A 111,379-nucleotide genomic window follows, 5' to 3' on the forward strand; every position below is an offset into this window, starting at 1 on the left:
AGGTCTTCCGCATCGGCGCCGTGGCCCTGGCCATCATCGTGGCCATCTCGGTGGGCGTGGCGATCAAGCGCGGCAAGATGACGGGCCAGGCCGCGGCCATCCCGGTGGTCGGCACGGTTGGCCTGGCGCTGGTGTCGTTCAAGCTCGACACCATGACCGACTGGCGGCTGTCCATCTTCGGCCTCATCACGCTGTTCGTCGTGTACTACCTGCAGGACGGCATCGTCGGCTTCGTGCGCAATGCGCTCAACCTCAAGCCCAAGGTCGAACGCGACAGCACCTCGGCGGCTGCCGCGGCTCTCACCCGCGCCAGCAGCCAAGGCGAGCCCGAGCTGCTCAAGGCCAGCAACGTGCTGATGCAGTTCGGCGGCCTGAAGGCGCTCAACAACGTCGACCTCGTCGTCAAGCGCGGCAGCATCCACGGCCTCATCGGGCCGAACGGTTCCGGCAAGAGCACGATGATGAACGTGCTCACCGGCATCTACCAGCCGACCGCCGGCACGGTGGTGTTCGCGGGCCGCACGGTCAATGGGCGCACCTCGTCGGACATCGCGCTGTCGGGCATCGCCCGCACCTTCCAGAACGTGCAGCTTTTCGGCGAGATGACCGCGCTGCAGAACGTGCTGGTGGGCCTGCACCACAGCTTCAAGAGCAACCTGCTCGACGTCGCCCTGCACCTGCCGCGCTACCTGCGCGAGGACCGCGAGCAGCGTGCCCGTGCGCATGCGCTGCTCGACTTCGTCGGCCTGGGCGAACTCGCCAGCGAGGAGGCCCGCAACCTGCCCTACGGCAAGCAGCGCCTGCTGGAGATCGCCCGCGCGCTGGCGCTGGACCCGCAGTTGCTGCTGCTCGACGAGCCCGCCGCCGGCCTGACCGCGCCTGACATCAAGGAGCTGCTGGAGATCATCCGCAAGATCCGCGATGCCGGCGTCACCGTCATCCTCATCGAACACCACATGGACGTCGTCATGAGCCTGTGCGACCGCGTCTCGGTGCTGGACTTCGGCCAGAAGATCGCCGAGGGCCTGCCCGCCGAGGTGCAGGCCGACGAGAAGGTCATCGAAGCCTACCTGGGCGGCCAGGCCAGCTGAGGACGAACAAGATGCTCACCATCAAGAACCTCAGCGCCGGCTACGGCAAGGTCCAGGTCCTGCACGGCATCTCGCTGGAGGTACCCAAGGGCCAGGTCGTGACCCTCATCGGCTCCAACGGGGCCGGCAAGACCACCACCATGCGCGCGGTCAGCGGCATGATCAAGCCCACCGGTGGCGAGATCACGCTCAACGATCGCCGCATCGATGGCCTGGAGAGCTACCACATCGCCCGCCGCGGCCTCGCACACTCGCCGGAAGGCCGGCGCGTCTTCGCGACCATGACGGTGACGGACAACCTGCGGCTCGGGGCCTTCCCGCGCTACACCGGCGAGCGGCCCAAGGGCGACATCGCGGGCGACCTGGAGCGCGCGCTGGAGCTCTTCCCGCGGCTGAAGGAGCGCCGCCTGCAACTTGCCGGCACGCTCTCCGGCGGCGAGCAGCAGATGCTGGCCATGGCCCGTGCGGTGATGCTCAACCCCGAAGTCGTGCTGCTGGACGAGCCCTCCATGGGTCTGGCGCCCATCCTCGTGGACGAGGTCTTCCGCATCATCGAGAGCTTGAAAGCCCGTGGCGTCACCATGCTGCTGGTGGAGCAGTTCGCCGCGGCCGCGCTCAAGGTGGCGGACTACGGCTACGTGCTGGAGAACGGCCGCATCGCCGTGCACGGCCCTGCGGCCAAGCTGCGTGACGACCCCGCCGTGCAGGCGGCCTACCTCGGCGGCGGGCATTGAAGGTATTGCCACCGGGCTACCGGCTCAGCTTCGACGACATCGACGCCGCGGCGGCCCACGCCTTCCTGACCACCGCCTACTGGTGCGAAGGCATCCCGCTGCCCACGGTGCAGCGGGCCATCGCGCATTCGCTGTGCATCGCGCTGCATGCCGACACGCAAGGTCAGGTCGGCTTCGCCCGTGTCGTCACCGACCGCACCACCTTCGCCTACCTGTGCGATGTCTATGTGCTGCCGGCCCATCGCGGGCAGGGCCTGGCCGATGGGATGATCCAGGCCTTGCTGGCCCATCCCGACCTGCAAGGCCTGCGCCGCTTCATGCTGTTCACGCGAGACGCCCACGCCCTCTACGCCCACCACGGCTTCCAGCCGCTGGCGACGCCGGACCGGGGCATGGAGGTCGTGCGGCCGGGGATGTACCTCACCGCCACGCCGCCTGACCATGCCTGAACTGCGCCGCTTCGTCCAAGTCGACGTCTTCACCGCCACCCCGCTCAAGGGCAACCCGCTGGCGGTCGTCGTCGATGCGGCCGGTCTGTCCGACGACGACATGGCCGCCTTCGCCCGCTGGACCAACCTCAGCGAGACGACTTTCCTGCTGCCGCCCACCGACCCTGCGGCCGACTACCGCGTGCGCATCTTCACGCCCGGCGGTGAGCTGCCGTTCGCCGGCCACCCGACGCTCGGCAGCGCGCATGCTTTCCTGGCCAGTGGCGGCGACGCCAAGAAGCCGGGCGAGGTGGTGCAGCAGTGCGCCATCGGCCTGGTACGCGTGAAGCGCGATGGCGCGCGCCTGGCCTTCGCGGCCCCGCCACTGCGGCGCAGCGGGCCGGTGGCTGAGGCCGCGCTGCGCGCGCAGGCCATCGCGGCCCTGCGCGTCGCGCCTGAGGCTTTGTTGGACCTGGTCTGGGTCGACAACGGCCCCGGCTGGATGGCCGCACGCCTGCGCGATGCCGCTGCCGTGCAGGCGCTGCAACCTGACTTCGTGACCATGCAAGGCCTCAAGCTCGGCGTGGTGGGCGCCTGGCCGGCGGGCGGCGACTGCCAGTTCGAGGTGCGCGCCTTCGTGCCCGACCTGGGCGTGCCGGAGGACCCGGTCACCGGCAGCTTGAATGCAGGTCTGGCGCTGTGGCTGCAAGGCGCGGGCCTCGCGGGAGATCACTACGTGGCCTCCCAAGGCGCGGCCCTCGGCCGGGCCGGTCGCGTGCATGTGCGCCGGGAGGCCGAGGCGACCTGGATCGGCGGCGACGTGACGCCGCTCGTCCACGGCCAGGTGAGGTTGTGATGACCGAAGAACTGTTCCGCGAAGACGCCACCCTGCTGGCCTGCGACGCCGTCGTGACCGCACAGGAAGAGGGCGGTGTGACACTGGACCGCACCGTCAGCTACCCGCTGGGCGGTGGCCAGGCGGGCGACACCGGTTGGCTCGTGGCCGGCGGCCAGCGCTGGCGGGTGACCGACACGCGCAAGAGCAAGCTCACGCCGGGCGCCATCCTGCATTGCGTCGAGGGCGAACCACCGGCGGCCGGCACGGCGGTGCGCGTCGAGATCGATGCGGCCCGGCGCCAGGCGCACCGGCGATTTCACACCGCCACCCACCTGCTGTGCGCGCTGCTGCCGTATCCGGTGGACGGCTGCTCCATCACCGAGACCTACGCGCGGCTGGACTTCCACACCGACGAGCCCTTCGACAAGGACGCCATCCAGGCTGGCCTGGCACGCTTGGTGGCCGAGGCCCATCCGGTGCGCCATCGGTGGATCAGCGAAGAAGAGCTCGACGCCAACCCCGGCCTGGTGCGCTCCATGAGCGTGCAGCCGCCGCGTGGGCTGGGCCGGGTGCGCGTGCTGGAGATCGAGGGTGTGGACCTGCAGCCCTGCGGTGGCACGCATGTCTCAAACACCGCCGAGATCGGCGCCGTGATCGTGACCAAGATCGAGAAGAAGAGTGCCAAGACCCGCAGGGTCGTGCTGGGCTTTGCCCAGCCAAGCGAAGCTTGAAGCACGCTTCTTCGGGGAGCACTCATGTGAGCGCAGCGAACGTGAGTGATCACCAAAAGAAGAGCGCCAAGACCCGGCGCGTGGTCTTGGGATTCCTGCCCTGACGGCCGTGGCTACACTGCGGCGTCTATGGCCGGCCCCGATATCCAGCTGATCACGCCCGAGTCCGCCGAGGACTGGCACGAGACCCGACTGATCCTGCGCGACTACGCCAACAGCCTGGACGTCGATCTCGACTTCCAGGGCTTCGAAGACGAGCTCGCCACGCTGCCCGGTGCCTATGCGCCGCCCGGCGGGCTGATGCTGCTGGCCGTGGTGGACGGCGCGGTGGCTGGCAGCGGCGCGTTCCGCCCCCTGCCCGATGCCGACTACGCGAATGCCTGCGAGATGAAGCGCCTGTTCGTGCGTCCCGCCTTCCGCCGCTTCGGCCTGGGCCGCCTGCTGGCCCAGAACCTGATGGACCGGGCCACCGAGGCGGGCTACTCCGCCATGCTGCTGGACACCCTCGACGACATGGAGGCCGCCCGCGGCCTGTACGAAAGCCTGGGCTTCGTCGAGGTGCCGCCGTTCTACTTCAACCCCATCCCGGGCGCGCACTACCTGAAGGCGGATCTCGGCGCATTCCGGCCGAGTTACTTCGGATAACGGCCTAGAGTGCCGGCATGGCACTGACTCACGACATCCAGCCCCTGGGCACGCATCGCTGCCTTTTGGGCGAATCGCCGCTGTGGCACCCCGACGAGGCGCAGCTGTACTGCGTCGACATCCCCGGCCGGCAGGTGCTGCGCTGGCGGGCGGGCGCCGACGCGCCGGATGTCTTCCCGCAGGATGCCGAGCCCGGCTGCATTGCGGCCCGGGTGGGCGGTGGTCTGGTGGTGGCCCGGCGCGACGGCCTGTGGGCACTGGACACGCAAACCGGCGCCACCTCGCCGCTGGCCGCGCCACCCTATGACCCGCAGCGCCAGCGCTACAACGACGGCAAGCCGGACGCCGTCGGGCGCTTCTGGGTCGGCACGCTCAGCGATGCGCGCGAGCCGGAGGCCTCGCTCTACCGCATCGGGTCGCAGGGGGCCGAGCCGCAGATCGACGGCATCGTGACCGCCAACGGGCTGGCCTGGAGCCCCGATGGCCGCGTGCTTTACCGAAGCGACACCAAGGCGCACACCGTCTGGTGCCATGATTTCGATGTGTCGACCGGCCGGGTCGGCACGGGCCGGGTGTTCGCGCAGTTCACGCCGCGGGCACCGGAGCAGCCGCTGAGCACCTACGGCGGTCGCCCGGACGGTGCGGCGGTGGATGAGTCGGGCGCCTACTGGGTCGCCATGTTCGAAGGCGCTCGGCTGCTGCGTTATGCGCCATCGGGCGAGTTGCTGGAAGACATCGCGCTGCCGGTGCGCTGCCCCACCATGCCCTGCTTCGGCGGTGAAGACCGGCGCACGCTCTTCATCACCACCGCGCGCGACAAGCGCCCGGCTGATGAGCTCGCTCGCGAGCCCTGGGCCGGTGCCGTGCTGACGCTGCGGGTCGACGTGCCCGGGCTGCCCGCCGCGCGCTGCGCGCTCTGACGCCATCGCGCATCGTTCGCGCTTCGTGGAGCGCGGCGCCAGCGTGCGCGCAGGGTCGCTTTTGGGAAACTGCGGGTTACCACATATACTCCCGTGGTTTTGCCGGCCGGCATCCGGGTCGGCGCCTCAACTCCCGTCACTGCCGACATGACTGCCGATTCCAAGGTTCGTCCTGCCAGCAGCTGGGACGACGAAGCGCCTGATTCCGAGCCCGTGCCGCCCTGGACCGCCCAGCAGGTGCAAACCCTGCTGGCGCGCGAAAAGCCCTTCTCGCCCTGGCGGGTCGTGGGTCTGCAGGCGGTGGTCGGTGGCTTGTTGGCGTTGGCGTGGTGGCTTTTGGGCTCCGCGCCGGCGCAGCAGGTGCGCTCCACGGTCTGGGGTGCGGCTGCGGTGGTGTTGCCCCATGCGCTGATGGCGTGGGGTCTGCGCCGCCGGGCCGTCCAGGCTCAGGCGGCGCTCCTGTCGTTCCTCGTGTGGGAACTGATCAAAGTGGGCCTTGCGGTCGTCATCCTGGTGGCGGCTGCATGGCTGGTGCGGGATCTGAGCTGGCCGGCCTTGCTGGTGGCGCTGATCGCGTGCCTGAAGGTACATCTGGGGGCCTGGTGGTGGTTGAGCCGGGCCGTTCAAGAAACGAATTGAGTCACTAAAGACGATGAGCAGCGAACAGCACGCGCCCAGCGCCGGTGAGTACATCACCCACCACCTGCAGCACCTGCAGAAGAACTTCGCGTTCGAAAGCGTGAAGCAAAAGGACATCGTCGACTTCAGCCTCTACAACCTCGACTCGCTGGTGTTTGCCAGTGTGCTGGGCTTCCTGGGCGTGTTCCTGCTGTGGCTGGGTGTGCGCAAGGCGACGTCCGGCGTGCCGGGCCGCTTCCAGGCCGCCGTCGAGATCCTCTTCGAGATGGTCGACAACCAGGCCAAGAGCGTCATCGACAACGCCAAGAGCCGTGCCTTCGTCGGCCCTCTGGCCCTGACCGTGTTCGTCTGGATCTTCCTGATGAACTTCATGGACATGCTGCCGGTCGACTTCCTGCCGCAGATCTGGCACAGCGCCGGTCCGGCCCTGGGCTTCAAGGACTACCTGCGCGTCGTGCCGACCGCCGACCTGTCCACCACGCTGGGCATGTCGACCTTCGTGCTGCTGCTGTGCATCTACTACAGCGTCAAGATCAAGGGCCTGGGCGGCTGGGGCCATGAGCTCATCGCCGCACCGTTCGGCGACCACTGGGCGCTGTGGCCGTTCAACTTCCTGATGCAGATGATCGAGTTCCTGGCCAAGACCGTGTCCCACGGCATGCGGCTGTTCGGCAACATGTTTGCCGGTGAACTCGTCTTCATGCTGATCGCGCTGATGGGTGGCGCGTTCGCGATGAGCGTGACTGGTTGGAGCATGGCTTTCGGCCATGTCGTCGCCGGCACGATCTGGACCCTGTTCCACATCCTCGTGATCGTGCTGCAGGCGTTCATCTTCATGATGCTCACGCTGATCTACATCGGTCAGGCGCACGACCATCACTGATCTGTTTTTCCCTTTCCCTTCCCTTTTTTCTTACTGTCTCTAGGAGATTTGAAATGAACGAAATCCTCGGTCTGGTTGCTCTGGCTTGCGGCATCATCGTGGGCCTCGGCGCCATCGGCGCTTCGATCGGCATCGCACTGATGGGTGGCAAGTTCCTGGAGTCTTCCGCTCGCCAACCCGAGCTGATGAACCAACTGCAGACCAAGATGTTCATTCTGGCCGGCCTGATCGACGCGGCCTTCCTGATCGGCGTCGCCATCGCCCTGCTGTTCGCGTTCGCCAACCCGTTCGCCGCCACGCTGCTGGCCAACCTGCCGAAGTAATCACCATCCCCTTTCAGGCTTGAAAGGAGATAAGCCGTGAACATCAACGCAACACTGTGGATCCAGTGGATCCCGTTTGCGATCCTGGCATGGGTGACGGCTCAGTTCATCTGGCCCGTCATCGCCAAGGCTCTGGACGAGCGTGCCGCCAAGATCGCCGACGGCCTTGCCGCCGCTGATCGCGCCAAGAGCGAGCTGGCGTCCGCCAACAAGGCGGTCGAGGCCCAGCTGGCCCAGACGCGCACCGAATCGACCAAGCTGCTGGGCGACGCCGAAAAGCGCGCCGCAGCCATCGTCGAAGAGGCCAAGAAGCGCGCCGAGGACGAAGCCGCCAAGATCCTGGCCCAAGCCAAGGCCGATGCCGACCAGCAGGTCGCACGTGCCCGCGAAGCCCTGCGCGAGCAGGTTGCCGTGCTGGCCGTGAAGGGCGCTGAAGCCATCCTGCACAAGGAAGTCAACGCCGGCGTCCACGCCGAACTGTTGACGCGTCTGAAGCAGGAGCTCTGACCATGGCTGAACTCGCCACCATCGCCCGCCCCTACGCCGAGGCGCTGTTCCAGGTTGCCCGCAACGCCGACCTGGCCGCATGGCGCGGCCAGCTCGACGCTCTGGCCACCGTGGCGGGTGACGCCGCGCTGCGTCAGTTCGCCGACCACCCCAAGACGTCGGCCGACCAGGTCGTTGCCGTGGCTGTCGAAGCGGCGGAGAAGCAACTGGGCCAGCCGCTGCTGCCCGGCGTGCGCAACTTCCTGCAGACGGTGGTCGAGAACCGCCGCCTGGACGCGGTGCCGGCCGCAGTTGCGCAGTTCCATACGCTGGCCAGCGGTGCCCTGGGCATCGCCGAAGCCGTGGTGGACAGCGCCTATCCGTTGGACGCGGCCCAGCTCGCCGAGCTGACTGAAGTGCTCGAAAAGCGCTTCGGTCGCAAGCTGAAGCTGGACGTGCGTGTCGACGCCACGCTGATTGGCGGCGTGCGCGCCACCGTCGGCGACGAAGTGCTCGACACCTCCGTGCGCGCCCGCCTGGAGCGCATGAAGACCGCGTTGATTGCCTAAACATCCAACCACCCAGCGCCCAGCGCTGGGCGGGAGAGCGACATGCAACTGAACCCTGCAGAAATTTCCGAATTGATCAAGAGCCGCATCGAGGGCCTGGCCCCGAGCGCGGACATCCGCAACCAGGGCACCGTCGTGTCGGTCTCGGACGGCATCGTCCGTGTGCACGGCCTGTCGGACGTGATGCAGGGCGAAATGCTCGAATTCCCGGCCGCTCCGGATGGCTCGCAGACCTTTGGTCTGGCCCTGAACCTCGAGCGCGACTCCGTCGGCGCCGTGATTCTGGGTGCCTACGAGCACGTCTCGGAAGGCGACACCGTCAAGTGCACGGGCCGCATCCTGGAAGTGCCGGTCGGCCCCGAGCTGATCGGTCGCGTCGTGAACGCGCTGGGCCAGCCCATCGACGGCAAGGGCCCGATCAACGCCAAGATGACCGACGTCATCGAGAAGGTTGCCCCGGGCGTGATCGCGCGCAAGAGCGTGGACCAACCCGTGCAGACCGGCCTGAAGTCCATCGACTCCATGGTGCCCGTCGGCCGCGGCCAGCGCGAGCTGATCATTGGTGACCGTCAGACGGGCAAGACCGCCGTCGCCATCGACGCGATCATCAACCAGAAGGGTCAGAACATGACCTGCATCTACGTCGCCATCGGCCAGAAGGCGTCGTCGATCAAGAATGTGGTGCGCGCGCTCGAACAGGCTGGCGCGATGGAGTACACCATCGTCGTGGCCGCCTCGGCGTCTGAATCGGCTGCCATGCAGTACGTGTCGGCCTACTCCGGCTGCACGATGGGCGAGTACTTCCGCGACCGCGGCCAAGACGCCCTGATCGTCTACGACGACCTGTCCAAGCAAGCCGTGGCCTACCGCCAGGTCTCGCTGCTGCTGCGCCGCCCGCCGGGCCGCGAAGCCTTCCCCGGCGACGTGTTCTATCTCCACAGCCGCCTGCTGGAGCGTGCCGCCCGCGTGAACGCCGACTACGTCGAAGCCTTCACCAAGGGTGAGGTCAAGGGCAAGACCGGCTCGCTGACGGCCCTGCCGATCATCGAGACGCAAGCCGGTGACGTGTCCGCCTTCGTGCCGACCAACGTGATCTCGATCACCGACGGCCAGATCTTCCTGGAAACCAACCTGTTCAACGCCGGTATCCGCCCCGCCATCAACGCCGGTATCTCGGTGTCGCGCGTCGGTGGTGCAGCGCAAACCAAGCTGATCAAGTCGCTGTCCGGCGGTATCCGTACCGACCTGGCCCAGTACCGTGAGCTGGCCGCGTTCGCGCAGTTCGCTTCCGATCTGGACGAAGCCACCCGCAAGCAGCTGGACCGCGGTGCCCGCGTGACCGAACTGCTGAAGCAGGCCCAGTACTCGCCGCTGTCCATCTCGCTGATGGCTGCCTCGCTGTACGCCGCCAACAAGGGCTTCATGGACAGCATCGAAGTGAAGAAGGTCCTGGCCTTCGAACACGGCCTGCACCAGTTCCTGAAGACCAGCCACGCCGCGCTGCTCGCCAAGCTCGAGAACGACAAGGCGATGGACAAGGACGCTGAAGCCGAACTGAACGCCGCGATCACTTCCTTCAAGAAGTCCTTCGCCTAAAGCCACGGAATCGCGGGGCCGAGCCTCACCGCCCAGCCCCGCACTGAACTAGGAGTTCGAATGCCTTCCAGCAAAGAAATCCGCGGCAAGATCAAGTCGGTCGAGAACACCAAGAAGATCACCAAGGCGATGGAGATGGTCGCCGCATCCAAGATGCGCAAGGCGCAGGAACGGATGCGCGCGGCTCGCCCCTACGCTGACAAGATCGGCAATATCGCGGCCGAACTGGCCAAGGCCAATCCCGAATACCGTCACCCCTTCCTCGTGAAGAACGAGCAGGCGACGGCGGCGGGCATGGTGGTCGTCACGACCGACAAGGGCCTGTGCGGTGGTCTCAACACCAACCTGCTGCGTGCCGCGACCAACAAGCTCAAGGAGCTTGAAGCCAGCGGCCAGAAGACCGACGTCGTCGCCATCGGCGGCAAGGGCCTCGGCTTCATGAACCGCGTCGGTGCCCGCGTGGTGGCGCATGCCACCCAGCTCGGCGACCAGCCCCACATCGAGACGCTGATCGGCCCCGTCAAGGTGCTGCTCGACGCCTACGCCGAAGGCAAGCTGTCGGCCGTCTACCTCTGCTACACGAAGTTCATCAACACGATGAAGCAAGAGGTGGTGGTGCAGCAGCTGCTGCCGCTGAAGGCCGCCGACATGGCCACCGAGAAGCCGGCGCACTCGTGGGACTACATCTACGAGCCCGATGCCGCCACCGTCATCGACGAGCTGCTCGTGCGCTACACCGAAGCCCTGGTCTTCCAGGCGGTCGCCGAGAACATGGCCAGCGAGCAATCCGCCCGCATGGTGGCCATGAAGGCCGCGACCGACAACGCCGGCACGCTGATCGGTGAGCTCAAGCTGGTCTACAACAAGACCCGCCAGGCCGCGATCACGAAGGAACTCTCCGAGATCGTCAGCGGCGCCGCCGCTGTGGGTTGATCGAGCAGTTCGGCACGCACAAGATTTGAATTGAAGGAACGCACAAATGGCTAACACTCAAGCCCAAGGCAAGATCGTTCAGTGCATCGGCGCCGTGGTGGACGTGGAATTCCCGCGCGACCAGATGCCCAAGGTGTACGACGCCCTGAAGATGGAAGGCTCGGCGCTGACGCTGGAAGTCCAGCAGCAGCTGGGCGACGGCGTGGTGCGCACGATTGCGCTGGGTTCGTCCGACGGCCTGCGCCGCGGCACCCAGGTCTACAACACCGGCGACACCATCAAGGTGCCGGTGGGCAAGGCCACCCTCGGCCGCATCATGGACGTGCTGGGCAACCCGATCGACGAGCGCGGCCCGGTGTCCTCCGAGCTGACCGCCTCCATCCACCGCGCAGCCCCCGCCTACGACGAGCTGAGCCCGTCGCAGGACCTGCTCGAAACCGGCATCAAGGTGATCGACCTGATCTGCCCGTTCGCCAAGGGCGGCAAGGTGGGTCTGTTCGGTGGCGCCGGCGTCGGCAAGACCGTGAACATGATGGAGCTCATCAATAACATCGCCAAGGCGCACAGCGGTCTGTCCGTGTTCGCCGGCGTGGGTGAGCGCACCCGTGAGGGCAACGACTTCTATCACGAGATGTCGGACTCCAACGTGGTCGTCCAGGACAAGCTGGAGGACTCCAAGGTCGCCATGGTCTACGGCCAGATGAACGAGCCCCCGGGCAACCGTCTGCGCGTCGCGCTGACCGGCCTGACCATCGCCGAGTCCTTCCGTGACGAAGGCAAGGACGTGCTGTTCTTCGTGGACAACATCTACCGCTACACGCTGGCCGGTACCGAAGTGTCCGCTCTGCTGGGCCGCATGCCGTCCGCCGTGGGCTACCAGCCGACGCTGGCCGAGGAAATGGGCCGCCTGCAGGAGCGCATCACGTCGACGAAGGTCGGCTCGATCACGTCCATCCAGGCCGTGTACGTGCCGGCGGACGACCTGACCGACCCGTCGCCTGCCACCACCTTCGCCCACTTGGACGCCACCGTCGTGCTGTCTCGCGACATCGCCTCGCTGGGTATCTACCCCGCCGTGGACCCGCTGGACTCGACCAGCCGCCAGATCGACCCGAACGTCGTCGGCGAAGAGCATTACACGACCACCCGTGCCGTGCAGGCCGTGCTGCAGCGCTACAAGGAACTGCGCGACATCATCGCCATCCTGGGCATGGACGAACTGTCGCCGGAAGACAAGCTGGCCGTGGCCCGCGCCCGCAAGATCCAGCGCTTCCTGTCGCAGCCTTTCCACGTCGCCGAAGTGTTCACGGGCACCCCGGGCAAGTACGTGCCGCTGAAGGAAACCATCCGCGGCTTCAAGATGATCGTCAACGGTGAGTGCGACGCGCTGCCGGAGCAGGCCTTCTACATGGTCGGCACCATCGACGAGGCGTTTGAGAAAGCCAAGAAGATTCAATAAGACGGACCGGGGCGCTGCATGCGCCCCGTCTCCCGAATCTTCTTCTTCAAGCCAAGTTAAAGGACGGACCCAATGGCAACCCTCCACGTCGACGTGGTCTCCGCCGAAGAGCAGATCTTCTCGGGCGAGGCCAAGTTCGTCGCCCTGCCGGGCGAGAGTGGCGAGCTCGGCATCCTGCCGGAGCACACGCCGCTGATCACCCGCATCAAGCCGGGCGCCGTGCGCATCGAGCGCCCGGACGGCAGCGAAGAGTTCGTCTTCGTGGCCGGCGGCATTCTCGAAGTGCAGCCGCATCGCGTGACCGTGCTGGCCGACACCGCCATCCGCGGCAAGGACCTGGACGAAGCCAAGGCGCTCGAGGCCAAGAAGCTGGCCGAAGAAGCCCTGCGCAACGCCAAGGACAAGATCGACCAGGCCGCGATCCAGAGCGAGCTGGCCATCCAGGCCGCCCAGATCGCCGCACTGCGCAAGTTCCTCAAGAAGTAAGACGGCCTCAGGCCTGACACCCCATCCCACTGAGCGCGGCCACGGTCGCGCTCAGTGCTTTCCGGGGTACGCAACGTGACTCCAAGCGGGTGCGCTGCGCAGGCGCACCCTGTCGAGCACTCGTTCAGTGCAGACTGCGCTCCCGCCTTCCCGCATCGACCTTCCCGCCTTTGCCGCCATGACGACTCCTCCCACCCTGCATCTCCTCTCGACGGACGGCGCACAGGCGCGTGTCAGCCTGGAGGGCGGCCATCTGCTCTCCTGGCAGCCGGCCGGTGCGCCCGAGCAGCTCTACCTGTCCCCGCGCAGCGAGTTCGTGCCAGGCAAGGCCATCCGCGGTGGCGTGCCGGTGTGCTTTCCGCAGTTCGCTGAGCGCGGGCCGCTGGCCAAGCATGGCTTCGCGCGCACGCTGCCGTGGGAACTCGTGAGCCAGGAGCAGGGCCGTGATGACGTGCTCGCCGTGCTGCGCCTGCGCGACAACGACGCCACCCGTGCGGTCTGGCCGCATGCCTTCGAGCTGGAGCTCAGCGTTCGCGTGAGCGGCCGCACGCTGGACATCGAACTCGCGTGCGAGAACACCGGCGACAGCCTGATGCAGTTCACGACCGCCCTGCACACCTATCTGCGCGTGCGCGACCTCGATGCCGTCAGCGTGGAAGGCCTCTCGGGCCTGCGCTACTTCGACAGCATCAAGCAGGCCGAGGCGCTGCAGCGCATGGACCTCCTGCTGCCCGGCGAGAAGGGCGTGCTTGACCTGGATCGCATCTACTTCGGGGTGAAGGAGCGCCCGCTGGTGGTGACCGAGGACCGTCGCCAGGTCGTCATCACGCAGCAGGGCTTTGACGATGCCGTGGTCTGGAACCCGGGCCCGGAGCGCTGCGCCAAGCTGGCCGACATGCCGCCTGACGGGTGGAGCGAGATGCTTTGCATGGAGTCCGCCACGATCGGGATTCCGGTCGTGCTGCAACCCGGAGAGACCTGGGTGGGGCGACAAAGTCTCGCCTTGCTCTGAATCAGGCCACGGCTGGAAGGGGCGCGCTGATAATCCGCCGATGTTCGCCCCCCTCCAAAACGACAGCTTCCTGCGCGCCTGCCTGCGCCAGCCCACCGAGCACACCCCCGTCTGGCTGATGCGCCAGGCCGGCCGCTACCTGCCGGAGTACCGCGCCACGCGCGAGAAGGCGGGCAGCTTCATGGGGCTGGCGACCAACACCGACTTCGCCACCGAAGTCACGCTGCAGCCGCTGGAGCGCTTCCCGCTGGACGCAGCCATCCTGTTCAGCGACATCCTGACCGTGCCCGATGCCATGGGCCTGGGCCTGAGCTTCCAGCAGGGCGAGGGGCCGAAGTTCGCGCATGTGGTGCGTGACGAGGCGGCCGTGGCCGCGCTGGCCGTGCCGGACCTGGACAAACTGCGCTACGTGTTCGATGCCGTCACCTCCATCCGGCGTGCGCTGAATGGCCGTGTGCCGCTGATCGGCTTCTCGGGCAGCCCCTGGACGCTGGCCTGCTACATGGTGGAGGGCGGTGGATCGGACGACTACCGCCGCGTGAAGAGCCTGATGTACGCGCGACCGGACCTGATGCACCGCATCCTGGACGTGAACGCCCGCGCCGTGGCCGCCTACCTCAATGCCCAGATCGACGCCGGCGCGCAGGCCGTGATGGTGTTCGACTCCTGGGGCGGCGTGCTGGCCGACGGGGCCTTCCAGCAGTTCAGCCTGGCCTACTCGCGCCAGGTGCTGGCCGCCGTGAAGACCGAGCATGAAGGTGTGCGCATTCCGCGCATCCTGTTCACCAAGGGCGGGGGCCTGTGGCTGGACGAGATCGCCGATGCCGGAGCCGACGTGGTGGGCCTGGACTGGACCATGAACCTGGGCGCGGCCCGCGCCCGCGTGGGAGACCGCGTCGCCCTGCAGGGCAATCTCGACCCCAATGTGCTGTTCGCCCCGCCTGAGGCCGTGCGCGCGCAGGCCCGTGCGGTGCTCGACAGCTTTGGTGCGCCGACCGCCGGCAGCGGGCACATCTTCAACCTCGGTCATGGCATCAGCCAGTTCACGCCGCCTGAGAGCGTGACGGCCCTGGTCGACGAAGTGCACAGCCATTCGCGCAAGCTCCGCGCGTCGCTTTGATGAGGGTCAACCGGGCTCTTGTTCCTTGACTTATCCCCAAAATTGGCAATGCCAGCGTCGCCGCCGTTTTTGATGCGCCGCAGCTAAGAGTTTTCCCGGGTCGTCGCTAAGTGCTTGATTTGAAAGAGTGCGTTGGCGTCGCCTCGCAATCTGCCGGATTGACACCGTCCAGACCTCAGGTTCTTCGACGCCGGGGCAGGCCGATTTGCTCACAAAGTTATCCACAGAATTTGTGAGCAACCCGGGAGTCGTTCTAAATCATGGACTTGCAGCCACTTGCTGAGCTGATGCTTCACAAGAAGCCTGGAGCGGTACGTGCCTGAGCCTACCGCCGCAGTGACCGTGCGAGTGGCCGTGGACGCGCCGCAGCACAGCGGCCTCAACGGCCCGCTTGACTACGCCAGTGAGCAGGCGCTTGCGTCGGGCACCTTGGTGCGGGTGCCCCTGGGCAAGCGTGAGCTGTTGGGGGTTGTGTGGCCAGGTGAGGCTGAGGTGGCGCCGGGGGTTGCCCTGCGCCCCGTCACCGCCGTCTTCGACAGCCTGGCCCCCTTGGGTGCCGACTGGTGCCGCCTGCTCGACTTCGCGGCGGGCTACTACCAGCGCAGCGTGGGCGAACTGGCCAGCGCGGTGCTGCCGCCTCAGCTGCGCGAGTTGTCGCCGGAGCAGCTGGTGGCGCGGCTGCGCAAGCTCGACCGCAAGGCGCGCCCGGGCGCGGCGCCGGCCGAGCCTGTGCGCCCAGAGCTTGCCGCCGATCAGGCGGTGGCGGTCGAGCGCATCGCGGCCCAGATGCAGGCCGCCGGACCCAAGCCACAGCTGCTGTTCGGCGTGACCGGCAGCGGCAAGACCGAGGTCTACCTGCGGGCTGCCGAGGCGGCCCTGGCGCAGGGCCGGCAGGTGCTGGTGTTGGTGCCCGAGATCAACCTGACGCCTCAACTCGAGGCTCGCTTCACCGAGCGGTTTGCCGCAGCCCTGCCGGAGCCGCTGGCCATCGTGTCGCTGCACAGCGCCCTGACGCCGGCCCAGCGCCTGCAGAACTGGCTGGCGGCCCATCTCGGCCGTGCGCGGCTGGTGCTGGGCACGCGGCTGGCGGTGTTCGCCTCGCTGCCTGAGCTGGGCCTGATCGTGGTGGACGAAGAGCATGACCCGTCCTACAAGCAGCAAGACGGCGCGCGCTACTCCGCGCGCGACCTGGCCGTCTGGCGGGCGCATGAGCGCCGCATCCCGGTGGTGCTGGGCTCGGCCACGCCCTCGCTCGAAAGCTGGCAGCACGCCGAGTCGGGGCGTTATGAGCGGCTCACGCTCGGCACCCGTATCGGCGGTGGCGCGCTGCCGCGGGTCAAGCTGTTCGACATGAAGTCGCTGCCGGCAACGCCCGGCGTCACCACCGCGCTGACCGCACCGCTGCTGGCGGCGCTCAAGGAGCGGCTCGACCGCGGCGAACAAAGCCTCGTGTTCCTGAACCGGCGCGGCTATGCCCCGGTGCTGCATTGCGGCGAATGTCAGTGGAAGAGCGACTGCCCGCACTGCAGCGCCTGGCGGGTGTTCCACAAGCGCGACCGCACGCTGCGCTGCCACCACTGCGGCTTCACCGAGCGCGTGCCGCGCGCCTGCCCGAACTGCGGCAACCACGACATCGCACCCATCGGTCGCGGCACCGAGCGTTTGGAGGAGCAGCTGGCCGAGGCCCTGCCCGGCGCCCGGGTGCTGCGCATCGACGCCGATTCCACCCGCCGCAAGGGCGAGCTGGAGGCGCAGCTGCAGGCGGTGCATGACGGCGAGGTGGACATCCTCGTCGGCACGCAGATGATCACCAAGGGGCACGACTTCCGGCGCATCCGCTTCGTGGCGGCCGTGAACCCCGATGGTGCGCTCTTCAGCAGCGACTTCCGGGCGCCCGAGCGCCTGTTTGCGCTGTTGATGCAGGCCGGCGGCCGGGCCGGCCGCGACGCGGCAGGTGACACGCCGGCGGAGATGTGGGTGCAGACCTGGCATCGCGACCATGCGCTCTACCAGGCGCTGGCGCGGCACGACTACGAGCGTTTTGCACGCGACCAGCTGGCCGAGCGCCGCACGGCCAGCCTGCCGCCGTTTTCGCACCTGGCGCTGCTGCGGGCCGAGGCGCGCACCGCACAGGCCGCGCAGGCCTTCCTGGAGGCCGCGGCCAGTCTGGCGCAGGGCGAAGGGGTGCTGGTCTACCCGCCGGTGCCGCATGCGGTGGCGCGGGTGGCCGACGTGGAGCGCATGCAGATGTTGGTGGAGGCCTCACAGCGCGCGCGGCTGCAGGCCTTCCTGCGGGGCTGGGTGCCACAGCTCATCGCCCTGAAGCGCGAGCACAAGGCGGTGCTGCGCTGGGCGGTCGACGTGGACCCGCTGTCGATCTAGGCGCCTGCGCGAGCGCTCGCGCAGACGCTCAGCGCTGCTGGAGCGTGCTGGCCAGGGCGGTGGCCCGGCGTTGCTGGGCCTGACGACGCAGGCGCTTGGGCAGCAGGAAGGCGCCGAGCAGGGCAACGGCCGTCAGCGCAAGGCTGCCGGGCTCCGGCACATGGTTGCTCAGGCTGACGTTGTCCAGGCTACCGCCGACGCCGTCGCTCGTGCCGACTGCGGCAAAGCTGAGCAGGTTGCTGCCGCTGCGGGCGGTGACCTGGTACTGGTACTGCTTCCAGTCGTTGCCGCTGCCGCCCACGCCCGTCAGCGTGGCGTCCAGCAGCGAGCCGTTCCAGAACACCTGGATGCCGTTGGTGGACGCCGCCTGGAATTCGCGCGGCGAGTACCAGAAGCTCAGGTCATAGAGGGCGCCGCTGACCAGGCCGTTCAGGGTCTGGCCGATGGTGGTGTTGCCGTTGGTGTCCAGCTCCATGAAATTGCGGCCTTCCTTGGCCGCGCCCGCCACGTTGTTGCGCACCTCGAAGCCCGTGCCCGGGCCGGCGAGCACGCTCCAGCCGGCGATGCTGGCGGTGTTGATCCAGCTGCCGTTGCTGATCGTCGTACTTTCGAACCCGCCATTGACCAGCAGGTTGACGGGGGCGGCATGGGCCGAGAGATTGGTGCCGAGCAGCAGGGCGACGGCGAGCAGGGACAGCGTGCGGTTCATGTTCGAGGCCGAAGGGCGTTGTTGTGGCCGCGATTCTTCGGCCTGACCGCCTTGCACCCGGGTGCAAACTTCACGCTTTGTATCGACCACCCCCACAGGCCGGTGGCCGTCCCGTGACGCAGGTCACCCTGCGGCGGGCTGGGCCGAGGCCCTCAGTTGCGGGGCGTCTGCTGGCCCAGGGTGCTGGCCAGCGCCACGGCGCGGCGCTGCTGCTCCTGGCGGCGCAACAGACGGCCCACCGGGCGGGCGAGGGCAACCACGGCCACCCCCAGCGCCACCAGCAGCATGCCGGGGTCGACCTGCTCGGCCAGCGCGTCGAAGTCCGGGCTGGCGTCACGATTGCCGGTGGCCCAGGGGGCCGCGCTGCCGCCGTTCAATGCGGTCAGGTGGCTGGGGCCCGTCAGGCTGCCTGCGTCAGCCAGCACGGTGGTCGTCGGTTTGTCTGCGGCTTCCAGCGCGCGCGCATCACGCGCAGCCCCCGCCGAAGCGAAGGAGGTGGCAGCAGCAAGGGCAACAGCGATGACCAGGACTTTCATGGGCTCACCATGCAAAGAAAAAGCTGAAACGCATTGTTCGCAGCCTAGCGTGGCAAGGCTGTGAACACTTCACGCGCTCAGGGGGTACCCCCCCGAATGAGCGATTCAGGCTTGACCTGCTGAGGATGCCCGGGCGGCTGCCTTGGCGGCGAGTTCCTCGCGCATGCGCTTCAGGCGCTCGCGGGGGTCTTCACGCGCACCGCCTTCGTGCAATTTCATCTCCGCCAGGAAGCGGCTGGGCACGCCCACGACCGTGTCGCGCCCCTTCTTGCGCCGGCGCAGCGTGGACACGGCCAGCGTCAGCCGGGCGCGCGTGATGCCCACGTACATCAGCCGCCGCTCCTCCTGCAGGGCTTCCGCGGTGAGTTCAGCCTCCTCCCGCTTGAAGGGCAGCAGCCCCTCGTTGACGCCCGCCAGCACCACGTGCGGCCACTCCAGGCCCTTGGAGGCGTGCAGCGTGGTCAGGGTGACCTGGTCCTGCTCCTCGCCGCGCTCGGCCAGCGACAGGATGACTGAGATGGTCTGCGCCACGTCCAGCACGCTCTGCTTGGGCTCGGTGAAGCTCACGCCGCCTTCCTCGCTGTGCTGGCCGCCGCAGCGCTTGGCCACCCAGTCGACGAAATCCAGCACGTTGCCCCAGCGGGCCTGGGCGACCTTCTCGTTCTCTTCGTTCTCCAGCAGGTGCTGCTCGTAGGCGATGTCCTTGAGCCACTGCGTCAGCATCGTGTGGGCGGCGGTGTGGCCCTCGGTGTGGCGGGCCTGGTATTGCAGGTCGTTCACATAACGACCGAACTCGTGCAGCCCGGCCAGCGCACGCGGCGTGACAGCGGTGGCCAGGCTCTCGGAGAACAGGGCCTCGAACATGCTGCACTTCCACTGCGCCGAGAAGTTGCTCAAGGCGCCCAGCGTCGCATGGCCTATGCCACGCTTGGGCGTGGTGACGGCGCGCAGGAAGGCCGGGTCGTCGTCCTGGTTCACCAGCAGCCGCAGCCAGGCGCACAGGTCCTTGATCTCGGCCTTGTCGAAGAAGCTCTGGCCGCCCGAGACCTTGTAGGGAATCTGGGCGCGGCGCAGCGCCTGCTCGAACACGCGCGCCTGGTGGTTGGCGCGGTAGAGGATGGCAAAGTCCTTGAAGGCTGGCCCCTTGCCATCGGCGCGCAGTTGCTGGATGCGAGCGACCGCGCGCTCGGCCTCGTGCTCCTCGCCGTCGGCCTCCAGCAGCACGATGGGCTCGCCGTCGCCGTACTCACTCCAGAGCTTCTTCTCGAACAGCTTGGGGTTGCCGGCGATGACGTTGTTGGCGGCGCGCAGGATGGCGCCGGTGGAGCGGTAGTTCTGCTCCAGCGGGATGACCTTGAGCGCCGGGAAGTCCTGCGGCAGGCGGCGCAGGTTCTCGATGGTGGCACCGCGCCAGCCGTAGATGGACTGGTCGTCGTCACCCACCGCCGTGAACATGCCGCGCTCGCCCACCAGGGCCTTCAGCAGCTCGTACTGCACGGCATTGGTGTCCTGGTATTCGTCCACCAGCACGTAGCGCAGCTTGTCCTGCCACTTGGCGCGGGCCTCGGCGTCGGTGGAGAGCAGCTTCAGTGGCAGGGTGATGAGGTCGTCGAAGTCGACGGCGTGATAGGCCGCGAGGCGCTCCTGGTAGCGCACCATGACGGCGGCCGCGGCGCGTTCGTCGTCATCCTGCGCCACGGCGGCGGCCTGGGCGGGCGACAGGCCCTGGTTCTTCCACAGCGAGATGGTCCATTGCCAGCGACGGGCCTGGTTCATGTCGGTGGTGCCGCCGGCGTCTTTCAGCACATTGAGCACGTCGTCGCTGTCCAGGATGGAGAACTGCTCCTTCAGCCCCAGCCGCGTGCCTTCCTCGCGCAAAAGGCGCACGCCCAGCGAGTGGAAGGTCGAGATGGCCAGGTCCTTGGCGGCCTTGTTGCCCACCAGTTGCTTGGCGCGTTCGCGCATCTCCTGCGCGGCCTTGTTGGTGAAGGTGATGGCGGCGATCTGGCTGGCCCGGTAGCCCGACACCAGCAGCTGCGCGATCTTGGTCGTGATGACCCGCGTCTTGCCCGAGCCGGCGCCAGCGATGACGAGGCAGGGGCCGCTGAGGTGATGGACGGCTTCGAGCTGGGCCGGATTCAGGCCGGCAACGGGCGGGGCGCTGGACATGGGTCGCGCATCATGCCACCCGCGCCACGCCCTCGCCCGGCAGCGCCCGCAGCCCCAGCCCAAGCAGCAGCAGCGAGAAGAAGAGGAAGCCGATGCGAGGCGCGTCCAGCAGGCTGTCGAAGGCACCGACGACGGCAAAGCCGAGCAGCCCGGCGACGACGGCGGGCGCCAAGGGGTGGTCGCGCCCGCGGCCGACACTCAGCCGCCCCAGCGCCAGCAGGAAAGCGCCCCCGAGCAGCGCCAGGCCCACCAGCCCCTGCTCGAACAGCACATGCAGCGCGGCGTTCTTGATGTGCCAGGGCAGGTGGTTGCGGTCGCTGGAGAAGAACCAGCGGGCCATGTCCCGGCCGAAGTCGCCGTTCACGAGCAACGCGCGGCCCTGCGCGTCCTGCAGGGCAATCTGGCGGATGTCCATGCGAGCCCCGCGCGTTTCCAGGCCCATGGAGAAGGTCACGAACTGAGGCGCCCACCAGCGGCCCCCCAGCGCCTCCACCTGACCCAGGGCGACATCCTGGGTCTGCCAGGCCGGGGGCGCCCCGGCGGGGCCGGCCTGCGGCTTGGTCATCACATAGGTGCCGGTGCAGCGGTCGGGGTAGATGAGGTTCTTCTCGCACACCTCGAGGTAGAGGACCGTCTCGGTGGCGGTGCGATAGGTCACCCGGACGGTCGCCGGGCCGGGCGCCGGGGCGCTGATGCGCTGGCTCACGCGGAACACCTCGCCATGGCCCAGCAGGTGCTTGCCGGCGGTGAGCGCGAGGTAGGTGTCGCCGTCGTCATGGCGCAGGCGGTAGTCGCCGGCCTGCGCGCTGGCCGGCCCGTCGAAGAAGTTGCTGGCCACGAAGCGGCCCGCGCCCTTGCCGAGCAGCCACTGCTCACCGCCGTGCAGCAGGCGCAGCCCCTCGCGCCAGTGCGTCAGCCGGGTCTGGCCATCGCCTTTCCAGCTGGCCACGCGGTCACGCAGGTAGCTGCCGCCACCCAGCGCGGCGACCAGGGCCATCACCATCAGCAGGCCCGCAACCAGCAGCGCCCGCTTGCGCCAGCCGGCTGCGCCCGCATTGGCCGCCCCTTGCAGCGGCCACAGCCGAGGCTCCAGCAGCATGGCGGCCCACACGCCGGCAAGCGCCAGGCCGGCGGCCAGCGCGGTCCAGCGCCCGGCCGTGCCGCCCCAGTAGTCCGCCACGATCACCATCGTGGCCAGCAGCCAGAACCAGCAGGTCGTTACCAGCAGCACATAGACCGGGCGCGTGGCCTGCGGTTCATCGCGCCATCGCAGCACGGCACAGCACACGGTGGCCACCGCGTTGAGCACATACGCGGCCTTGGGAACGGCCATCGACAGGGCCCAACTGGCGGCCCCGAGCAGCAGGGCCAGCACCGCACCCATCAGCACCGCCATGAGTCGCTGCCCCAGGCTCGGCCGCCACAGGCTGGCGGGCATGGTCAGCAGCACCACCATCACGAAGAACAGCGCCAGCAGCCCGCGGTACCCGCCACCGCCGAACACCAGCGCCGCCGCCATCGCAAAGGCCGCTGCCAGCGCGAGGGCACCGAGCTTGGCCAGCCTCGGCAGGGGGGCATCCACCGGACCAAGGCTGCTGTCCAGGGTGCTGGTCGCCGGGTCGGTGCTGGCAGCGCGGCGCCGCTGGGCGTCGGCCAGCAGCACCATCGGCACGAGGGCGATGGGCAGCGCCAGGTAGACGCCGCGGGAGAAGGTCGTCAGGCAGGCATAGGCCGCCAGCAGCGCGATGCCCAGGCCGACGCCGAAGCGCCAGGGCGAGCGCGTGCGCAGCAGGGCCAGTACCGCAAAGGGCAGCGTCATGACCAGGAAGCCGTCCAGGGCTGCGCCGCCGACATGCATTTCCCAGAACAGCGCGGTCGTGCGGTAGTCGGTGGAGAAGTCGAGCAGGCCGGTATAGGCCAGGCGTTCCCACAGGGCCGCGGCGCTGCCCGCGGCCAGGGCCAGCACCAGCCCCAGCAGCAGCCCGCGCGAGAAGCGCCGGGGGCGCGCCGCTGCAGCGGCCGTCCACAGCGGCAGCAGTGCCAGCACCAGGAAGACGGCCTTGGCATTGCGCACCGAGTTCATGGGCTCGTGATAGCCCTGGAACCAGCCGAACACCCAGCCGCCGGCATCGGCCACGCCGCGGTGCAGACTCCAGGCGGCTGACGCGGCCAGGGCCAGGATCAGCAGCACCACCACCGGCGAGTAGGCCAGGCCGTGGCGCCACGCGGGCGCCCGGTCACGCGCATTGAGTTGCAGCGCGTAGGCAAGGTAGCCGCCGCAGCCGCAGGCGGTGACGAGCAGGTCCATTTCCTCAAAGCTGATCCAGCCCGTCCATGGGGCCAGCCCGATCAGCGGCAGGGGCGCGAACAGCAGCACCGGGGTCTTGACCCAGAACAGCGCCGCCAGCCCGGCCACGAGCATCCAGGCGGCCAGCGCGAGCGTGCCGGACAGCGGGTGGTGCCACGCCAGTGCCGCTCCGAGCGCACCGAGCCCGACCGCTGCCGCGAGCGCCCCACGCTGCCGCGCGGTGCGCGGCAGGTGAAGCTGGACCTTGCCCAGGCCCAGCAGGCCGGTGGGCGCGGGTTGCATGCCGACCGCAGCCATCAGCGGCCACGGCGCAGCGGCGCTGCGTCAGCCAGAGTGCAAGGCGCCAGCCGGCCCTGGGGCAGCGGGGCAACGGAGGCGATCGGGGTCGCGCGCAAGGGTCGGTCCATGGCAGCCTGCAGCGAAAGAGGCGCGCATTGTTGCCGAGCGCTGGCGGCGATGCACCCCCAAGCTATCCCCACAACGAGTGGGATGCGCCCAGGCGATTTCAGCCCTGGGCGTGTGGGTGGGCCTGCGCCGTCGGCGGGGCTCGTTCAGGCAGGTAAGCCGCCGCGGCCAGCACGGCGATGCCCGCCGCGGCCCCGAGCAGCAGCCAACGCTTCCACCAGGCGGGTTTGCTGCGGGCCGGTGCATCGCCTGCTGCAGACGGCAGGCTGCGAGCCGGGCTCATCGCCAGCCATTCGCGCAGTTCATCGGCCAGACCCTCGGCACCGCGCGTGCGCAGCTCGGCCGACTCGGCCGTGGCGCCCCGCAGCACCGTGTCGAGCTTGGCCTGCTGCTCTTCGGTCAGCGTCGGCCAGGCCTGCGCCGCCTGCTGGCGCAGCGGCGCCAGACCCTTGGGGGTGTCCTCCCAGCCGCACACGAAGCCGCGGGCCAGCGCGCCCAGGCCATACACCTCGCTGGCGAGGCTGGGCGGGGCGCCGTTGCGCCGCTCGGGCGCCACGAAGGCCGGCGAGGCGCCGAGACTCAGGCCGCGGTCGAAGGGGTCCGTCGGGTCGGGAATGCGGGTCAGGCCCAGGCCCATCAGGCGCACCTTGCCCTGGGGGTCGAGCCAGATCATGGCGGGGTCGATCTCAGCCAGCAGCCAGCCTTGCTGGTGCGCCGAGCGCAGCGCCTCGCACAGCTGCACCAGCAGCTCGATGCGTTCACGCAGGCCGATCTCGGGCAGGCGCGGCAGCAAAGGCTCGCCGTGGGTGCCTTCCACGATCAGGTAAGGGTGGGCGTCGGGCGTCACACCGCTGTCACTGGGCACGGCGATCTGCGGGTGCTGCAGCTTGCCGAGGTCACCAGCCTGGTCGGCATAGCGCAGCATGACGCCGGCGCCCTGGTCGCTGCGGTCCAGCACGAGCACGGCGGCCTGCTCTTCGGTCGCCAGGCCATGGTGGGCGCTGTACCACTGGCCGGCATGGGCCTGTTCGCCGTCCGGCAGCGGCTTGATCAGGCGCCAGACACCCAGCGCCTGGCCCTGCTCCAGCGGAGCAGCAGCGGCCGGTGGCGGCAGGGAAAGATTGGGCATGCGCATGGCGCCGCATGTTAGGGGTGACCCCAGGACTGGAACCACCCCTCGATGCGAGGAAGGCGGCCGTGGCGCGCATTCGCTCACGGGGAGGCCGTCGGGCGTCCGGCCCGTCGCCATCGGCCCTGCGTGCCGGCGCGCTCCCGCCCGGCGCGGCCGGAAAGGGGCCGCCAATGCGCCCCCGGCAAGAGGTAACTTTCCGTTTCTCCCGGGCCTGACGCGGCCCAGCGCGGCCCAGCGCGGCCCAGCGCGGCTCAGCGCGGCTCGGCGGGCGTGCTGGGCGCCGTGGCCGGAAGCGGCAGCCGCAGGCTCACCCGCAGGCCGCCGCGGCGGCGGTTGGCCAGCGCGATGCGGCCATCGTGCGCCTCGGCAATCTCGCGCGCCAGCGCCAGCCCGAGGCCGGTGCCTCCGGCGCTGCCGGTGTCCGCGCGCTTGGTGGAATAAAACGGCAGCAGCGCCTGGGACAGCACGGCCTCGCTCATGCCGGGGCCGCGGTCCAGCACCTCCAGGTGCAGTTCGGCCCCGTGCGCCTGCACGCGCAGCACCACCTCGCCCGGGTTGCTGCCCGATTCATGGGCGTTCTTGATCAGGTTGAGCAGGGCCTGTTCGATCTGTGCGGGGTCGAACCATCCCGGGCGCTCGGGCAGTGCGCCTTCCAGGCGGAACTCACCCAGCGTGGCCAGGTGGTCCAGGAACGCCGGCCACGCCACCGGCTCGCGGCGCGGCGACGGCAGCTTGGCGAAGCGCGCATAGCCTGCCAGGAAGCCATGCAGGTGCGAGGCCCGCTCGCCGATGCTGGCGAGCACCTGCCGCAGCCGTTCGGTGTCGCCGCGCTTGGCGAGTTCGGCGCCGCTGTGGGCGAGTGAGGAGATGGGCGCAAGCGAGTTGTTCAGCTCATGGCTCAGCACGCGGATGACGCGCTTCCAGGTGGCCACTTCGGCACGCGACAGCTCGCGGGTCATGCGCCGCAGCAGCCGCAGCCGGTGCGGCTGGCCCTGCAGCCGGAAGCTGCGCGTGCTGTAGTGAAAGGTCTCCTCCGAGCCATCGGCCAGCGTCATGGCGAAGAGCCGGTCGGCGTCGCTCGACAAGGCTTCGCGCAGGGCCTCGGGCAGGTCTGCGATGACCTGGGCAAAGCTCAGGCCGGTCAGGCTGCGGCCGTCGCCCAGCAGCTGCCGGGCCGCGAGGTTGGCAATCGCGATGCGCTCGCTCGGGGCGGTCAGCACCAGGGCGACGGGCGTGTTCTGCACCACCGTGTCCAGCAGCAGCTCGCGCTGGGCGAGGTGCTGGCGCTGTTCGCGCAGGGCCAGACCCAGCTCGGCGTGCAGCCGGGTCAGCAGGGCCAGCTCCCGTGGGCCATCGGGGGCCAGGTTCAGGCTGAAATCGCCATCGCGGTAGCTCAGCACCGCGCCTTCCAGCGCGCGCGTCAGGCGCAGCAGCGGCGACAGCCACAAGGCCGACAGCCAGGCGATCAGCGGCAGCATCACCAGCACGGCCACCAGCAGCGCCGGGCCGGGCGCCAGCCCGAGGCGTCGCACGCCCAGGATCACGAGGGGCGGCACGGTCGCCGCGGCGGCCAGCGCCAGCAAGGCCCGGGCGCGCAGCGACAGCGCGGTCACGGCGCGATCCCGTAACGCTCCAGCCGCCGGTACAGCGCCTGGCGCGACAGCCCGAGCTGGCTGGCCGCGCGGCTGACCACGCCGCCGGCCTCGGCCAGCGCGGCCAGCACGGCTTCGCGGCTGGGCTCGTCGAGGTTGCGCCAGGCGCCGTGGCCGGCGTCATCCAGAGTGCCCAAGCCGAGCCGGCTGGGCGTGATCTCGCCGCCCTGGCCCAACAGCGCGGCCCGCTCCACGGCGTTCTTGAGTTCGCGCACATTGCCCGGCCACCGGTGCGCGAGCAGGGCCTCGCGCGCGGCCTCGCCCAGCCGCGCCCGGCCGGCCAGGAAGTGCTCGGCCAGCGGCAGCACGTCATCGCGCCGCTCGGCCAGTGGCGGCAGCTTCAGCTCGATGAGGTTGAGCCGGTAGAACAGGTCCTCCCGGAAGCTGCCCGCCTTGACCATGGCGCGCAGGTCGGCATTGGTGGCCGACAGCACCCGCACGCGGGTCTGGCGGGTCTTGCTCGAACCCAGGCGCTCGAACTGACCGGTCTCGAGCACCCGCAGCAGCTTGACCTGGCCGGCCAGCGGCAGATTGCCGATCTCGTCGAGGAAGAGCGTGCCGCCATCGGCCGCCTCGAAGCGGCCCACGCGCGCCTTGGCGGCGCCCGTGTAGGCGCCGCTGTCACTGCCGAAGAGTTCGGCCTCGATCAGGTCGGCCGGCAGGGCACCGCAGTTCAGGGCCACGAAGGGCCCCGCCTTCGCGGCCGAGTTGGCATGCACGAAGGCTGCGATGCGCTCCTTGCCGGCGCCATTCGGCCCGGTGATGAGCACCGGCACCGGTGCGGCCGCGATCTGCCCGGCCAACTCCAGCAGGTTGAGCATGGCGTCCGACCCGAACACCAGCCCGGCGAGGTCGTGGCGCCGCGCCAGCGCCGCGCGCCGTTCGCGCCGCGCCTCCCGCAGCCGGGCGATCTCGCGGTTGGCCTCGCCCAGTTCCAGCAGGTTTTCCACCGTGGCCACCAGCTTGGCGTCGTCCCACGGCTTGGCGAGGTAGTCCGCGGCGCCTGCCTTGACGAGCGCCACGGCGGCTTCCAGGCGCGTCCAGGCGGTCAGCAGGATGATGGGCAAGTCGGGGCGGCGCGCGCGCAGCGCGCGGAACAGCGCCTCGCCTTCTTCGCCCGAGGTGGTGTCGGCCGTGAAGTTCATGTCCTGGATGACCAGTCCGAAGGCCTGCGCCTCCAGAAGCGCGAGCCCCTCGGCTGGGCTCGTGGCGACGCGCGCCTCGATGTCGTGCAGGGACAGCAGCAGCTCCAGCGCCTGGCCCACGCCAGGGTTGTCATCAATGATCAGGACTCGTCGCATCGCGGGGCGAATTGGGGGCAGGCCGTGAGGATAGCGGGGCAGGCCATGGCGCCCGTCGGGGCGCCGGTCGGCGCCGAAACGCCCGTGCCTCGTCGCGGGGCGAGGTCTCATGCAAGTCCGCATTGACAGCCGGCTGCACTGAAGTGCGCCACACCCTTGCCGGGCCGCCTCGCCTTTGGCTGCGGCAGACATTCGTCGCGCGGTTGAGATGGCCTGTTAACAACGCGTTACGTCTTGACCCCTGCGATAGGGATTGCACGGTGAGGTTATTCAACGTCGGGTCTTGTTTGTGCCCGTATGCTGCGCCGCCCTTGCACGGTCGTGCAGGGTCATAACAACCGGGGCGTTAAGCGTCTCGCATCGCATCGAAGGGAAATACCATGTCCTCTGTGGGAATTGGTGCCGTGCCCGGTCCGGGTCGGACGGGTGCAGGCTGGCTCGACAAGGAGCGGACCATCGCCGGCGCAGGCTTCAACCGCTGGTTGGTGCCCCCGGCTGCACTCGCGATCCACCTGTGCATTGGCATGGCGTACGGTTTCTCGGTGTTCTGGCTGCCGCTGTCCAAGGCGTTGGGCATCAAGGAAGCCATCAAGTGCGGCCCCGACGTCGGCTTCTGGGCTGAACTCTTCACCACGAGCTGTGACTGGAAGGTCTCCACGCTCGGTTGGATGTACACGCTCTTCTTCGTCTTCCTCGGCTGCTCCGCGGCGCTGTGGGGTGGTTGGCTGGAGCGGGCCGGCCCGCGCAAGGCTGGCGTGGTGTCGGCCGTGTGTTGGTGTGGCGGCATGTTGATCTCGGCACTGGGCATCCACCTGCACCAGTTCTGGCTGATGATCCTGGGCAGCGGCGTCATCGGCGGCATCGGCCTGGGTCTGGGTTACATCAGCCCGGTGTCCACGCTGATCAAGTGGTTCCCCGACAAGCGCGGCATGGCCACCGGCATGGCCATCATGGGCTTTGGCGGCGGCGCGATGATCGGCTCGCCCCTGGCGGCGGAGCTGATGAAGCTGTTCGCCACGTCCACCGACGTTGGCGTCACGCAGACCTTCATCGTGATGGCGCTCGTCTACTTCGTGTTCATGCTGGGTGGCGCCCTCGGCTACCGCGTGCCGCCCACCGGCTGGAAGCCTGAGGGCTGGACGCCCCCCGCCGCGCAGGGCAGCAACGCCATGATCACGCAGCGCCATGTGCACGTGAAGAAGGTCTGGGGCATCCCGCAGTTCTGGCTGGTGTGGGTCGTGCTGTGCATGAACGTGTCGGCCGGCATCGGCGTCATCGGCATGGCCAGCCCGATGCTGCAGGAGGTGTTCGGCGGCTCGCTGGTCGGCCTCAGCGCCAAGTTCGGTGAACTCGACAAGGCCCAACTGACGGCCATCGCGGGCGTGGCGGCCGGCTTCACCGCGCTGCTGAGCCTGTTCAACATCGGCGGGCGCTTCTTCTGGGCGAGCCTGTCCGACAAGCTCGGCCGCAAGATGACCTACGTGGTGTTCTTCGTGCTGGGCGGGCTGATGTACGCCAGCATCCCGAGCAGCGCGGCGGCGGGCTCCAAGTTGCTGTTCGTCGGTGCCTTCTGCATCATCCTGAGCATGTACGGCGGCGGCTTCGCCACCGTGCCGGCCTACCTCGCCGACCTGTTCGGCACGCAGATGGTGGGGGCCATCCACGGCCGCCTGCTCACTGCCTGGGCCACCGCCGGCATCCTGGGGCCGGTGGTCGTGAACTACATGCGTGACTACCAGCTGGGCCTGGGCCTGCCGCGCGAGCAGGTCTACAACCAGACCATGTACATCCTGGTGGGCATGCTGGTGGTCGGCCTGATCGCCAACCTGATGATCCGCCCGGTGGCCGACAAGCACTTCATGAGCGACGAGGAACTCGCCCACGAGAAGAAGCTGGCGCACGAGCGTGCCGCCGCGGCGGAAGTGGGCGCCGGCAGCGGCGCCGCCACCGCCACGCCGACCGCCGTGGTGGCCCTGGCCTGGCTGGCCGTGGGCCTGCCGCTGGCCTGGGGTGTCTACAAGACCCTGCTGAGCGTCGGCAAGTTCTTCCACTGAGCCCGGCCTGCTAGGCTGACCGCCCCGTGACCTGACCAGGCCACGGGGCTTTCGTGCATCACGAGCCCATCATGAGTGAACAGAAGATCGAGCTTTACGACGGCCCGGCGGGTGGCTGGGGCGCGCTGAAGAGCGTGGCTCGCACGCTCAACGAGCAAGGCGTGCCCGTGAAGGGCGCCAAGACCCTGCTGCATGCCAACCAGACCGACGGCTTCGACTGCCCGGGCTGCGCGTGGCCTGACCGTGACCACCGGTCCACCTTCGAGTTCTGCGAGAACGGCGCCAAGGCCGTGGCGGCCGAGGCCACCGCGCGCCGCGCCACGCCCGAGGTCATCGGTGCGAAGACCCTGGCCGAGTGGGCGGGCGCGTCGGACTACGAGCTGGAAGCCACCGGGCGGCTCACCGAGCCCCTGGTCTACGACCCCGAGACCGACCGCTACCAGCGCACGACCTGGGACGCCGCCTTCGCGTTGATCGGCCGGGCACTGCAGGCGCTGCCTGACCCGAACCAGGCCATCTTCTACACCTCGGGCCGCACGAGCAACGAGGCCGCGTTCCTGTACCAGCTCTTCGTGCGCGAGTACGGCACCAACAACTTCCCCGACTGCTCCAACATGTGCCACGAGCCCAGCGGCTCGGGCCTGCGCCCGACCATCGGCGTGGGCAAAGGCACGGTCACGCTCGCGGATTTCGAGCAGGCCGACTGCATCCTGGTTTTCGGCCAGAACCCTGGCACCAACCATCCACGCATGCTGGGCGAGCTGCGCGCGGCCCGCAAGCGCGGCGCCAAGATCATCAGCTTCAACCCCCTGCGCGAGCGGGGCCTGGAGCGTTTTGCCGACCCGCAGAACGCGATGGAGATGGCGACGCTGGGCGACTCGCCGATCAGCAGCCACTACTTCCAGCTCAAGGTCGGCGGCGACTTCGCGCTGCTGATGGGCATGTGCAAGCGCGTGGTGGAGCGCGGCCTGCTGGATCACGACTTCATCCGCGAGCACACGCACGGTGTCGACGCCTTCCTGGCGAGCGTGCAGGCCCAGCCCTGGGCACCGCTTGAACTCGCGTCGGGCCTCACCCGCGCACAGATCGAGCAGGCGGCCGACCTCTACGCCAGCAGCGAGCGCGTCATCGCCTGCTGGGGCATGGGCATCACCCAGCACCGGCATTCGGTGGCGACCATCCAGATGATCGTCAACCTGCTGCTGCTGCGCGGCAACCTCGGCCGCCCCGGCGCGGGGGCCTGCCCGGTGCGCGGCCACAGCAATGTGCAGGGTGACCGCACCATGGGCATCTACGAGAAGCCGCCCGCAGCCTTCCTGGACCGGCTGGGCCAGGTGTTCGGCTTCGAGCCGCCGCGCGCGCATGGCGTGGACACGGTCGGCGCCATTGAGGCCATGCTGGCCGGGCGCGGCAAGGTCTTCATCGCGATGGGCGGCAATTTCGCCGCCGCCACGCCCGACACCGCCGCCACCTGGCGTGCGCTGCGCCAGTGCGAGCTGACCGTGCACATCACCACCAAGTTCAACCGCAGCCACGTCGTGCACGGCCGCCAGGCCCTGGTACTGCCGGTGTTGGGGCGCACCGAGATCGATGTGCAGGCCACCGGGCCGCAGGGCGTGACGGTGGAAGACTCGATGAGCATGGTGCACCTCTCGCACGGCATGAACGCGCCCGCCTCGCCGCATCTGCTGTCGGAGCCCATGGTCGTGGCCCGCATGGCCACCGCCGCGTTGCCGCAGAGCCGCACACCCTGGCTGCAGCTCGCCGGCGACTACGCGGCCATCCGCGACAAGATCGAGGCCGTGCTGCCCGACTTCGCCGGCTTCAACGGCAAGCTCAAGCGCCCCGGGGGCTTTCGGCTGCGCAACACCGCCAGCGAGCGGGTGTGGGTCACGGCCAGCGGCAAGGCCGAGTTCAGCGCCCATGCGCTGCCCACCGACCTGGCCACGGAACGGGTGGCCGAGCGCCACCGCGACCAGCGCGTGTTCACGCTGACCACACTGCGCTCGCACGACCAGTACAACACCACCATCTACGGCCATGACGACCGCTACCGCGGCGTCTACGGGCACCGGCGCGTGGTGTTCATCAACGCGCAGGACCTGAAGGACCTGGGGCTGGCGGCCGGTGAGTGGGTGGACATCACCAGCCTCTACTGCGCCGAAGGCGGCGCCGATGTGCAACAGCGCCGGGCCGAGCGCTTCCTGCTGGTGGCCTACGACATCCCCCGCGGCTGCCTGGCGAGCTACTACCCCGAGACCAACCCGCTGGTGCCGCTGGAGAGCTTCTCGGTGACGGCACGCACGCCCACCAGCAAATCCATCCCGGTGGTGCTGACCCCGCATGCAGGATCAGCTGCTGCAGACGCTGCGTGAGCTGGCCCCCGGTGGCGAGCCGGTGGCCCTCACGCGCCTGGCCAAGCGGCTGGACGAGCGCGTGAGCGTGCTGCTGCGCGAGCTGACCGCGCTGAGTGACGCCAGCCTCGGCGGTGTGCCCGGGCCGGGGCTGGTGCAACTGGCCTGCGACGACGGCGGGCGCTGGACCGTTCGCCTGGCCGTCGTCAGGCCGCCATCGCCTGGATGAGCTTTTCCAGACCGACGCGCAGCTTCAGCCCCGCCTGCGGGATGACGGCTGCGATCGCATGCAGCGCCTGCGCGGTGTCGCGGATCACCGGCTCGGCCAGCACGCCGCCAGCGCGGTCGCTCATCACGGCCACCCGCGGTGTGCTGGCGCTCTCGCCGCGCCGCATCACCATGCCCACTTCGCCCGAGCGCAGCCGCACCGCGCAGCCCGGCGGGTAAAGGCCGAACTCCTTGATCAGCGCGGCCGTCATCGCGTCGCCCTTGCCCGCCTGGTACTGCAGCCGCGCGGCGGCATCGGCCAGGATGGGCTGGCGCCGCAGCCGCGGGCTGAACTTGGCCGTGAAGGTGTCGGCGCTGTGCACCAGCTGCGCGACCGCATGCACCTGGGCCGGCCGGCGCGGGTAGCCGGTGCCACCGTCTTCTTCATGATGCTGGCGCACCGCGTCCAGCCAGTCGGTGTCGGTCACGCCCGCCATCTCCAGCATGGCGGCACTGCGCTCGGGATGGGACTGGATCTCGGCACGCTGCAGCGTCGTGACTGGTGAGGCCTGGGTCACGAGCCGGTTCTGCAGCTCGGCCATCGAGATGTTCATCGTCAGCGCGGTGCGCAGCACGCATTGCCCCTCCCTGACGGACCAGCCCAGGCGCGTGGCCGCCAGGCAGGCCGCGGTCGCGGTGTGCACCGCGTGGCGCGCGGCATAGGCCGTCGCGCTGCCCTGCACGGCCTCGGCGCGCACGGTCTGCAGGATGGCGAGGTCGGGGTCGCGCTCGATCAGGGCCATCAGCGGTTGTGAGGCGAGGTCCAGCGTCTGTGTGAAGTCCGACCCCGGTGCGCCGCGCAGCAGGTGGCCGACCTCACCCATGCTCTCGTCCCAGAAGGCCGGCAGTTGCTCCGGGCGGGCCTGGGCGATGGTGCTCGCCCGGTCCTCGAACTCGCGGGCGTCCACCCGCGCATCGCGGTCGATCAGCTTCTCCAGCTGGCCCATCGATTCGAAGCGATGCCCCCGCGCCAGCAGCAGGCGGCCGCCGACATCGAAGATGGCGAAAGGCGTGGGCTTGCCCGACTCGAAACGGTCACGGTGCAGGCTCAGGGGTTGCAGGTTCATCGCGGCCAGGGCGACGTTCAGCCCGGCAGCCGCATGGCCCCAGGCTGTCCCAACGTCTTGCTTTTGTGATGGGCGCGATTACAGCCCCCGCCACGGCGCGCCGCATCTACGGGGCAGCCCTAGGCCGCGTGACAAGCGACACGCGCCGCCCGTCTTGTGCAGCGCCCGGCGGCCGGCTCAGCCCCGCTTGGCGAGCACGGCCCGCGCGACCCGCGATACCGGTTCGCGGCCCAGCACGCCGGAGATGAAGGCCCCGGCGTCCACGAGCCGATCCAGGTCCACGCCGGTCTCGATGCCCAGGCCGTTGAGCATGAACACCACGTCCTCGCTGGCCACGTTGCCTGTCGCGCCCTTCGCGTAGGGGCAGCCGCCCAGCCCCGCCACGCTGGCATGGAAGCTGTGCACGCCCAGCTCGAGGCTGGCGTAGATGTTGGTCAGCGCCTGGCCGTAGGTGTCGTGGAAGTGGCCCGACACCTCCGCCAGCGGGAAATGCTTCAGCGCACGCGCCATCGCAGCCTGCACCTTGCGCGGCGTGCCCACGCCGATGGTGTCGGCAATGTCGATCGCGTCCACGCCCAGGGCCCGCAGCGGCTGCACGACGGCCTCCACCTGGTCGGCTGAGATGTCGCCCTCATAAGGGCAGCCCAGCGCGCACGACAGCGCCGCACGTACCTTCACGCCCGCGGCGTGTGCGCCTTCGATGACTGGCGCGAATCGCTCCAGGCTCTCGGCGATGGAGCAGTTGATGTTCTTCTGCGTGAAGGCCTCGCTGGCCGCGGTGAACACGAGGATCTCGTCCGGCCGGCTCGCCAGCGCCGGCTCCAGCCCCTTCATGTTGGGCACCAGCACCGAGTAGCGCACGCCGGGCTTGCGCTCGATGGCCGCCATCACGGCGGCGTTGTCGCCCATCTGCGGCACCCACTTGGGGCTGACGAAGCTGGTGACCTCGATCTCGGTCAGGCCGGCGTCCTGCAGCATGGCCACGAGCTGCGCCTTGTGCTCGGTGGCGACGTTCGCCTTCTCGTTCTGCAGCCCGTCGCGGGGGCCGACATCGAGGAGCTTGACGTGGGTGGGGAGGGTCATGGTGATGCCTTGTCGTCCAACGCGTCCAGGTCTGCCAGGTCCTTCAGGCGACCGGTCGCGCGCTTGTTCTGTTTGAAGTCGTCGAGTCCGATGAAGCTCAGTGCGACGCCGTCCACGACGATCACCTCCCGACGCGCATGGCAATCGGTGAATTGCACGCCATCGATGCCCATCAGCAGGTCGATGCGGCGCGGTGGCTGACCGAGCTGGATGACGGCGTCCGGCCCGAAGTCCGCCACTGACAGCCCCAGCGACTCGAAGCCGAAGTCCCGTAGGGCCGCGAGCAGCCGCTCGATATTGGGGTCGGTGCGGTCGATCCAGAAGTCGATGTCGCCGGTGTAGCGCGGATGGCCGTGGGCTGCGAGGGCGTAACCCCCCACCACCAGGTAGTCAACGCGGTGTGCGTTGAGTAACTCGGCAAACTCTTTGAAGTCGGGGTTGAGCATCAGGATGTTCCGCCAGGCCCTCGTATTGCAGGCGCAGCGTCTCGACGGCCGCGACCCGCTCCGCGGCGGGGCGCGAGCGCCAGAACGCCAGGTCGTCCTGGACCTGGCGCTGGCGCGTGGTGATCGTCAGCGTGCGCAACATGGCTGGATTGTCATGCTTCAAGCCGCAGAAGTTCCGCCCCGTCACCCACCTGGTCACCCACGGCGAACAGCAGTTCGGCCACGGTGCCGTCGCGGGGCGAGGAGATGGTGTGTTCCATCTTCATCGCCTCCATCACGGCCAGCGGTTGGCCCTTGCTGACGGTGTCGCCAGCCTGCGCCAGGAAGGCCACCAGCTTGCCCGGCATCGGGGCGGTCAGGCGCCCGCCCTCAGTCGCACCGTCACCGGCGTGGGCCAGCAGGTCCACCTCGGTCAGCACGGCCGAGCCCTGGGCGCCGAACACGGCGACACGCTCGCCCTGGGCGTAGGTCTTCACGCGCAGGCGCTCGCCGGCCAGGAAGAGCTCGTGCGTCTCGGTGTCGAGCGACTGCACCGCGAAGTCCACGGCCTGGCCGTCGACCGTCAGGGTCATGCCGCCGCGGTGGTGGCGCGACAGCAGCACCGCATGGTGGCTGTCGCCGGCGTCCAGGTCGAAGCGGCGCGTGGCCGACCCGAACAGGCGCCAGCCGTCGCGGGCACTCCACGGGTCGGCGCCCTGCGTGGCGGCCTCGACGGCCAGCGTGTGCGCGACGACGGCCGCCGCCGAGACGCGCAGCGGCAGGCCCGGCTGGTCGAAGAGCACGGCGCGCTCGCGTTCGATGAGGCCGGTGTCCAGGTCGGCGCCCGAGAACGACGCGGTGGCTGCACAGCGACGCAGGAAGGCCACGTTGGTGTGCAGGCCGACGATGTGGGTGTCGCGCAGCGCCGCGTCCAGCCGGGCCAGCGCCTGCGCGCGGTCCTCGCCCCAGACGATGAGCTTGGCGATCATCGAGTCGTAGTAGGGGCTGATCGCGTCGCCCTCGCGTACGCCGGCGTCAATCCGCACCTCGCCACGCTGGAACGCCACGTGAGCCGGCCAGCGGGCCACGTCCAGCGTGCCGGTGGCGGGCAGGAAGCCCCCGTCGGGGTTCTCCGCGCAGATGCGGGCCTCGATGGCATGGCCGTGCATGCGCAACTCGTGCTGCTTCAGCGGCAGGGGCTGGCCGGCCGCCACGCGCAGTTGCCATTCCACGAGGTCTAGCCCCGTGATGGCCTCGGTTACCGGGTGCTCCACCTGCAGCCGCGTGTTCATCTCCATGAAGTAGAAGCGGCCGTCCTGCTCCGCGATGAACTCCACGGTGCCCGCCCCCACATAACCGACGGCCTTGGCGGCGGCGACGGCGGCCTCGCCCATTTGCGCGCGGCGCTCGGGCGTCATGCCGGGGGCAGGCGCTTCTTCCAGCACCTTCTGGTGGCGGCGCTGCACCGAGCAGTCGCGCTCGAACAGATAGACGCAGTCGCCGTGCGTGTCGCCGAACACCTGGATCTCGATATGGCGGGGGCGCTGCACGTAGCGCTCGATCAGCACCGCATCGTCGCCGAAGCTGTTGATGGCTTCGCGCTTGCACGAGGCGAGCGCGGCGTCGAACTCGTCAGCGCTGAAGACGGCCCGCATGCCCTTGCCGCCGCCGCCCGCGCTGGCCTTGATGAGCACGGGGTAGCCGATGCGATCGGCTTCGCGCTTGAGCAGTGCCGGGTCCTGGTCGGCCCCGTGGTAGCCGGGCACCAGCGGCACCTTGGCGGCTTCCATCAGCCGCTTGGATTCGGCCTTCAGGCCCATGGCCTGGATGGCGCTCGGCGGCGGGCCGATGAAGACGACGGCCGCGTCGGCACAGGCCTGCGCAAACGCCTCGTTCTCGCTCAGGAAGCCATAGCCCGGATGCACGGCTTCGGCGCCCGTGGCCTTGGCTGCGGCCAGGATGCGTTCCCACTGCAGGTAGGAGTCGCGCGGCGCCGGGCCGCCGATCAGCACAGCCTCGTCGCAGGCCTTCACATGCAAGGCGTTGGCATCCGCCTCGGAGTAGACGGCGACCGTCTGGATGCCGAGGCGGCGGGCCGTGGCGGCGACGCGGCAGGCAATTTCGCCGCGGTTGGCGATCAGGATCTTCTTGAACATCTCTCTTGTCTCCGGTCTTGTGAACCTTCTACAGGCTTGTTCTCGGGGCCAGGGTCACTGGCGTGGGCGGCAGCAGAGCCAGGGGTTCAGCCAGGCTTTCCTTCTTTCAGGCGTTTGCGCTGAGCCTCGTAATCGTCGTAGCTCTGGCCGTTGGCCTTGCGGCAGGCCGTGCGGTCTTGCGGGCTGCTGGCGCGGTCGCACTGGTCGAACGCGTGCTGTTGACCGATGTCGTACAGCAGGCCGCAGCCTGACAGGCAGAGGGTTGCGGCCATCGCCGTCATGGCAGCGCGCATGTCAGTGGCGGCAGAGGTCGACCTTGGCCGCCGCATCCGTCGCCAGGCCTGACTCGGTCGCGCAGCGCATGCCCAGGCGGTCCAGCAGCGCGCGATCCTTTTCGGCCTGCGGGTTGCTGGTGGTGAGTAGCTTGTCGCCGTAGAACATGGAGTTGGCACCGGCCAGGAAACAGAGCGCCTGCATGGTCTCGGGCATTTCCTCGCGGCCGGCGGACAGGCGCACCATGGCGCGCGGCATGGTGATGCGGGCGACCGCGATCGTGCGGATGAACTCCAGCGGGTCCAGCGGCGCGGTGCCGGCCAGCGGGGTGCCTTCCACCTGCACGAGGTTGTTGATGGGCACGCTCTCGGGGTAGGGGTCGAGGTTGGCCAGTTGCACCAGCAGGCCGGCGCGCTGGCGGCGCGTCTCGCCCATGCCGACGATGCCGCCCGAGCAGACCTTCATGCCCTGCTGGCGCACGCGCTCCAGCGTGTCCAGGCGGTCTTGATAGGTGCGGGTGGTGATGATCTGGCCGTAGAACTCGGGCGCGGTGTCGAGGTTGTGGTTGTAGTAGTCCAGGCCTGCGGCCTTGAGCTGCTCGGCCTGGCCGTCTTCCAGCATGCCGGCGGTGAGGCAGGTCTCCAGGCCCAGCGCCTTGACCTCGGAAATCATCTCGCCGATGGCTTCCAGGTGGCGGGGCTTGGGCGAGCGCCAGGCCGCGCCCATGCAGAAGCGCGTGGCGCCATTGGCCTTGGCGGCGCGGGCGGCTTCCATCACCTCTTGCAGCGGGATCAGCTTCTCGGCCTTCAGGCCGGTGTCGAAGTGGGCCGACTGCGGGCAGTACTTGCAGTCTTCCTCGCAGCCGCCGGTCTTGATCGACAGCAGCGTGGAGAGCTGCACCGCGTTGGCGTCGAAGTGCGCGCGGTGCACGGTCTGTGCGCGGAAGAGCAGGTCGTTGAACGGCAGCTCGAAGAGCGCAGCCACGGCGTCGACCGTCCAGGGCGTGGCCTGGCGGCGGTCGGCATCGGTGGTGGGAGTGAGGGTCTGGATCTGGTTCATTCGAGCAGGGCGCCGAGCACGTCGGCGTTCAGATGGGCCGCGGCAGCGGCGGGGTCGACCGGGTGGGGCAGTCGTGGAACATGCCCCAGGCAAGGGGCGCCAAGGCCCGCCTGCAGAGCTTGCAGATTGTCGGTGACGTGGGGCTGACGCGGGTCCACGGTGTTGGCCACCCACGCGGCCAGGCGCAGGCCGCGGGCGCGCACCGCCTCCGCGGTCAGCAGTGCATGGTTGATGCAACCCAGGCGCAGGCCCACGACCAGGATGACCGGCAGGCCGAGGTCCACGGCCAGGTCGGCCGAGTCCCAGCCCTCGGCCAGCGGGATGCGAAAGCCGCCAGCGCCTTCCACCAGCGCCAGGTCGCCCAGCGCGGCGGTGGCGCGTAGGGAAGCCAGCAGCGGTTCGCGCTCGATGCGCCGGCCTTCCAGCTGCGCGGCGATGTGCGGCGCGCACGGCTCGCGGAACTGCAGCGGGCCGACCTGGGACTCGGTCAGCCCCAGGCGCTGCACCGCATGCAGCGTGGCCACGTCTTCGTTGACCCATCGCCCGCCGACGAGCTCCTGCCCGGCCGCCAGCGCCTTGATGGGCGTGACGCGGCGGCCCAGCTCGCTGAACGCATGCGTGAGCGCCGCGGCCGTGAAGGTCTTGCCGATCTCGGTGTCGGTGCCGGTGATGAAGTAGGCGCGGCTCATGTCGGGGAACTTTTCGGGTGGACTCGGCCACACAGGCGCTGGTGGTTGCGGCGGCTATCCCGTCGGGCGAACCAGCAGCTGGAATCAGCAACAGGAGTCAGCATGGGTATTTTCGACAAGGGTGCGTCGCTCGTTTCCGTCTGGCAGAAGATCAAGCTCGACGCCGAGAAGGTGCGGGGCGGCAAGAAGCCTGGCGGCAAGATGGGCTTCGAGCCGCTCATCAAGAGTCTGGAAGCGGCGATGAAGAGCAAGACGCCGGAGCTGGGCAAGATCAAGGCGGGCATCGCGGCGCTGCGCATCGACATGAACCGGTACAAGGCCACGCTGGACCCGGTGGCCGAGAAGGGCTTCATCAACGGCATCACCGCCTTCGTGAAGCTCGTGACCGACCTGGAGCAGGCCGCGGAGGGCGCCATCAAGCTGGGCGCTGGCAACGCGGCCCTCGTGGCCAAGCTGACCGACTTCGCGCGTGTCAATGCCGTCATGAAGGGCTTCACCGAGGATCTCGACGTCGCCTTGAAGGAGCTGGCCCAGCTGACCACCGGCGACATCAAGGTCGGCAAGGAGGATCTCAAGCCCATCCATGCCGCCTACATGAAAGCCAAGCGCGCCATGGACGGCGCGATCAAGACTCAACCGGTGTACGAGAGGGCTTTCGCCAAACTCTCGTCCGCGTGAGGCGGGGGCGCCGAGGCATCGAGCTCCGCGGCGGCGCGGCCCAGCGCGGTGAGCAGCTGGTCGACGTCGGCCGCGGTGTGCGTGGCGCACAACGTGATGCGAAGCCGTGCCGTGCCGGCGGCGACCGTGGGCGGTCGGATGCCCGGCACCCGCAGGCCGGCGGCCTCGAGCGCTGCGGCCAGCGCCATCACTTCGGCATTGCCGCCGATGACGAGCGGCTGGATGGGCGTGGTGGCCTCGGTGAGTGACCAGCCCAGCCGCGGGTGGCGTTCGATCAGCGCGACGAGCCCGGCACGCAGTTGGCCTTGCAGCCGGGCGAGGTTGGCGCGGCGCGCCGTGCCCAGCGGCCCCTCGATCAGTGCGAAGCTGGTCAGCAGCGCATGCTCGACCGCCGGTGGCGACGCCGTCGAGAAGATGAAGTTGCGCGCCGCCTGCAGCAGGTACTCGACGATGGTGGTGTGTGCCGCAACGAAGGCGCCCGCCAGGCCTGCCGCCTTGCCAAGCGTACCGACGAGGATGAGGCGCTCGCTGCGCAGCCCGAAGTGCTCCAGCGAGCCGCGGCCCTGGGCGCCCAGCACGCCGAAGCCGTGGGCATCGTCCACCACCAGCCAGGCGTCGAACTCATTCGCCAGCGCCAGCAGAGCGGGCAGGGGCGCGAGGTCGCCGTCCATGCTGAAGACGGCGTCCGTCACGATGAGCTTGACCTGGGCGGTGCTGGCTTCCAGCAGCGTGCGCAGGCCCGCCACGTCGGCGTGGCCATAGCGAGTGACACGGGCCTTGGCCAGTCGCGCGGCGTCGATGAGGGAGGCGTGGTTGAGCTGCTCGGAGAAGATCTCGGTGTGCTCGTCGCCCAGCGCCGTGACGACCGCGAGGTTGGCCATGTAGCCCGTGCAAAAGCCGATGGCGCGCGCCTGCGGGATGTGGGGTGCGTACCAGCGTGCCAGCGTGTCGGTCACGGCCTCATGTGCGGCGCTGTGGCCGCTGACCAGCGGCGAGGCACCCGAGCCGCCGCCCCAGCGACGCGCGCCTTCAGCCAGCGCCTCGGCCACGGCGGGCTCGGCCGCGAGGCCCAGGTAGTCGTTCGAGCAGAACATCAGCAGCTCACGGCCATTGACGGTCTGGCGCGGCGCCGTGCCGGTGTCGGCGCGCCGCAGGCTGCGCTTGAGGCTCTGCGCCGAGACGGCGGCGAGCTTGGCGCTCAGGTGATCAAGCAAGGACATCGTTCAAGGTCGCCGTCACGGCCTCGGCCAGGAAGGCCGCGGTCGCGTCGTCGATCAGGTAAGGGGGCATCAGGTAGACGGTGCTGCCGATCGGTCGGATCAGCAGTTCGTGCGCACGGGCCTTCAGGTGGAAGGTCTCGGCGAAGCGCGGCGGGGCGTTCGGCACATCGAAGGCCAGGATCATGCCGCGCTGGCGCAGATGAGCCACGCGTGGGGCCAGCGGCGCGAAGGCGCGCGTGAGGCGCGCCGCCTGGGCGCGGGTGTCGTCCAGCAAGCCGGCATCGAAGCGGTCCAGCACCGCATTGGCCGCCGCGCAGGCGAGCGGGTTGCCGGTGTAGCTGTGCGAATGCAGGAAGCCCCGGGTGACGTCCTCGCTCCAGAAGGCGTCGAAGACCTCGTCGGTGGTGAGCACCAGCGACAGCGCCATCGTGCCGCCAGTGATGCCCTTGCTCAGCAAGATGAAGTCGGGCCAGTCCTGCGCAGGGGCCGAGCGCCTCTGTGTCTCTGTGCCTCTGTGGCTGTGTTGTTGAGCCGCGCCGGCCACCTGCTCCCACGCAAAGAAGGTACCGGTGCGCCCACAGCCCACCGCAATCTCGTCGGCGATGAGGTGCACGCCGAACTCGCGCGTCAGCGCCCGCAGGCCGCGCAGGTACTCGGGCGAGTACATCACCATGCCCGCCGCGCCCTGGATGAGCGGCTCCACGATGACGCAGGCGATCTGCGCATGCCGCTCGGCCAGCAGCGCGCGCATCGCGGCCAGGGCCTCGGCCTCGTTGCCGCGCCGCGCATCGGGCGAGGCCACGATGTGGGCGCGCATCAGCAGCGGGTCATACGCATCGCGGAACACCTGCACATCGGTCACGCTCAGCGCCCCGAGCGTCTCACCGTGGTAGCTGTTCTGCAGGCAGACGAATTCGCGCTTCTCGGGCTGGCCGCGGTTCTTCCAGCTGTGAAAGCTCTGCTTGAGTGCGATCTCTACGGCGCTCGCCCCGTCGCTGCCAAAGAAGGCATGGCCCAGCGCCCCGCCGGTGCGGGCCGACAACCGCTCGGCCAGGCGCACAGCGGGTTCGTGCGTGCAGCCGGCCAGCATCACGTGGGGCAGGGTGTCGAGCTGGGCCTTGATGGCGTCATGCAGGGCCTTGTCGCTGTGGCCGAACAGGTTGACCCACCAGGACGAATTGGCGTCGAAGTAGCGGCGGCCGTCAGTGTCGATGAGCCAGGGGCCCTCGCCGCGGGCGATGGGCAGCGGCGGCACCTGGGCCAGGCGTGCCATCTGCGTGCAGGGATGCCAGACGGCGGCGCGGCTGCGTTGGGCGAGGTCGGGGGCGGTCATCGTTCGGGTCAGGGCAGGCGCGGCTGGAACTGCGGCACCGTGGCGTTGAACAGGGCCACCGCAGCCGCGCGATCGGGGCCGCAGAGCATCAGGAAGTGCAGCAGTTTGCGCGGGGTCGCATAGCCAAGGTAGAGCGCCACCTGTTCGCCCGGCAGCTCGGCGGCGAAAGACAGCTCCAGGCCGGCGCCACTGCGATGCGGGCGCACCTGCTGCTGCAGCGTCTGCCAGAGGCCGGGCGTGGCGGCGGGCAAGGCGGCCAGGCGTCGGGCGATGACTTCGGCGGCCAGGGCCTGCAGGTCGGTGGCACCGCTCTCGATGAAGTCCACCGACACGATGAGGGCGGCGTCGGCCGCCGGCTCGTGGAAGGCCACGGTGTTGTCACCCGCGTGCGCTTGGGCCTGCCAGGCCGGCGGCAGGTCCAGCACGAACTCGGAGTAGACATGGCCCTGCTTCACCACCGGGTCGGCCGGTGGCGGCGTGAGGTTGACGCTGTAGCGGTAGAGCATGTTCAGCCGGCCAGCCACCCGGGGCGGGTCTTGTTCAGGAAGCTCTGCACGCCTTCCCGGCCCTCGGCGCTCGCGCGGATGTCGGCAATTCGGCGGGCCGTGTCGTCGCGCAGCGCGGGCGTGATCTCGCGGCCGGCCACGTCCTTCACGAGCTGCTTGCAGGCGCGCACGGCGGCGGGGCCATTGGCGGTCAAGGCCGCGGTGAGTTCGTCGACCTGGGCGTCCAGCGCCTCGGCCGCCACCACCTCATGCACCAGTCCCAGCCGGTGCGCCTGGGCCGCGCTGAAGCGCTCGGCCGTGACGAAGTAGCGGCGCGAGGCTTGTTCGCCCAGGGCCTTGACCACGTACGGGCCGATGGTGGCCGGCAGCAGGCCCAGCTTGGCCTCGCTGAGGCAGAAGCCGGCGCTGTCGACCGCGACCACGATGTCGGCGCAGGCCACCAGCCCCACGCCGCCCGCGTACACATCGCCCTGCACCCGCGCGATGACGGGCACGGGGCAGGCATAGATCGCCCACAGCATGTCGGCCAGGCGGCTGGCGTCGGCGTGGTTCTCCTCCCACGAGTAGCCGGCCATGGCTTTCATCCAGTTCAGATCAGCCCCGGCGCAGAAGGCCTTGCCTTCAGCGGCGAGCACGATGGCCCGCAGGCTGGCGTCCTGGCCGAGCGTGGTGAAGGCGCCGGTCAGCTCGGCGATGAGCTCGGCGTTGAAGGCGTTGCGCACGTCAGGCCGGTTGAGCGTGACGCGGGCGGTATGCCCGTGGCGGGTGATCAAGAGAGGCGAGGTCATGGCGAACTCCGGACGAGGTGCTCGTCGACGGCATAGAGCTGGCAGGCCGAAGCCGGCGTGCCGCTGGCGTCGGTTCGGATGTTGCGCCCACAGAACGCCAGCGCGCGGGACAGCGCATCGTCACCGCTGGCATAGCCCCAGTGGCCCTGACCGTCGATGGCGAAGGCGCGGGGCAGCTTGGCGGCCAGGAACTTCTGGAAGCCGACGAGCTGTTCGGCCTTGCTGCCCTCGGGCGCACTGGACTCGCCGGCCAGCGGGGCGGCCAGCGGGGGCGACGCGATACGGCCTGGTGGCGCGAAGCCCAGAGGCGCCAGGAATTCATCGACCAGCGGCTGCCAGACGTCGTTGCCGGCCGTGAAGAGCTTGTGGCCATCGGTGCCGAAGGCGGGCAGCACGCGCAGGTCCACCTGGCCGCCCGCCTCGGCATAGGCCTTGGCCCAGCGTCGTGCGTGGCCCAGGTTGAAGAACTGGTCGTTCTCGGCGTAGATCCACAGCGTCGGGGTGGGCGGCGGCGTCCGGGCGTTGCCCTCGGCGTAGGCGCGGTAGAGCCGGCGGAGTTGGTCGCTCTGGCACGGGTCGCCAGGGTGCTTCTCCGGATCGCCTCCGTGACCGCCAGCAAAATTGATTGCAGCCACCTGGCCTGGCACGTGCGCCGACGTGGCGGCGAGGGTGGCAATGCCCCCGACCGACACCCCGACCAGCACGGTGCGGCTGGCGTCGATGTCCGGCTGCCGGGCCATGAAAGCCTGCACCGTCAAGATCTGTTCGGCGGCGGCGCGCAGCGCGGCGCCGAAGCGCGGGGCTTCGCAGGAGACGCTGCTCTCGGGGTCGCCGGCACTCGCCAGCTCGCCGTAGCCCAGGCGCAGCGGCACGGCCACTGCAAAACCCTTGCGCACGAAGTAGCGTGCGGCGGATTCATACCGCATGCGCTTGTACTCGGCGCGCCGGGCTGTGTCCCGACCATGGCTGATGACGACCAGCGGGAAGGGGCCCGGGCCCGGCGGGCGGAAGGTGGTGACGAGCAGCTCACCCTGCACTGTCTTGCCGAAGGCGTCCTCCACCCGGGCCGGCACACGCACGATGGCTTCACGCACGTCGGCCTGCAGCCGCTCGGGGGCGGACGCGGCCGCTGCGGCTGGCACAGCGGCTGCGGGCGCCTGCGCCTGCACAGCGCTGCTCAGCACGGCCCATGCCACGCCGAGCAGCAGCCAGCAACGGCACGGCCTCATGCCGTGGTCTCCGGCGCCAGGGGCTTCACCATCAACACGCTCGCATAGGTCTTGCCCTGCCACTGCACGCCGCCCACCGTGCGGTAGCCGCGGCGTTCGTAGCGCTGGCGCAGGGCCGTGGCGGGTTCGGCGGTGTCCAGCGCGATCTGTGTGAAGCCCTGGGCGCGGGCCCAGCCTTCGGCGGCCTCGATGAGGCGCTCGCCCAGTCCGAGGCCGCGGCAGTCGGGGTGCACGCCGAGCTGGGCCAGGATGGCCGTGCCGGGCGTGGTGTACAGCTGTGGTGTCTCGTCGCCGATGTAGGTCTCGCCGACCGGCTTGGGGCCGCGCACGGCCACGGTGCCCACCAGGCGCCCGTCGCGCTCGGCCACGAAGGCCTGCGCGTCAGCCAGGCGCTGGCGGGTCACGTCCACTGGCTGGTTGACCGCCGTGAAGTTCCAGCCCTGGGCGGCCAGGCTGGCGTAGGCGGCATGCAGCAGCGCGGTCAGCTCGACCAGTGAGTCGGTGTCGCGCAGCGGGCGCAGCGTGGGCATGGTTCAGTCCTTGATGTCGAAGCCCTGGCGCCGTAGGAAGTCGGCCACCACGGGCTGCCACACCTGCGGAAAGCGCGAGAACAGGCTGTGCCCGTCTTCGCCGTGCGGCGGAAACTGCTTGAACTCGCCCCGGCCACCCGCGGCCTGGAAGGCCTGGAACCATTCGCGCGGCAGCGTGGGGCCGAAGAAGCGGTCGTTCTCGGTGTAGGCCCAGAGCATGGGCACGCGCGCCGTCTCGCCGTAGCTGGCAAACATGCGGCGCAGTTGGGCCGGGCCGCAGGGCTGCTCGGGGTGGGCCTTGGGGTCGCCGCCGCCGCCGCCAGCGAAGTTGATGGCCGCCACCACACCCGACGGATTCAGCGAGGCCAGCGTGACGGCGGTGGCGCCGCCGAACGATTGCCCCAGCACCACGGTGCGGTCCTTCAGCACGTCGTCACGCTTGAGCAGCTCGGCCAGCAGTTGCACGCTCTGGTCGGCTGCCGCGCGGTAGGCCGGCGGGTACATGCGGTTGTTGCAGTTGCCGGAGTCCTCGACGTCTTCGCCGCCACTGACGCCGTAGCCGATGCGCGTCGGCAGCGCCACCAGGAAGCCGCGGTCGGCGAACCAGCGCGAGGCGTCGGAGTAGCGCGCGCGGCCCAGCGCGGCGCGGCCCTCGGCATCCACCGCGCGGCCGTGGTTGAGGATGAGCACGGGGTGGGGCGCCGGCGTCTCGTCGTTGAAGAACACCGTCACGCGGATGGGCTGGGCCACCGCCTTGCCCCAGGCGTTGGTCACGTGCACAGGCAGGTCGAACTGCTGCTCGACGAGCTTGGCGTGGGCTGCCCCCGACAGCGCGGCGGCGAGCATGGCAATGAGGAGGGGTCGTCGCACGCGCATCACATCCGGAACACGCCGAATTTCGTGTCGGGAATCGGCGCATTCAACGAGGCCGACAAGCCCAGGGCGAGCACGCGGCGGGTGTCGGCCGGGTCGATGACGCCGTCGTCCCACAGCCGCGCGGAGGCGTAGTAGGGGTGGCCTTGGTCTTCGTATTGCTGGCGCAGCGGGGCCTTGAAGGCTTCTTCCTCCTCGGCGCTCCAGTGGCCGCCCTTGGCCTCGATGGCGTCACGGCGCAGCGTGGACAGCACGCTGGCCGCCTGCTCGCCGCCCATGACCGAGATGCGCGCGTTCGGCCACATCCACAGGAAGCGGGGCGAGTAGGCGCGGCCGCACATGCCGTAATTGCCGGCGCCAAACGACCCGCCGATGATGACGGTGAACTTGGGCACCTGGGCGCAGGCCACGGCGGTCACCATCTTGGCGCCGGCCCGCGCGATGCCCTCGTTCTCGTACTTGCGGCCCACCATGAAGCCGGTGATGTTCTGCAGGAACACCAGCGGGATCTTGCGCTGGCAGCACAGCTCGATGAAGTGCGCGCCCTTGTTGGCGCTCTCGGCAAACAGGATGCCGTTGTTGGCCACGATGCCCACCGGCATGCCCTCGATGTGCGCGAAGCCGCAGACCAGCGTGGCGCCGTAGCGGGCCTTGAACTCGTCGAACTCGGAGCCGTCCACGAGGCGGGCGATGACCTCGCGCACGTCAAAGGGCTTGCGGGTGTCGGTCGGGATGACGCCGTGCAGCTCGGCCGGGTCGAAGGCGGGCGGGCGCGGTGCCTGCAGGGCCAGCGGGGCGGGCTTGGTCCGGTTCAGCCGCGCGACGGACTGGCGTGCGATGGCCAGCGCATGGGTGTCGTTGTTCGCGAGGTGGTCGGCCACGCCGGACAGGCGGGTGTGCACGTCGCCGCCGCCCAGGTCCTCGGCGCTCACCACCTCGCCGGTGGCCGCCTTCACCAGCGGCGGGCCGCCCAGGAAGATAGTGCCCTGGTTCTTGACGATGATGGTCTCGTCGCTCATGGCGGGCACGTAGGCGCCACCGGCCGTGCACGAACCCATCACCACCGCGATCTGCGGAATGCCCTTGGCCGACAGGTTGGCCTGGTTGTAGAAGATGCGGCCGAAGTGGTCGCGGTCGGGGAAGACCTCGTCCTGGTTGGGCAGGTTGGCGCCGCCGCTGTCCACGAGGTAGAGGCAGGGCAGGTGGTTCTGGTCGGCAATCTCCTGCGCGCGCAGGTGCTTCTTGACGGTGATGGGGTAGTAGGTGCCGCCCTTCACGGTCGCGTCGTTGCACACGATGACGCATTCCACGCCCGACACCCGGCCGATGCCCGCCACCACGCCGCCACCGGGTGCGGCGTTGTCATACAGGTTCAGGCCGGCCAGGGGTGCGATTTCCAGGAAGGGCGTGCCCGGGTCGAGCAGCATTTCCACGCGGTCGCGTGGCAGCAGCTTGCCGCGGGCGGTGTGCTTGGCGCGCGCGGCCTCGCCGCCACCCTGGGCGATCTGGGCGAGCTTGGCATTCAGGTCGTCGATCAGCCCGCGCATGGCGTCGGCATTGGCCTTGAAGTCGGCCGAACGGGGATTGAGCTGGGTGGTCAGGACCGGCATGGTGTCTCCGGGACGGCTTTGCTTAAGCAAAGCTCAACTTGAGGGTGTGACGGCCTCGTGAGCCGTGCGAAGGGCGCCAGGATAAACGAGAGGCCAAGAGGTCGCAACGATGACTTGAGCATTACTCAAGAATTGCGCAGAATCCGCCGCCATGAGCTCCGTCGCCACCCCGCCCCAGCGCCGTTCGCCCGCCGGCCCCAAGGCCGAGCAGCGGGTGCGCGACATCCTGCGCGTGGGCCGCGAGGTGTTCGCCGAGCACGGCTTCGAGCGCGCCACCACCACCGAGGTGGCGCAGCGCCTGGGGGTGTCCGAGGCCACGGTGTTCACCTACTTTCGCAGCAAGCGCGAGCTGTGCATGCGCGTCATCCAGGACTGGTACGACGAGATCATCACCGCCATCGAGGCCGGCCTGCCGCGCGACAAGCCCGTGCGCGAGCAGCTGGAGTTCGTGGTGCTCACGCACTTGCGTCTCTTCCTCATCCAGGGCACGGGGCTGTGCGCGCTGGTGCTGTCGGAAGGTCGCAAGGACGCCGGCCAGGGCGGCCAGGACCTGGGCGAAGGCTTCGTCGAGCTCCAGCGCCGCTACACCGCGCCGCTGATGGACCTGCTCGCCCGCGGCCAGGCCCGCGGCGAGGTGCGGCGCGACATCCCGCTGCGGCTGCTGCGGTCGCTCGTGTTCGGGCCGATGGAGCACATGCTGTGGGAGGTGGTCATCACCGGCCGGCAGATCGACGTGGAGGCCAGCGCGCGTGACCTGGTGGCGCTGCTCTGGCCCGCCCTGCAGGCCCCCGACGCCGAGCTGGCCCGGCTGCGCCGACTGCGAGAACGTCTGCAGGACGCGCTGGCGCAGCACTGAAGCCGCCCGCGCGCGTCCTTCACTTGAGGGGCATGGCGGGGTTTGCGGGGCCTGCGGGGCGCTTTTGGCGCCGCGCGCCGGGGCTTGTCGCTCTACGATCTTTCTTCTTGCAAGGGAAGGAGGCACCGATGAGACCGATGAGAGTCTGGATTGCCCTGGGATGGCTGCTCGCGAGCGCTGCGCTGCGCGCGCAGACCGAAGCGCCGGACGCCGACTGGCGCTACCGCATCCAGCCCGGTGACACGCTGATCACGCTGACCGAGAACTGGCTGGCGGCGCCGCGCTCCTGGCGAGACCTGCAGAAGCTCAATCGCGTGCCCGACCCCTTGCGCCTGGTGCCCGGCAGCACCCTGCGCATGCCGGTGGCCTGGCTCCGACGCGAGGCCGGCGTGGCCGAGACGCTTTTCGTGCGTGGGCAGGTCACCCGCCAGCGCGGCAGCGCTGCCGAGCCGCTGTCGGCCGGGGCGCCCCTGCAGAGTGGCGACCGCATCCGCACCGGGGCGCAGTCCAGCGCCAGCCTGCGGTTTGCCGACGGCTCGCGGTTGCTCATCCCGGCTGACAGTGATGTGACGCTGGACCAGCTGCTGGTGCTCGGCCGCAACGCGATCCCGGCGGTTCGCATTGGCGTGCAGCAAGGTGGCGCCGACAGCCGCGTCACCCCGAATGCCCAGCGCGTGCCGCTCTATGAAGTGCGCACGCCGCACGTCAACCTGGGTGTGCGCGGCACCGAGTTCCGCGTGCAGGCGGCCGGGGCGCAGAGCCGCATGCAGGTGCTGTCGGGCGCGGTGCATGCCGACGGCCTCAAGGCCGACGTGGCAGCCGGCCAGGGCCTGCTGGCCGAGGGCGGCGCGCGCAGCGTCAGCCCCCTGTTGGCGGCGCCCGATGTCAGCGCCACGCCGCGCGTCGTCGAGCGCCTGCCGCTGCGCCTGGCCTGGGCGGCGTCACCTGCGGGCGCGACCGGTTGGCGCGCCCAGCTCTACCCGCGTGGCGATGCGGACCGGCTGCTGCTCGACGCCCGCGTGACCGAGCCCGCCGTCGCCTGGCCCGAGGCCCGCGATCTGCCCGATGGCGACTACATGCTGCGTGTGCGTGCCATCGACGCCCAAGGCCAGGAAGGGCGAGCTGCCGATGTGGATGTGAGCCTGCAGGCCCGGCCCGAGCCGCCCTTCGTCCAGGCGCCCGCGCCGGGCGCCATCAGCTACAGCGGCAGCATGGCCTTGGCCTGGACGCGCAACACCGAGGCCCCTGACGTGCGCCTGCAGATCGCCCGTGACGCGGGCTTCCGCGATCTGGTGCTGCAACCGCCGCCGCTGTCGGCTGCCGGCTTTGAGGCGAAGCTGCCGGACGGCGCCTACCACTGGCGTGTGGCCGCCGTGACCGCGAGCGGGCGCGCCGGGCCGTTTGGCGACGCGCAGACTTTCGAGCTGCAGCCCCCGCCGCCCGCGCCACCGCCGGCCGAGCCGGAGGTCAGCGGCGACCAGCTCAAGCTGCGCTGGCGTGCTGACACGGGCGTGGTGCGCTACGAACTCGAGTGGGCCGCCACCGCAGCCTTCGATGGCGCCAGCGTCCAGCGCATCAGCACCGACAAGCCCGAGGCCGTGCTGCCCAAGCCCTCGCCCGGCACCTACTACCTGCGGGCGCGCGCCTTCAATGCCGCCGGTGCCGCCGGTCCCTGGGGGCAGACGCAGACGATCGAGCAGCCCTACCCGCGCTGGCTGTGGCTGCTGCCGCTGCTGGCCGTGCCGCTGCTTTGAAGCGCTGGCCCTGGCTCGCCCTGCCCGCCGCGCTGGCGCTGTGGGCTTTGCTGAGCCTGACCGGCGCGCAGGCGCGCATCGACCGGGCGCTGGGCGACGCCCTGCTGCGCGCGACCGCGTTGCCTGCCGCCGCGCCGACCACCGTGGTGGTGGACATCGACGATGCCTCGCTGCGCGCGCTGCGCGAGCCGCTGGGCGAGTGGCCGTACTCCCGCGAGGTGTACGCGGTGATGCTCGACTACCTCGGCCAGGTGGGCGCGCGACTGGTGGTGATGGACATCGTGTTCGCCGGCCCGCGCGAGGGCGATGCGCGCCTGGCCCGGGCGCTCGCAGCCGGCCCGCCGGTGGTGCTGGCGGCGGCCGGCCTGCGCCAGCCCGCGGCGGTGGAGCTGGCGCCGGCGGGCCAGGCCGAGCAGCAGGCCCTGGTGCGTCTCGGCCTCCATGGCGCACCGGGCCTGGACTGGGATGGCCTGACCGCACCCGCCGACCCCTTGCTGGACGCGCTGACCGAGCCGGCGAGCCTCGGCGTCATCTCCACCTCGCTGGACGACGACGGCCTGCTGCGCCGGCTGCCGCTGCTGCACCGGGTGCAGGGGCGCAGCCTGCCGAGCCTGGCCCTGGCGGCGCGCCTGCGGGCTGACGGGGTGCGCAGCTGGCAGGTCCAGGCGGGCGCCGTGGTCTCGGGTGGCCGTCGCTGGCCGGTCGACGAGCTGGGGCGTCTGCGCCTGCGGCTGCCCGCGTTGCCGCCCGGGGGCGACGATGCCGCGCCGCGCGTACCGTGGGAGCGCCTGATGCGCGCGGCGTTGGGCGGCGTGGACGACCCCGAGCTGGCGAAGCTGCTGGCCGGTCGCAGCATCTTCGTCGGCAGCAGCGCCTTCTTTGCCGACGAGGTCATGACGCCTCAGGGGCGCTGGTCCGGTGCGGCCTTCAACGCGGCCGTCTTCGAGGCACTGGGGGTCGAGCCGCTGCCCCTGCTGCGTGACCAGGGGGCGGCCGTGTGGGCGCTGCAGGCGCTGTGCTTGGCCCTGGGGGCGCTGCCCTTGCTGCTGCGCCGCCAGGCGCTGGCCGCGGGCCTGGGGGCGATCGGCCTGGTGGCGCTGCCCTGGACGGCGGCCAGCCAGGGCCTCCTGGCCTCGCCGGCGCTAGGTGTGCTGCTGCTGGGCCTGGCGCTGCTGGCCACGGCCATCGAGCATGAGCGACAGGCGCGCCGGCGCGAGCGCGAACTCACCCGGGAGCGGGAGCTGGCCGAGGCGCGCAGCCGCGCCAAGACGGAGCTGCTGGCGCATGTCAGCCACGAGATGCGCACCCCGATGAATGCCGTGCTGGGCTTTTCGGACATCCTGGCGCGTTCCCCGCTGCGGCCCGAGCAGGCGCATCAGGTGGAGGTGCTTGGCCATGCGGGCCGGCAGGTCTTTGCGCTCATCAACGACCTGCTGGACAACGCGCGCATCGAGAGCGGCCGGCTCGAGCTGGCTTCGCACCCGTTCAACCTCGTGGATCTCGTGGAGCTGCAGCTGGAGCTGCTGCGCGACCGCGCCCAGGCCCAGGGGCTGTGGCTGCGCGTGTTCGCCCGCACGGAGGCCACCGGCTGGGTGTTGGGCGACCAGCAGCGGGTGGCGCAGATCGTCACCAATCTGGTGGGCAACGCGCTGAAGTTCACCCGCAGCGGCGGCGTGACCGTGGAGCTGACCCGCGAGCACGGACCGACCGGGCCGGGGCGGGTGCAGATCAGTGTGCAGGACACCGGCATCGGCATCGCGCCGGACCGGCTGGAGCGCATCTTCCAGCCCTTCGAGCAGGCCGATGCCGACATCGCGGCGGCCTTCGGTGGCACGGGCCTGGGGCTGACCATCACCCGCAGCCTGGCCCGGCTCATGGGTGGCGACGTGACCGTGCAGAGCCGCATCGGGGAGGGCAGCCGCTTCGTCGTCAGCCTGGACCTGCCCGAGGCGCGCGCGCCGCATGACGACCTGATCGAACCGCGCGCCGACCGCGTCGCGCCCAGCCGGGCGTTGTCGCTGCTGCTGGCAGAGGACAGCGAGGTCAACGTGCTCGTCATCGAGGGCATGCTGGCGCCGCTGGGCCACCGCATCACCCGTGCAGCCGATGGCGAGCAAGCCTTGCAGGCCCTGCGCGAGGCGCCCTTCGACCTGGTGCTGATGGACATGCTGATGCCGGTGATGGACGGCCTCACTGCCACCCGCCAGTGGCGAGCCATCGAGGCGGCCGAGGGCCTGCCGCGCACCCCGATCGTGGCGCTCACGGCTCATGCCTTCGACACCGACGTGCAGCAGTCGCTCGCCGCTGGCTGCGATGCCCATCTGACCAAGCCGATCAGCCTGGCGGCCCTGCTGCAGGCCCTGGCCAAGTACGCGCGGGTTTGAAGCCGGGCGAGGGCAGGTCGGGGCAAGGTCTGAGGGCAATGCCTGACTGGTGGCCATGGACATACCTTCTGGCTAGAGTCGCGCGATTTCCTAGCCTCCGGGAGCTCCCTCATGATCAACCTGACCGTCAATGGTCGCGCCGTCTCCCTGGACGCCGACCCCGACATGCCCCTGCTCTGGGCCGTGCGCGAAGAACTCCAGCTCACCGGCAGCAAGTTCGGCTGCGGCGCCGCGCAGTGCGGTGCCTGCACCATGCATGTGGCCGGCGCTCCGGTGCGCAGCTGCATGACGCCCATCTCCAGCGTGCAGGGCCCGGTCACCACCATCGAAGGCATCGCCAGCGACAAGATCGGCCAGGCCGTGCAGGCGGCCTGGGTGGCGCATGACGTGGCCCAGTGCGGCTACTGTCAGAGCGGCCAGGTCATGAGCGCCGTGGCCCTGCTCAAGACCCACAAGAAGCCCACCGACGCGCAGATCGACGAGGCCATGGCCGGCAACCTCTGCCGCTGCGGCACCTACACCCGCATCCGTGCGGCCATCCACGCGGCAGCCGCCACGCTGGCCTGAGGAGAACGACATGCTCAATCCCCATCGCATCGACCAGCTCCTCACCGCCGGCCCCGCGCGTGCCGCCGGCCTGTCCCGCCGCGGCTTCGTCACCACCTCGGTGGGCGGCGCCGTTGGTCTCGCCCTGCTGCCGGGCGCGGCCCTGGCCCAGGGCCAGCCGGCCGCCAAACCCGGCAGCAAGCCGACCGAGCAGCCGCTGGCCTTCATCAGCATCGCGCCGGACGGCACCACCACCATCCTGTGCAACCGCATGGACATGGGCCAGGGCATCGAGACCGGCCTGGCCATGCTCTGCGCCGAAGACCTGGACGCCGACTGGTCCAAGGTGCGCACCGGCTTTGGTGACCAGAAGGGCGCCTACGTCGACCCGATGTTCGGCATGCACCTGACCGGCGGCTCCAACTCCATCAAGAACAGCTACACGCAGTACCGCGAACTCGGTGCCCGCACCAAGGCCATGCTGCTGGCCGCGGCGGCGCAGAGCTGGGGCGTGCCGGCAGCGTCGCTGAAGGCCGAGAACGGGGTCATCAGCGGTGCCGGCAAGTCGGCCGGTTATGGCGAGTTCTTCGATGCGGCCATGAAGCTGCCCGTGCCCGAGGCCGTCACGCTGAAGGACCCGTCGGCCTTCAAGCTCATCGGCAAGCCCACTGGTCTGGTGGTCAGCCAGGCCAAGAGCACCGGCCACCAGGCCTACGGCATGGACGTGCAGCTGCCCGGCATGGCGGTGGCCGTCATCCAGCGCCCGCCGGTCTTCAACGGCAAGGTGGCCAAGCTCGATGCCAGCGAGGCGCTCAAGGTCAAGGGCGTGAAGGCCGTGCTGCCGGTGCCGCTGGACCGTGGCGGCCAGGGCGTGGCGGTGGTGGCCAGCGGCTACTGGGCCGCCAAGAAGGGGCGCGAGGCGCTCAAGGTCGACTGGGACCTCGCCCGTGTCGGCAAACCCGACACCGCCGCACTCACGAAGCAATACCTGGCCCTGGCCAAGACCCCCGGCACGCCGGCGCCCAAGCCTGAGTTCCAGGCCGACGCCAGCGCCTGGGCCAAGGCGCCGAAGAAGATCACCGCCGACTTCGTCTTCCCCTACCTCAACCACGCGCAGATGGAGCCCCTGGCCTGCACGGTGGACCTGAAGGCCGACCGCTGCGACTTCTACTACGCCTCGCAGATGCCGGGCCTGGACGCCATGGCCCTGGCCAAGGCCGTGGGCCTGAAGCCCGAGCAGGTGCAGATCAACGTGCAGATGGCGGGCGGCGGCTTCGGTCGCCGCGCCACGCCCGCGACCGAATGGCCGCGCGAGGCGGCAGCGGTTGCCGTGGCCCTGCAACAGGCGGGCAAGCCCATGCCGGTGAAGGTGATCTGGAGCCGCGAGGACGACATCAAGGCCGGCTACTACCGGCCCATGACCGTGCATCGCGCCGAGATCGGCTTCGATGCCAGCGGCAAGGTGCTCGGCTGGCAGCACCGCATCGTCAGCCAGAGCATCCTGAAGGGCTCGCCGCTGGAAGGCTTCGGCTACCAGAAGGGTGTGGACGGCACCACCACCGAAGGCATGCGCGACCCCTACGACATCCCGATGAACCTCAGCGTCCATCACCCCGATGTCAACGTGCCGGTGCTGTGGTGGCGCTCGGTGGGCTCCACCCACACCGCCTACGTGATGGAGACGCTGGTCGACGAAATCGCGTTCAGCACCAAGCAGGACCCGGTCGCCTACCGCATGAAGCTGATGGCCGGCAACCCCAAGGCCGACCGCCATCGCGCGGCGCTGCAGGCCGCCGTCGACAAGAGCGGCTACGGCAAACGCAAGCTCAAGCCCGGCCAGGCCTGGGGCGTGGCGGTGCACGAGAGCTTCGAGTCGGTGGTGGCCTATGTCGTCGTGGCCAGCATGAAGGGCAAGGGCAAGGACCGCCAGCCGGTGCTGCAGGAAGTGCACGCCGGCGTGCACTGCAACCTGTGCGTCAACCCGCGCGCGGTGGAGACGCAGGTGCAGGGCGCGGCCATCATGGCCCTGGGCACCACGATGCCGACGCATCACGTGACCTTCAAGGACGGTGCCGTGGAGCAGAACAACTTCTACGACATGGCCATGCCGCGCCTGACGGATGCCCCCAAGGTGATGACGGTCAGCATCGTGCCCAGCAACGACCTGCCCAAGGGCATGGGCGAGCCCGGCCTGCCGCCGCTGGCCCCGGCCCTCGCGAATGCGGTGGCCCGCCTCACGGGGCAACGCCAGCGGGAGCTGCCGTTCCGGTTCGCCTGAGGCCTCAGGCCGCGGTGCTGGCCGGTGCCGGTGGGTAGCCGGCTTCGGTCAGCACCAGCGCCAGCGCGTCGCGGGGCAGCTGGCTCTCGACCGCCGCGGTGCGCGCTTCGCGGTCGACCTCGATGCGGGCCTGGCTGTCGGCGGCCTTCAGTGCTTCGGTGATGGCAGCCACGCAATGGCCGCAGCTCATGTCGGGCAAGGTGAATCGGTGCATGGAGGTCTCCGTGGGGCTGGCATCATGCCCGCATGCACATCATCGCCCTGAGTGGTGCGCTGCGGCGCGCCTCCTACAACACGGCCCTGCTGCGGGCCGCCGCGGCCCTGGCGCCGGACGGCGTCACGATCGAGGTCCGCACGCTTCACGGCATTCCGCTGTACGACGGTGACCTGGAGGCCGAGGGCATCCCGGCCGCCGTGACGACGCTTCGCGAGGCCATTCGCGCGGCTGACGGCCTGCTGATCGCCACGCCCGAGTACAACAACAGCATTCCTGGCGTGCTCAAGAACGGGCTGGACTGGCTGTCGCGCCCGAGCGGCGAGGGCGCCCGGCTCTTCGGCGGCAGGCCGGTGGCCGTCGTCGGCGCCACGCCCGGGGGCTTCGGCACGGTGCAGGCCCAGGACGCCATGCTCAGCGTGCTGCGGGCCTTCGGCTGTGACGCCTGGTTCGGCGGCCGGCTGATGCTGTCGCATGCCAGCGCGGCCTTCGATGCCGACGGTCACCTGACCGAGGAGAAGCTGCTCAACCAACTGCGCAGCTTCATCGAAGGTTTTGTCGCCCACATCCGCCACCGGAGCACCGCATGAGCCTGCATGTCGAACGCATCACCAGCCACGTCGGCGACGTCGGCGGCATCCCCATCCAGCGTGCGCTGCCGAACAAGGGGCGCCGCGTCATCGGCGCCTGGTGCTTTGCCGACCATGCCGGGCCGGCCACCCTGCCGCCTGAGCGGCGCATGAACGTCGGGCCGCATCCCCACACCGGGCTGTCGACCTTCAGCTGGATGATTGAAGGCGAGATCCTGCACCGCGACAGCCTCGGCTCCGAGCAGGTGCTGCGCGCCGGCCAGGTCAACCTGATGACGGCCGGCCACGGCATCAGCCACAGCGAGGAGTCGCTGACCGACCGCATCCACTTGGCCCAGCTGTGGATCGCGCTGCCCGACGCCGAGCGCGAGCGCGCGCCGAGCTTCCAGCACTTCCCGGACCTGCCGCGCTGCGGCGTGGGTGGCTTTGAGGGCACGGTGCTCGTCGGTGAACTGGCGGGCCAGCGCTCCCCGGTGCCGAGCTTCACGCCGCTGCTGGGCGTCGACCTGGTCGCCGACGGGCCGGCCGATGCGGTGCTCGCGCTGCAGCCGGCGTTCGAGCATGGCTTCATGCTGCTCGAAGGCGCTGTGGAGGTCGCGCCCACCGGGCACGACGCCGTCGAGACGGTGGAGCCCGGCACGTTGCTTTACGTCGGCCCGGGCTGCCCCTCGGTCGAGCTGCGCTGCAGCGCGGCGGCGCGCCTGCTGCTGCTGGGCGGCACGCCCTGGCCCCAGCCGCCGCTCTTGTGGTGGAACTTCGTCGGCCGCGAGCCGGCGGAGATGGCCGCCTGGGCGCAGGACTGGGCCCGCGAGGACGGCGGGCGCTTCGGCGGCGTCCAGGGCTATGCCGGCCCGCGCATCGTCGTGCCGCCGGTGCCGCCCCTGCGCAAGCCCGAGCCCGTCTGACGCCCGGGCTGGCGGCCGGCAGGCTGCCAATTCGTGACGGATTCCCGGGGTCTTCCGCCGCCGGGTGCCCGGCCTGCAACGGCCTGTCGCCGCCTCCTGCAGTTCGTCCCCCGGCCTGACCGGCGTGTCGCCTCGGGCCCACGCAGGCTGCAGCGGCTGCGTACAGTGGGCTCCAACGACAAGATTCCGCCATGAGCACCTCCTTCACTCCCAGCCCCCAGCAGCAGCTCTGGATCGAGCGCTGGCAGCGCTTCTCGGCCGCCGCCGTGCGCTATTTCCACGCCTACGCCGGCTGGCTGGTGGGCATCAGCTGGCGGCGTTTCGTGCTGCTGTCGTTGGCGCTGATGATCGGCGTCAACGTGCTGAAGAACCTGCCGCCCTTCACCTGGCGCATCAGCGAGCAGGTCGAGGAGCATGACCATGGCGCCGCGCGTCGCCAGGCCAAGCTGGAGGCTGACGCCAAGAAGGCCGCCGAGCGGGCCCGCCAGGCGGTCGACAAGGCGGCCGAGAAGGTCGGCAAGAAGTTCGGCGACAAGGGCATCCACTACGAGGTCAAGATCGACGAGCGCGGCATCCGCATCCAGCCGGTGCCCGCCGCCTCGGCGGCCAGCGCCGTGGAAGACAACGGCGAGCCCAAGGCTGACGCCCCGGCCCCGGCCATCTCGATCGACTTCCCCAAGAGCGCCAAGCCTGAGGATGTGCGCGCCGCCATCGACCAGGCCAAGGACCAGCTCGACCAGCTCAAGCAGGAAGCCAACGAGGTCGAGCAGGCGCAGCAGGAGGCGGCCGACGCCCAGGCTGCACTGCAGGACGCCATCGAGGAATCGCGCAACGCCCAGAGCCGCAAGCGCGTGACCGTGGTGCAGGCGGGTGACTCCCTGGTGGACCTGGCCATCCTGTGGATCCTGGCCTCGGCCGTGATCAAGGCCATGTACAAGGGCCGCATCCAGGCCGAGGTGAAAGCCGCGCAGGCCGCCGAGAACGCCGAAAGCGAGGCGCTGAAGCGCCAGGTCGTCGAGGCCCGCATGGCCGCGATGCAGGCGCAGGTGGAGCCGCACTTCCTGTTCAACACGCTGGCCAGCATCGACCACCTGATCGAGGTCGACCCGCCTCGCGCCAGCCAGATGCAGAAGAACCTCATCGCGCTGCTGCGGGCGTCCATGCCCACCATGCGCGAGGCCAACGCCAATGGCGCCGTGCGCGACCTGGGTCGTGAGCTGGCCGTGATCCGGCCGTATCTCGAGATCCTGAAGATGCGCATGGAAGAGCGCCTGCAGACCGAGATCGACGTGCCCGACGGCCTGATGTCGGCGGAGTTCCCGCCCATGATGATCCAGGGCCTGGTGGAGAACGCCATCAAGCATGGCCTGGAGCCCAAGGCTGAAGGCGGCAAGCTCACCGTCAAGGCCGAGATCGTGCACGGCAAGCTGGCCGTCACGGTAGCCGACACGGGGCTGGGCTTCGGCCGCGCAGCCACCAGCGGCACCGGCGTGGGCCTGGCCAACATCCGCGAGCGCCTGCAGCTGTTGCATGGCAACAAGGCCGCCGTCACCGTCACCGAGAACCAACCCTCGGGCACCGTGGTCACCATCACCGTGCCCTACCGCAGCCGCAACGACGAAGGAGCGTCAGCATGAAGACCCTGTTCAAGATCCTGTTCATCGGCACCGCGCTGATGGTGCTGGCCGCGATGTTCGGTGGCTTCGCGCTGCTGCATCACCACGGCTCGGACATGCACATCGTGGTCAACGACGAGGAGCTCTTCCTCGGCGGCAATGGCTTAGGCGACTGGCTGGGCGCCAGCATCGGCCTGTTCGTGGCCAGCGCGGTCTGCGTGGTCGTGCTGCCGCTGGTGCTGCTGCTGGGCGTGGCGCTGCCGCTGCTCCTCGTGCTGGGCGTGATGGGCGTGGTGATCGCCAGCCTGCTGGGCGTGGGCGCGCTCTTGGGTTCACCGCTGATCTTGCTGGGCCTGCTGGTGTTCATCGTGCTGCGCAACCGCAGCCGGGCGAACGCCCATGTCAGTGCACAGGCGCAGTCGGCGCGTTCCACGGCCGCCTGATTCGTCTAGCATCGCCGGCCATGAACACCCCCACCCCCATCCGGGCCGTTCTGGCCGACGACGAACGCCTGATGCGCGAACAGCTGCGCAGCCGCCTCACCGAGGTCTGGCCCGAGCTGGAGATCGTGGCCGAGGCCAAGAACGGCCTCGAAGCCGTGGAGCTGACCCGCGAACACAAGCCCGACCTGGTCTTCCTGGACATCCGCATGCCGGGCCTGACCGGCGTGGATGCCGCCCGCCAGATCGCCCAGCTGCCCGAGGACGATGACTGGCTGGTGCCCGAGATCGTCTTCATCACCGCCTATGACCAGTACGCGGTCGAGGCCTTCGAGCAGGGTGTGGCCGACTACGTCCTCAAGCCCGCCGAGCGCGACCGGCTGCAGCTCACGGTGGCCCGCATCAAGAAGCGCCTGGCCCAGCGCGAGGGCAAGGAAGTGGTGGAGACCTCGTCAGCGCCGCTGCAGCAGCTGCTGCACAAGCTCAGCGCCCAGGTCAACGGCGCCGGGGCCAAGCCGGCCTACCTGCAATGGATCCAGGCCACCGTCGGCCAGGCCATTCAGATGATCCCGGTGGAGGACGTGCTCTTCTTCATCAGCGACGAGAAGTACACCCGGGTGCAGACCGCCAAGATCGAGGCCCTCATCCGCAAGCCCATCAAGGAGCTGGTGGACGAACTCGACCCGCAACTCTTCTGGCAGATCCACCGCTCCACCCTCGTGAACGCCCGCGCCATCGACGGCATCACCCGCGACTTCCGCGGCCGCCAGCTGGTGGGTGTGAAGGGGCTGACCGAGAAGCTCGAAGTCAGCCGCAGCTACACGCACCTGTTCAAGGGGATGTAACGACGCCGGGGCTGCTCCGATTGCGGTCCGAGCGCCGGGCCGCTCCCAAGCCGGACCGCAGGCGATGTGCGAGCGGGGCAGGCCCCGCGAGCATCGCCATCCCCTTGGGGGATCGGCTGGGCTTGCCGGCGTTCAGCGCGGCAAGACCGGACGAGGGGCGCGTGACCTACTGCTCCACGAAGGCGCGCTCGATGACGTAGTCGCCCGGCGTCGTGGTGCTGCCTTCCTTGAAGTTGCGCAGCTCCAGCATCTGCTTCATGTCCTTCAGCAGCGCCGGGCTGCCGCACAGCATGATGCGGTCGTCTTCGGGGTTGAGCGGCGGCAGGCCCAGGTCGGCCTGCAGCTTGCCGGTCTGGATGAGGTCGGTGATGCGGCCCATGTTCTTGTAGGGCTCGCGGGTCACGGTGGGGTAGTACAGCAGCTGGTTGCTGGCGTACTCGCCGAGGAACTCGTGCTTGGGCAGGTCCACCGTGAGGTGGTCGTGGTAGGCCAGCTCGGCCACCTCGCGCACGCCGTGCACGATGATGACCTTCTCGAAGCGCTCGTAGGTCTCGGGGTCGCGCACGATGCTGATGAAGGGCGCCAGGCCCGTGCCGCTGCCCAGCAGGTACAGGTTCTTGCCCGGCAGCAGGTAGTCGATGAGCAGCGTGCCGGTGGGCTTGCGGCCGACGATGATCTTGTCGCCCGGCTTGATGTGCTGCAGCTTGGAGGTCAGCGGGCCGTCGGGCACCTTGATGCTCAGGAACTCGAGGTTTTCCTCGTAGTTGGCGCTGACGATGGAGTAGGCGCGCAGCAGCGGCTTGCCGTTGTCGCCCTTCAGGCCAATCATCGTGAAATGACCGTTGGAGAAGCGCAGCGCCTGGTCGCGCGTCGTCGTGAAGCTGAACAGGCGGTCGGTCCAGTGATGGACGGTCAGGACGGTCTCTTCGTTGAAGGCACTCATGGGCGCTCGCTGAGGTTCTGGTGACGGGTAAACCCGATATTTTCGCCGGGATTTGATATTCGGCTTTCGCGCAAGGGTCAACGATCGGTTTCTATGCGCAGAAGCCGGGCGCCGGTGCCTGTCGCCGCAACCTCATCCTGCGGGTTGTACAGGGCGCAGGCCTTGAGCGACAGGCAGCCGCAGCCGATGCAGCCGGTCAGCCGCTGGCGCAACTGCTGCAGCGCGGCGATGCGCGCATCCAGCAGCGGGGCCCAGCTGGCCGAGAGCCGGGCCCAGTCGGCCTTGGTCGGCGTTCGAGCATCGGGCAAGGTGGCCAGCGCCGCCTTGATCTGCGGCAAGCTCAGGCCCACCGTCTGTGCCGCGCGAATGAACGCGATGCGGCGCAGCGCCTGGCGCGGGTACTGCCGGTGGCCGCCCGCGCTGCGACTGCCGCTGAGCAGCCCCTCGGCCTCGTAAAAGCGCAGCGCGCTGGCGGCGACGCCGGAGCGCTTGGCCAGTTGGCCGATCGACAGGGGCGAGGGGCTTGACTTCAAGTTCGCTTCAACTTTGACCATGGCGCCCATGTTCTCACCGAATGCCCCTGCCATGTCCACACCGCTCGCGTCCGCCGCGCCCGCCACCCGCACCCAGTTGCACCGCCTGCTTGATGCCGGCCGGGCCCACGCCGCCACCTACCGTGGCGCGCTCAGCAACCACCTCCCGATGGCCCAGCAGGCGCTGCTGGAGCTGGGGGCGACCGCGGAGCGGATGCAGGCTTGGACCGAAGCCCACGAAGTGCACCTCGAGCCGCGCTGCGGTGCACGCCCGGCCGCCATCCTGCTGGCGCGCGACCTGGGGCGGCCGGACGCCGATGCCTCGTGGCGGGCGCACTTCGCGCAGCGCATCGCCGTGCTGGGCCCGTCGGCAGCGCTGCGGGAGGGGCTCGGCCTGCTGATGCCAGGCGCCGGTGCCATCGCGTTCCACGGCTTGATTCGTACCGCGCACGCGGTGCTGGCGGCCCATGAAGGCGAACTGGCCGCGGGGCTGGCGCATTGGGCATCGCATTTCATGCCGCTGCCGTCGGCGCCAGGCTCATCTGCCGTGCCTCTCGGTGCGGGCGTGGCCGCGCTGTTGCAGCTGCCGCCGCCCACCAGCTCGGCCGGCGGCCTCATTGCCGAGCGCATGCAGGCCTGGGCGGCCGCCCCAGGTTTTGCCGACGCCGTCGCCCAGCTGCCTGCCACGCCCGACACCTTGCGCGAACTGGCCCTTCTGGCTGCACGCACCTACGCGGCCACCGGCAACTTCACGGTGCTGCATCTGCTGACCGCCAGCCACGCCATGACCGTGCTGGAGCCCTGGTGGCCCGAGGCCGACCTCCCGCGGGGCTTCGTGGTGGCCGCTGCCGCCAGCCTGCTGGCCAGCCGCGCCCAGCCCGCCTGGGTGCTGGACCAGCCACCCTGCCGCCCCTGGCCGACCCTGCTGTCGGCCGCCTGCGCGCAGGATGACCCGCACGTCATCAAGCTCGTGCATGCGGCCTGGCGACTCGGGCGGCGCTGGCCCGACCCGGCCTGGCGGCGGGCAGCAGAGCGGGCTGTTCCAGTTTGATGGAATGAGATTCCAGTAAACTGGATGAATGGATATCTCCGAACGCATCGGGCGACGCCTGCATGAACTCCGTGCCGCGGCCGGCCTGTCGCTGGACGCACTGGCCCAGAAGAGTGGCGTGAGCCGCTCCAACATCTCCTTGATCGAGCGCGGCCAGAGCAGCCCGACGGCCGTGGTGCTGGACAAGCTCTCGTCGGCGCTGGGTGTGAGCGTCGCGTCGCTGTTCGAGGTGGGAGAAGCGCCGGCTGCGCCGTCGCCGCTGGCCCGTGTGGCCGAACAGCCGGTATGGCGCGACCCGGCGTCGGGCTATGTGCGCCGCAATGTGTCGCCGCCGGGGGCCTCGCCGCTGCAGCTGGTGGACGTGATCTTCCCGGCCGGTCAGCGTGTGGCCTTCGAGACCTCGGCCCGGGATGCCGATATTCACCAGCTGATCTGGATGATCGACGGAGTGATGGACATCGGGCATGGCGCCGAGCGTTGGCAGCTGCAAGCCGGCGATTGCCTGGCCGTTCAGCTGGACGCGCCGATCACCTTTCACAACCCGGGCGCCCAGCCCGCCCGCTACCTCGTTGCACTGACCGGAGCCCGGTCATGACGTTGAGTCTCCACGACGTCGACCCGGATGACGCGGACGCCCAGCAGCTGCTGGCCGAGCTCTCCGACATCCTGCAGGCCCTCACGGGCAGCAGTGGTCGCAGCAGTTTTTCTGCGGCTGACGCACGAGGCCCTGGGAGCCGCTTCGTCGTGGCCCGGGATGCCAGCGGTCGTGCGGTGGGCTGCGGCGCCTTGCGCCCGCTGCAGCCCGGCGTGGCCGAGCTCAAGCGCATGTACGCGCGAGCGGGAACGCGAGGCGTGGGTGCGGCGGTGCTGGCCTACCTGGAGACCGCGGCCCGCGAGTTGGGCTATCGCGCCGTCTGGCTGGAGACCCGCGCCGTGAACACGCGGGCCGTGGCCTTCTACACGCGGCAGGGTTACCGCCGCATCGACAACTTCGGTCGCTACGTGGGAAATGCAGCGGCTGTTTGCCTGGGGAAGGACTGGCGGATGACGATCAAGGAACTGAACGCGGCGCAGGCCCAGGCCCGCGTGGGCGAGCTGGCCGAGGTGCTGCGTGACTGCGTGGAGGGCGGGGCGTCGGTCGGCTTCATGCTGCCACTGGCCGCGGGCCGGCCCGAGGCCTTCTGGCGCCGCGTGGCCGAGGGCGTGGCGGCCGGCGAGCGCCACCTGTTCGTCGCTGAGGACGAGCACGGCCGCGTCTGCGGCACGGTCTCGCTCGTCATCGACATGCCCGACAACCAGCCGCACCGTGCTGATGTGTCCAAGATGCTCGTGCACCGCCGGGCACGTCGTCAGGGCCTTGCCGAGCGCCTGTTGCTCGCGCTGGAGGCCAAGGCCCGCGAGCTCGGCAAGACCACGCTGGTGCTGGACACGGTGACCGGCAGCGATGCCTCGCGGCTGTATGAACGCCTGGGCTGGCAGAAGGCGGGGGACATTCCGAACTACGCGCTCATGCCAGACGGTGCGCCATGTTCGACGACCTACTACTTCCGTGCGCTGACCGATTCGTCGCGCGGCGCGTGAGCCTTCATCGGGTGTGACGGCAGGTCCGGCCCCGTCCTACCTGAACCCGATCCCGCGCCGCTCCCGCACCTGCGGCTTGGCGCGGTGCTCGCTTTCCAGTTGCGCGAGGAACTCATCGGCGGTGAACGCCTCGCCCAGGATCTCGACCTGGTGGCGCACCGCGGCAAAGTCGCCATGGGTCAGGCAATCCATCGCCACGAGGCGGGCGCGCTGCTCGTCGGTCGGCACGGCGCCGGCCTCGCGCTCGAACATCGCCACGCGCTGCTCGGGCTTCAGCGCCTTGAAGCGGATCTTGAACGCGAAGCGCCGCAGCGCCGCCTCGTCGAGGTCGTCGAAGAGGTTGGTGGTGCAGATGAACAGGCCGTTGAAGCGCTCCATGCCGGCCAGCATCTCGTTCACCTCCGAGACCTCGTAGTTGCGCTCGGCATGCTTGCGGCTGCGCAGGAAGCTGTCGGCTTCGTCCAGCAGCAGCACGGCACCTTCGGTCTGTGCGGTCTCGAACATGCGGGCCATGTTCTGCTCGGTTTCGCCGACGAACTTGCTGGCGATGTCACTCGCCCGCTTGACCATCAGCGGCTTGCCCAGCGCCTGGGCGATGTGCTCGGCCAGGGCGGTCTTGCCGCTGCCCGGCGGCCCGTAGAAGCACAGCTGGCCGCGGCCGGTGCGGCGCAGGGCCTCGACGATGCGCGGGATCTCGAAGCGGCTTTCGCAATTCAGCAGATCCAGCGTGTACTGGGTGACGCAGGGCCGGGCAAGGTGGGCGGCGTCATCACGGCCCAGGGCCTTGTCGGCATTGAGCAGCTGGCGTTCGATGAGCTTCTCGGCGTCGCTCGCGCCGCCGGCCAGCTGTGCGAAGCGCACCGCGGTGCGAATCTGCGCCGGCGTGAGGCCGGGGCGCTCGGCCAGCTTGGCCACGAAGGCGTCGCTCACGGCAACCTCGCCCAGGGCGCGAGCCACCAGGCCACGGCGCGCACCCGGTGGTGGCGACTTCAGCTCGAGGTGGTACTGGAAGCGGCGGCGAAACGCCGGGTCGATCTGCTCGATGCGGTTGGTCACCCAGATCACCGGCACCGGGTTGGTCTCCAGGATCTGGTTGACCCAGGCCTTGCCGCTGACCGAATTGCCGACGCCGCCTTCGCCGGAGGCATCGAGCCGGTTCAGCAGCGAGGCGGTGTCGCTGGACAGCGGCGGGAACACATCTTCGACCTCGTCGAACAGCAGGGCCACATTGGCGCTGGCCTTCAGGAAGACCTGGCTGATCTGCAGCGAGCGGTAGCGGTCACGGCCGGAGAGCGAGTTGCCGTCGCGGTCGGCGTACTCCACCTCGTACAGGTCCAGCCCCGCGGCGGCGGCGGCCACCTTGGCCAGCTCGGTCTTGCCGGTGCCGGGCGGGCCGTAGAGCAGCACGTTGACGCCGGTGGCATGCGTGGCCACGGCCTGGCGCAGCAGGCCCTGGAGCAGGTCGAGGTCTTCGGTGACGAACTGGAAGTCGGTGGGGGCCAGGCTGCTGGGTGTGGCGGGCCGGGTGAAGACCGCCATCAGGTCGTGCGGCCCCTGGTACTCGCGCATCAGCACCGGCGGGAGCTGGTCGCTGACCTTCATCAGGTCGGCCAGGTCGGTGATGTTGTGCTCCGAGATGAGGTTCTCGACCATGCCGATGCGCTCCAGCCGCGAGCCGGCGCGCAGGGCTTCGGCCACCTCGCGTTCATCCACGCCGGCGACGGCGGCGATGGCCGCGAAGGCCTCCTGGGCGGTGTTCACCTTGAACTCGACGAGCGCGCCGCGCAGCTCGCGCTGATAGCGCGCCAGCGTGCCGTAGAGCAGGATGGCGCGCTCTGCCGGGTTGAGCTGCAGCAGCTGGCCGAGCGCGTCGATGTTCTTCTCGACCAGCGTGGATTCGCGCTTGAGCTGGCGGTCCAGGTGCTCGCAGGTCGTGGCCAGCAAGGCCATCATGTCCTTGGGCGCGTCCTTGACGTATTCGTCCAGGTAGAAGAAGAGGGTGGCTTCGGAGAAAGGCCCGCTCCACTGGCCGAAACGCTCCAGGAACGCCTCGTCGCCAAGCGCTTCGTGACCACGCCAGAGTTCATTGCCGGTGCAGCGTTGGGCGAGATAAGCGCGCAGCCGCTGCAGCACGCGCGTGGGCCACACGAGGTGGCGCCCGGTGAAGGACAGCAGGCCGTTGAAATCGCGCCTCAGGTTGAAGCGGCCGGCGTGCTTGACGGTCAGCGTCAGCACGAACTGCGAGCACATGCGGTCCAGCACCGGGGCGCTGTCCAGGCCGGGCGAGGGCAGCACGCGGGCGCTGGCCCGTGAGGCTGTCTCTGCGGCGGCTCGCTTCACCATCGATGGACTCCTTGGCCGGCTGCAAGTCGCCGGCGCGAGCCCATCTTGTATCAGGCTTGGAAGCGAATCAATGCGTCACGATCCCCACAAATTGTTCAGTGCATCACGACCGGCTGCTGGCCCATCAGCGCATAGCGCTCGATGAAGGCGTCGAGTTCGTCCTCCGACGGCTCGCCTTCGTCCATGATGGCCTGCACGCCTTGCTGGAAGGATTCGGCCAGCGCGCCTTCGATGAAGATCTCCTTGCGCGCGAACTTGTCGACGATCTCGAAGCCGCCCCGGTTGAGCTGCGGCCCCTGCGCGATCTCATGGCGCTCGGCGGTCGGCACGTCGAACTGGACGACGATGAAGCTGTCGGAGTTGTAAAGCATGTGCATAAGGTGCTCCTCGTGGCTTCAACTGCGGATGCAAGTGGGCGTTTCAAGCCCCGATTGATCGGAATACTGGCAGAACCCGGTGTTGATCGGGTCATCCAACGACCTGACAACGTGTAGGAAGCGTCAGGAGTTCACAACGCTCAGCCAGATTTCGAAACCGCGGGTTTCAGGGTCGCCCTGGCGCAGCCGCACGGGCCAGTAGCCGCGCGCCGGGTCCAGCCAGAGCTCCACGCCGGGATCGTGCTCACCCAGCCGCTGGCGCCGCAGATGCAGGCTGCCGGCATCCTCAGGCGTGGCTTCGGCGGCCTCGAACACCCATTCGCGCAGCTCGCCGCGCAGCCCGGCCACCCACACCCGCCAGCGCCCGCCCGGCGCCGGGTTGGCCTGCACCAGGGCGGCCAGCTGCAGCCACCAGGAGAGCCGGTCCTGTGCGCCCTCGGGCAGGGCCAGCTGCGCCGGGCTGGCCGAGAAGCTCACCAGCCGCTCCTCGGCGTCGAAGTTGACCGCCTGGCGATCCCGTCCGCCGCGTTGCAGTGCAAACCGCTCGGGCGCCAGGCCGCTGCTGCCCAGCTGGCCCAGGCTCTCCCAGGCGGGCAGGGTGCGCTCGCCGATGCGGCGCGTCAGGCGCAGGCTGTAGCGGCCGTCCGGCTCAGGACGCCAGTCCAGCAGCGCCTCGCCGTCCTGCCCGCCCTGGCGCAGCCGGTAGGCCCACGCGGCAGGCCCGGCCAGGCGCAGGGGCGGCGTTTCGGCGGCCGGCGGGGGCGCATCGGCCGCCTCGACGGGCGCGGGCGCTGTGGGTTGGGTGGGCGCCTCCTTCGGCAGGGGCCGCGTGGGCGGCGTTGGGGGCGTGGGCGTGGTCGTCTCCGGCAGCGGCATGGGCAGGCGGGGCGGCGCCGTCACGGCCACCGTGACGGCCCGTGCCGGGCGCGGCTCGTCGCGCGGGCGCTCACCCAGCAGCAGCGCGGCATGCACCACCACGCTGGCCAACAGGGCCAGCGCGGCGGCCCGCGGCAGGGCGCGGGTGGGAGCGGCAGGGGCGCGCATCGCACAATGCTGCCATCAACCCGATACCCACCCGATGAAACTCGCCAGCTACGCCGACGGCTCGCGCGATGGCCACCTCGTCATCGTCTCGCGCGACCTGACCCAGGCCCACTTCGCCACCGGCATCGCCACGCGCCTGCAGCAGGTGCTGGACGACTGGGGCTTTCTCGCGCCCCAGCTCGACGACCTCGCCGTGCAGCTCAACCATGGCAAGCTGCGCCACGCCTTCCCCTTCGATCCGCAGAAGTGCCTCGCACCGCTGCCACGCAGCTGCGGCTGGGCGGTGGTGGGCGCGGAGGGCGGCGTGCAGCGCGACGCGGGCACGTTCGGCGCGCCGCATCAGCCGCTGCGCGCGCCCGCCGAAGGGCATCCAGCGCTTGCCGCGATTGCCGGCGACCTGGCCGCCGCGAGCGATGCCCCTGCCGCCCTGGATGCCCTGCGGCTGCTGACCCTGGCCGTCGACTGGCGGCTGGACGGCGAGCTGATCGCCACCCAGTGCGCACCGCTGGCCCTCACGCCTGACGAGCTCGGGCCTGGCTGGGCGGGCGGGCGGCTTCAGGCCCGTCTGCACCTGCTTCACAACGGCAGCAAACAGCCCGCTCGCGACGTGGACGCGGCCCCTGGCGCAGCCCTGGCCCGCCTGGCCCGGCTGCGCGCCCTGCGCGCTGGCCAGGTGGCCGGCATGAGCCTGGGCGACCTGGGCCTCACGCTCGCGCCGGGCGACAGCCTGCACCTGGACCTCAAGACCGCCGAGGGCAGCAGCCTCTTCGGCGCCATCGACCTCGACATCGCGCCCCCGGACCTCACGCCATGAACCGCCTGCCCATCATCATCGACACCGACCCCGGCCAGGACGACGCCGTCGCCCTGCTGCTGGCCGCGGCCTCGCCCGAGCTGGAGCTGCTCGGCGTGACCACCGTCGCCGGCAATGTGCCGCTGTCGCTGACCACGCTGAACGCCCGCAAGGTGCTGGAGCTGGCGGGCCGCCGCGACGTGCCGGTCTGCGCCGGTGCCGACCGCCCGCTGGACGTGCCCCTGGTGACGGCCGAGCATGTGCACGGCGACACCGGCCTCAACGGCGTGGACCTGCCCGAGCCTACGCTGCCGGTGGACGCGCGCCATGCGGTGGACTTCATCATCCAGACCCTGCGCGAGCGGCCGGCTGGCACCGTCACGCTGTGTCCGCTGGGGCCGCTGACCAACATCGCGCTGGCCCTGCGCCGCGCGCCCGACATCGCCACGCGCATCCGCCGCATCGTGCTGATGGGCGGCGGCTTTTTCGAGGGCGGCAACGTGACCCCGGCTGCCGAGTTCAACATCTACGTCGACCCCCAGGCCGCGCACGAGGTGTTCACCAGCGGGGTGCCGATCACGATGGCGCCGCTGGACGTCACGCACGAGGTGCTGACCACGCAGAAGCGCATCGACGCCCTCCGTGCACTGCCCAACCGCGTCGGCCCGGTGGCGGCCGCCTGGATGGAGTTCTTCGAGCGCTACGACGAAGAGAAATACGGCCAGGACGGGGGCCCGCTGCACGACCCCTGCGTCATCGCCTTCCTGCTGCAGCCTGGCCTTTTCACCAGCCGCGACTGCAATGTGCGCATCGAGACGCAGAGCGAACTCACCCGCGGCATGACCGTCATCGACTGGTGGGCCGTGACCGGCCTGCCGGCCAATGCGCAGGTGTTGCGGCATGCGGATGCCGACGGCTTCTTCGCGCTGCTGACCGAGCGGCTGGCGGCCTTGCCCTGAGCCGGGGCTGGGTCCTGGCGGGCGCCGGACTCAGCTCAAGGATCGCGTCACCAGCTTGAAGTCCGGGTCCTCCGGGAAAGGCTTCACCGTGAAGCCCAGGCCGCGCATGAGCTTGAGCATGTCGGCGTTGTTCGTCAGCACCAGGCCTTCGATGTCGGACAGGCCCTTCTCGCGCGCCGCATCGGTGATGCCTTCCATCAGCCGTGAGCCGAGGCCCTTGCCGCCGAAGTCGTCGGCCACCAGCAGGCTGAATTCGCAGCTGGTCTGGTCGGGGTTGGTGATGATGCGGCTGACCCCGACGATGCGCTCGCGCTCGTCAAAGCCGCCGTCGTCGCGCGCGGTGCGTTCGCAGTAGACGGCCACGAGCGCCATCTCGCGGTCGTAGTCGATCAGCGTGAGGCGCGCGAGCAGGCCCGGCGGCAGTTCCTTGATGGCGCTGGCGAAGCGGAAGTAGCGGCTCTCGGGCTTCAAGCCGCGCACCAGGTCCTGCAGCATCTGCGCGTCATCGGGTCGCACCGGGCGCACGGTCACCTCGCCACCGCCCGCCAGCGGCCAGACCTGCTCGAAGCGGGCCGGGTAGGGCAGGATGGCCAGGTGCGGGTAATCGAAGGCCCGCGCCATGCCGGTCTGCGGGCCGGGCTGCAGCACCACGCGGGCGTCCACCGCCACCGCGCCGGTCTCGTCGACGATCAGCGGGTTGATGTCCATCTCGCGCAGCTGCGGGAACTCGCACACCATTTCGCTGACCCGCAGCAGCACCCGCTCCAGGGCCTCCAGGTCGGCCGGCGCGCCGCCGCCGCGGCCTTCGGCCAGCGCCTCGGACACGCGTGCCCGCTCCACCAGGCGGCGCGCGAGGAACTGGTTGAGCGGCGGCAGCTCCATCGCCCGGTCGGCGATCAGCTCGATCATGGTGCCGCCCGCGCCGAAGACGATGGTGGGCCCGAAGGCCTCGTCCGTCACCAGCCCGACGCAGACCTCCTGGCCGCGGCGGCTGCGTGCCATCTTCTGCACCGTCACGCCGTTGATGCGGGCCTGGGGCTGCAGCCGCTTCACGCGGGCCACCATCTCGTTGTAGGTGTCACGCGCGGCCGCACCGCTCTGGATGTTCAGGGCCACGCCCTGCACGTCGCTCTTGTGAGCAATGTCGGGCGAATCGATCTTGAGCGCCACCGGAAACCCGAGCTGCGTGGCCAGCATCATCGCCTCGTTGGCGCTGCGAGCCAGCACGGTCTGCGTGACCGGAATGTGGAAGGCCGCCAGCAGGGCCTTGCTCTCCATCTCGGTCATGGTGCGGCGGCGCTCGGCCAGCACACTCTCGATCAGCAGCCGCGCGGCCTCGACATCGGGCTGCGCGAGGCTGCTCATGGGGGGCGGCGTCTGCAGCAGCAGCTGCTGGTTGGCGTAGAAGGCGGCAATGTTGCCGAAGGCGCCCACCGCGGCCTCCGGGGTGCGGAAATTGGCGATGGCGGCCTGGTTCAGCACGCGGCGCGCCTCCAGCACCGACGCGTCGCCCATCCAGCAGCCGAGCAGCGGCTTGGCGGTCACCGCCTTGGCAGCGACGACCGCCTGCGCCGTTTCCGTGGCGTCCGAGCCGATCTGCGGCGCATACACCGCGAGCAGCCCGTCCACGGCGGGGTCGGCCGCGGCAGCCTCGATGGCGGCGCGGAAGTGCTCGGAGGTGGCCGCGGCCGACAGGTCGATCAGGTCGGCCAGCGAGGCCAGCGGCGGCAGCTTTTGCGCGAGTGCGCGCGCCACGTCGGGCGAGAGCTTGCCGAGTTGCAGGCCAATCTCGCTCACCCAGTCGGCGGCCAGTACGCCGGGCCCGCCGCCGTTGGTGATGATGGCCAGCCGCTTGCCCACCGGGCGGTAGCGCGCCGCGAGGCACTTCGCGGCCGAGAACAGCTCCACGAAGCTGCGCACCCGCACCGCGCCGGCACGCCGCAGGGCCGCGTCGAACACGTCATCGCTGCCGACGATGGCGCGGCTGTGGGTGAGCGCGGCCTCGTTGCCGGCACTGCGCCGGCCGGCCTTGAGCACCACCACCGGCTTGGCATGCGCGGCCGAGCGCAGCGCGCTCATGAAGCGCCGCGGGTTGGAGATGCCTTCCAGGTAGACCACGATGCTCTGGGTGCGGGTGTCGGTGGCCAGGAAGTCGAGCACCTGGGCCAGGTCGACCGCGGCATTCGGGCCGAGGGACACCACCTGGCTGAAGCCGACATGGTTCTGCTGCGCCCAGTCGAGCATGGCCGAGGTCAGCGCGCCGGATTGCGAGACCAGCGCAAGCGAGCCTTCCGCCGCCAGCGGCCCGGCCGCGCTGGCGTTCAGGTTCAGGTGGGGGCGCTGGAAGCCCAGGCAGTTCGGCCCCAGCAGGTGCACGCCCTCGCGGCGGGCAATGCGCTTGAGCTGCGCGGCCTGCTCGGGCTCGATGCCGTCGCTGATGATCAGCGCCGAGCGGCAGGCGATGCGCCCGGCCACCTCCAGCGCCGCGGCGATCTCGTCGCTGGGCAGCGCGATCACCGCCAGGTCGGCACGCGAGCGGGCCAGCTCGCCCAGCGTGCCGGTGGTGTCGCCGTGCAGGAACTGCACCGGATGCGGCCCCGGTGACGCGGTGAGCGCCGCCCGCAGCACCCGCGCCTGGCGGGTCTGGCGCTCGGGCTCGTCGGGGCCGGCGAAGACCACGACCGAGCGCGGCATGAACAGGGGCGTGAGGAAATGGTTGTCCATGGATGCAGACTCTAGTCGGCGCCGATCAGCACCTGGATGTGGGCCGCCACACTGCGGGCCAGGGGATTGAGCACGTAGCCGCCTTCCAGGCAGGAAATCACGCGGCCGCGGCAGTGCCGGTTGGCCACGTCCATCAGCTGGCGCGTGACCCAGGCGTAGTCGCCGTCCACGAGGCCGAGGTTGGCCATGTCGTCCTCCCGGTGGGCGTCGAAACCGGCACTGACGTAGATGAGTTGCGGGCGAAAGGCGTCCAGGGCCGGCAGCCAGTGCTGGGTGACGGCGGCGCGGAAGGCCTCGCTGCCCGAGCGCGGCGGCAGGCCGACGTTGACCATGTTCGGCGCGTCCTTCAGCGACCGGGCGTCCGGCCCGTTGAACGGGTAGAGCCCCGTCTCGAAGATGCTGCACATCAGCACGCGCTCATCACCCGCGAGGATGTCCTCGCTGCCGTTGCCGTGATGCACGTCGAAGTCGACCAGCGCCACCCGCGTGAGCCCATGCACGTCCAGCGCGTGCCGGATGCCGACCGCCACGTTGTTGAAGAAGCAAAAGCCCATGGCCGCATCCCGCTCGGCATGGTGGCCTGGCGGGCGCACCGCGCAGAAGGCCGAGGGCGCCTCGCCGCGCAGCACCAGGTCGGTGGCCAGCACGGCGGCCCCGGCGGCGCGCAGGGCTGCCGGCAGCGTGAAGCGGTTCATGCGGGTGTCGGGGTCGACCTGGGCATAGCCCGCGACGGGTGCGGCCGCACGCATCCGCTGCACATGCAGGGCGCTGTGCGCGCGCTGCAGTTGCGCGTCGGTGACCAGCGGCGCGTCGTGCGGCACCATGTAGTCGAGCAGGCCGCTGATCAGCAGCCGGTCGGCAATGGCCGCCAGCCGCTCGGGGCATTCGGGGTGGTCTGGGCCCATCTCGTGGCGGGCGCAGTCGGGGTGGGTGATGTAGACGGGCAGCATGGTCTTTTGTCTCCGTCAGCCCATGCTAGGCCGGGCGCTGTGCTTGGCCTTGATGCAGAGCAATCGATTGGAATCGCGGCGAGGCAAGATTGGCCCCCGCTTGAGTCTCGACATCATTTCTGTTGGCGTGTGAAACTCGTCGCACAGGGATGCAACGGGCGGCTATCGGGCGCAGAGACGCCGTTGGCGCCAGGCCCGCAGGGGCCTCGGAGACACGAGTGCCGACCAGGGACAAGCTGCTGGAGGTCATCGCCATCCAGACCGAAGTGGCCCGCCAGGGGCTGGATCTCGGCGGCGTCATGAGCCTCGTCGTGCATCGGACGCTGGCGCTGGTGGACGCCGATGGCGCCGCGGTGGAACTGGCCGAGGGCGACGACATGGTCTACCGCGCTGCAGCCGGCATGGCCGGTGGCTGCCTCGGCCTGCGGCTGCAGCGCCAGGCGAGCCTGTCAGGCCTGTGCGTGGCGCAGGGTCAGGCGCTGTACTGCGACGACGCTGAGTTGGACCCGCGTACCGACCGCGCGGCCTGCATCCGTGTGGGGCTGCGCTCGATGGTGGTGGTGCCCTTGCGCCACCAGGGCGAGACGGTGGGCGTGCTCAAGGCCATGTCGGCGCGCACTGGGCATTTCGACAAGCGGCACGTCGCGCTGCTGACGCTGCTGTCCGAGCTGGTGGCCGCGTCCATGTATTTCGCCACCCGCTACGCCCCGGGCGAGCTCTTCCACAAGGCCACGCACGATGGCCTGACCGACCTGCCCAATCGTTCGCTCTTCCTTGACCGGCTGCGCTCCTCGCTGGCCCAGGGGGCGCGTGATCGCCAGGCCTTCGCGGTCGTCATCCTGGACATGGACGGTCTGAAGCGCATCAACGACACGCACGGCCATCGCGTCGGCGATGCGGTGCTCACGGAGTTCGCGCGCCGGCTGGCGGCGGGCGTGCGCCAGTCCGACACCGCCGCGCGCCTGGGCGGTGACGAGTTCGCCCTGCTGCTGCGGCCCCTGGCCGTCGATGGCGGGCTGCAGGCCATGATCGACCGCCTGGCCGACCAGCTCAACGGCAGCTTCGAGTTCGAGGGGCGCGCGCTGCAGATCGGCGCCAGCCTTGGCGCCGCGAGCTTCCCGGACGACGGCCGCGACCTCGACGCCTTGCTCGAACTTGCCGACCAGCGCATGTACCTGCACAAGCGCGATTGCCGGCGCGCCATGGCCCAGGTCTTCGCCTGAGCGGGCGGGGGGGCGGCGGCGGTGGCAAGATCAGCGCATTGCGCCGCCCTTTTTCCGGAGTCTTCATGCGCCGTCGCCACCTCGTCCTCGCCAGTGTGCCCGCCCTCCTGCTGCGCCCGGCCTGGGCCCTGAGCCTGAGCGAGGGCGATGCCAATGCCGGCATCCGCACGGCACTGGAGCGCGGCGCCAATGCCGCGGTGGCGCTGCTGGGGCGGCCCGACGGCTTCCTCGGCAACCCCCTCGTCAAGATCGAGCTGCCGGGCTATCTGAAAGACGCCGCCAAGCTTTTGAAAGCCACCGGTCAGGGCCGGAAGCTGGATGAGCTCGTCGTCGCGATGAACCGTGCCGCGGAGGCCGCCGTGCCGGCTGCCAAGCCCCTGCTCGTCAAGGCGGTGAAGGACATGAGCGTCGAGGATGGCCTGAAGATCCTCAAGGGCGGCGACGACTCGGTGACCCAGTTCTTTGCCGGCAAGACCCGCGAGCCCCTGGGCCAGCAGTTTCTGCCCATCGTCACCCAGGCGACCGAGAAGGTCTCGCTGGCTGACAAGTACAACGCCGTCGCCAAGAAGGCCGGCGGCTTCGGCCTCGTCAAGGGCGACGAGGCCAACATCCAGCAGTACGTGACGGCGCGGGCGCTGGACGGCCTCTACCGCATCATCGGCGAGGAGGAAAAGAAGATCCGCCAGGACCCCGTCGGCACCGGCAGTGCCATCCTGAAGAAGGTGTTCGGCGGGTTGGGCTGAGGCTTCTCGTTCCGTCTCACCGCGCTTTCCCGCCGGGTTCGCCCGCTTCGCTGCCCGCGGCTTTTTTGGGGATCGCCAGCCGGGCGGCCTGATCGCCGACAATCCCGGCCCTTGCCTGTTTGCTGCCGCCTCGGCGGCTTTGCGATGAATTCCGATCTTCCCGATCCCGTCACCCCGGCCGAAGCGCCCGCCGCCGCCGCGCCCGTGCTCGCTGCCGAGCCTGTGTCTGAGCCGGTGCCCGAGCCCGCGGTCGTGCCCGAAACGGCACCGTCGACTGTGGCCGAGGCGCCGCCCGCCGCTGCGCCGGCTGCCCCGCTCGCGGACGCCAGCGCCGGGCTGAAGGCGCTGTTCCCGGCCCTGTTCACCGGCAAGCCCAAGCCCGTCAAGCTGCGCATCCAGGCCGACATCCAGGAACGCGCGCCGGGCAAGTTCAGCAAGGCGCAGCTCAGTGCCTTCCTGCGCCGCTACACCGGCAGCACCGGCTACCTGATCGCGCTGACCCAGGCCAAGACCCGCTTCGACCTCGACGGCCAGCCCGCAGGCGAGATCAGCGAGGAGCACCTGACCGCCGCCCGCGAAGAGCTGGCGCGCCGCCGCGGCCTGAAGCAGGAGCGCGAGCAGGCCGACCAGGAGAAGCACCGCCTGGAGGCCCAGCAGCGCCGCAACCGCGCCCAGCTGCTGTGGGACTTCGAGCACACCACGCTCACCGAGGCCAACTTCTGCGTGCTCAAGGGCACGACGCCCGAGGAACTGCCAGGCCTGCTGGAGATCGCCCGCAAGGAGCGCGCCGAGGCGCCGCCGGCACCGCCGCGCGAGGCGCGCCGTGAGGGGCGTCGCGAAGAGCGCCGCCCCGGTGGCCGCCCGGAGGGGCGTGGTCCCCGTGGTGCCGAGCAGCGTCCGGATGGCCGCCGCGACCAGCCGCGCGGTGATCGCCCGCCCCGTGGCGATCGCCCCGCGCGGGGTGAAGGCGGCCGCTCGTCGCAGCCGGGCCGCAAGCCCGCGCCGCAGCAGGTCGAGCAGCCCGCGCCGTCGCAGATGGCTCAGGCGCTGCAGGCCGCAAAGGTCGTCAAGGCCGCCGAGCCGGCGGCTGAACAGCCGCCGCAGCGGGATCCGGCGGCCGAGTAAGCCGGCCGATCAATCCGGCCGATCCATCAGGCCGATCCATCAGGCCGAGTAGCGCTGCTCCAGATAGCTGAGCAGCGTGCGGATCGTCTGCGCCTCGCCGCCCACCGGGCGGCCGGCGCGCGGCGCGTCGTTCCAGGCGAACAGGTCGACATGCAGCCAGTCCTGCTCGCGCGGCAGGAAGTCTTCCAGGAACAGGGCCGCGTTGATCGCGCCGGCCAGCGGGCTCTTGCCGGTGTTCACGATGTCGCCGATCGTGCTCTCGATGCCGGCGTGATACGGCGCCCACAGCGGCATGTGCCACAGCGGGTCGTCCAGCTTCAGGCCCAGGTCCACCAGGTCGCGGGCGGTGTCCATGTGCTTGGCGAACAGCGCCGGCAGCTGGGCGCCCAGGGCGACGCGCGCCGCGCCGGTCAGCGTGGCCAGGTCGATGACGAGGTCAGGCTTGGACTCCGCGGCGTAGGCCAGCGCGTCGCACAGGATGACCCGACCCTCGGCGTCGGTGTTGCCGATCTCGATGTGCAGGCCCTTGCGGGTCTTGATGATGTCGCCGGGCCGGTAGGCGTTGCCCGAGATCGAGTTCTCCACCGCCGGGATGAGCAGTTGCAGCCGCACCGGCAGCTTGAACGCCATGATCAGCGTGGCCAGGCCCAGCGCGTTGGCGGCGCCGCCCATGTCCTTCTTCATCTGGCGCATGCCTTCGCCCGGCTTGATGTTCAGGCCGCCGCTGTCAAAGCACACGCCCTTGCCGACCAGCGCCAGCTTCGGGTGCTTGGGGTTGCCCCAGTTCACCTCGATCAGCCGAGGTGAGCGCGTGCTCGCGCGGCCCACGGCGTGGATGCTGGGGAAATTTTTCTTCAGCAGCGCGTCGCCGACGATCTCGGTAAAGCTCGCGCCGTACTGCTTGGCCAGCGCCTTGGCCGCGGCGGCGAGCTCGGCCGGGCCCATGTGCTCGGCGGGCGTGTTGACCAGGTCGCGCGTGGCGGCGATGGCGGCGGCCAGCGCCAGGCCGCGCTCGGCATCGGCGCCGGTCTTCAGCGCGAGGGTGGCCGGAGCGCGCTTGGCGGGCTTGTAGAGATCAAAACGGTAGCCACCCAGCTCCCAGGACATGGCCGCGGCTTCCGGCAGCAGGGGCAGGCCGGCGGCGTCCAGCTTGTAGAGCCCTTCGGGCAGCGCCAGCGGCAGGTGGCTCAGCGCGAAAGGATGGGCGGCATGGGCCACGCCGGCAAACACCTGGGCGAGGGTGCCATCGGCGCCGGGCACCAGGGCGTGGGTGTCGGCGGCGCCGACAAAGCCCACGGTGGCCAGCCAGGCGCGGGTGGCGTCGGGCAGGCTGCTCGCCAGGGCCTGGAAGGCGGCGCGGTCGACCACGGTGATCGGCGTGGCCTTGGCCGGGAGGGTTTTCTTGAGTTGGACGGTCATCGCGGGTCCTGAGATCGGAAAGCCGGCATTGTCATGAATGCGGGCGGGCAAAGAAATGTGATCCGGCTTGTCAACCGGCCCCGAATGTGCCGCGTTGTGCCTCCCAATCGCGCCGGTTTCCGGGCCGCGAGACAGGCAAGACAAGCCATGATGAAGATCCAGCCCCGCAACGAATCGCAACACCGCCGCCTTCCCGTCCCCGACATGGGCCTGGCCTGGAGCGCCGCGGAATCCGTCGACAAGGGTCGCAAGCACGAGGCCTTCGACACCGGTTTCTACAGCGGCGAACGCCGCGGCCTGGCCCGCGCGATGCGCCTGGACCGCAAGCGCTGAAGCCCGCTGACCCGACTGCAACGGGTCATTTCAAGATGTAAGCCCGCCATCCGGCCCCCCCGGATTGCGGGCTTCGTTTTGGGCGGATCGGGAAATCCTGCCGATTCCGGCCCCCCGGCTGGCTTCAGAATTCGAGCCCATGAAAGCTGCCCGCCGTTCCATCGCCTTTTTCTCCGGGCTCCTGCTGTATTGCTTTGGCGCCGGCGCTGCGATGCAGTACGCCAACACCGGCCTGCCGCGTCAGGTGTACGTGCAGCTCGGCGGGCGCAACAGTCTGCCCGTGATGCTCGGTGAGGCCGTGGCCTTGGCTCTGATCCTGTTTGTCGTGGCCGCCGTCTGGGGCTACCTCACGCTGCGGCCCCAGCGCCGCCGGCATCGCCCGTACATCGCCTGGATGATGTCGGGCGTCGGTGCCGGCTGGGCCTGCTGGCTGATCTTCGGCGCCTTCAGCTTTGCCCTCAAGCCGCGGGCCTACTCGGCGCCGCTGCAGAACCTGCTGCTGTCTTCCAATGCGGCGCCGCTCTTCGGTGCGCTGAACATCTTCGCCGTGCTCGCGGGCGTCTGGCTGGCCGGCACCCTGGCCAAGCGGCGTCAGCTGAAGCTGCCCAGCAGCCGGTCCAAGCGTCGCCCGGACCGTGGGCAGGGCGACGGCTCGGACGACGACCACACGGTGTCGACCGTGAGCCCGGCCACCGTGGCCCCCCCGGTCGCCCCCTGAGGCGTCCATGCCCCGCGCGGTCTGCCCGCGCTGCGAGCGCCCGGCGAGCACCTGCCTGTGCGGGCTGCTGCCCGCGCCGCTGCCGCACCGCACCGAGCTGCTGATCCTGCAGCACCCCGCTGAGGCGGGTCATGCCAAGAACACGGTCGCGCTGCTGACCCTCGGCCTGCAGCGCGCCCGCTGCCTGCGCGGCGAGACTTTCGACGCGAGCCTGGCCGCCCCGGGCACGGCGCTGCTCTACCCGGGCGACGGTCCGCCGGCCGAGCCTGCGGCCGTGCAGCGCCTGCTGTTGCTGGACGGCAGCTGGCGCCAGAGCCGCCGCCTGCTCGCCGCCAACCCCTGGCTCGCCGCACTGCCCCGCCTGCCCCTGCCGGCCCAGCCCACGCGCTACGCCCTCCGGGTGGCGCACCGACCCGGGCAGCTGTCGACGCTGGAAGCTGGCCTGCACGCGCTGGCCCTGCTGGAGGGCGGGCCCGAGCCCTTTGCGCCCCTGTGGACGGCGTTCGACGCGTTCGTGCAGGCCGGCCTTTCCAGAAGGGCAATCGGTTTGGCCTAGGATTTCGGGATGTCTGCCCCGCTGCGTTCCGCCCTCCTGGCCTTGCTGGCCACCCCCTTGCTGGCCCTGGCCGCGCCGCCCCAGGCGGCCACCGAGCATGTGCAGGCCCGACTCGTGGCCAGCCAGGCGGCCGTCGCGCCCGGCCAGCGCTTCACCGTGGCGCTGGAGCAGGACATCAAGGCCCACTGGCACACCTACTGGCTCAACCCGGGCGACTCCGGCCAGGCCACCAGCATCGACTGGCAGGGCGCCCAGGCCGGCCCCATCCAGTGGCCCACGCCGTCCATCCAGGCCATCGGCCCCATCGTCAATTACGGCTATGAAGGCAAGCCCGCGCTGCTGGTGGACGTGACCGTGCCGGCTGATGCCAAGCCCGGGGCGCGCTTTCAGCCGACGGCCGAGGTGCGCTGGCTGGTGTGCAAGGACGTCTGCATTCCGGAGCAGGTCACGCTCGGCCTGGACCTGCCCGTCGCCGCCCAGGGCAAGCCCGGGCCGGACGCCGACCTGATCGACGCCTGGCGCAATGCCATTCCCAAGCCCGCGCCCTTTGCGGTGAAGCTGGCCGCCGCGCCGCAGGGCGTGCGCCTGAGCGGTCCGACGGCAGGCGTGACCAAGGCCTACTTCTTTGCCGACACCTGGGGCGCCGTCGCCCACAGCGCGCCGCAGGCCCTGAAGGCTGAAGCCAGCGGCTGGGCGCTGGACATCCCGGCGGGCGACGAGCCGCTGGCGGCGGGCAAGCCGCTGTCTGGCGTGGTCGTGCTGACGACCGCCACCGGCGAGCAAGCCTGGACCGTCTCCGCCCCCATGCCCGAAGGCGCCGGCAAGGGGCCGGGCCCGGCCGACCTGACCACCCCCGCGGCCGAAGGCGGCGCCAACGCCAGCCCGGCGCCCGCCCCCGAGGGCGACCTGGGCCTGGCGCCGGCCCTGGCCCTCGCGCTGCTGGGCGGCCTCATCCTGAACCTGATGCCCTGCGTCTTCCCGGTGCTCTCCATCAAGGCGCTGGCCCTCGTGAACCAGGGCAACCACAAGGCCGAGGGCCTGGCCTACACCGCGGGCGTGCTGCTGAGCTTCGCGGCGCTGGCCGGCGTGCTGATCGCGCTGCGGGCTGGTGGGCAGCAGGTGGGCTGGGGCTTCCAGTTCCACTCGCCGGTGTTCGTGCTCGTGGTGGCCTATCTGCTCTTCCTGGTGGGCCTGAACCTGTCGGGCTTCTTCGACGTGGGCGGCAGCTTCACCGGCATCGGCTCCGGCCTGGCCGCCCGCCAGGGCCTGGCCGGCAGCTTCTTCACCGGCGTGCTGGCCGCCGTGGTAGCCACGCCGTGCACCGCGCCTTTCATGGGAGCGGCCCTGGCCTTCGCATTGGCCCAGCCGGCGGTGGTGATGCTGGCCGTCTTCCTGGCGCTGGGCCTGGGTCTGGCCCTGCCGTTCCTGGTGCTGGCGTTCTGGCCGGCGGCGCAGCGCTGGCTGCCGCGGCCCGGCGCCTGGATGGACACCTTCAAGCAGTTCCTGGCCTTCCCGATGTATGCCGCGGTGGTCTGGCTGCTGTGGGTGCTGGCCCAGCAGGCCGGGCCGGATGGCGTGGCGCTGGCGCTGGGCGGGCTGGTGCTGATCGCCTTCGCGCTGTGGGTGCGCCGTGCCGGCCGGGGTGTGCTGGCGGGCGGCGTGACGGTCGCGAGCCTGGCGCTGGCGCTCGGCACGGCGGCGTGGATCAAGCCGGTCGCGGCGGTTGACGCGCGCGCCGAGTCCAGCGTGGAGCCCTACAGCGCTGAGCGCCTGGCCGACCTGCGGGCGCAGAACAAGCCCGTGTTCGTCAACATGACGGCCGCCTGGTGCATCTCCTGCCTCGTGAACGAACGTGTCGCGCTGTCGCGCCCCGAGGTGCACGAGGCCTTTGCCAAGGCCGGCATCACCTACCTGAAAGGCGACTGGACCCGCGAGGACCCCAAGATCACCGCCGTGCTCAAGGCCCATGGCCGCTCGGGCGTGCCGCTGTATCTCTACTACGCTCCTGGCGCCGCCGAGGCCCAGGTGCTGCCGCAGATCCTCACCCCCGGCCTCGTCATCGAGGCGGTTTCCACCCCCCAAGCCCCCCGGAGTTCGACATGACGCACCTGTTTCGCCGCTCTCTGATCGCCGCCACGCTCGCTCTGCCGGCGCTGGCCCTTGCCAATGCCGCCGTGGAAGCGCCGGCCCCCGCCTTCACCGCCCAGACGGCCGACGGCAAGACCGTCAACCTGTCCGACTTCAAGGGCAAGACCGTGGTGCTGGAATGGACCAACCACGACTGCCCCTACGTGAAGAAGCACTACGGCAGCGGCAACATGCAAAGCCAGCAGAAGGCCGCCGCGGCGCAGGGCGTGGTGTGGCTGCAGGTGATCTCGTCGGCGCCGGGCCAGCAAGGCTTCGTCGACGGGCCCACCGCCAAGAAGCTCAACGCCGACCGCGGCGCGGCCCCCACCGCCACGCTGCTGGACCCCAAGGGGGAACTCGGCAAGCTCTACGGCGCGCAGACCACGCCGCACATGTACGTGATCAAGGGCGACGGCACCCTGGCGTACAAGGGTGGCATCGACAGCATTGCCTCGGCCAAGGCCGAGGACATCGCCAAGGCCGAGCCCTATGTGGCCGACGCGCTGGCCGCCGTGGCGGCGGGCCGCAAGGTCGAGAAGGCCTCGACCCGCCCCTACGGCTGCTCCGTCAAGTACGCCAGCTGACCCCGGCGCCGCGCACTTCTGTCGACCGCCCGGCCACCCCGGGCGGTTTTGTTTTCTGCTCCCTTCGCCATGCAAGCCCTGCTCGACGCCATCGCCACTGCCCCCGACTTGCCTGCTGATGCCGGCCGGCTCTTTCACGGCCGGGGCGGCCGCTTCCCGGGCTGCGAGCACCTAGCGCTGGACGTCTACCCGCCGGTCGTACTGCTGACAAGCTTCCAGCAGCTGCCCGACGACGCGCTGGCGGCCGTGGGCGCGGCCCTGCAGGCGCGTTGGCCGGGCGTGGCCTGGGTCTACCAGTGCCGCGCGGCCGGAGCGGCCCAGACGCGCTGCATGGCGGGCGAGGTGCCGGAGCCGCATGTCGTCACCGAGGCCGGCACGCGCTACCTCGTCCACCTGCTGCGCGGGCAGAACCACGGCCTCTTCCTGGACATGGCGGCCGGCCGCCGCTGGGTGCGGGAGCAGGTCAAGCCGGGGGCCAAGGTGCTCAACCTGTTTGCCTACACCTGTGCCTTCTCGGTGGTGGCGCTGCAGGCTGGCGCGGCCGAGGTGACGAATGTCGACATGGCCTCCGGCGCGCTGGCCATTGGCCGAAGCAACCATGAACTCAACGGCGTGAAGGCCGGAGCGCGCTTCCTGGCGCACGACATCTTCAACTCCTGGGGCAAGCTCACGCGTGGCGGGCCCTACGACCTCGTGGTGTGCGACCCGCCGAGCTTCCAGAAGGGCAGTTTCGTCGCGACCAAGGACTACGCCCGTCTCGCCCGCCGCCTGCCCGCGCTGCTGGCGCCGGGCGGCCACGCGTTGCTCTGCCTGAACGCACCGGAGCTGGGCGTGGACTTCCTGCGCGGCACCGTCGCAGAGCACGCGCCCGAGCTGCAGTTCATCGGGCGCCTGGAAAACCCTGAGACGTTTGCTGACGTGTCGCCCGAGCGCAGCCTCAAGGCGCTGGTGTTCCGCGCCGCCTGAGCCGGTCCGGCCACGCGCATCGTGTCGCGTGAGCAACGCGGCCCTGGCGCCGGACTCCCCCCACATGCGGGGAGAGGCAGGCCCCATTGCCAAAACGGCAATCGCCGTTTTCCCCATTAGGCATGGGGCTTTCTAGGGATTGGGGGGTGGCTGGCGCGGGGGTAATTTCCGACTGGCTCGTCAAACTTTCCTAAAGCGTAAAGAAACGGTCACTACCCTCGCTCGGCGCGTCGGGATGGTCTCGGCGTTCGTCCATGCACCACCGAAGTACCGCCATGCAACTCCGTTCTCTTGCCCTCGCCGCCCTTCTTGCGACCAGCTTTGCCGCCCAGGCGGACACGGTCGCGCTGTGGGACTACAACCCAACCCCGACCACGACCAAGCACACGGTGTCGGCCAACGGTGCGTCGTTCGCGACGCTCGGGGTCACCACCACCTTTGCAGGCGGATCTGCCTATCAAGGTGCCGCCGCAGGCCAGGCGCTCAACACGACGGGCTATGCAGCGCAAGGCGCGGGGGACCTGACGCGCGGCGTGCAGTTCATGGTCGATACCTCGGGCTACACCGACCTGGTGCTGACCTTCTCCCAGCGCAACAGCAATACGGCCTCGGCATGGACGATGCTGCAGTACACCGTTGACGGCAGCACCTGGTTGAACGCCACCACCTTCCAAATGCCGTCAGCCTCGGCCACAACCTTCGTCAACGGGCTGACTTTTGACTTCAGCGGCGTGGAGCTGGCCAACAACAACGCTGACTTCGGCTTCCGGTTCGTGGCGACCTTCGCACCCGGCACAAGTGCCTATGCGCCGACGGCCGCAGGTCAGACCTACGCCACCACCGGCACCATCCGCTACGACAACGTGCTGCTGAGCGGCACCGCCATCCCCGACGTGCCGGTCGACCCGCTGCCCGTCCCCGAACCCCAGACCTACGCGCTGATGCTCGCCGGCCTGGCCACCGTCGGCCTGCTGGCCCGCCGCCGCCGCGTCGGCTGACCGGGCGACCCGCCCATCGCCCCACTGCCCCACGCCTGCCAAGGATCGCCCGTGAAGACTCGCTCCTTCTCCCTGCACCCGCTGACCGCCTGCCTGCTGCCGCTGCTGCTGGCGGCCTGCGGCGGCGCCCAGTCGCCCGAAGCCACCGTCAAGCCCGCTGCGGCGGACGTGCTGGTCAAGACGGCTGAAGTCCACCCCAGCGTCAAGTACCCGGACCACCATGAGTTCGAGACCGACCTGGGCGTGCCCTTCGTCAGCACCCAGCCCAGCGGCGCGCGCCGCTTCACGCTGGCCATGGACTACCTCGGCGCCCCCGAGGGCCAGCAGCTGGCCTACCGGCTCGACCTCGTCGGCCCGGACGGCAAGACGGTGCAGACCTACGCCGGCGTGGAGCTCTACAAAGGCAAGCCGGTCACGCTGAACTTCGACTGGGCCGGCCGCACCGACAAGGCCGCGCTGCCCGACGGCGTGTACGAGGCCCGCCTGACCGCCTTCTCGGCCGACCCCGGCGTGACCGCTGCGGGCGACACCGCCGAGGCCCGCGTGAAGGCCCTGGCTGCCGCGGACGACCATGGCCATGCGCCGCATGAGCAGAGCTTCAAGTTCGTCATGGGCACGCCGCCCGTGGCCAAGATGCCGGCCTACCGCGCGATGCCCCTGGGCAGCCAGGTCACCGGCGCCGATGCGCCGCGCGCCAAGGCCCTGGCCGCCGCGGCCATCGCGAGCTGGCCCTACACCGTCTACTACGGCTCCCTGCACGGCCAGACCAACGACTCCGACGGCGGCGGCGACCTCGCCACCTGCAACTCGTCGCAAGCGGCGCAGAGCGGCAAGTTCGGTCCCGACACGGCCTTCCCCTATGCCAAGAGCAAGGGTCTGGACTTCTTCGGCAACACCGACCACAACCACTACTTCGACGGCAGCTCGGGCCTGGGCACCATCCCGGCAGCAGACGCCAAGGCCCGCTACACCGCAGGCGTGACCTTCGCCACCAACTACACCGCCAGCAACCCGGGCTTCCTGGCCATGTACGGCATGGAGTGGGGCGTCATCAGCGGCGGCGGCCACCTGAACATCTTCAACAGCGATGAGCTCTACAGCTGGGAGTACGACCCCAACAACCAGCTCTACGGCCACCGCTTCGTCGCCAAGAACGACTACGCCACGCTCTACACCGTGATGCGCGCCGCCGGCCAGGTCGGCCAGTTCAACCACCCCGACACCACCGGCCAGTTCATCGTCAACGGCACCGATTTCGGCTACACCGCGGACGGTGACGAGGTCATGGTGCTGGCCGAGATCTCCAACACCAGCGCCTTCTCCAACAAGGACGACGAGTCCACGCCGCCGGGCTCGGGCTACGAAAGCGCCTTCCGCAAGATCCTGGAGCGCGGCTTCCACGTCGCGCCGGCCACCAACCAGGACAACCACTGCGCGAACTGGGGCTCCTCCTACACCAACCGCACCGCCGTGCTCATCCCCAACGGCACCGCGCTGACCAAGGCCAGCTTCGTCGATGCGCTGCGCGCCCGCCGGGTGTTCGCCACGCACGACAAGAACTCGCAGCTGGTGTTCAGCGCCAACGGCGCCATCATGGGCTCGCGCATCAACAACCAGGGTGCGCTCAACCTGAACATCGGCTTCGCCAACACCGCGGGCCGCACGGTCTCGCTGGTGGAGGTGTGGCAAGGCGTGCCGGGCCGCAACGGCACCATGACCCTGCTGACCAACAGCGCCAGCTACACGCACACGCCGACCGACGGCCTGCACGTGTACTACGCCAAGGTCACGCAGGACGACGGCAAGATCCTGTGGTCCGCGCCGATCTGGGTCAACCAGGGTGCGGCCAACAACGGCGACACCACGCCGCCGACCGTCAGCGCCAGCGTCACCGGCAACAGCGGCAACATCACGCTGTCGGCCAACGCCAGCGACAACGTCGGCGTGACCAAGGTCGAGTTCTGGGTCGACAGCTCGCTCAAGGGCACCGTCACCACAGCGCCTTACCAGCTGGTGCTGGATTCGCGCACGCTGCCCAACGGCGCGCACACCCTGGTCGCCAAGGCCTTCGACGCCGCCGCCAACAGCGCTGCGTCCACCGACGTCACCTTCAGCGTGACCAACGCCGGTGCCTCGGTCAGCGAAGTCGAGCCCAACGGCACCATCGCCACGGCCAATGTGCTCGGCACCGCCACCACGGCCAGCGGCTTCATCAGCACCGCGACTGACAAGGACTACTTCCGCATCGACCTGCCGGCCAACAAGAAGATCCGCGTCGACATGAGCGGCCCGAGCGGCACCGACTACGACCTGTTCCTGGTCAGCTCCTCCGGTGCAGGCCTGGCCAGCTCCGGCGGCACGACCTCGTCCGAGTCGCTGACCTACACCAACGGCAGCAGCGCCCGCACGGTCTTCATCAAGGTGCAGAGCTACAGCGGCTCCAGCACGACGACGCCGTACACGCTGACGATCAGCTACCCCTGATCGGGCGCTGACAGAACCTCCGTGCGCCCATGCGGCGCACGGCACGACAGGGGCCTTCGGGCCCCTTCTTTACGTCGTGAGTGGCTCGCGATGCGCGGTCCGCGTACGGCGAATCGATCTTCGGCGGATCATGGCGGCGCGTGTCTTCAGAGTAGCTGGCTCTTGAACAACACGAAATCTTGAAGCCCCTCTAACGACTCGATGCCCCAAGCCCGTTCCGTGTTTACCTTGACCCGCGTGCGGCCTGCGTCATCCGTCCATTCCGCCTGTAGCTCGCAGGCCATTGACCCGGGTCGAGGGTAGATGCTGTCTTGCCGCAGGTTCTCGTCACTGACAACGGAGGCCTTCTCGATAAACTTGTGCAGCCGCCCGTCGGCGTCGATCAGCGCGCATTCGACGAATCCTGGCTGGTGCTCATCAACGAAGGCGGTGATCTGTACAGCGATGCGGTTCACGGTGTGCTGAGCTCGCCCGATGTTCACAGACCAGCAGGCGACGCCTCAGAGGAGATGGCGAGTGCCAGCCGAAGTGGCCCTGCAGCCGGATCGACGAATGGCTCTGGCATTGAAGGTGCCCGACAGGCTACTCGTTAGGCGAGCCGCGAACAACGCGGTTCGGCCGCTTGCTGTAGAGGCCGTCTGCTGAGACACCCGTGCCAGTAAAGCACCTGCCAATCTCACGCAACTGCACGGTCCTGTCCGCGAAATTGAACACCATCTTGCATCGCAGTTCTTCGCTGACGACGACCCCGGCACAGTGGTCGCGCGAGAGCTGTAGCTCTCCTTCCAGGTTTCCATATCGCGGTGCACCGTCAGGCGCGATGTTGCCGAACGCCTGGACCTGCACCCTGACGCTGATCGAGCCATCGGGCGATTCGCTTGCCGCCGAAATCGAGAGGTTCGCGCCGTCCTTGCGGAGGTACTCGCCGTCGATCGCACAGGGCGACGCGTGCGCCAGGCTTGCGCTCAAGATGCAGCAGACGCAAGCGCAAAGCGCCTCAAGACTTGGCATGACGTGTCCTCAACTCGTGGCCCGATGGGCTATGGCGAATGGGGCTTCGCCGCTCAAGGCAGGCGTGACAGCTCGTGCAGCAGCTTGGCGCGGGCCGCCGGGTCGTTGACCGACTCGGCCATGCGGTTGAAGAACACGGCGCGGCTGTCGGTGCCGGTGGCGGCGCGCTTGGTCAGCACCTTGGCGATCGGGCCCACATGCTGGGCGAGCAGCGCCTGGGCCTTGTCGACCACCGCCTCGGTCAGCGGGCCGCCGAGGGTGGTGGCGCCGGCCGAGCCCTGGGAGGCCTGAGACCCCTGCGAGCCCGGTGAACCCCTGGAGCCGAAGATGCTGAGGGCGCCGCCGCCGGTGCTGCCTTTGGTGCCCTTGCCCGTGCCGGCGCCATGCGTGCCGCCGGCCGTGCGGTGATGGCCCCCGGTGACGAGGCTGGCCTGGCCCAGGAAGGCGTCCCGCGCCCGCGGGTCGCTGACCTGCTCGGCGAGCCGCGTGTAGAGCTCGTCGAGGTTGCTGCACTCACGCGCCGCGCGGCGCACCAGCACGCTGGCCAGCGGCCCGACGTGGCGGGCCAGCGTGAGCTCGGCCTGGCTGAGCTGGGCCTTGTCCCAGTGAGAGGGCGGTGGCGACCCGGCGGTGGAGCCGGGCACCGGCGTGCCGGACAGCGACACCGGCGCCTGCGTCGGCGACACCAGCGGCTGCGGCGCCTTGGCGCGCGGCGGCGCCAGCATGACGGTCTTCTCCCAGGAGGTGTCGTCCAGCACCTGGCCGGCGCCGTCGATCAAGGCCTGCTTGAACTCCTCGGCCGTGGCGAAGCGGTCCTCCGGGCGCTTGGCCAGCGCGCGGGCGACGATGCCGTCGAACCAGCCCGGGCGCTGCACGCCGTCCAGCGTGGAGGGCGGCTGGGGCATCTCGTTGACGACCTTGTACATGAGGGCTTCGGTCGTGCCCGCGAACGGCGCGCGGCCGGTCAGCAGTTGGTAGAGCACGACGCCGGCGCCGTAGATGTCCACGCGCCGGTCCATGGGCTTGCCGAGAAACTGCTCGGGCGCCATGTGGCTGGGCGTGCCCACCATGTAGTGCGTCTGGGTGAGGTTGTTGCTCTCGATGCGGGCGATGCCGAAGTCAGCCACCTTCAGCCGCCCGGCGGTCGTCATGATGATGTTGGCCGGCTTGACGTCACGGTGCCACACGCCCTTGTCGTGCGCATGACCCAGCGCGTCGAGCAGCTGGCTCATGATGCCGGGGATGTCGGTGTCGGTGAACCGCACCTTGGCGCCGAGGTAGCTGGCGAGCGACCGGCCCTCGACGAACTCCATCGCGATGTAGGCCACGCTCTGGTCGCGACCGAAGTCGTAGACCGCCACGATGCCCGGGTGCATGAGCCGGCCGGCCGCCTGCGCCTCGTTGCGGAAGCGCGAGGCCGGCGCGCCGGGGCTGTCGTCATCCGAGTCGAGCTGGGTGCGGATCGTCTTCAGCGCGACGGTGCGCTGGATGTCCGGGTCGAAGCCCTTGTAGACGACGCCCATCGCGCCCTCACCGAGCACCTCGGTGATGCGGTACTTGCCCAGCTGAACAGGATGCTTCTTGTCGCTCATGCCCGGCCTGGTTGGCTCATGAATCGAGGAGCTTCATGGCCTGCACGACGCTGGCGCGCATGCGCGAGAAGGAGTCGGACAGGGTGGCGATCTCGTCGCGGCCGCGGGCCTCGAACTCCGGCGCGTCCAGCTCACCCTGGCTCACGCGGTCGGCCAGGGCCGAGAGCTGCGTGACCGGGCGCACGACCAGCATCCACACCATCAGGTTCAGCACGATGCCGACCGCGATGAACACGCCGATGAGGGAGCTGATGAAGACCTTGAAGGTCTGGTCGGCGCGCTGCAGCGGCACGCCCAGCGGCACTGACACGATCTGCGCGCCGATGACCTCGTTGAGGTTCCAGCCGAAGCCGTTCGCCGGGCCGTACTTGGCGACCATGGTGGCTGGGGCGGCATCCACGCTGCTGTGGCAGGCCAGGCAGGCCGGGTCGGTGATGCGCAGCGGGCGGGCGATGTACAGCGACGGGCCGGCCGGCGTGTCGCGGGTGCCGACGGTTTCCTTCAGCTCGGCCGACGAGCGGAACTGGCCGACGATGTCCACCTCCCAGCTGGTGGCGCGGTCACGCGGGTTGGTCGGGTTGAGCGTCGCCTCCTTGTAGGCGAACTCGGGGTGCTTGGACAGCAGCGTGTTCAGCACCTCCGTGGCCGAGTAGCTGGGCACCGTCTGCGGCAGGAACTCCTGCGACATCTGGGCCGCCAGCAGCGGCTTGATCTGGGTGTTGGTGTAGTTGCGCACCGCCAGCGCCTTCTCCATCAGCATGCGGGCGCTGGCCACGGTTTCCTGCTGCGCGTTCTCCTGCAGCAGGTTGCGCGCGATGTAGCCGCTCAGGGCGATGCCCAGGCTCATCACGAGCAGATAGACGAGATTGAACTTGGCGAGCAGTTTCATGGCCGGACCCCAGGGCAGACTCTTGCGGACTCTTGCCGACGCTTTCAAAAGGTCGGCAATGGTAGTGCGTTGCTACGCTGAGTAACCGGTTCGTCGCTTCGGTTCCCGGCCGGGAAACCGTCTTATGTGCGTCTCAAGTGCGTCTCAAGGGCGGGTCACCACCAGGGCCACGTTGCTGCCGCCAAAGGCAAAGGAGTTGGACATCGCCGCCCGGGCGCTGCTCTGGCGCGCAGCGCCGGTGACCAGGTCGATCTGGCTGCCCAGGCTGCTGGCGCGGACATGGGCGCTGGCCGGCAGCCAGCCGCCGCGCAGGGCCTGCACCGTGGCCACCAGCTCCAGCGCACCACCGGCACCGATCAGGTGCCCGTGCAGCGCCTTGGTGGCCGACACCGGCACGGCGCCGGTGCCGAACACCGCCTCGATGGAGCTGGCCTCCACCGCGTCGCCCACCTCGGTGGCCGTGCCGTGGGCGTTGACGTAGCCGATGTCGGCGGGCGCCAGGCCGGCGTCCTGCAGGGCCGCCCGCATGGCGCGGACCTGGCCGTCGGCGTCGGGGCGGGACAGGTGCACCGCGTCCACGCTGTGCCCGTAGCCGGCCAGTTCGGCCAGCGGCGTGGCGCCGCGGGCGCGGGCATGGGCCTCGGTCTCCAGCACCAGCGCGGCAGCGCCTTCGCCCAGCACCAGGCCCTGGCGGCCGTCGTCGAAGGGGCGGCAGGTCTGCTCGGGCTGGTCGGCATCCAGCGGCGCCATCACGCCCATGGCCTGCCAGCCCAGCGCGCTGCCCACGTTGAGCATGGCTTCCGACCCGCCCACCAGGGCCAGGTCGGCGCGGCCGTTGCGCAGCAGCCAGAGCGCCTCGCCGATGGCCTGGGCCGACGAGGCGCAGGCATTGGATACCGCCAGCTGGGCGGCGCGCAGCTGGTGACGCATGGCCAGGTGTGAGCCGGCCGAGTTGGCCATCACCCGCACCACGGTGTAGGGGTGCACCCGCGGCGGCTGCGCGGTGAACATCTGTTGGTACGACGCCTCCAGCGAAGCCGAGCCGCCCAGGCCGGTGCCCCAGCTGACGGCCGCGCGCTCGGGCGCCGGCGCGAACTCGGGCAGCCCGGCCTGCGCCCAGGCTTCGGCCGCGGCCTCCAGCGCCATCAGGCTGTGGCGATCGTAGAGATTGCGCTGCGCGGGTGGCAGGTGAGCGCCGAGGGGCTCGGTCACCACGGCCGCCGCGTGGGGTCGCAGCGCATGCGCCGGGCTGCCGGGTTGGGCCGTGATGCCGGAACGGCCGGCCTGCAGCGCCTGCGTCAACGCCGTGACGCCCCGGCCCAGGGCGCTGACCGCCCCCAGTCCCGTGATCCAGACGTGCATCAGGCCGCCACCGGCTGCGCCTTGGCCAGCAGCAGCTCATCCACCAGCGTGGCCAGGCCGCTCAGTGTGGGGTTGGCCAGCGCGCGATCGTGCTCGATGTTGACGTGGAAGTGGTCTTCCACGGTGAACATGAAGTCCACCAGGCCGAGAGAGTCCAGGCCGAGTTCGGCAAACGGCGTGTCGACCTTGTCGGTCAGGCCTTCGGCACCCAGCTCACGTTGGGCGAGGGTGCAGAGTTGTTCAAGCGTGTTGGGCATGGTCGGTCCAGGTGGGGGTGGCGTGGGTGGCGGGGAGCGCGGCCAGCGGATGGCTGCGCAGCAGGAAGTCGCGCACGGTGCGCGCGACGGCGATGCGTTCGTTGTCCAGCGTCAGCATGTGATAGCTGTCGTGGAACCAGTGCACCTCGGGGGGCTGGCCCAAGCGGCGTTGCAGCTCGTGCACGGTGCGCGGGCTGGCCACGTCGTCCTCGGTGGCGTGCAGCACGACCGCCGGCGCGGCCAGGCGGGGTAGCCGGGCGCGCACATGGCGGATCAGCCGCGAGGCCTGGTAGAGCGAGGCGGCTGACAGTCGCGCCGCCCCCACCGCCGACACCTGCGTCGTGGCCATGGCCTGTTCCACCCAGGCGCGCAGCCGTTCGTTCTTCAGGCCGAAGGGCGCGGTTTCCTTGAAGCTCATGCGCCGGCGCAGCGGCGGCAGATACGCCAGCGGCAGCAGGCGCCGCCAGGGCGAGACGTTCCAGCCGTCGAAATGCAGGGTGGTGGAGATCAGCACCAGCGCCGCGGCCGGGCGGCGTGCCGCCAGGGCCAGCGCCAGCACCGCGCCCATGCACAGCCCGCCCACCGCCACGCGGCCATGCTGGGCTGCCAGACGGTCGAAGGCCGCCTCGGCCTCGGCGAGCCAGTGCTCGAAGGGCGGCACCGGCAACTGCTCGCCGGTGGCGGCGCTGACACCGTAGCCGGCCATGGCCGGGGTCTCGACGACATAACCGACTTCTCGCAGTGACTTGGCGACGGGCGCCAGCTCCAGCGGGTTGGCACACAGGCCGTGGAACAGCAACACGGCGGGGCGCTGCGGGTGCATTGAGTTCATGGCCAGCAGTGTCGAAAGCCCCGCCGTCAGCCGCTTGTCGCCCGCCTTGCCGGCAGCTTTCCTCGTCTGACAGCGCGCTGTCAGCACGGCGGGCGGTCTCGCGCCATACTTGTGACCATGCGCATCCTGCTCGTCGAAGACGACGAACATCTCGTCGAAACCACCGCCCGCGCCCTGCGTTCGCAAGGCTGGGTCGTGGACTGCACCGCCCGCGGTGAGCCCGTGCCGCGCTCGCTGCGCGAGGACGCCTACGACCTCCTCATCCTGGACATCGGTCTGGCGGGCATCGACGGTTTCGAGACGTTGCGCCGCGTGCGTGGTGAGGGCCTGGCCGTGCCGGTGCTCATCCTGACCGCCCGCGATGCCGTCGAGGATCGTGTGCGCGGCCTGGAGGGCGGCGCCGACGACTATCTCGTCAAGCCCTTCGCGCTGACCGAGCTGGTGGCCCGCGCCCGCGCGCTGGTGCGCCGCAGCCAGGCGCGCACCAGCAATCAGCTCCAGCTGGCCCGCCTGCGCATCGACCAGGAGGCCCGCCGCGCCTACATCGACGACGAGCCCCTGGCCCTGTCCGCCCGCGAGTGGGACGTGCTCGGCTTCCTGATGGCGCGCGCCGGCAAGGTGGTGCCCAAGGAACACATCGCGCTGGCCAGCAACGCCTGGGACCAGGGCGTGAGCGACAACGCCATCGAGGTCTGCCTGTCACGCCTGCGCGCCAAGATCGAGCCGGGCGGCGTGCAGTTGCGCACCGTGCGCGGCCTCGGTTACCTGCTCGAAGAAATTGGTTGACCGCCCCCGCTCCAGCCTGCAGCGGCGTCTGTTTGGCTGGTTGCTGCTGCCGCTGCTGGTGGCGCTGCCGCTGCTGGCCATCGGGCTGTACAAGCAGGTGCAGGACAGCGCCCAGAGCTGGCTCGACGAAGGCCTGGAAGACACCGCGCTGACCCTGGCCGGGCAGATCGACGTGCGCAGCGGCGAGCCGCACATCGAGATCAGCGCCACCATGGACCGCGCGCTGCGCTTCGACCGCCAGGACGATGTCTTCTACCTCGTGCTCGCGCCTGACGGCGAGGTGCTGCAGGGCGATGCCGGGCTGGTCGACCTGCAGCCGCGACCGCCAGCGCAGGTGGCCGGGCGCTCCTGGTATGGCGACGCCAAGCTGCGCGACCGCTCGCTGCGCCTCGTGCAGTTGGGGCATGACTGCGGCGGTGGGCAGAGCTGCCAGATCCTCGTGGCCGAGACCCTGCACAAACGCGACGCCCTGCAGCGCCAGATCGGCTCGCTCGTGGCGCTGAATGGCGCGGGCCTGGCCGTGCTGCTCGCGTTGGCGGGCTGGTGGGCCATCCGCCAGGGCCTCACGCCGCTGACCGAGCTCAGCGCCGAGCTGGAGCACCGCGACCTGCATCGCCTCACGCCGCTGGAGGCCCGCCTGCCGCGGGAGCTGGTGCCGCTGCAGGCCGCCTTCAACCGGCTGTTTGAGCGGCTGGCGCGCGCGGCCGGCGCGCAGCGCGAATTCCTGGCCGACGCCGCGCACCAGCTGCGCACGCCGCTGACCTCGCTGCAGACCGAGATCGAACTCGCCATGCTGGAGCCGCACGACCAGCGGGTGGACCCGCTGCTGCAGCGCCTGCGCCACCGTGTCACGCGCAGCGCGCGCCTGGCGCAGCAGCTGCTGTCACTGGCCCGCGCGGAAGACCGCAGCGTGGACGTCGAGCAGCGCATCGACCTGCGCGACATCGCCACCGAGAGCGGCCAGGACTGGGCGCACCGGTCCCTGCCCAGTGGCGTGGACCTGGGCTTTGAGCTGGCCGAGGCGCCGGCGCAGGGGCATGCCTTCCTGTTGCGCGAGCTGCTGGAGAACCTCATCCACAACGCGGTCAGCTATGCCGGCGGCGGGGCGCGCATCACGGTGCGTTGCGGGACCGACACCACCGGCCCCTGGCTGGAAGTCGAGGACAACGGCCCGGGTATTCCGCCGGCTGAGCGTGCGGCGGCGATGCAGCGTTTCCGGCGCGGCAGCACGGCCAGCGGCTCGGGCAGCGGCCTGGGCCTGGCGATTGCGGCTGACATCGCCGCGCGCCATGGCGGCCGGCTGGAGCTGCTGGATGCCCACGCCGGGCCGGGCCTGCGGGCGCGCCTCAGCCTGCCGCCGCCGGCTTCAATGCCAGCTGCTTGAAGAGGTTCATGGCCACGATGACCCGCCGTCCCGGCGTGGGCGGCACCTCATGCATCGCGATGCCGGGGAACATGACCAGCGTGGCCGGCCGCGGGTGGTAGACGCTGTCGCGCGAGAACACCAGCGGTGCACAGCCCGGCTCGGCCTCCAGGTAGACCACGCAGCTCAAGTCGGCGGGCCAGTGGTTGTGGGCCACGGTGTGATCCGCCTGCTCATAGATCGCGCCCCAGCATTGCAGCACCCGCAGGTCCAGCCCCAGGGCGCCCAGGTCGCCTGACCAGGCCTTGGGTGCCGCGGCCTTGGCGATGTCGACCACGCTCGCGCACAGCGGCATGAGCTTCGGGTTGAGCAGGTGACTCTCCCAAGGGCTCATGTAGGCCGACTTGACGTTGGACGTGGGCGACAGCGGGTGGCTGACGCGCAGCTCGTCGATGGCCTCGCGGGCCAGTTGCAGCCGGTCGGCGATGGGGCCGAGCTCGGCAATGATGATGGGGATCTGGGTCTGGACGCTGGCGCCGACCACGTGCACGGCGGAGGAGACGTTCATCCCGCGATTTTGCGCATCGGGCGCGGCGGGGCAGCCGCAAAAGTCAACCGGGAAGGCGTCCCTTTTTTCCGGGCCGTGATGTCACGGGGCTGCCATCACGGGGCGTCAGGCTAGCCTGCCTTGCCCCTTCATCTCCCAGAGGAACGCCATGAAGTCTTTCTCCGTCGCCTTCGCCTTGTTCGCGCTGGCCTCCACCGCCTTGGCCAGCGAGCAGAGCCTGTGCAGCGCTGCCAAGGGCAGCTTCCTGACCGGCACGGTCACGGCCGCGCCCAAGTTCGCTGCCGCCACGCAGACCTTGCAGGGCATCAAGCTCTCGCACACCAAGCTCAGCCTGCGTGCCGACCAGGACGGCAAGGTGTACGACGTGGCCATCGACAACGTCTTCGCGGTCGACTACGTGAAGAACGCCAGCAGCGTGCCCGCGTCGCTCGCGGCGATCAAGGTCAACGACCGGCTGGAGCTGTGCGGCGCCAAGTACACCAGCGGCGTGGGCATCCACTGGGTGCACACCAACTGCGGCGACGTGCCGACCACCAGTGCGCCCAATGGCTGGGTCAAGCGCTTCTCGGCCAGTGGCAGCGTGGGCAGCAACCTGGAGCGCAGCCAGACCTACTGCTATCTCTGGAACTGACGTGACGCCACACCGCGCGCCTCGCACCCGGACGGCCTGGCTGGCCGCCCTGGCGACGCTCGGTCTGCTGCTGGCGTGGCTGGCCATCCGGCCTGCCGCCGACTTGCCGGTCGAGCAGCACGACCGCCAGGCCGCCGCGGTGCCCGCCTTGCTGCTGCGGACGACCCCGACCGTCCCGACCGTTGTGGCGAGCCCGGTGCCATCGAGCCGCCGGGCGCCCGCGAGCTCCGGCGTGGCGCCGTCCGCCGTCATGCGGGCGGTCGCTGCGGCGCGCCTGGGTGACGCGCAGGCAGCGCATGACGCCTACCGACGGCTCACCGACTGCAGTCGCGGCGAGGGCACGAGCGAGTGCGCCGGCCTGCCGCGGTCGCTCATCGAGGAGCGGCTTCGCTTTCTCGCGCAGGCCGCACGCGCCGGCATTCCGGCGGCGCAGGTGGATGTGTACATGGAAGGGCCCGACCCGCTGGTGGCCCTGGACGAGCAGCAGCTGCAGGCCTGGCGGGCCGAGACGCTGTCGGGCCTGCAACAGGCTGCCGGGCGTTGCGATGCTTTTGCCAGTGGGCTGTTGGCGACCCTGTCCGACAGTGGTGAGCTGGCGCCGCGCGACGCGGCACGTGCGGTGGCCTATGCGGTGGCCGAGGCCAGCTTGCGGCACCGGCCGCTGACCGATGAAGCCCTGCAGGACCGTCTCGCGCAGCCGCTGGACGCCGCCGGCCTGGCCGCGGCGCGCGAGCAAGGCCTGCGCCTGGCGGCGAGCTGCCGCTGACGCGGCCGGCGCTCAGCCCAGCGACTCGTACAGCGCCACCAGCTCCTGCGTGAGCTTGTGGCGGGGCTCCAGGTGGATCATGGGCCGGGCCAGTTCGTGCGACTCCTTCACCTTCACGCTGCTGGAGAGGTAGGGCTCCAGCACCGGCAGCCCTTCGTCCAGCAGCTCCTGCACCACGCGCTGCGGCAGTGAGGCGCGGGCCTGGAACTGGTTCACCACGATGCCCTCGACCGACAGCTCCGGCGCATGGTCGGCGCGGATCTCCTCCACCGTCTCCAGCAGCCCATAGAGCGCCCGGCGCGAGAAGTCGTCGCAGTCGAACGGGATGAGGCAGCCCTGGGCCGCGATCAGCGCGGAGCGGGTGTAGAAGTTCAGCGCCGGCGGGGTGTCGATCCAGATCTCGTCGTAGTCGTCGGCCAGCGGCAGCAGCGCATCGCGCAGCTTGTAGATCTTGTAGCGGCTCTCCAGCTTGCCGTGCAGTTCATCCAGCTCGGGGCCCGCGGGCATCAGGTGCAGGTGCTCCCAGGGCGTTTCGGTGACGAACTCGGTCAGCGCCGGCGCGCGCACGCTGAACTTCAGCGTCGACTCGAAGAACGCCGCCGAGCCGGGGGTGGCCTCGTCCAGCGCTTCGCCCATCAGGTAGCGGCTGGTGTTGCCCTGGCAGTCCAGGTCAATCACCAGCACCCGCCGGCCGCTGGCTGCCGCAATCGCTGCCAGGTTGCTCGTGATCGTGGACTTGCCCACGCCGCCCTTCTGGTTGAACACGACTCGCCGCATCGCCGCACCTCCGGTTGAGGCGGCCATTGTGCACTGCAGCAATGGCGAATCAAGCAGGACGGGCGGCGCGACCGGGCTTCGGCATGTGGGTGCTGAGTGCGGGTCGAGGAGGGGGCGCAGGGACCGGTGGTATCAGCCTGCAGGGCATTGGCAGCAGCTGGGCAAGCGCCGGCGTGGCGCTGGCCACCAGATAGGCTGTGGACACCAGGGCCATCCCGGCGGTGCAGATGACGAGCAGCAGGCCGCGCTCCACGGCGCGCGCCGATCCTGTGCTCGTCATGCGCGACATGAGCGTCCTCGCAGCGGGCTACTTCAGCATCGTGAGCAGTTCCTCGGCGCCCTTGTCGATGCCGACGCGGGCGGCCTTGAGTCGTCCGAAGGTGGCCGCCACGTTCATGGCGTTGGGAAACTGCTTGGCGACGAACGCCTTCAGCAGTTCGCCCGAGCTGGCGTCGTAGATCTCGACCGAGTACATGACAGAGCCGATGAAGGCGCCCTCCTTGCCGCGAATGCCCTGCACAGCGTTGTACGGCGCGCCCACCAGATCGAAGCGGGTCACGGTGCTGACGACCGCCGTGTTGGGCTTCGCTCCGGTCAGCGACAGCCGGATGCGCAAGGTGCCCGGTTGGACCCTGCCGACCCGTCCGAATCGTTGATCCAGCTGCTGCGAGAAGCGCTGGAACATGTACTCGGCCAGTTCCTGTCGTTCTTCCTGAGAGACGTCCTCGAACTGTGAGTCGCGACCGCCGTAGACGATCACGGGGTCCAGGATCAGGTTGGCGTAGGAGGCCCACGAAACCGCGCGATCCACGCTGTAGGGAATGCGGTCCCGTCGTTCATCGTTGTTCTGGCGCAGTTGACTCGACGATGCGATCTCCTCGTATCGATGGGGTTGGGGCGTCGAACAGGCAGCGAGGCCGGTCAGGGCGAGGGCCAGGCAGGCCTGGAGGAGGCGTGTGGATTTCATGGCGTGCTTTCGGTCGTTCGGGTTGGCGCAGCGTCGGTGGCTGCGGATTTCGGTACTGATCAGGACGCATAAATTCTTTTTCCGAAGCCCGCGCGGGGTCAAAGAAAAACGTACGATGCCGTACTGTTATGGGGGTTCCATGCGGGTGATGACCGATGAACGCCGTGCCGACATCATTCGGCTGACGGCGCTGCTTTTCGAGCAGCTGGGCTACGAGGCGACGTCCATGAGCGAGATCTCGCGACGCCTGGGAGGGTCGAAGTCGACGCTCTACCGCTACTTCCCCACCAAGGACGACCTCGTCGTGGCCGTGGTCAAGACCTTCGTCACCGCGCACATGGCAGATGCGATCGCGGAGCTGGAGAAGGGCATCGAAAGAGGGCTCAGCCTGCAGCAGGTTCTCTTGCGTTTCGGAGAGCAGGCCTTGAAGGTGGTCGCCAACGATTCACGTGCGCGCTCGCTGCATCGGGTGATCGTGGCCTCAGCCGGGCAATCCAATGTGGGAGAGCTGTTCTTCGAGGCGGGCCCGGCGCAGATGCAGGCGCGCCTTACCGAGCTGATCGAGCACGCCGTGCGGCGAGGCGAGATCCAGCCGGTGGACCCGCCCATAGCCGCCCAGCAGTTCACAGCGCTTCTCAACGCCCAGGTGAGCGGCCGCATCTATCAACAGAACCCCAGGGACCTGAAGCCGGCGCAGCTGCGGCCCATGGCCATGCTGGCGGTGGACTTCTTCTTGTCGGCCTTGATGCCGAATCCGCCCTCCGCAGCGGCGGGCAGCAAGGGCCCCCGACAGGCTGCCGGCTAGGAGTCAAGCCATCGCCTGCCAGCTTGCCGAGGTCAGACGCGCCGCACCGGCCCGATCGCGATCGGGGCTGCGAGCCATTGCTCGGGGCCGGCCCGGCGGTGCAGGGCACGAACCACGTCCATGCCGCTGACCACCTGGCCGAAGGCCGCGAAGCCCAGGCCGTCAGGGTTGCGGCGGCCGCCGAAGTCCAGCTCGGGCTGGTCGCCGACGCAGATGAAGAACTCCGCCGTGGCCGTACCGGGCGCGCCGCGCGCCATCGAGATCGTGCCATCGCGGTGGCGCAGGCCGGTGTCGCGTGTGGTTTCGTGCGGGACGGCCGGGCGCAGCGGCGGCGCGTCGTCCTTCAGGTTCAGGCCCCACTGCACCACTTCGATCTTGTGCGCGCTCTTCGGTTGGTTGGCCAGGTTGACGAGGCGGTAGACCCAGGCGCGATCCAGCTGGTGCGCGTCGACATAGGCCAGGTAGTTGGCCACCGTGAGCGGCGCCACCGCCGGGTTCACCTCGATGACGAAGGCGCCCAGCGGGGTGTCGACCCGGGTGCGCACCGTCTTGCCTGGTGCGGCAGGGGCGAGCCAGGGCAGGGCGGTCAAGGTCAGCAAGGCGCGGCGTTGCATGCGGGGCTCTCCTCAGGCGGCAGCGGGCTCTCGCGGGGCGAGGGGGTGATCCATGCCGCCGTCGCCATAGCTGCGCAGCACCTGGGCGATGACGACCTGGTAGCCCTTCAGCCAGCGGGCCTGCGCCTGCTTGGCCTCGCGGTGATCCGGGTGGCTGATCAGCTGCTGCAGGGCTTCCAGCGAGTCCCAGTAGTAGACGTTGGAGATCTGGCCTGTGGCCGGGTTCTCCCAGGTCTCTTCGCCCCGGTAGCCGGGGATGGCGCGGGCCATGGCGGCGATGCGGGCGTCCAGCGCGTGGAAGTCGGCGTCGTACTCGCCCTTGGCAAAGGTGAAGGTGGCAGTGAACATCAGCGCGGGGCGGTGAGCGCGCGCTCGATGAAGCGGCGCGGGACGGTGGTCTTGGGCACGCGCACCGGGAACCAGCTGCGGATGTCGTGGTCCAGACCGATGCCGTGCATGAAGTTGTACAGGCCCTTTTTCAGGCCCTGGCCCAGGCCGTCGTGGTCGGTGGGGGTGGGGTCGATGAAGGCGATGTCGTTCTTGGCGAAGCGCGCGTCGGCCGGCAAGGGCTGCAGCGTGACGCCGTACGCTGCCGGGTTCATGCCCACGGGTGAATGCACCGTGCAGGCAAAGCGGTGGAAGAAGCCGCTGTGGATGCAGCCGTGCTCGAACAGCTGGCGCACGTACTCCAGCGCGTCGACCGTGTCCTGCGTGGTCTGGGTGGGGAAGCCGTACATCAGGTAGGCATGCACCAGCACGCCGGCATCCGCGAACGCCTTGGTCACGCGCGCCACCTGCTCGACGCTCACGCCCTTTTTCATCAGCTGCAGCAGCCGGTCCGACGCCACCTCCAGCCCGCCCGAGATGGCGATGCAGCCGCTGTCGGCCAGCAGCTGGCAGAGCTCCGGCGTGAAGGTCTTCTCGAAGCGGATGTTGCCCCACCAGCTGATAGCCACGCCGCGCTTCAGCAGCTCCTCGGCCAGGGCCTTGAGCGCCTTGGGCGGCGCGGCTTCGTCGACGAAGTGAAAGCCGGTCTGGCCGGTTTCCTTCACGATGGCCTCGATGCGGTCCACGAGCACGGTCGCACTCGCCGCCTCGTAGCGTGAGATGTAGTCCAGGCTCACGTCGCAGAAGCTGCACTTCTTCCAGTAGCAGCCGTGGGCCACGGTCAGCTTGTTCCAGCGACCGTCGCTCCAGAGCCGGTTCATGGGGTTGAGCATGTCCAGCAGCGACAGATAGCCGTCCAGCGGCAGTCCGTCCCAGGTCGGCGTGCCGACATCGTCGAACGGTACGTCGGGCTCGACGAAGTTGGTGTAGCGCACCTGCTCGCCGTCGCGCCAGAAGGTCCGCACCAGCCGTGTCTTGGAACGCTTGCCGGCGAGGTGCTCCAGCAGCGCCAGCAGCGGCCGTTCGCCCGCGTCCAGCGTCACGTAGTCGACGAAGTCGAACAGCCGCGGCTCGCTCAGTTCGCGCAACTCGGTGTTGACGTAGCCGCCGCCCAGCACGCACACCACCCCGGGCCGTTCGGCCTTGATGGCCTGGGCGATGCGCAGCGCGGCATAGACCGAGCCGGGGAAGGGCACTGACAGCAGCACGACGTCAGGCCGGTGCGCCGCCAGCGCCTCGCGCGTGAGCCGCTGCAGCGTGCGGTCGATCAGGTGCGGCGGCTCGGCCAGCGCTTCGGCGAGTGGGTCGAAATAGGCCTGGGCGGCTGCCAGCTTTTCGGCGTAGCGCACGAACTCGAAGCGCGGGTCCACCGCATCGCGCAGCACGTCGGCCAGGTCGTTCAGGAAGAGGGTGGCGAGGTGGCGGGCGCGATCCTGCAGGCCGAGCGCACCGAAGGCCCAGGCGAGCGGGTCCTCGCCCTCCTCGCCCACGTAGTGGTCCAGCGACGCGAAGCGCGCGCCCTCCGGCAGGAAGGCGCGGGTGTTGATGCGATGGGCCACCGTTGGGTCGCGCCCTTGCAGGAAGGCGAGCACCCGCGGCGTGACGGCGGTGATGGTGTCGAACTCGGCATCGAACCAGGCGGTCTGCGGCGTGCGCTGCGCTGCCGGCAGCGCCTGCACCGCGGCGCGTACTTCGCGCAGGCCGGCGGGCGAGAAGAGTTCCAGCACCAGGGCCAGCGCCAGGTCCACCTGGTGTGCATCGACCGCACGGCTGCGCAGGAAGCCGGTCAGGTAGGCGGTGGACGGGTAGGGCGTGTTCAGCTGCGTCATCGGCGGGATGACGGCGAGCACGCGGGGAGACGGGGACGACATGGCCGCGATTGTCGCGGTGTCGTCGCATGCAGGTCAGGCCGTCATCCAGCCCGCCAGCTTCTCCGCAATCATCAGCGTCGGCGAGTTGGTGTTGCCGCTGGTGATGGTGGGCATCACGCTGGCGTCGGCCACGCGCAGGCCGCTCACGCCACGCACGCGCAGGCGCGAGTCGACGACGGCCATCGGGTCCTCGCGGCGGCCCATCTTGCAGGTTCCGGCGGGGTGGAAGATGGTGGTGGCGATGTCGCCGGCCAGGCGCGCGAGTTCCTCGTCGGTCTGGTATTGCGGGCCGGGCTTGTATTCCTCGGGCTTGAATCGGGCCAGGGCCGGCTGGGCGACGATCTGGCGCGTCAGACGCAGGCTCTGCGCCGCCACCTGCCGGTCAGCGTCGGTGGAGAGGTAGTTGGGCTGGATGGCCGGTGCCACGGTCGCATCTGGCGACGTGATGTGGACGGTGCCCCGGCTCGTGGGGTTCAGGTTGCAGACGCTGGCCGTGAAGGCGTTGAAGGCATGCAGCGGTTCACCGAAGGCCTCCAGCGACAGCGGCTGCACGTGGTATTCCAGGTCGGGCCAGGCCTTGTCGGGGCTGCTGCGCGTGAAGGCGCCGAGCTGGCTGGGTGCCATGCTCATGGGGCCGCTGCGGCGCAGCGCGTATTCCAGCCCGATCATGGCCTTGCCCAGCAGCGAGGACGCGCGCGTATTGAGCGTCGTGGTGCCCTGCACCTTGTAGACGGCGCGGATCTGCAGGTGGTCCTGCAGGTTGGCGCCGACGCCGGGCAGGTCCCGCTCGACGGTGAGGCCCAGTTGCTGCAGCAGTGCTGCCGGCCCCAGGCCTGAGAGCTGCAGGATCTGCGGCGAGCCGATGGCACCGGCCGCCAGGATCACCTCGCCGCCCGCATTCAGCCAGGGCTGCTCCACCCCCTTGGGCGTGAGCACCTCCACGCCGCAGCAGCGCAGGCCGGTGTCGTCATGCAGCAGGCGCAGCTTGCGCACTTGCGCGCCGGTCCACAGCTCGAAGTTGGGGCGTCCGAAGCAGGTGGGCCGCAGGAAGGCCTTGGCGGTGTTCCAGCGCCAGCCCTTCTTCTGGTTGACCTCGAAATAACCCACGCCCTCGTTGGTGCCGGCGTTGAAGTCGCTGGTCGGCGGGATGCCGGCCTCGTTGGCGGCCGCCGCGAAGGCGTCGAGGATGGGCCAGCGCAGGCGCTGCTGCTCCACCCGCCATTCGCCCTTGCTGCCGTGCATCTCGGCAAAGCCTGCGGGCGCCGTCTTGGGGTCGTCCAGCCGCCAGTGGTTCTCATGGCGGCGGAAGGCCTTCAACACCCGCTCCCAGCGCCAGGTGTCGTCGCCGGTGAGCTCGGCCCAGAGGTCGTAGTCGCGGCTCTGGCCACGCATGTAGATCATGCCGTTGATGCTGGAGCAGCCGCCCAGCACCTTGCCGCGGGGGTAGCGCAGGCGGCGGCCGTTGAGGCCGGCCTCGGCCTCGGTGTTGAAGCACCAGTCGGTGCGTGGGTTGCCGATGCAGTACAGGTAGCCGACGGGGATGTGGATCCAGTGGTAGTCGTCCTTGCCCCCCGCCTCCAGCAGCAGCACGCGCTTGCTCGGGTCGGCACTGAGGCGGTTGGCCAGCAGGCAGCCGGCCGTGCCGGCGCCCACGATGATGTAGTCGAAACCTTGGGACATGGCCCCAAGCGTAATTCAGCCTTGCGCGGGCACGCTGCCACCCAGGCGATACCAGTCCAGTCGGCGCGTGAGGGTCATCACGACTGCCAGCACCGTGAACAGCAGCACGGCGCCGATCACCAGGGCCGTCTGCTCGCGGCTGAGCAGCACGTACAGCGCACCGTACAGCAGCGCGATACCGCCGCCGAAGGCCGCGCCGCGCCACCAGCTGCCGAGCATCGCGGCGGCATAGGGCGTCAGCACGCCGGCCGCGGCCGCCGCGGCGATCACATAGGCCACCAGGAAGGGCAGGTGCTCCGACAGGCTCAGCAGCAGCAGGAAGAACAGGCTCAGCGCCATGCCCACGAACAGGTACTGCACGGGGTGCACGCGCCGTCCCGTCAGCAGCTCGGTCAGGCCCACGGTCAGGAAGGTCAGCGCGATGAACATCAGGCCGTACTTGATGGCGCGGTCGCTCATGACGTAGGGGTTCACGGGGTCGATCAGTTCGACGGCGAGAACGTCCATCGCTGGCTTACTCGCGGGCTTGGCCGCGGGGTGGTAGGCCGGGAGTGGGTCGCTGTCCAGTGCTTGCAGCGAGGGCAGCGGCCGGCCGGCCTTCATGTCGGCGACCGCGGTGCTGGCCAGTGACGACACCTGCCAGTCGGCCGAGAAGCCGCTCACGCCGACCTGGTGCTGCGTGGGCAGGAACTGGCCGAAGAAGCTGGGGTGCGGCCAGCTGGATTGCAGCGACACACGGGTGCTTTCCGCCGCCGGCACGAGGCCCAGCTTGCGGCTGCCCACCAGGGTCAGCTTGAGCGACAGCGCCAGCGGCGCGTCAAGGCGAACCCCGGGGAGTACGGCATGCAGGCCCGACGCATAGTCCGGGTGGAGACCGCCGGGCAAGACGGGAAGGGGCTGGCCGCTCACCACGGTTTCGGCGGCGCGGATGCCTCGCGTGTCGCTCAGCGCCACGAAGGCCACGACGGGTTCGCAGTCGACCTGGCCGTTGGCATGCTCCGCCTTGCCCTCCAGTGACGCCAGCTGCGGCCATTGCGCTTCCATGGTGAGCTGGCTGGCATAGGTGTTGACCTTGAACAGCCCGCGATGGCGGACTTCGGGGCTGATGCCGCCCGTCACCTGGAGCGTGCGCGGCGCCGCGAACAGCCAGAAGTCGCGGGTTTCGGTGGAGGTCTTCTTGTCTGGGCCGGGCACGGTCCAGGTCTCGCGGCAGTAGCGGGTCAGCATGGGGCCGGACAGGCTCTGCGGCCCGGCGAACGACTGCTCGACGTTCTCTGCCGCATCGCGCTGGCGGGACTGTCGCTCGCGGGCCAGGCCGCCAATCTCGGCGAGCACGTAGCACAGCAGCAGGGTGACGGCGGCCAGGATGGCCAGCTTGGTGAATGTGGGATTGAGCTTCATGCCGCCAGCATCGCCAGCGGCGGTGAGGGCATGACGAGCTGTGTGAAGCGGGCGTGAAGTCAGCGCGGCAGCACCAGCGTGACCCGCAGCCCCGGCTCGGCCGCCTCGAAGGCCAGGCGCCCGCCGTGCAGCTCCGCCACGCGCCGCGCGATGGCCAGGCCCAGGCCCGAGCCCTTCACGCGGCTGCCCGGCCGCGCGGTCGAGAAGAAGCGCTTACCGAGCTGGGCAAAGCCCGCCGCGGGCACGCCGGGGCCGTGGTCGCGCAGCGTCAACCGCGCCGAGGTGGCGGTCGTGCTGACTGCGAGTTCAAGCGTCGAGTTCTCCGGGGCGAAATCGATGGCATTGGCCAGCAGGTTGCCGAAGGCCAGCTCCAGCAGGGCTGGGTCGGCGTCCACCATGACCGCGTCTCGCTGCGTCCACACCACCTGCAGCCCGCGTTGTGCCAGCCGCGCCATCGGGTGGGCAAGCTGGGCATCGGCCCAGTCGGCCAGCGCGATGCGCTGGCGCTCCCCGAGGCCGACCTGTGCCTCCAGCTGCGACAGCGCCAGCACGCGCTCCACCAGGGTCTGCAGACGGGCGGTCTGATCCAGCACCTGGGCGGCGAAGCGCTGGCGGTCGGCCGGTGGCAGCTCGTCCTGCAGCAGCTCGCCACTGGCGCGCAGGGCCGCCAGCGGGCTCTTGAGTTCATGCGTCAGCGCGCGCACGTCATGCTCCAGCTGCTCCCGGCCTTCGAGCCGGCGGCGCATGTCGTCCATCGCGTGGGCCAGGTCACCGAGTTCGCCAGGCATGTCGGGCGGTGCGATGGCTTGGCCGGCCTGGGCTTGCTGGGCGTAGCGGCGCAGGCGCCGCACCGAAGCCACCAGCCACAGCGTGACCGCCACGCCCGTGGCCAGGCTCACGGCCAGCAGCAGCGCGCCAGCCCAGAACACCCGGCGCTCGGCCCGGTCGATGAAGCGCTGCACGCTGGCCACCGGCTTGGACACGCTCACCACGCCCACCGTGCGGCCGCCGTGCTGCACCGGCGCAGCCACCACCAGCACCGTGGTGCGGTCCTGCTCGGCCACCTGCGGGCTTGAGCGCGCACCGTACTCCCCGCGCAGGGTGCGGGCCACGTCGCGCCATTGCGAGTAGTCCTGCCCCACGGCGCTCGGCTCGCCCGAGTCCAGCAGCACGCGGCCCCGCGCATCCGTCACGACGATACGCAGGTCCAGCGTCTGCTTGCGCAGGCCCCAGATGACGGCATCCACCGGCCGCTGACGATAGCGCTGCAGGGCCTGCGCCAGCGGTCCGTCGGTGCGTGGCCCGCCCTGGGCGAACTCCTGCACCGCGGTCTCGGCCAGCAGGTGCGCGGTGTCCACCATCAGGTCTTCCATCACCTCGCGCACGCTGGGCTTGACCTCCGCCAGGAAGACCTTGAGCAGCAGCACGGCCGACAGGCCGGCGATCAGGAAGAAGCCGAAGAAGACGCGCAGGCCGAGTCGCATGCGGTGACCTCAGCAAGCCCAGGAACAGCCAACACAGCCACAGAGGCACAGAGACACAGAGGAGCTGGTGATCTCTCTGTGACTCTGTGTCTCTGTGGCCTTGTGCGTGTCCGTCAGCATGGCAGTGGCTTCATGGCTCACGGCTCCAGCGAGTACCCGAGCCCCCGATGCGTCTTGATCGGGTCACGCGCCGGGGCCGCCTCGCGCAGCTTGGCGCGCAAGGTCTTGATGTGGGTGTCCACCGTGCGGTCGGTGCTTTCGGCGCTGCTGCCCCAGACGGCGTCCAGCAGCGCGTCGCGGCTGTGGATGCGGCGCGGTGCGCGCAACAGGTGGGTCAGCAGGCCAAGTTCGAGCTTGGTGAGGTTCAGCGCCACGCCATCGAGCAGCACACGCGCGCCGTCCAGCACGAAGCCGGCGGGCGCGGCAGGTGCGGCCGCCTGGGCGCGCCGCAGCAGGGCGCGCACCCGCGCCACCAGCTCACGGGGGCTGAAGGGCTTGGCCAGATAGTCGTCGGCGCCCAGTTCCAGGCCGAGCACGCGGTCCATCTCGTCGCTGCGGGCGCTCAGCACGATGACCGGCAGATGCCGCAGCGGCCCGGCCCGCAGCTCGCGGCAGAGGTCCAGGCCATGGCCGTCGGGCAGACCGATGTCCAGGATCAGCAGCTGCGGCGGCGGCGTGGCCTGCAGGCGTTCGCGGGCCTCGGAAAGCCAGCCGCGGTGCTCGACCTCGAAACCCTCGCGCCGCAGCGCGAAGACCACGGTGTCGGCGATGGCGGGGTCGTCTTCCAGCAGCAGGATCATGCGCGCCAGCTCCGGGCCAGGGCGGCCACCAGCGCGGCGGCCGAGCCCGGGTGGCGCTGCAGCGGCAGGGCCTGGCCCGCCCACAGGCTGATGAACTCGGCGCGCCCGGCCTTGGCTGCCGCCTGGCGCAGCGGGCGGCTGGCGGCATTGGGCTGCGGGAAGGCGGGCAGGGCGGTGCCCTCGAGCTCGCGCGTGACCCGGTTGGCCAGGCCCCGCGCCAGGCGGCCGGAGAAGGCGCGGGTCAGCGTGGAGTCGCTGTCTCGTGCATCCAGCAGTGCGGCCCGGTAGGCCGGCGACAGCGGGCACTCGTCCACGAGCAGGAAGGCCGTGCCTACGGTCACGGCGCTCGCGCCCAGGGCCTGCGCCGCGGCCACGCCACGGGCGTCGGCAATGCCACCGGCCGCGATGACGGGCACGTCGAGCGCGTCCACGAGTTGCGGCACCAGGGCCATCGTGCCGATGCCGGCGCCTTCGGCGCTGCCCAGGAAACCGCCGCGATGCCCCCCGGCCTCGAAGCCCTGGGCGATGACGCCGTCCACACCGCTGGCCTGCAGTGCCAGGCCCTCGCTGACCTGCGTGGCCGTGCCCAGCACGACCAGGCCTTGCGCCTTGACTGCCGCCACACGCGCCGCGCCGGGGTCGCCCATCACGAAGCTCAGCACGGCCGGTCGGGCGGCCACGGCGGCGGCAAGCTGGGCCTCGAAGTCTTCCTCGCACACTGCGGGCCGCACCGGGGCGGGCAGGCCCAGCTCCGCATGCCAGGGGGCCAGGAGGGCGAGGTAGGCGTCGATGGCCGCGTCGTCTCGCGTCCAGGCCTGTGGGCAGAAGAGGTTGATGCCGAAGGGGCGGTTGGTACGGGCGCGGATGTCAGCCGCGATCTCGGTGATGCGCGATGGCGCCAGGTAGGCGGCGCCGAGCTGCCCGAAGCCGCCGCCGGCGCTGACAGCGGCCACCAGCGCGGCGCTGGCCGCCTCACCGGCCATGGGCGCCATCCAGATCGGCGGCAGGCCGAACAGGCTCATCCGACGGTGCGCGCCGCCAGCACGGGGAAGAGCTTGATCAGGCCGTCGGCCAACAGTTCCACCGCCAGCGCTGCGAGGATGAGGCCCATCAGCCGCGTCATGATGTTGATGCCGGTCTGGCCCAGCACCTTGGCGATGCGGCCCGAGGCCGAGAACACCACGAACGTCACCAGCGCCACCACCACGCCATAGCCGCACAGCACGGCCAGCTCCCACCAGACGCGGGTCTTGTCGGCGTAGATCACCATGGTGGAGATGGTGGCCGGGCCGGTCAGCAGCGGAATGGCCAGCGGCACGACCGCGATGCTGGCGCCGGCGTCGGCCTTGCTGTTGCCCTCGCTCACGTCTTCCTTGCGGGCCTCGGCGGGCTGGGCGTTGAGCATCTGCAACGAGCTGATCAGCAGGAGGCAGCCGCCGCCCACCTGGAAGCTCGCCAGCGAGATGCCGAAGAACTCGATGATCTTCAGGCCGAACAAGGCGCTCAGCGCAATGACGATGCCCGCTGTGCAGGCGCTCACCAGGATGGTCCTGCGCCGCTGCTGGCGGCTGAAGGCCGCGGTGAAGTGGATGAAGAAGGGCACCACGCCGACCGGATTGACGATGGCCAGCAGCGCAACGAGAGGCTTGTAGATGTCCATGGGCGCGGATTGTGGCGGCTCAAGGCACCGCGTCAGCGGCAAGTTGGCACAGGTAGTCCAGGCCGACCGTGCCGCGCACGCCCCACCAGCTCAGCAGCTCGCCATCCACGAGTTGCACACGCGCCCGTGGGCACAAGGCCTGCGCTTCGGCAAGGTGTGCGGGGCCGAAGCGATAGGGCTCGGAGCTCAGCAGCACACGGTCGACATCGGCCAGCCAGTGCTCCTGGCCGGTCAGCGCCGGGTAACGGGCGGCGCCGTGCTCGCCCCCGACGACGTCGGGCCAGGTCTGCCAGCCGGCCTCGGCGAGCAGGGTGGCGATGTAGGTGTCGCGGGCGACCGTCATCCACGGTTCGCGCCAGATCAGGTAGAGCACCCGCTCAGCGCGTTGCGGTCGGCTGCGGCAGCGGGTGAGGGCGGCCTGGAAGTCAGCCGACAGCGCGGCGGCCCGGTCGTTCACACCAGGCACGTCGGCGAAGGCGGCGCGGAGCTGCTCGAACAGCGCCAGGTTGTCTTGCGGCCGGCAAGGGTGGGTGACGATGAGCTCCGGCACGAATTCGCGCAGCGCGTCAGCGGTCTCGCGCCGGTTCTCATCCACATTGAGGATGACGTGCGTGGGCGCCAGCCGCCGCAGCTTGGAAAGATTCACGTCCTTGGTGCCGCCCACCTTGGGCACGGCGGCCACCTGCGCGGCCGGATGCACGCAGAAGCCCGTGCGGGCCACCAGCCAGGGGCCCAGGCCCAGGGCCACCAGCGTCTCGGTCGCGCTGGGTACCAGGCTCGCGATACGGGGCGTGTTCACTCGCGCTCGGTCGCGGCCAGGTAGACCGCACAGCAGCCGCGCAGCCACACCAGCGTCGGCAACACCAGGGCCAGCGCGAACACCACGCCGCCGCCGACCAGGGCCGCGGTGCCCAGCGCGCCGCCCTGCAGCGGCACGCCACTTGCGCCCAGGCCGCGCGGCCCCAGGCCCACCAGGCCGGCGAGCAGCTGGCCGGCCGGCAACTCCACACCGGCGCCCAGGATGGCCAGGCCCGCCATCAGCCGACCCCCGCTGACGACGACAAAGCTCACCGCCGCCGTGGCGAGGCCGGTCAACAGGTAGACGGTGGCCATCAGCAAGGCGGTTTCGGGCAGGCCATGGCGCAAGCGCTGGCGCAGCAGCGCCAGCACGCTGCCAATGCTGGCGCCGGCCCAGACGGCCGGCCCGGTCAGCGGGCCTACCAGCACCACCAGGGTGAAGGCAATGCTTCCCAGTACCAGCACAGCCAGCGGCAGCACGACGGCCAGCAGCGGCGCGCCCACAACCGGCCAGCGCGTGGCCCACAGCAGGCCCGCCAGCAGCAACGCGGCCAACGCCGCCAGCGCCAGGCTGATCAGCACCACCACCAGCACCCGGTGCCCGCAGCGCAGCGCATCCGCAAAAGCGTCCTGCGGGTCGCGCACCGGCAGGCCGCGTGCCTGGTCCATGAGCATGAGGCCGGTGGCATTGACGCCAAAAAAGGCGACAGCCAGCCCCAGTCCCATCCAGAGGGCACTCGCGAGCGTCTGCTCGCGGGCCAGCGCAGACTGTGCTGACGCCAGCAGCAGGCCGGCCATGCAAAGCGACGCCAGCAGGGCATAGAGCGCCCGAAAATTGCGCGGCGCGTCGACGCTGGCGATCACGCGGGACAGGGCGGGAAGAAGGCTTGGAGTCATGGCAAAGGGTCGGGGTCGGGATGGTATCGATGACGACGCCGTGACGCCTTTCCAGCGCCAGGGTTTGTGCTAGCTCGGAAAAACAACACTTGTCGGAGTGCCGTCCCGCAATCCGGGCACCCCGCCACCATAATGAATTGCCTGTGTCTGGACGCCGCACCTTCGCTTGAATGGTTCACGATGGGTTGAAGCACCACACGGTTTTTTGGTTTTGAGAAGAGAAGGGCTTCCCCATGGGAAACAAGCTTTACGTGGGCAACCTCGCCTACAGCGTGCGTGACGAATCGCTGCAGGAAGCGTTCGGTCAATTCGGCAGCGTGACCTCTGCCAAGGTCATGATGGATCGCGAAACCGGCCGCTCCAAGGGTTTCGGTTTCGTGGAAATGGGCTCCGATGCGGAAGCTCAAGCCGCCATCAACGGCATGAACGGTCAGGCCCTGGAAGGCCGCGCGATCGTGGTCAACGAAGCCCGTCCTCGTGAAGAGCGTCCGGGCGGCT

At 69.8% G+C, this 111,379-nt stretch carries 108 protein-coding genes and 1 pseudogene (2 of these 109 cut by a window edge); 56 read left to right on the forward strand and 53 right to left on the reverse strand.

Annotated features, from left to right (window positions below):
• The 19 genes from CDO81_RS08860 to CDO81_RS08950 form a co-directional block, all read left to right on the forward strand.
• On the forward strand, positions 1–1,091 hold the 3' portion of the coding sequence (locus CDO81_RS08860; RefSeq protein ID WP_088482812.1) for a branched-chain amino acid ABC transporter ATP-binding protein/permease. Its footprint begins 823 nt before the window's first position; the window shows 1,091 of its 1,914 coding nt (coding positions 824–1,914); its start codon lies beyond the left edge, outside the window; the stop codon is at positions 1,089–1,091.
• 11 nt (positions 1,092–1,102) lie between these two features.
• Positions 1,103–1,825 (forward strand): ABC transporter ATP-binding protein, encoded by a 723-nt coding sequence (locus CDO81_RS08865; protein ID WP_088482813.1) that lies wholly within the window; start codon positions 1,103–1,105, stop codon positions 1,823–1,825.
• The gene (locus tag CDO81_RS08870; protein WP_241516925.1) at positions 1,822–2,274 is read left to right on the forward strand and encodes a GNAT family N-acetyltransferase; all 453 of its coding nucleotides are present in this window, start codon (positions 1,822–1,824) and stop codon (positions 2,272–2,274) included. The genes CDO81_RS08865 and CDO81_RS08870 overlap by 4 nt, the downstream gene beginning before the upstream one ends.
• A complete protein-coding gene (locus CDO81_RS08875; RefSeq protein WP_088482815.1) occupies positions 2,267–3,109 on the forward strand; it encodes a PhzF family phenazine biosynthesis protein in 843 nt (280 codons plus the stop codon). Before CDO81_RS08870 ends, CDO81_RS08875 begins: the two co-directional genes overlap by 8 nt.
• A complete protein-coding gene (locus tag CDO81_RS08880; RefSeq protein ID WP_162293493.1) occupies positions 3,106–3,822 on the forward strand; it encodes an alanyl-tRNA editing protein in 717 nt (238 codons plus the stop codon). The genes CDO81_RS08875 and CDO81_RS08880 overlap by 4 nt, the downstream gene beginning before the upstream one ends.
• Before the next feature lie 129 nt (positions 3,823–3,951).
• On the forward strand, positions 3,952–4,467 hold the full coding sequence (locus CDO81_RS08885; protein ID WP_088482817.1) for a GNAT family N-acetyltransferase: 516 nt from the start codon (positions 3,952–3,954) through the stop codon (positions 4,465–4,467).
• Positions 4,468–4,484: 17 nt separating this feature from the next.
• Positions 4,485–5,387, forward strand: coding sequence for an SMP-30/gluconolactonase/LRE family protein (locus CDO81_RS08890; protein ID WP_088482818.1), 903 nt, complete (start codon positions 4,485–4,487; stop codon positions 5,385–5,387).
• Between the two features lie 93 nt (positions 5,388–5,480).
• The gene (locus CDO81_RS08895) at positions 5,481–6,026 is read left to right on the forward strand and encodes an ATP synthase subunit I (protein ID WP_158218204.1); all 546 of its coding nucleotides are present in this window, start codon (positions 5,481–5,483) and stop codon (positions 6,024–6,026) included.
• 13 nt (positions 6,027–6,039) lie between these two features.
• Positions 6,040–6,909, forward strand: coding sequence for a F0F1 ATP synthase subunit A (gene atpB, locus CDO81_RS08900; RefSeq protein WP_088482820.1), 870 nt, complete (start codon positions 6,040–6,042; stop codon positions 6,907–6,909).
• A 53-nt stretch (positions 6,910–6,962) separates the two neighbouring features.
• Positions 6,963–7,232 carry a F0F1 ATP synthase subunit C gene (gene atpE / locus CDO81_RS08905; RefSeq protein ID WP_088482821.1) on the forward strand — a complete coding sequence of 90 codons (270 nt, stop codon included), beginning with the start codon at positions 6,963–6,965 and terminating at the stop codon, positions 7,230–7,232.
• Between the two features lie 36 nt (positions 7,233–7,268).
• Positions 7,269–7,739, forward strand: coding sequence for a F0F1 ATP synthase subunit B (locus CDO81_RS08910; protein WP_088482822.1), 471 nt, complete (start codon positions 7,269–7,271; stop codon positions 7,737–7,739).
• A gap of 2 nt (positions 7,740–7,741) precedes the next feature.
• Positions 7,742–8,287: a F0F1 ATP synthase subunit delta gene (locus CDO81_RS08915; protein ID WP_088482823.1), complete on the forward strand. Its 546-nt coding sequence runs from the start codon at positions 7,742–7,744 to the stop codon at positions 8,285–8,287.
• Between the two features lie 42 nt (positions 8,288–8,329).
• Complete coding sequence (gene atpA, locus CDO81_RS08920) at positions 8,330–9,883, forward strand: F0F1 ATP synthase subunit alpha (RefSeq protein ID WP_088482824.1); 1,554 nt, start codon at positions 8,330–8,332, stop codon at positions 9,881–9,883.
• A gap of 60 nt (positions 9,884–9,943) precedes the next feature.
• Positions 9,944–10,816, forward strand: a complete 873-nt coding sequence (gene atpG, locus CDO81_RS08925; RefSeq protein WP_088482825.1) for a F0F1 ATP synthase subunit gamma — start codon at positions 9,944–9,946, stop codon at positions 10,814–10,816.
• Positions 10,817–10,862: 46 nt separating this feature from the next.
• Positions 10,863–12,275, forward strand: coding sequence for a F0F1 ATP synthase subunit beta (gene atpD / locus CDO81_RS08930; RefSeq protein ID WP_088482826.1), 1,413 nt, complete (start codon positions 10,863–10,865; stop codon positions 12,273–12,275).
• Between the two features lie 72 nt (positions 12,276–12,347).
• Complete coding sequence (locus CDO81_RS08935) at positions 12,348–12,761, forward strand: F0F1 ATP synthase subunit epsilon (protein ID WP_088482827.1); 414 nt, start codon at positions 12,348–12,350, stop codon at positions 12,759–12,761.
• A gap of 178 nt (positions 12,762–12,939) precedes the next feature.
• On the forward strand, positions 12,940–13,773 hold the full coding sequence (locus tag CDO81_RS08940; protein ID WP_088483044.1) for a D-hexose-6-phosphate mutarotase: 834 nt from the start codon (positions 12,940–12,942) through the stop codon (positions 13,771–13,773).
• 40 nt (positions 13,774–13,813) lie between these two features.
• Entirely contained in the window at positions 13,814–14,893 is a 1,080-nt protein-coding gene (gene hemE, locus CDO81_RS08945) for a uroporphyrinogen decarboxylase (protein WP_088482828.1), read from the forward strand.
• A gap of 315 nt (positions 14,894–15,208) precedes the next feature.
• Positions 15,209–17,275: a primosomal protein N' gene (locus CDO81_RS08950; RefSeq protein WP_193466489.1), complete on the forward strand. Its 2,067-nt coding sequence runs from the start codon at positions 15,209–15,211 to the stop codon at positions 17,273–17,275.
• 28 nt (positions 17,276–17,303) lie between these two features.
• Here CDO81_RS08950 and CDO81_RS08955 read toward each other — a convergent pair whose 3' ends face one another.
• The 7 genes from CDO81_RS08955 to CDO81_RS08985 form a co-directional block, all read right to left on the reverse strand.
• The gene (locus CDO81_RS08955; protein WP_193466490.1) at positions 17,304–17,984 is read right to left on the reverse strand and encodes a hypothetical protein; all 681 of its coding nucleotides are present in this window, start codon (positions 17,982–17,984) and stop codon (positions 17,304–17,306) included.
• Between the two features lie 152 nt (positions 17,985–18,136).
• Positions 18,137–18,520, reverse strand: coding sequence for a hypothetical protein (locus CDO81_RS08960; RefSeq protein WP_088482830.1), 384 nt, complete (start codon positions 18,518–18,520; stop codon positions 18,137–18,139).
• A 105-nt stretch (positions 18,521–18,625) separates the two neighbouring features.
• The gene (locus tag CDO81_RS08965; RefSeq protein WP_088482831.1) at positions 18,626–20,689 is read right to left on the reverse strand and encodes an ATP-dependent helicase; all 2,064 of its coding nucleotides are present in this window, start codon (positions 20,687–20,689) and stop codon (positions 18,626–18,628) included.
• 10 nt (positions 20,690–20,699) lie between these two features.
• Positions 20,700–23,279, reverse strand: coding sequence for a hypothetical protein (locus CDO81_RS08970; RefSeq protein ID WP_144397173.1), 2,580 nt, complete (start codon positions 23,277–23,279; stop codon positions 20,700–20,702).
• A gap of 223 nt (positions 23,280–23,502) precedes the next feature.
• On the reverse strand, positions 23,503–24,531 hold the full coding sequence (locus tag CDO81_RS08975; RefSeq protein ID WP_144397174.1) for a serine/threonine-protein kinase: 1,029 nt from the start codon (positions 24,529–24,531) through the stop codon (positions 23,503–23,505).
• Positions 24,532–24,785: 254 nt separating this feature from the next.
• On the reverse strand, positions 24,786–26,147 hold the full coding sequence (locus CDO81_RS08980) for a sensor histidine kinase (RefSeq protein ID WP_241516926.1): 1,362 nt from the start codon (positions 26,145–26,147) through the stop codon (positions 24,786–24,788).
• Positions 26,144–27,487, reverse strand: a complete 1,344-nt coding sequence (locus tag CDO81_RS08985) for a sigma-54-dependent transcriptional regulator (RefSeq protein ID WP_088482834.1) — start codon at positions 27,485–27,487, stop codon at positions 26,144–26,146. Before CDO81_RS08985 ends, CDO81_RS08980 begins: the two co-directional genes overlap by 4 nt.
• Positions 27,488–27,867: 380 nt before the next feature.
• Between CDO81_RS08985 and CDO81_RS08990 the strand changes: the two genes are divergently transcribed.
• The 3 genes from CDO81_RS08990 (at position 27,868) to CDO81_RS09000 (ending at position 32,124) form a co-directional block, all read left to right on the forward strand.
• Complete coding sequence (locus tag CDO81_RS08990) at positions 27,868–29,541, forward strand: OFA family MFS transporter (RefSeq protein ID WP_088482835.1); 1,674 nt, start codon at positions 27,868–27,870, stop codon at positions 29,539–29,541.
• A gap of 71 nt (positions 29,542–29,612) precedes the next feature.
• Positions 29,613–31,916 carry an FdhF/YdeP family oxidoreductase gene (locus CDO81_RS08995; RefSeq protein ID WP_088482836.1) on the forward strand — a complete coding sequence of 768 codons (2,304 nt, stop codon included), beginning with the start codon at positions 29,613–29,615 and terminating at the stop codon, positions 31,914–31,916.
• Entirely contained in the window at positions 31,885–32,124 is a 240-nt protein-coding gene (locus CDO81_RS09000; protein WP_088482837.1) for a hypothetical protein, read from the forward strand. Before CDO81_RS08995 ends, CDO81_RS09000 begins: the two co-directional genes overlap by 32 nt.
• Here the strand turns inward: CDO81_RS09000 and CDO81_RS09005 are convergent.
• The 8 genes from CDO81_RS09005 to bioD form a co-directional block, all read right to left on the reverse strand.
• Positions 32,102–33,229, reverse strand: coding sequence for an HD-GYP domain-containing protein (locus CDO81_RS09005; protein ID WP_088482838.1), 1,128 nt, complete (start codon positions 33,227–33,229; stop codon positions 32,102–32,104). The two genes, CDO81_RS09000 and CDO81_RS09005, sit on opposite strands and share 23 nt — an antisense overlap.
• A gap of 177 nt (positions 33,230–33,406) precedes the next feature.
• Positions 33,407–34,312 carry a hydroxymethylglutaryl-CoA lyase gene (locus CDO81_RS09010; RefSeq protein WP_088482839.1) on the reverse strand — a complete coding sequence of 302 codons (906 nt, stop codon included), beginning with the start codon at positions 34,310–34,312 and terminating at the stop codon, positions 33,407–33,409.
• The gene (locus CDO81_RS09015) at positions 34,309–34,758 is read right to left on the reverse strand and encodes a nucleotidyltransferase family protein (protein WP_088482840.1); all 450 of its coding nucleotides are present in this window, start codon (positions 34,756–34,758) and stop codon (positions 34,309–34,311) included. Before CDO81_RS09015 ends, CDO81_RS09010 begins: the two co-directional genes overlap by 4 nt.
• Positions 34,703–34,900 (reverse strand): hypothetical protein, encoded by a 198-nt coding sequence (locus tag CDO81_RS28005; RefSeq protein WP_158218205.1) that lies wholly within the window; start codon positions 34,898–34,900, stop codon positions 34,703–34,705. Before CDO81_RS28005 ends, CDO81_RS09015 begins: the two co-directional genes overlap by 56 nt.
• A 10-nt stretch (positions 34,901–34,910) precedes the next feature.
• Positions 34,911–36,893, reverse strand: coding sequence for an acetyl-CoA carboxylase biotin carboxylase subunit (locus CDO81_RS09020; protein WP_088482841.1), 1,983 nt, complete (start codon positions 36,891–36,893; stop codon positions 34,911–34,913).
• Positions 36,894–36,979: 86 nt separating this feature from the next.
• Positions 36,980–37,174 (reverse strand): hypothetical protein, encoded by a 195-nt coding sequence (locus CDO81_RS09025; protein ID WP_144397175.1) that lies wholly within the window; start codon positions 37,172–37,174, stop codon positions 36,980–36,982.
• Positions 37,175–37,187: 13 nt separating this feature from the next.
• On the reverse strand, positions 37,188–38,225 hold the full coding sequence (gene bioB / locus CDO81_RS09030) for a biotin synthase BioB (RefSeq protein ID WP_088482843.1): 1,038 nt from the start codon (positions 38,223–38,225) through the stop codon (positions 37,188–37,190).
• Positions 38,222–38,914, reverse strand: coding sequence for a dethiobiotin synthase (bioD, locus tag CDO81_RS09035; RefSeq protein WP_088482844.1), 693 nt, complete (start codon positions 38,912–38,914; stop codon positions 38,222–38,224). The genes bioB and bioD overlap by 4 nt, the downstream gene beginning before the upstream one ends.
• A gap of 102 nt (positions 38,915–39,016) precedes the next feature.
• Here bioD and CDO81_RS09040 point away from each other — a divergent pair, with 102 nt between their 5' ends.
• A complete protein-coding gene (locus CDO81_RS09040) occupies positions 39,017–39,592 on the forward strand; it encodes a hypothetical protein (RefSeq protein WP_088482845.1) in 576 nt (191 codons plus the stop codon).
• Here CDO81_RS09040 and bioF read toward each other — a convergent pair.
• From bioF to CDO81_RS09080, 8 genes are read right to left on the reverse strand one after another with little or no spacing between them, the layout of a single operon-like run.
• Complete coding sequence (gene bioF, locus CDO81_RS09045; RefSeq protein WP_088482846.1) at positions 39,547–40,812, reverse strand: 8-amino-7-oxononanoate synthase; 1,266 nt, start codon at positions 40,810–40,812, stop codon at positions 39,547–39,549. The genes CDO81_RS09040 and bioF overlap by 46 nt on opposite strands.
• On the reverse strand, positions 40,799–42,145 hold the full coding sequence (locus tag CDO81_RS09050; protein ID WP_088482847.1) for an aminotransferase class III-fold pyridoxal phosphate-dependent enzyme: 1,347 nt from the start codon (positions 42,143–42,145) through the stop codon (positions 40,799–40,801). The genes bioF and CDO81_RS09050 overlap by 14 nt, the downstream gene beginning before the upstream one ends.
• A gap of 8 nt (positions 42,146–42,153) precedes the next feature.
• On the reverse strand, positions 42,154–42,651 hold the full coding sequence (locus CDO81_RS09055; RefSeq protein WP_158218206.1) for a hypothetical protein: 498 nt from the start codon (positions 42,649–42,651) through the stop codon (positions 42,154–42,156).
• Between the two features lie 2 nt (positions 42,652–42,653).
• On the reverse strand, positions 42,654–43,439 hold the full coding sequence (locus CDO81_RS09060; RefSeq protein WP_088482849.1) for an enoyl-CoA hydratase/isomerase family protein: 786 nt from the start codon (positions 43,437–43,439) through the stop codon (positions 42,654–42,656).
• Positions 43,436–44,668, reverse strand: coding sequence for an alpha/beta hydrolase family protein (locus CDO81_RS09065; protein WP_088482850.1), 1,233 nt, complete (start codon positions 44,666–44,668; stop codon positions 43,436–43,438). The genes CDO81_RS09060 and CDO81_RS09065 overlap by 4 nt, the downstream gene beginning before the upstream one ends.
• Entirely contained in the window at positions 44,665–45,198 is a 534-nt protein-coding gene (locus CDO81_RS09070) for a GNAT family N-acetyltransferase (protein WP_088482851.1), read from the reverse strand. The genes CDO81_RS09065 and CDO81_RS09070 overlap by 4 nt, the downstream gene beginning before the upstream one ends.
• A 3-nt stretch (positions 45,199–45,201) precedes the next feature.
• The gene (locus CDO81_RS09075) at positions 45,202–46,074 is read right to left on the reverse strand and encodes an alpha/beta hydrolase family protein (RefSeq protein ID WP_088482852.1); all 873 of its coding nucleotides are present in this window, start codon (positions 46,072–46,074) and stop codon (positions 45,202–45,204) included.
• The gene (locus CDO81_RS09080; RefSeq protein WP_088482853.1) at positions 46,074–47,681 is read right to left on the reverse strand and encodes a carboxyl transferase domain-containing protein; all 1,608 of its coding nucleotides are present in this window, start codon (positions 47,679–47,681) and stop codon (positions 46,074–46,076) included. Before CDO81_RS09080 ends, CDO81_RS09075 begins: the two co-directional genes overlap by 1 nt.
• Before the next feature lie 151 nt (positions 47,682–47,832).
• Here CDO81_RS09080 and CDO81_RS09085 point away from each other — a divergent pair, with 151 nt between their 5' ends.
• The 5 genes from CDO81_RS09085 to CDO81_RS09105 all read left to right on the forward strand — a co-directional run bounded on the left by CDO81_RS09085 (position 47,833) and on the right by CDO81_RS09105 (position 55,499).
• Positions 47,833–48,537, forward strand: coding sequence for a TetR/AcrR family transcriptional regulator (locus tag CDO81_RS09085; RefSeq protein WP_088482854.1), 705 nt, complete (start codon positions 47,833–47,835; stop codon positions 48,535–48,537).
• Between the two features lie 128 nt (positions 48,538–48,665).
• Complete coding sequence (locus tag CDO81_RS09090) at positions 48,666–50,291, forward strand: FecR domain-containing protein (protein ID WP_158218207.1); 1,626 nt, start codon at positions 48,666–48,668, stop codon at positions 50,289–50,291.
• On the forward strand, positions 50,288–52,675 hold the full coding sequence (locus CDO81_RS09095) for a CHASE2 domain-containing protein (RefSeq protein ID WP_158218208.1): 2,388 nt from the start codon (positions 50,288–50,290) through the stop codon (positions 52,673–52,675). The genes CDO81_RS09090 and CDO81_RS09095 overlap by 4 nt, the downstream gene beginning before the upstream one ends.
• A gap of 111 nt (positions 52,676–52,786) precedes the next feature.
• Positions 52,787–53,242: a (2Fe-2S)-binding protein gene (locus CDO81_RS09100; protein ID WP_088482857.1), complete on the forward strand. Its 456-nt coding sequence runs from the start codon at positions 52,787–52,789 to the stop codon at positions 53,240–53,242.
• 10 nt (positions 53,243–53,252) lie between these two features.
• Entirely contained in the window at positions 53,253–55,499 is a 2,247-nt protein-coding gene (locus CDO81_RS09105; protein WP_088482858.1) for a xanthine dehydrogenase family protein molybdopterin-binding subunit, read from the forward strand.
• 4 nt (positions 55,500–55,503) lie between these two features.
• Here the strand turns inward: CDO81_RS09105 and CDO81_RS09110 are convergent, their stop codons facing one another.
• Positions 55,504–55,713 carry a heavy-metal-associated domain-containing protein gene (locus CDO81_RS09110; protein ID WP_088482859.1) on the reverse strand — a complete coding sequence of 70 codons (210 nt, stop codon included), beginning with the start codon at positions 55,711–55,713 and terminating at the stop codon, positions 55,504–55,506.
• Between the two features lie 32 nt (positions 55,714–55,745).
• Here CDO81_RS09110 and CDO81_RS09115 point away from each other — a divergent pair, with 32 nt between their 5' ends.
• From CDO81_RS09115 to CDO81_RS09135, 5 genes are all read left to right on the forward strand, one after another.
• Positions 55,746–56,303 carry an NADPH-dependent FMN reductase gene (locus CDO81_RS09115; RefSeq protein ID WP_088482860.1) on the forward strand — a complete coding sequence of 186 codons (558 nt, stop codon included), beginning with the start codon at positions 55,746–55,748 and terminating at the stop codon, positions 56,301–56,303.
• Positions 56,300–57,208: a pirin family protein gene (locus tag CDO81_RS09120; RefSeq protein WP_088482861.1), complete on the forward strand. Its 909-nt coding sequence runs from the start codon at positions 56,300–56,302 to the stop codon at positions 57,206–57,208. The genes CDO81_RS09115 and CDO81_RS09120 overlap by 4 nt, the downstream gene beginning before the upstream one ends.
• 191 nt (positions 57,209–57,399) lie before the next feature.
• Positions 57,400–58,845: a sensor histidine kinase gene (locus tag CDO81_RS09125; RefSeq protein ID WP_088482862.1), complete on the forward strand. Its 1,446-nt coding sequence runs from the start codon at positions 57,400–57,402 to the stop codon at positions 58,843–58,845.
• On the forward strand, positions 58,842–59,267 hold the full coding sequence (locus CDO81_RS28010; protein ID WP_088482863.1) for a hypothetical protein: 426 nt from the start codon (positions 58,842–58,844) through the stop codon (positions 59,265–59,267). The genes CDO81_RS09125 and CDO81_RS28010 overlap by 4 nt, the downstream gene beginning before the upstream one ends.
• 20 nt (positions 59,268–59,287) lie before the next feature.
• On the forward strand, positions 59,288–60,109 hold the full coding sequence (locus CDO81_RS09135; RefSeq protein ID WP_088482864.1) for a LytR/AlgR family response regulator transcription factor: 822 nt from the start codon (positions 59,288–59,290) through the stop codon (positions 60,107–60,109).
• A 166-nt stretch (positions 60,110–60,275) separates the two neighbouring features.
• Here CDO81_RS09135 and CDO81_RS09140 read toward each other — a convergent pair whose 3' ends face one another.
• Both CDO81_RS09140 and soxR read right to left on the reverse strand, forming a co-directional pair.
• Positions 60,276–61,052, reverse strand: a complete 777-nt coding sequence (locus CDO81_RS09140; protein WP_088482865.1) for a ferredoxin--NADP reductase — start codon at positions 61,050–61,052, stop codon at positions 60,276–60,278.
• 77 nt (positions 61,053–61,129) lie between these two features.
• Positions 61,130–61,585, reverse strand: coding sequence for a redox-sensitive transcriptional activator SoxR (gene soxR / locus CDO81_RS09145; protein ID WP_241516928.1), 456 nt, complete (start codon positions 61,583–61,585; stop codon positions 61,130–61,132).
• 52 nt (positions 61,586–61,637) lie between these two features.
• Here soxR and CDO81_RS09150 point away from each other — a divergent pair, with 52 nt between their 5' ends.
• The 4 genes and pseudogenes from CDO81_RS09150 (at position 61,638) to CDO81_RS28745 (ending at position 64,217) form a co-directional block, all read left to right on the forward strand.
• Positions 61,638–62,636, forward strand: a complete 999-nt coding sequence (locus CDO81_RS09150; RefSeq protein WP_158218209.1) for a questin oxidase family protein — start codon at positions 61,638–61,640, stop codon at positions 62,634–62,636.
• Positions 62,637–62,664: 28 nt separating this feature from the next.
• Positions 62,665–63,231, forward strand: coding sequence for a helix-turn-helix domain-containing protein (locus CDO81_RS09155; protein WP_088482867.1), 567 nt, complete (start codon positions 62,665–62,667; stop codon positions 63,229–63,231).
• A pseudogene (locus tag CDO81_RS28740) lies at positions 63,228–63,602 on the forward strand (GNAT family N-acetyltransferase); the annotation flags it as partial. The gene CDO81_RS09155 and the pseudogene CDO81_RS28740, both read left to right, overlap by 4 nt.
• Positions 63,603–63,680: 78 nt before the next feature.
• A complete protein-coding gene (locus tag CDO81_RS28745) occupies positions 63,681–64,217 on the forward strand; it encodes a GNAT family N-acetyltransferase (protein WP_241516939.1) in 537 nt (178 codons plus the stop codon).
• A gap of 36 nt (positions 64,218–64,253) precedes the next feature.
• Here the strand turns inward: CDO81_RS28745 and CDO81_RS09165 are convergent, their stop codons facing one another.
• From CDO81_RS09165 to CDO81_RS09175, 3 genes are all read right to left on the reverse strand, one after another.
• A complete protein-coding gene (locus tag CDO81_RS09165; protein ID WP_088482869.1) occupies positions 64,254–66,560 on the reverse strand; it encodes an ATP-binding protein in 2,307 nt (768 codons plus the stop codon).
• 95 nt (positions 66,561–66,655) lie between these two features.
• Positions 66,656–66,931, reverse strand: coding sequence for a BTH_I0359 family protein (locus CDO81_RS09170; RefSeq protein ID WP_338153596.1), 276 nt, complete (start codon positions 66,929–66,931; stop codon positions 66,656–66,658).
• 129 nt (positions 66,932–67,060) lie between these two features.
• Complete coding sequence (locus tag CDO81_RS09175; protein ID WP_088482871.1) at positions 67,061–67,981, reverse strand: hypothetical protein; 921 nt, start codon at positions 67,979–67,981, stop codon at positions 67,061–67,063.
• Between the two features lie 34 nt (positions 67,982–68,015).
• Here CDO81_RS09175 and CDO81_RS09180 point away from each other — a divergent pair, with 34 nt between their 5' ends.
• Together CDO81_RS09180 and CDO81_RS09185 are read left to right on the forward strand one after the other, a co-directional pair.
• On the forward strand, positions 68,016–68,795 hold the full coding sequence (locus tag CDO81_RS09180; protein ID WP_088482872.1) for a fumarylacetoacetate hydrolase: 780 nt from the start codon (positions 68,016–68,018) through the stop codon (positions 68,793–68,795).
• Positions 68,792–69,733, forward strand: coding sequence for a nucleoside hydrolase (locus tag CDO81_RS09185; protein WP_088482873.1), 942 nt, complete (start codon positions 68,792–68,794; stop codon positions 69,731–69,733). The genes CDO81_RS09180 and CDO81_RS09185 overlap by 4 nt, the downstream gene beginning before the upstream one ends.
• 30 nt (positions 69,734–69,763) lie before the next feature.
• Here CDO81_RS09185 and CDO81_RS09190 read toward each other — a convergent pair whose 3' ends face one another.
• The gene (locus tag CDO81_RS09190) at positions 69,764–72,457 is read right to left on the reverse strand and encodes a bifunctional acetate--CoA ligase family protein/GNAT family N-acetyltransferase (RefSeq protein WP_088482874.1); all 2,694 of its coding nucleotides are present in this window, start codon (positions 72,455–72,457) and stop codon (positions 69,764–69,766) included.
• Between the two features lie 11 nt (positions 72,458–72,468).
• Positions 72,469–73,407, reverse strand: coding sequence for a histone deacetylase family protein (locus CDO81_RS09195; protein ID WP_088482875.1), 939 nt, complete (start codon positions 73,405–73,407; stop codon positions 72,469–72,471).
• Positions 73,408–73,625: 218 nt separating this feature from the next.
• Here CDO81_RS09195 and CDO81_RS09200 point away from each other — a divergent pair, with 218 nt between their 5' ends.
• The 3 genes from CDO81_RS09200 (at position 73,626) to CDO81_RS09210 (ending at position 76,498) form a co-directional block, all read left to right on the forward strand.
• Positions 73,626–74,630, forward strand: a complete 1,005-nt coding sequence (locus CDO81_RS09200) for a sensor domain-containing diguanylate cyclase (RefSeq protein WP_241516929.1) — start codon at positions 73,626–73,628, stop codon at positions 74,628–74,630.
• A gap of 65 nt (positions 74,631–74,695) precedes the next feature.
• On the forward strand, positions 74,696–75,373 hold the full coding sequence (locus CDO81_RS09205) for a DUF4197 domain-containing protein (protein WP_088482877.1): 678 nt from the start codon (positions 74,696–74,698) through the stop codon (positions 75,371–75,373).
• Positions 75,374–75,517: 144 nt separating this feature from the next.
• On the forward strand, positions 75,518–76,498 hold the full coding sequence (locus CDO81_RS09210) for a ProQ/FINO family protein (protein ID WP_088482878.1): 981 nt from the start codon (positions 75,518–75,520) through the stop codon (positions 76,496–76,498).
• A gap of 39 nt (positions 76,499–76,537) precedes the next feature.
• Here CDO81_RS09210 and CDO81_RS09215 read toward each other — a convergent pair whose 3' ends face one another.
• Entirely contained in the window at positions 76,538–77,917 is a 1,380-nt protein-coding gene (locus CDO81_RS09215) for a leucyl aminopeptidase family protein (protein WP_088482879.1), read from the reverse strand.
• A 147-nt stretch (positions 77,918–78,064) separates the two neighbouring features.
• Here CDO81_RS09215 and CDO81_RS09220 point away from each other — a divergent pair, with 147 nt between their 5' ends.
• The 8 genes from CDO81_RS09220 (at position 78,065) to CDO81_RS28015 (ending at position 86,683) form a co-directional block, all read left to right on the forward strand.
• Positions 78,065–78,250: a hypothetical protein gene (locus CDO81_RS09220; RefSeq protein WP_088482880.1), complete on the forward strand. Its 186-nt coding sequence runs from the start codon at positions 78,065–78,067 to the stop codon at positions 78,248–78,250.
• A 139-nt stretch (positions 78,251–78,389) separates the two neighbouring features.
• On the forward strand, positions 78,390–78,968 hold the full coding sequence (locus tag CDO81_RS09225; protein WP_088482881.1) for a hypothetical protein: 579 nt from the start codon (positions 78,390–78,392) through the stop codon (positions 78,966–78,968).
• Positions 78,969–78,975: 7 nt separating this feature from the next.
• Complete coding sequence (locus CDO81_RS09230) at positions 78,976–79,524, forward strand: tRNA-uridine aminocarboxypropyltransferase (RefSeq protein WP_088482882.1); 549 nt, start codon at positions 78,976–78,978, stop codon at positions 79,522–79,524.
• Between the two features lie 9 nt (positions 79,525–79,533).
• A complete protein-coding gene (locus tag CDO81_RS09235) occupies positions 79,534–81,627 on the forward strand; it encodes a protein-disulfide reductase DsbD family protein (protein WP_088482883.1) in 2,094 nt (697 codons plus the stop codon).
• Positions 81,624–82,235, forward strand: a complete 612-nt coding sequence (locus CDO81_RS09240) for a redoxin domain-containing protein (protein ID WP_088482884.1) — start codon at positions 81,624–81,626, stop codon at positions 82,233–82,235. The genes CDO81_RS09235 and CDO81_RS09240 overlap by 4 nt, the downstream gene beginning before the upstream one ends.
• Before the next feature lie 69 nt (positions 82,236–82,304).
• Complete coding sequence (locus CDO81_RS09245) at positions 82,305–83,201, forward strand: class I SAM-dependent methyltransferase (RefSeq protein WP_088482885.1); 897 nt, start codon at positions 82,305–82,307, stop codon at positions 83,199–83,201.
• A 275-nt stretch (positions 83,202–83,476) separates the two neighbouring features.
• Positions 83,477–84,199, forward strand: a complete 723-nt coding sequence (locus CDO81_RS09250; RefSeq protein ID WP_158218210.1) for a PEP-CTERM sorting domain-containing protein — start codon at positions 83,477–83,479, stop codon at positions 84,197–84,199.
• Between the two features lie 51 nt (positions 84,200–84,250).
• Entirely contained in the window at positions 84,251–86,683 is a 2,433-nt protein-coding gene (locus CDO81_RS28015) for a CehA/McbA family metallohydrolase (RefSeq protein WP_158218211.1), read from the forward strand.
• Between the two features lie 146 nt (positions 86,684–86,829).
• Here CDO81_RS28015 and CDO81_RS09260 read toward each other — a convergent pair whose 3' ends face one another.
• The 7 genes from CDO81_RS09260 to CDO81_RS09290 all read right to left on the reverse strand — a co-directional run bounded on the left by CDO81_RS09260 (position 86,830) and on the right by CDO81_RS09290 (position 92,626).
• The gene (locus CDO81_RS09260; RefSeq protein WP_088482887.1) at positions 86,830–87,138 is read right to left on the reverse strand and encodes a hypothetical protein; all 309 of its coding nucleotides are present in this window, start codon (positions 87,136–87,138) and stop codon (positions 86,830–86,832) included.
• Positions 87,139–87,265: 127 nt separating this feature from the next.
• Positions 87,266–87,652: a hypothetical protein gene (locus CDO81_RS09265; RefSeq protein WP_158218212.1), complete on the reverse strand. Its 387-nt coding sequence runs from the start codon at positions 87,650–87,652 to the stop codon at positions 87,266–87,268.
• Positions 87,653–87,747: 95 nt separating this feature from the next.
• On the reverse strand, positions 87,748–89,286 hold the full coding sequence (locus CDO81_RS09270; protein ID WP_088482889.1) for a serine/threonine-protein kinase: 1,539 nt from the start codon (positions 89,284–89,286) through the stop codon (positions 87,748–87,750).
• Positions 89,287–89,302: 16 nt separating this feature from the next.
• Positions 89,303–90,175: a c-type heme family protein gene (locus tag CDO81_RS09275; protein ID WP_088482890.1), complete on the reverse strand. Its 873-nt coding sequence runs from the start codon at positions 90,173–90,175 to the stop codon at positions 89,303–89,305.
• A gap of 144 nt (positions 90,176–90,319) precedes the next feature.
• Positions 90,320–91,537 carry a beta-ketoacyl-[acyl-carrier-protein] synthase family protein gene (locus CDO81_RS09280; RefSeq protein ID WP_088482891.1) on the reverse strand — a complete coding sequence of 406 codons (1,218 nt, stop codon included), beginning with the start codon at positions 91,535–91,537 and terminating at the stop codon, positions 90,320–90,322.
• Complete coding sequence (locus CDO81_RS09285) at positions 91,537–91,794, reverse strand: acyl carrier protein (protein ID WP_088482892.1); 258 nt, start codon at positions 91,792–91,794, stop codon at positions 91,537–91,539. Before CDO81_RS09285 ends, CDO81_RS09280 begins: the two co-directional genes overlap by 1 nt.
• Entirely contained in the window at positions 91,778–92,626 is an 849-nt protein-coding gene (locus tag CDO81_RS09290) for an alpha/beta hydrolase (RefSeq protein WP_158218213.1), read from the reverse strand. The genes CDO81_RS09285 and CDO81_RS09290 overlap by 17 nt, the downstream gene beginning before the upstream one ends.
• A 117-nt stretch (positions 92,627–92,743) precedes the next feature.
• On the opposite strand from CDO81_RS09290, the gene CDO81_RS27535 reads away from it, so the two are divergent.
• Both CDO81_RS27535 and CDO81_RS09295 read left to right on the forward strand, forming a co-directional pair.
• Positions 92,744–93,412, forward strand: coding sequence for a response regulator (locus CDO81_RS27535; RefSeq protein ID WP_144397177.1), 669 nt, complete (start codon positions 92,744–92,746; stop codon positions 93,410–93,412).
• Entirely contained in the window at positions 93,405–94,796 is a 1,392-nt protein-coding gene (locus CDO81_RS09295) for a sensor histidine kinase (RefSeq protein ID WP_088482894.1), read from the forward strand. The genes CDO81_RS27535 and CDO81_RS09295 overlap by 8 nt, the downstream gene beginning before the upstream one ends.
• Here the strand turns inward: CDO81_RS09295 and CDO81_RS09300 are convergent.
• Positions 94,759–95,343, reverse strand: a complete 585-nt coding sequence (locus CDO81_RS09300; RefSeq protein ID WP_088482895.1) for a 2OG-Fe(II) oxygenase family protein — start codon at positions 95,341–95,343, stop codon at positions 94,759–94,761. The two genes, CDO81_RS09295 and CDO81_RS09300, sit on opposite strands and share 38 nt — an antisense overlap.
• Positions 95,344–95,491: 148 nt before the next feature.
• On the opposite strand from CDO81_RS09300, the gene CDO81_RS09305 reads away from it, so the two are divergent.
• Together CDO81_RS09305 and CDO81_RS28020 are read left to right on the forward strand one after the other, a co-directional pair.
• Entirely contained in the window at positions 95,492–95,974 is a 483-nt protein-coding gene (locus tag CDO81_RS09305; RefSeq protein WP_193466491.1) for a hypothetical protein, read from the forward strand.
• Position 95,975: 1 nt separating this feature from the next.
• Positions 95,976–96,740 carry a hypothetical protein gene (locus CDO81_RS28020; protein ID WP_088482896.1) on the forward strand — a complete coding sequence of 255 codons (765 nt, stop codon included), beginning with the start codon at positions 95,976–95,978 and terminating at the stop codon, positions 96,738–96,740.
• Positions 96,741–96,752: 12 nt separating this feature from the next.
• Here the strand turns inward: CDO81_RS28020 and CDO81_RS09315 are convergent, their stop codons facing one another.
• Both CDO81_RS09315 and CDO81_RS09320 read right to left on the reverse strand, forming a co-directional pair.
• On the reverse strand, positions 96,753–97,517 hold the full coding sequence (locus CDO81_RS09315; RefSeq protein ID WP_088482897.1) for a ParA family protein: 765 nt from the start codon (positions 97,515–97,517) through the stop codon (positions 96,753–96,755).
• A 307-nt stretch (positions 97,518–97,824) separates the two neighbouring features.
• Positions 97,825–98,484: a DUF3313 domain-containing protein gene (locus tag CDO81_RS09320; protein ID WP_088482898.1), complete on the reverse strand. Its 660-nt coding sequence runs from the start codon at positions 98,482–98,484 to the stop codon at positions 97,825–97,827.
• 148 nt (positions 98,485–98,632) lie between these two features.
• On the opposite strand from CDO81_RS09320, the gene CDO81_RS09325 reads away from it, so the two are divergent.
• Positions 98,633–99,289 (forward strand): TetR/AcrR family transcriptional regulator, encoded by a 657-nt coding sequence (locus CDO81_RS09325; RefSeq protein ID WP_158218215.1) that lies wholly within the window; start codon positions 98,633–98,635, stop codon positions 99,287–99,289.
• Positions 99,290–99,321: 32 nt separating this feature from the next.
• Here CDO81_RS09325 and CDO81_RS09330 read toward each other — a convergent pair whose 3' ends face one another.
• From CDO81_RS09330 to CDO81_RS09380, 11 genes are all read right to left on the reverse strand, one after another.
• On the reverse strand, positions 99,322–99,903 hold the full coding sequence (locus tag CDO81_RS09330; RefSeq protein WP_088482900.1) for a peptidylprolyl isomerase: 582 nt from the start codon (positions 99,901–99,903) through the stop codon (positions 99,322–99,324).
• Between the two features lie 12 nt (positions 99,904–99,915).
• A complete protein-coding gene (locus CDO81_RS09335; RefSeq protein WP_088482901.1) occupies positions 99,916–100,251 on the reverse strand; it encodes an antibiotic biosynthesis monooxygenase family protein in 336 nt (111 codons plus the stop codon).
• A complete protein-coding gene (locus tag CDO81_RS09340) occupies positions 100,251–102,161 on the reverse strand; it encodes a B12-binding domain-containing radical SAM protein (protein ID WP_088482902.1) in 1,911 nt (636 codons plus the stop codon). Before CDO81_RS09340 ends, CDO81_RS09335 begins: the two co-directional genes overlap by 1 nt.
• 33 nt (positions 102,162–102,194) lie before the next feature.
• A complete protein-coding gene (locus tag CDO81_RS09345) occupies positions 102,195–103,841 on the reverse strand; it encodes a GMC family oxidoreductase (RefSeq protein ID WP_088482903.1) in 1,647 nt (548 codons plus the stop codon).
• A gap of 15 nt (positions 103,842–103,856) precedes the next feature.
• Positions 103,857–105,242: a cell envelope integrity protein CreD gene (gene creD / locus CDO81_RS09350; RefSeq protein WP_088482904.1), complete on the reverse strand. Its 1,386-nt coding sequence runs from the start codon at positions 105,240–105,242 to the stop codon at positions 103,857–103,859.
• A 59-nt stretch (positions 105,243–105,301) separates the two neighbouring features.
• A complete protein-coding gene (gene creC / locus CDO81_RS09355) occupies positions 105,302–106,726 on the reverse strand; it encodes a two-component system sensor histidine kinase CreC (protein ID WP_088482905.1) in 1,425 nt (474 codons plus the stop codon).
• A 137-nt stretch (positions 106,727–106,863) separates the two neighbouring features.
• Complete coding sequence (creB, locus tag CDO81_RS09360; RefSeq protein ID WP_088482906.1) at positions 106,864–107,526, reverse strand: two-component system response regulator CreB; 663 nt, start codon at positions 107,524–107,526, stop codon at positions 106,864–106,866.
• Positions 107,523–108,548 carry an NAD(P)H-dependent flavin oxidoreductase gene (locus tag CDO81_RS09365; protein ID WP_088482907.1) on the reverse strand — a complete coding sequence of 342 codons (1,026 nt, stop codon included), beginning with the start codon at positions 108,546–108,548 and terminating at the stop codon, positions 107,523–107,525. The genes creB and CDO81_RS09365 overlap by 4 nt, the downstream gene beginning before the upstream one ends.
• Positions 108,545–109,186 (reverse strand): MarC family protein, encoded by a 642-nt coding sequence (locus CDO81_RS09370; protein ID WP_088482908.1) that lies wholly within the window; start codon positions 109,184–109,186, stop codon positions 108,545–108,547. Before CDO81_RS09370 ends, CDO81_RS09365 begins: the two co-directional genes overlap by 4 nt.
• Before the next feature lie 19 nt (positions 109,187–109,205).
• The gene (locus CDO81_RS09375) at positions 109,206–109,985 is read right to left on the reverse strand and encodes a helical backbone metal receptor (RefSeq protein ID WP_241516930.1); all 780 of its coding nucleotides are present in this window, start codon (positions 109,983–109,985) and stop codon (positions 109,206–109,208) included.
• A complete protein-coding gene (locus CDO81_RS09380) occupies positions 109,982–110,881 on the reverse strand; it encodes a hypothetical protein (protein WP_144397179.1) in 900 nt (299 codons plus the stop codon). Before CDO81_RS09380 ends, CDO81_RS09375 begins: the two co-directional genes overlap by 4 nt.
• A 233-nt stretch (positions 110,882–111,114) precedes the next feature.
• On the opposite strand from CDO81_RS09380, the gene CDO81_RS09385 reads away from it, so the two are divergent.
• On the forward strand, positions 111,115–111,379 hold the 5' portion of the coding sequence (locus CDO81_RS09385) for an RNA recognition motif domain-containing protein (protein WP_088482911.1). The gene runs 251 nt beyond the window's last position; only the first 265 of its 516 coding nucleotides appear in the window; the start codon lies at positions 111,115–111,117; its stop codon lies beyond the right edge, outside the window.

The organism is Roseateles puraquae (assembly GCF_002205845.1).
Lineage (GTDB): Bacteria > Pseudomonadota > Gammaproteobacteria > Burkholderiales > Burkholderiaceae_C > Pelomonas > Pelomonas puraquae.

Bases quoted from the DNA above. Each gene is read 5' to 3' on its own strand.
- CDO81_RS08865 (WP_088482813.1), top strand. From the start codon at position 1,103: ATGCTCACCATCAAGAACCTCAGCGCCGGCTACGGCAAGGTCCAGGTC.
- CDO81_RS08875 (WP_088482815.1), top strand. From the start codon at position 2,267: ATGCCTGAACTGCGCCGCTTCGTCCAAGTCGACGTCTTCACCGCCACC.
- CDO81_RS08885 (WP_088482817.1), top strand. From the start codon at position 3,952: ATGGCCGGCCCCGATATCCAGCTGATCACGCCCGAGTCCGCCGAGGAC.
- CDO81_RS08890 (WP_088482818.1), top strand. From the start codon at position 4,485: ATGGCACTGACTCACGACATCCAGCCCCTGGGCACGCATCGCTGCCTT.
- atpB (WP_088482820.1), top strand. From the start codon at position 6,040: ATGAGCAGCGAACAGCACGCGCCCAGCGCCGGTGAGTACATCACCCAC.
- atpE (WP_088482821.1), top strand. From the start codon at position 6,963: ATGAACGAAATCCTCGGTCTGGTTGCTCTGGCTTGCGGCATCATCGTG.
- CDO81_RS08915 (WP_088482823.1), top strand. From the start codon at position 7,742: ATGGCTGAACTCGCCACCATCGCCCGCCCCTACGCCGAGGCGCTGTTC.
- atpA (WP_088482824.1), top strand. From the start codon at position 8,330: ATGCAACTGAACCCTGCAGAAATTTCCGAATTGATCAAGAGCCGCATC.
- atpG (WP_088482825.1), top strand. From the start codon at position 9,944: ATGCCTTCCAGCAAAGAAATCCGCGGCAAGATCAAGTCGGTCGAGAAC.
- atpD (WP_088482826.1), top strand. From the start codon at position 10,863: ATGGCTAACACTCAAGCCCAAGGCAAGATCGTTCAGTGCATCGGCGCC.
- CDO81_RS08935 (WP_088482827.1), top strand. From the start codon at position 12,348: ATGGCAACCCTCCACGTCGACGTGGTCTCCGCCGAAGAGCAGATCTTC.
- CDO81_RS08940 (WP_088483044.1), top strand. From the start codon at position 12,940: ATGACGACTCCTCCCACCCTGCATCTCCTCTCGACGGACGGCGCACAG.
- hemE (WP_088482828.1), top strand. From the start codon at position 13,814: ATGTTCGCCCCCCTCCAAAACGACAGCTTCCTGCGCGCCTGCCTGCGC.
- CDO81_RS08955 (WP_193466490.1), bottom strand. From the start codon at position 17,984: ATGAACCGCACGCTGTCCCTGCTCGCCGTCGCCCTGCTGCTCGGCACC.
- CDO81_RS08960 (WP_088482830.1), bottom strand. From the start codon at position 18,520: ATGAAAGTCCTGGTCATCGCTGTTGCCCTTGCTGCTGCCACCTCCTTC.
- CDO81_RS08965 (WP_088482831.1), bottom strand. From the start codon at position 20,689: ATGTCCAGCGCCCCGCCCGTTGCCGGCCTGAATCCGGCCCAGCTCGAA.
- CDO81_RS08970 (WP_144397173.1), bottom strand. From the start codon at position 23,279: ATGCAACCCGCGCCCACCGGCCTGCTGGGCCTGGGCAAGGTCCAGCTT.
- CDO81_RS08975 (WP_144397174.1), bottom strand. From the start codon at position 24,531: ATGCCCAATCTTTCCCTGCCGCCACCGGCCGCTGCTGCTCCGCTGGAG.
- CDO81_RS08985 (WP_088482834.1), bottom strand. From the start codon at position 27,487: ATGCGACGAGTCCTGATCATTGATGACAACCCTGGCGTGGGCCAGGCG.
- CDO81_RS08990 (WP_088482835.1), top strand. From the start codon at position 27,868: ATGTCCTCTGTGGGAATTGGTGCCGTGCCCGGTCCGGGTCGGACGGGT.
- CDO81_RS08995 (WP_088482836.1), top strand. From the start codon at position 29,613: ATGAGTGAACAGAAGATCGAGCTTTACGACGGCCCGGCGGGTGGCTGG.
- CDO81_RS09000 (WP_088482837.1), top strand. From the start codon at position 31,885: ATGCAGGATCAGCTGCTGCAGACGCTGCGTGAGCTGGCCCCCGGTGGC.
- CDO81_RS09005 (WP_088482838.1), bottom strand. From the start codon at position 33,229: ATGAACCTGCAACCCCTGAGCCTGCACCGTGACCGTTTCGAGTCGGGC.
- CDO81_RS09010 (WP_088482839.1), bottom strand. From the start codon at position 34,312: ATGACCCTCCCCACCCACGTCAAGCTCCTCGATGTCGGCCCCCGCGAC.
- CDO81_RS09015 (WP_088482840.1), bottom strand. From the start codon at position 34,758: ATGCTCAACCCCGACTTCAAAGAGTTTGCCGAGTTACTCAACGCACAC.
- CDO81_RS28005 (WP_158218205.1), bottom strand. From the start codon at position 34,900: ATGTTGCGCACGCTGACGATCACCACGCGCCAGCGCCAGGTCCAGGAC.
- CDO81_RS09020 (WP_088482841.1), bottom strand. From the start codon at position 36,893: ATGTTCAAGAAGATCCTGATCGCCAACCGCGGCGAAATTGCCTGCCGC.
- CDO81_RS09025 (WP_144397175.1), bottom strand. From the start codon at position 37,174: ATGACGGCGATGGCCGCAACCCTCTGCCTGTCAGGCTGCGGCCTGCTG.
- bioB (WP_088482843.1), bottom strand. From the start codon at position 38,225: ATGAACCAGATCCAGACCCTCACTCCCACCACCGATGCCGACCGCCGC.
- bioD (WP_088482844.1), bottom strand. From the start codon at position 38,914: ATGAGCCGCGCCTACTTCATCACCGGCACCGACACCGAGATCGGCAAG.
- CDO81_RS09040 (WP_088482845.1), top strand. From the start codon at position 39,017: ATGGGTATTTTCGACAAGGGTGCGTCGCTCGTTTCCGTCTGGCAGAAG.
- bioF (WP_088482846.1), bottom strand. From the start codon at position 40,812: ATGTCCTTGCTTGATCACCTGAGCGCCAAGCTCGCCGCCGTCTCGGCG.
- CDO81_RS09050 (WP_088482847.1), bottom strand. From the start codon at position 42,145: ATGACCGCCCCCGACCTCGCCCAACGCAGCCGCGCCGCCGTCTGGCAT.
- CDO81_RS09055 (WP_158218206.1), bottom strand. From the start codon at position 42,651: ATGCTCTACCGCTACAGCGTCAACCTCACGCCGCCACCGGCCGACCCG.
- CDO81_RS09060 (WP_088482849.1), bottom strand. From the start codon at position 43,439: ATGACCTCGCCTCTCTTGATCACCCGCCACGGGCATACCGCCCGCGTC.
- CDO81_RS09065 (WP_088482850.1), bottom strand. From the start codon at position 44,668: ATGAGGCCGTGCCGTTGCTGGCTGCTGCTCGGCGTGGCATGGGCCGTG.
- CDO81_RS09070 (WP_088482851.1), bottom strand. From the start codon at position 45,198: ATGCCCACGCTGCGCCCGCTGCGCGACACCGACTCACTGGTCGAGCTG.
- CDO81_RS09075 (WP_088482852.1), bottom strand. From the start codon at position 46,074: ATGCGCGTGCGACGACCCCTCCTCATTGCCATGCTCGCCGCCGCGCTG.
- CDO81_RS09080 (WP_088482853.1), bottom strand. From the start codon at position 47,681: ATGCCGGTCCTGACCACCCAGCTCAATCCCCGTTCGGCCGACTTCAAG.
- CDO81_RS09085 (WP_088482854.1), top strand. From the start codon at position 47,833: ATGAGCTCCGTCGCCACCCCGCCCCAGCGCCGTTCGCCCGCCGGCCCC.
- CDO81_RS09090 (WP_158218207.1), top strand. From the start codon at position 48,666: ATGAGACCGATGAGAGTCTGGATTGCCCTGGGATGGCTGCTCGCGAGC.
- CDO81_RS09100 (WP_088482857.1), top strand. From the start codon at position 52,787: ATGATCAACCTGACCGTCAATGGTCGCGCCGTCTCCCTGGACGCCGAC.
- CDO81_RS09105 (WP_088482858.1), top strand. From the start codon at position 53,253: ATGCTCAATCCCCATCGCATCGACCAGCTCCTCACCGCCGGCCCCGCG.
- CDO81_RS09110 (WP_088482859.1), bottom strand. From the start codon at position 55,713: ATGCACCGATTCACCTTGCCCGACATGAGCTGCGGCCATTGCGTGGCT.
- CDO81_RS09115 (WP_088482860.1), top strand. From the start codon at position 55,746: ATGCACATCATCGCCCTGAGTGGTGCGCTGCGGCGCGCCTCCTACAAC.
- CDO81_RS09120 (WP_088482861.1), top strand. From the start codon at position 56,300: ATGAGCCTGCATGTCGAACGCATCACCAGCCACGTCGGCGACGTCGGC.
- CDO81_RS09125 (WP_088482862.1), top strand. From the start codon at position 57,400: ATGAGCACCTCCTTCACTCCCAGCCCCCAGCAGCAGCTCTGGATCGAG.
- CDO81_RS28010 (WP_088482863.1), top strand. From the start codon at position 58,842: ATGAAGACCCTGTTCAAGATCCTGTTCATCGGCACCGCGCTGATGGTG.
- CDO81_RS09135 (WP_088482864.1), top strand. From the start codon at position 59,288: ATGAACACCCCCACCCCCATCCGGGCCGTTCTGGCCGACGACGAACGC.
- CDO81_RS09140 (WP_088482865.1), bottom strand. From the start codon at position 61,052: ATGAGTGCCTTCAACGAAGAGACCGTCCTGACCGTCCATCACTGGACC.
- CDO81_RS09150 (WP_158218209.1), top strand. From the start codon at position 61,638: ATGTCCACACCGCTCGCGTCCGCCGCGCCCGCCACCCGCACCCAGTTG.
- CDO81_RS09155 (WP_088482867.1), top strand. From the start codon at position 62,665: ATGGATATCTCCGAACGCATCGGGCGACGCCTGCATGAACTCCGTGCC.
- CDO81_RS28745 (WP_241516939.1), top strand. From the start codon at position 63,681: ATGACGATCAAGGAACTGAACGCGGCGCAGGCCCAGGCCCGCGTGGGC.
- CDO81_RS09165 (WP_088482869.1), bottom strand. From the start codon at position 66,560: ATGGTGAAGCGAGCCGCCGCAGAGACAGCCTCACGGGCCAGCGCCCGC.
- CDO81_RS09170 (WP_338153596.1), bottom strand. From the start codon at position 66,931: ATGCTTTACAACTCCGACAGCTTCATCGTCGTCCAGTTCGACGTGCCG.
- CDO81_RS09175 (WP_088482871.1), bottom strand. From the start codon at position 67,981: ATGCGCGCCCCTGCCGCTCCCACCCGCGCCCTGCCGCGGGCCGCCGCG.
- CDO81_RS09180 (WP_088482872.1), top strand. From the start codon at position 68,016: ATGAAACTCGCCAGCTACGCCGACGGCTCGCGCGATGGCCACCTCGTC.
- CDO81_RS09185 (WP_088482873.1), top strand. From the start codon at position 68,792: ATGAACCGCCTGCCCATCATCATCGACACCGACCCCGGCCAGGACGAC.
- CDO81_RS09190 (WP_088482874.1), bottom strand. From the start codon at position 72,457: ATGGACAACCATTTCCTCACGCCCCTGTTCATGCCGCGCTCGGTCGTG.
- CDO81_RS09195 (WP_088482875.1), bottom strand. From the start codon at position 73,407: ATGCTGCCCGTCTACATCACCCACCCCGACTGCGCCCGCCACGAGATG.
- CDO81_RS09205 (WP_088482877.1), top strand. From the start codon at position 74,696: ATGCGCCGTCGCCACCTCGTCCTCGCCAGTGTGCCCGCCCTCCTGCTG.
- CDO81_RS09210 (WP_088482878.1), top strand. From the start codon at position 75,518: ATGAATTCCGATCTTCCCGATCCCGTCACCCCGGCCGAAGCGCCCGCC.
- CDO81_RS09215 (WP_088482879.1), bottom strand. From the start codon at position 77,917: ATGACCGTCCAACTCAAGAAAACCCTCCCGGCCAAGGCCACGCCGATC.
- CDO81_RS09220 (WP_088482880.1), top strand. From the start codon at position 78,065: ATGATGAAGATCCAGCCCCGCAACGAATCGCAACACCGCCGCCTTCCC.
- CDO81_RS09225 (WP_088482881.1), top strand. From the start codon at position 78,390: ATGAAAGCTGCCCGCCGTTCCATCGCCTTTTTCTCCGGGCTCCTGCTG.
- CDO81_RS09230 (WP_088482882.1), top strand. From the start codon at position 78,976: ATGCCCCGCGCGGTCTGCCCGCGCTGCGAGCGCCCGGCGAGCACCTGC.
- CDO81_RS09235 (WP_088482883.1), top strand. From the start codon at position 79,534: ATGTCTGCCCCGCTGCGTTCCGCCCTCCTGGCCTTGCTGGCCACCCCC.
- CDO81_RS09240 (WP_088482884.1), top strand. From the start codon at position 81,624: ATGACGCACCTGTTTCGCCGCTCTCTGATCGCCGCCACGCTCGCTCTG.
- CDO81_RS09245 (WP_088482885.1), top strand. From the start codon at position 82,305: ATGCAAGCCCTGCTCGACGCCATCGCCACTGCCCCCGACTTGCCTGCT.
- CDO81_RS09250 (WP_158218210.1), top strand. From the start codon at position 83,477: ATGCAACTCCGTTCTCTTGCCCTCGCCGCCCTTCTTGCGACCAGCTTT.
- CDO81_RS09270 (WP_088482889.1), bottom strand. From the start codon at position 89,286: ATGAGCGACAAGAAGCATCCTGTTCAGCTGGGCAAGTACCGCATCACC.
- CDO81_RS09275 (WP_088482890.1), bottom strand. From the start codon at position 90,175: ATGAAACTGCTCGCCAAGTTCAATCTCGTCTATCTGCTCGTGATGAGC.
- CDO81_RS09280 (WP_088482891.1), bottom strand. From the start codon at position 91,537: ATGCACGTCTGGATCACGGGACTGGGGGCGGTCAGCGCCCTGGGCCGG.
- CDO81_RS09285 (WP_088482892.1), bottom strand. From the start codon at position 91,794: ATGCCCAACACGCTTGAACAACTCTGCACCCTCGCCCAACGTGAGCTG.
- CDO81_RS09290 (WP_158218213.1), bottom strand. From the start codon at position 92,626: ATGAACTCAATGCACCCGCAGCGCCCCGCCGTGTTGCTGTTCCACGGC.
- CDO81_RS27535 (WP_144397177.1), top strand. From the start codon at position 92,744: ATGCGCATCCTGCTCGTCGAAGACGACGAACATCTCGTCGAAACCACC.
- CDO81_RS09300 (WP_088482895.1), bottom strand. From the start codon at position 95,343: ATGAACGTCTCCTCCGCCGTGCACGTGGTCGGCGCCAGCGTCCAGACC.
- CDO81_RS09305 (WP_193466491.1), top strand. From the start codon at position 95,492: ATGAAGTCTTTCTCCGTCGCCTTCGCCTTGTTCGCGCTGGCCTCCACC.
- CDO81_RS09315 (WP_088482897.1), bottom strand. From the start codon at position 97,517: ATGCGGCGAGTCGTGTTCAACCAGAAGGGCGGCGTGGGCAAGTCCACG.
- CDO81_RS09320 (WP_088482898.1), bottom strand. From the start codon at position 98,484: ATGAAATCCACACGCCTCCTCCAGGCCTGCCTGGCCCTCGCCCTGACC.
- CDO81_RS09325 (WP_158218215.1), top strand. From the start codon at position 98,633: ATGACCGATGAACGCCGTGCCGACATCATTCGGCTGACGGCGCTGCTT.
- CDO81_RS09330 (WP_088482900.1), bottom strand. From the start codon at position 99,903: ATGCAACGCCGCGCCTTGCTGACCTTGACCGCCCTGCCCTGGCTCGCC.
- CDO81_RS09335 (WP_088482901.1), bottom strand. From the start codon at position 100,251: ATGTTCACTGCCACCTTCACCTTTGCCAAGGGCGAGTACGACGCCGAC.
- CDO81_RS09340 (WP_088482902.1), bottom strand. From the start codon at position 102,161: ATGTCGTCCCCGTCTCCCCGCGTGCTCGCCGTCATCCCGCCGATGACG.
- CDO81_RS09345 (WP_088482903.1), bottom strand. From the start codon at position 103,841: ATGTCCCAAGGTTTCGACTACATCATCGTGGGCGCCGGCACGGCCGGC.
- creD (WP_088482904.1), bottom strand. From the start codon at position 105,242: ATGAAGCTCAATCCCACATTCACCAAGCTGGCCATCCTGGCCGCCGTC.
- creC (WP_088482905.1), bottom strand. From the start codon at position 106,726: ATGCGACTCGGCCTGCGCGTCTTCTTCGGCTTCTTCCTGATCGCCGGC.
- creB (WP_088482906.1), bottom strand. From the start codon at position 107,526: ATGATCCTGCTGCTGGAAGACGACCCCGCCATCGCCGACACCGTGGTC.
- CDO81_RS09365 (WP_088482907.1), bottom strand. From the start codon at position 108,548: ATGAGCCTGTTCGGCCTGCCGCCGATCTGGATGGCGCCCATGGCCGGT.
- CDO81_RS09370 (WP_088482908.1), bottom strand. From the start codon at position 109,186: ATGGACATCTACAAGCCTCTCGTTGCGCTGCTGGCCATCGTCAATCCG.
- CDO81_RS09380 (WP_144397179.1), bottom strand. From the start codon at position 110,881: ATGACTCCAAGCCTTCTTCCCGCCCTGTCCCGCGTGATCGCCAGCGTC.